The 112,440-nt window shown below is 56.1% G+C and carries 115 protein-coding genes and 1 pseudogene (2 of these 116 only partly in view); 39 read left to right on the forward strand and 77 right to left on the reverse strand.

Annotated features, from left to right (window positions below):
- From FCN51_RS16370 to FCN51_RS16395, 6 genes are all read left to right on the forward strand, one after another.
- Positions 1–146, forward strand: partial view of a cation diffusion facilitator family transporter gene (locus FCN51_RS16370; RefSeq protein WP_160256365.1) — the end only. The gene continues 1,024 nt to the left of window position 1, outside the view; only the last 146 of its 1,170 coding nucleotides appear in the window; the start codon falls outside the window, past its left edge; it ends in the stop codon at positions 144–146.
- Between the two features lie 60 nt (positions 147–206).
- A complete protein-coding gene (locus FCN51_RS16375; protein ID WP_124295109.1) occupies positions 207–1,172 on the forward strand; it encodes a cation diffusion facilitator family transporter in 966 nt (321 codons plus the stop codon).
- 52 nt (positions 1,173–1,224) lie between these two features.
- Positions 1,225–2,691 carry a chloride channel protein gene (locus FCN51_RS16380; protein WP_012812591.1) on the forward strand — a complete coding sequence of 489 codons (1,467 nt, stop codon included), beginning with the start codon at positions 1,225–1,227 and terminating at the stop codon, positions 2,689–2,691.
- An 87-nt stretch (positions 2,692–2,778) separates the two neighbouring features.
- A complete protein-coding gene (locus FCN51_RS16385; protein WP_124305702.1) occupies positions 2,779–3,783 on the forward strand; it encodes a CobW family GTP-binding protein in 1,005 nt (334 codons plus the stop codon).
- Positions 3,780–4,835: a WD40 repeat domain-containing protein gene (locus FCN51_RS16390; RefSeq protein ID WP_160256366.1), complete on the forward strand. Its 1,056-nt coding sequence runs from the start codon at positions 3,780–3,782 to the stop codon at positions 4,833–4,835. Before FCN51_RS16385 ends, FCN51_RS16390 begins: the two co-directional genes overlap by 4 nt.
- A 134-nt stretch (positions 4,836–4,969) precedes the next feature.
- Positions 4,970–6,253 (forward strand): NAD(P)/FAD-dependent oxidoreductase, encoded by a 1,284-nt coding sequence (locus tag FCN51_RS16395; RefSeq protein WP_003622433.1) that lies wholly within the window; start codon positions 4,970–4,972, stop codon positions 6,251–6,253.
- Between the two features lie 271 nt (positions 6,254–6,524).
- On the opposite strand, the gene FCN51_RS16400 is transcribed toward FCN51_RS16395, so the two are convergent.
- From FCN51_RS16400 to FCN51_RS16420, 5 genes are all read right to left on the reverse strand, one after another.
- Entirely contained in the window at positions 6,525–6,716 is a 192-nt protein-coding gene (locus tag FCN51_RS16400; RefSeq protein WP_012812590.1) for a hypothetical protein, read from the reverse strand.
- A gap of 28 nt (positions 6,717–6,744) precedes the next feature.
- Positions 6,745–7,299, reverse strand: coding sequence for an Hsp20/alpha crystallin family protein (locus FCN51_RS16405; protein ID WP_012812589.1), 555 nt, complete (start codon positions 7,297–7,299; stop codon positions 6,745–6,747).
- Positions 7,300–7,501: 202 nt separating this feature from the next.
- Entirely contained in the window at positions 7,502–8,668 is a 1,167-nt protein-coding gene (locus FCN51_RS16410; RefSeq protein ID WP_160256367.1) for an acetoin dehydrogenase dihydrolipoyllysine-residue acetyltransferase subunit, read from the reverse strand.
- Positions 8,669–8,671: 3 nt separating this feature from the next.
- Positions 8,672–9,700, reverse strand: coding sequence for an alpha-ketoacid dehydrogenase subunit beta (locus FCN51_RS16415; protein ID WP_003622424.1), 1,029 nt, complete (start codon positions 9,698–9,700; stop codon positions 8,672–8,674).
- A 47-nt stretch (positions 9,701–9,747) separates the two neighbouring features.
- Positions 9,748–10,743 carry a thiamine pyrophosphate-dependent dehydrogenase E1 component subunit alpha gene (locus tag FCN51_RS16420; RefSeq protein ID WP_012812587.1) on the reverse strand — a complete coding sequence of 332 codons (996 nt, stop codon included), beginning with the start codon at positions 10,741–10,743 and terminating at the stop codon, positions 9,748–9,750.
- Between the two features lie 238 nt (positions 10,744–10,981).
- Here FCN51_RS16420 and FCN51_RS16425 point away from each other — a divergent pair, with 238 nt between their 5' ends.
- The 4 genes from FCN51_RS16425 (at position 10,982) to FCN51_RS16440 (ending at position 16,036) form a co-directional block, all read left to right on the forward strand.
- Complete coding sequence (locus FCN51_RS16425) at positions 10,982–11,206, forward strand: hypothetical protein (RefSeq protein ID WP_012812586.1); 225 nt, start codon at positions 10,982–10,984, stop codon at positions 11,204–11,206.
- A gap of 70 nt (positions 11,207–11,276) precedes the next feature.
- Positions 11,277–12,890, forward strand: a complete 1,614-nt coding sequence (locus FCN51_RS16430; RefSeq protein ID WP_160256368.1) for an inorganic phosphate transporter — start codon at positions 11,277–11,279, stop codon at positions 12,888–12,890.
- A gap of 55 nt (positions 12,891–12,945) precedes the next feature.
- Positions 12,946–13,863: a polyphosphate kinase 2 gene (ppk2, locus tag FCN51_RS16435; RefSeq protein WP_012812584.1), complete on the forward strand. Its 918-nt coding sequence runs from the start codon at positions 12,946–12,948 to the stop codon at positions 13,861–13,863.
- A gap of 415 nt (positions 13,864–14,278) precedes the next feature.
- Positions 14,279–16,036, forward strand: a complete 1,758-nt coding sequence (locus FCN51_RS16440; RefSeq protein WP_160256369.1) for a Hint domain-containing protein — start codon at positions 14,279–14,281, stop codon at positions 16,034–16,036.
- A gap of 82 nt (positions 16,037–16,118) precedes the next feature.
- Here the strand turns inward: FCN51_RS16440 and FCN51_RS16445 are convergent, their stop codons facing one another.
- From FCN51_RS16445 to FCN51_RS16505, 13 genes are all read right to left on the reverse strand, one after another.
- Positions 16,119–16,706 carry a hypothetical protein gene (locus tag FCN51_RS16445; RefSeq protein WP_012812580.1) on the reverse strand — a complete coding sequence of 196 codons (588 nt, stop codon included), beginning with the start codon at positions 16,704–16,706 and terminating at the stop codon, positions 16,119–16,121.
- 244 nt (positions 16,707–16,950) lie between these two features.
- Positions 16,951–18,462: a carbohydrate porin gene (locus FCN51_RS16450; RefSeq protein WP_236661328.1), complete on the reverse strand. Its 1,512-nt coding sequence runs from the start codon at positions 18,460–18,462 to the stop codon at positions 16,951–16,953.
- 47 nt (positions 18,463–18,509) lie between these two features.
- The gene (gluP, locus tag FCN51_RS16455) at positions 18,510–19,781 is read right to left on the reverse strand and encodes a glucose/galactose MFS transporter (RefSeq protein ID WP_160256370.1); all 1,272 of its coding nucleotides are present in this window, start codon (positions 19,779–19,781) and stop codon (positions 18,510–18,512) included.
- A 92-nt stretch (positions 19,782–19,873) separates the two neighbouring features.
- On the reverse strand, positions 19,874–21,466 hold the full coding sequence (locus FCN51_RS16460; protein WP_310257904.1) for a GMC family oxidoreductase: 1,593 nt from the start codon (positions 21,464–21,466) through the stop codon (positions 19,874–19,876).
- The gene (locus FCN51_RS16465) at positions 21,466–22,965 is read right to left on the reverse strand and encodes an aldehyde dehydrogenase family protein (RefSeq protein WP_160256371.1); all 1,500 of its coding nucleotides are present in this window, start codon (positions 22,963–22,965) and stop codon (positions 21,466–21,468) included. The genes FCN51_RS16460 and FCN51_RS16465 overlap by 1 nt, the downstream gene beginning before the upstream one ends.
- A 270-nt stretch (positions 22,966–23,235) precedes the next feature.
- Positions 23,236–24,102, reverse strand: coding sequence for an electron transfer flavoprotein subunit alpha/FixB family protein (locus FCN51_RS16470; RefSeq protein WP_160257147.1), 867 nt, complete (start codon positions 24,100–24,102; stop codon positions 23,236–23,238).
- Between the two features lie 66 nt (positions 24,103–24,168).
- Entirely contained in the window at positions 24,169–24,930 is a 762-nt protein-coding gene (locus FCN51_RS16475; protein WP_003626089.1) for an electron transfer flavoprotein subunit beta/FixA family protein, read from the reverse strand.
- Between the two features lie 15 nt (positions 24,931–24,945).
- Positions 24,946–25,803: a sugar phosphate isomerase/epimerase family protein gene (locus FCN51_RS16480; RefSeq protein WP_160256372.1), complete on the reverse strand. Its 858-nt coding sequence runs from the start codon at positions 25,801–25,803 to the stop codon at positions 24,946–24,948.
- Positions 25,803–26,960, reverse strand: coding sequence for a dihydrodipicolinate synthase family protein (locus FCN51_RS16485; RefSeq protein ID WP_160256373.1), 1,158 nt, complete (start codon positions 26,958–26,960; stop codon positions 25,803–25,805). Before FCN51_RS16485 ends, FCN51_RS16480 begins: the two co-directional genes overlap by 1 nt.
- A 2-nt stretch (positions 26,961–26,962) precedes the next feature.
- Positions 26,963–27,730 (reverse strand): 3-ketoacyl-ACP reductase, encoded by a 768-nt coding sequence (locus tag FCN51_RS16490; RefSeq protein WP_124295099.1) that lies wholly within the window; start codon positions 27,728–27,730, stop codon positions 26,963–26,965.
- Positions 27,727–28,869, reverse strand: a complete 1,143-nt coding sequence (locus FCN51_RS16495; protein ID WP_003626098.1) for an acyl-CoA dehydrogenase family protein — start codon at positions 28,867–28,869, stop codon at positions 27,727–27,729. The genes FCN51_RS16490 and FCN51_RS16495 overlap by 4 nt, the downstream gene beginning before the upstream one ends.
- A 135-nt stretch (positions 28,870–29,004) precedes the next feature.
- Positions 29,005–30,264, reverse strand: coding sequence for a glycerate kinase type-2 family protein (locus FCN51_RS16500; protein WP_160256374.1), 1,260 nt, complete (start codon positions 30,262–30,264; stop codon positions 29,005–29,007).
- A gap of 42 nt (positions 30,265–30,306) precedes the next feature.
- Positions 30,307–31,878, reverse strand: a complete 1,572-nt coding sequence (locus FCN51_RS16505) for an acyl CoA:acetate/3-ketoacid CoA transferase (RefSeq protein ID WP_124306857.1) — start codon at positions 31,876–31,878, stop codon at positions 30,307–30,309.
- Between the two features lie 260 nt (positions 31,879–32,138).
- Here FCN51_RS16505 and FCN51_RS16510 point away from each other — a divergent pair.
- A pseudogene (locus FCN51_RS16510) lies at positions 32,139–32,339 on the forward strand (TetR/AcrR family transcriptional regulator); the annotation flags it as partial.
- A gap of 184 nt (positions 32,340–32,523) precedes the next feature.
- Here the strand turns inward: FCN51_RS16510 and FCN51_RS16515 are convergent.
- The gene (locus tag FCN51_RS16515) at positions 32,524–33,909 is read right to left on the reverse strand and encodes an IS1380-like element IS1380A family transposase (RefSeq protein WP_006115870.1); all 1,386 of its coding nucleotides are present in this window, start codon (positions 33,907–33,909) and stop codon (positions 32,524–32,526) included.
- A gap of 192 nt (positions 33,910–34,101) precedes the next feature.
- Here FCN51_RS16515 and FCN51_RS16520 point away from each other — a divergent pair, with 192 nt between their 5' ends.
- Positions 34,102–34,479 carry a hypothetical protein gene (locus FCN51_RS16520; RefSeq protein ID WP_310257913.1) on the forward strand — a complete coding sequence of 126 codons (378 nt, stop codon included), beginning with the start codon at positions 34,102–34,104 and terminating at the stop codon, positions 34,477–34,479.
- A gap of 162 nt (positions 34,480–34,641) precedes the next feature.
- Here FCN51_RS16520 and FCN51_RS16525 read toward each other — a convergent pair whose 3' ends face one another.
- Positions 34,642–37,098, reverse strand: coding sequence for a TonB-dependent receptor (locus FCN51_RS16525; RefSeq protein WP_160256375.1), 2,457 nt, complete (start codon positions 37,096–37,098; stop codon positions 34,642–34,644).
- 136 nt (positions 37,099–37,234) lie between these two features.
- Here FCN51_RS16525 and FCN51_RS16530 point away from each other — a divergent pair, with 136 nt between their 5' ends.
- On the forward strand, positions 37,235–39,439 hold the full coding sequence (locus FCN51_RS16530) for a M13 family metallopeptidase (protein WP_160256376.1): 2,205 nt from the start codon (positions 37,235–37,237) through the stop codon (positions 39,437–39,439).
- A gap of 124 nt (positions 39,440–39,563) precedes the next feature.
- Entirely contained in the window at positions 39,564–40,769 is a 1,206-nt protein-coding gene (locus FCN51_RS16535; protein WP_012812558.1) for a TonB family protein, read from the forward strand.
- A gap of 110 nt (positions 40,770–40,879) precedes the next feature.
- Here the strand turns inward: FCN51_RS16535 and FCN51_RS16540 are convergent, their stop codons facing one another.
- Together FCN51_RS16540 and FCN51_RS16545 are read right to left on the reverse strand one after the other, a co-directional pair.
- Positions 40,880–42,574, reverse strand: coding sequence for a Hint domain-containing protein (locus tag FCN51_RS16540; protein WP_160256377.1), 1,695 nt, complete (start codon positions 42,572–42,574; stop codon positions 40,880–40,882).
- A gap of 120 nt (positions 42,575–42,694) precedes the next feature.
- A complete protein-coding gene (locus tag FCN51_RS16545) occupies positions 42,695–42,895 on the reverse strand; it encodes a hypothetical protein (protein ID WP_012812556.1) in 201 nt (66 codons plus the stop codon).
- On the opposite strand from FCN51_RS16545, the gene FCN51_RS16550 reads away from it, so the two are divergent.
- The 3 genes from FCN51_RS16550 (at position 42,894) to FCN51_RS16560 (ending at position 44,844) form a co-directional block, all read left to right on the forward strand.
- Positions 42,894–43,334 (forward strand): acyl-CoA thioesterase, encoded by a 441-nt coding sequence (locus FCN51_RS16550; RefSeq protein WP_003627010.1) that lies wholly within the window; start codon positions 42,894–42,896, stop codon positions 43,332–43,334. The genes FCN51_RS16545 and FCN51_RS16550 overlap by 2 nt on opposite strands.
- Positions 43,335–43,566: 232 nt before the next feature.
- Positions 43,567–44,391 carry a ferritin-like domain-containing protein gene (locus FCN51_RS16555; RefSeq protein ID WP_003627012.1) on the forward strand — a complete coding sequence of 275 codons (825 nt, stop codon included), beginning with the start codon at positions 43,567–43,569 and terminating at the stop codon, positions 44,389–44,391.
- A 69-nt stretch (positions 44,392–44,460) separates the two neighbouring features.
- Positions 44,461–44,844, forward strand: coding sequence for a VOC family protein (locus tag FCN51_RS16560; RefSeq protein ID WP_003627013.1), 384 nt, complete (start codon positions 44,461–44,463; stop codon positions 44,842–44,844).
- Between the two features lie 127 nt (positions 44,845–44,971).
- Here FCN51_RS16560 and crcB read toward each other — a convergent pair whose 3' ends face one another.
- The 3 genes from crcB to FCN51_RS16575 form a co-directional block, all read right to left on the reverse strand.
- Positions 44,972–45,406 (reverse strand): fluoride efflux transporter CrcB, encoded by a 435-nt coding sequence (crcB, locus tag FCN51_RS16565; RefSeq protein WP_003627014.1) that lies wholly within the window; start codon positions 45,404–45,406, stop codon positions 44,972–44,974.
- Between the two features lie 10 nt (positions 45,407–45,416).
- Positions 45,417–46,193 (reverse strand): SDR family NAD(P)-dependent oxidoreductase, encoded by a 777-nt coding sequence (locus tag FCN51_RS16570; RefSeq protein WP_160256378.1) that lies wholly within the window; start codon positions 46,191–46,193, stop codon positions 45,417–45,419.
- Positions 46,194–46,332: 139 nt separating this feature from the next.
- Positions 46,333–46,842 carry an RrF2 family transcriptional regulator gene (locus FCN51_RS16575; RefSeq protein WP_160256379.1) on the reverse strand — a complete coding sequence of 170 codons (510 nt, stop codon included), beginning with the start codon at positions 46,840–46,842 and terminating at the stop codon, positions 46,333–46,335.
- An 80-nt stretch (positions 46,843–46,922) separates the two neighbouring features.
- Between FCN51_RS16575 and FCN51_RS16580 the strand changes: the two genes are divergently transcribed.
- Both FCN51_RS16580 and purU read left to right on the forward strand, forming a co-directional pair.
- On the forward strand, positions 46,923–47,297 hold the full coding sequence (locus tag FCN51_RS16580; protein WP_160256380.1) for a DUF488 domain-containing protein: 375 nt from the start codon (positions 46,923–46,925) through the stop codon (positions 47,295–47,297).
- Between the two features lie 364 nt (positions 47,298–47,661).
- Positions 47,662–48,567 (forward strand): formyltetrahydrofolate deformylase, encoded by a 906-nt coding sequence (purU, locus tag FCN51_RS16585; RefSeq protein ID WP_003627019.1) that lies wholly within the window; start codon positions 47,662–47,664, stop codon positions 48,565–48,567.
- Between the two features lie 117 nt (positions 48,568–48,684).
- Here the strand turns inward: purU and FCN51_RS16590 are convergent, their stop codons facing one another.
- On the reverse strand, positions 48,685–48,990 hold the full coding sequence (locus FCN51_RS16590) for a hypothetical protein (RefSeq protein ID WP_012812551.1): 306 nt from the start codon (positions 48,988–48,990) through the stop codon (positions 48,685–48,687).
- Positions 48,991–49,240: 250 nt separating this feature from the next.
- On the opposite strand from FCN51_RS16590, the gene FCN51_RS16595 reads away from it, so the two are divergent.
- Positions 49,241–49,786 (forward strand): RcnB family protein, encoded by a 546-nt coding sequence (locus FCN51_RS16595; protein WP_124295089.1) that lies wholly within the window; start codon positions 49,241–49,243, stop codon positions 49,784–49,786.
- 125 nt (positions 49,787–49,911) lie between these two features.
- On the opposite strand, the gene pnuC is transcribed toward FCN51_RS16595, so the two are convergent.
- From pnuC to FCN51_RS16730, 27 genes are all read right to left on the reverse strand, one after another.
- Positions 49,912–50,475, reverse strand: a complete 564-nt coding sequence (pnuC, locus tag FCN51_RS16600) for a nicotinamide riboside transporter PnuC (RefSeq protein WP_160256381.1) — start codon at positions 50,473–50,475, stop codon at positions 49,912–49,914.
- Positions 50,475–51,716: a phosphotransferase enzyme family protein gene (locus FCN51_RS16605; RefSeq protein ID WP_160256382.1), complete on the reverse strand. Its 1,242-nt coding sequence runs from the start codon at positions 51,714–51,716 to the stop codon at positions 50,475–50,477. Before FCN51_RS16605 ends, pnuC begins: the two co-directional genes overlap by 1 nt.
- A gap of 2 nt (positions 51,717–51,718) precedes the next feature.
- Complete coding sequence (locus FCN51_RS16610; protein ID WP_201762596.1) at positions 51,719–54,223, reverse strand: TonB-dependent receptor; 2,505 nt, start codon at positions 54,221–54,223, stop codon at positions 51,719–51,721.
- Positions 54,224–54,229: 6 nt separating this feature from the next.
- Entirely contained in the window at positions 54,230–55,492 is a 1,263-nt protein-coding gene (locus FCN51_RS16615) for a cation:proton antiporter (RefSeq protein WP_003625401.1), read from the reverse strand.
- Between the two features lie 72 nt (positions 55,493–55,564).
- On the reverse strand, positions 55,565–56,011 hold the full coding sequence (locus FCN51_RS16620) for a hypothetical protein (RefSeq protein WP_003625399.1): 447 nt from the start codon (positions 56,009–56,011) through the stop codon (positions 55,565–55,567).
- 122 nt (positions 56,012–56,133) lie between these two features.
- Complete coding sequence (locus FCN51_RS16625) at positions 56,134–56,703, reverse strand: phage fiber-tail adaptor protein (RefSeq protein ID WP_160256383.1); 570 nt, start codon at positions 56,701–56,703, stop codon at positions 56,134–56,136.
- A gap of 6 nt (positions 56,704–56,709) precedes the next feature.
- Complete coding sequence (locus FCN51_RS16630) at positions 56,710–57,807, reverse strand: phage tail protein (protein WP_160256384.1); 1,098 nt, start codon at positions 57,805–57,807, stop codon at positions 56,710–56,712.
- A gap of 7 nt (positions 57,808–57,814) precedes the next feature.
- Positions 57,815–58,393 carry a DUF2612 domain-containing protein gene (locus tag FCN51_RS16635; RefSeq protein WP_012812544.1) on the reverse strand — a complete coding sequence of 193 codons (579 nt, stop codon included), beginning with the start codon at positions 58,391–58,393 and terminating at the stop codon, positions 57,815–57,817.
- Positions 58,393–59,586 (reverse strand): baseplate J/gp47 family protein, encoded by a 1,194-nt coding sequence (locus FCN51_RS16640; protein WP_201762618.1) that lies wholly within the window; start codon positions 59,584–59,586, stop codon positions 58,393–58,395. The genes FCN51_RS16635 and FCN51_RS16640 overlap by 1 nt, the downstream gene beginning before the upstream one ends.
- A gap of 28 nt (positions 59,587–59,614) precedes the next feature.
- On the reverse strand, positions 59,615–59,968 hold the full coding sequence (locus FCN51_RS16645) for a hypothetical protein (protein WP_160256386.1): 354 nt from the start codon (positions 59,966–59,968) through the stop codon (positions 59,615–59,617).
- 11 nt (positions 59,969–59,979) lie between these two features.
- A complete protein-coding gene (locus FCN51_RS16650) occupies positions 59,980–60,669 on the reverse strand; it encodes a Gp138 family membrane-puncturing spike protein (protein ID WP_160256387.1) in 690 nt (229 codons plus the stop codon).
- Complete coding sequence (locus FCN51_RS16655; protein ID WP_160256388.1) at positions 60,666–61,592, reverse strand: baseplate hub protein; 927 nt, start codon at positions 61,590–61,592, stop codon at positions 60,666–60,668. The genes FCN51_RS16650 and FCN51_RS16655 overlap by 4 nt, the downstream gene beginning before the upstream one ends.
- Positions 61,589–61,909, reverse strand: a complete 321-nt coding sequence (locus FCN51_RS16660; RefSeq protein WP_160256389.1) for a phage baseplate plug family protein — start codon at positions 61,907–61,909, stop codon at positions 61,589–61,591. The genes FCN51_RS16655 and FCN51_RS16660 overlap by 4 nt, the downstream gene beginning before the upstream one ends.
- Positions 61,906–62,619 (reverse strand): hypothetical protein, encoded by a 714-nt coding sequence (locus FCN51_RS16665; protein ID WP_160256390.1) that lies wholly within the window; start codon positions 62,617–62,619, stop codon positions 61,906–61,908. Before FCN51_RS16665 ends, FCN51_RS16660 begins: the two co-directional genes overlap by 4 nt.
- A 35-nt stretch (positions 62,620–62,654) precedes the next feature.
- Positions 62,655–63,668, reverse strand: coding sequence for a hypothetical protein (locus tag FCN51_RS16670; RefSeq protein WP_236661338.1), 1,014 nt, complete (start codon positions 63,666–63,668; stop codon positions 62,655–62,657).
- Between the two features lie 2 nt (positions 63,669–63,670).
- Entirely contained in the window at positions 63,671–63,814 is a 144-nt protein-coding gene (locus FCN51_RS16675) for a hypothetical protein (protein WP_201762597.1), read from the reverse strand.
- Between the two features lie 23 nt (positions 63,815–63,837).
- A complete protein-coding gene (locus FCN51_RS16680) occupies positions 63,838–64,293 on the reverse strand; it encodes a hypothetical protein (protein WP_160256391.1) in 456 nt (151 codons plus the stop codon).
- Positions 64,294–64,331: 38 nt separating this feature from the next.
- Positions 64,332–64,769: a phage tail fiber protein gene (locus FCN51_RS16685; protein ID WP_160256392.1), complete on the reverse strand. Its 438-nt coding sequence runs from the start codon at positions 64,767–64,769 to the stop codon at positions 64,332–64,334.
- Between the two features lie 2 nt (positions 64,770–64,771).
- Positions 64,772–65,926 carry a DUF3383 family protein gene (locus FCN51_RS16690; RefSeq protein WP_160256393.1) on the reverse strand — a complete coding sequence of 385 codons (1,155 nt, stop codon included), beginning with the start codon at positions 65,924–65,926 and terminating at the stop codon, positions 64,772–64,774.
- A gap of 18 nt (positions 65,927–65,944) precedes the next feature.
- Positions 65,945–66,481: a phage neck terminator protein gene (locus tag FCN51_RS16695; protein ID WP_201762598.1), complete on the reverse strand. Its 537-nt coding sequence runs from the start codon at positions 66,479–66,481 to the stop codon at positions 65,945–65,947.
- A complete protein-coding gene (locus FCN51_RS16700) occupies positions 66,478–66,858 on the reverse strand; it encodes a hypothetical protein (protein ID WP_160256395.1) in 381 nt (126 codons plus the stop codon). The genes FCN51_RS16695 and FCN51_RS16700 overlap by 4 nt, the downstream gene beginning before the upstream one ends.
- Positions 66,849–67,355 (reverse strand): DUF4054 domain-containing protein, encoded by a 507-nt coding sequence (locus FCN51_RS16705; RefSeq protein ID WP_160256396.1) that lies wholly within the window; start codon positions 67,353–67,355, stop codon positions 66,849–66,851. Before FCN51_RS16705 ends, FCN51_RS16700 begins: the two co-directional genes overlap by 10 nt.
- Before the next feature lie 36 nt (positions 67,356–67,391).
- Complete coding sequence (locus FCN51_RS16710) at positions 67,392–67,709, reverse strand: hypothetical protein (protein ID WP_003628962.1); 318 nt, start codon at positions 67,707–67,709, stop codon at positions 67,392–67,394.
- A 49-nt stretch (positions 67,710–67,758) separates the two neighbouring features.
- The gene (locus tag FCN51_RS16715; protein ID WP_003628961.1) at positions 67,759–68,796 is read right to left on the reverse strand and encodes a major capsid family protein; all 1,038 of its coding nucleotides are present in this window, start codon (positions 68,794–68,796) and stop codon (positions 67,759–67,761) included.
- Positions 68,796–69,296, reverse strand: coding sequence for a structural cement protein Gp24 (locus FCN51_RS16720; protein WP_160256397.1), 501 nt, complete (start codon positions 69,294–69,296; stop codon positions 68,796–68,798). The genes FCN51_RS16715 and FCN51_RS16720 overlap by 1 nt, the downstream gene beginning before the upstream one ends.
- Positions 69,297–69,333: 37 nt before the next feature.
- The gene (locus FCN51_RS16725) at positions 69,334–70,335 is read right to left on the reverse strand and encodes a DUF2213 domain-containing protein (protein ID WP_160256398.1); all 1,002 of its coding nucleotides are present in this window, start codon (positions 70,333–70,335) and stop codon (positions 69,334–69,336) included.
- The gene (locus FCN51_RS16730; protein ID WP_160256399.1) at positions 70,332–71,711 is read right to left on the reverse strand and encodes a DUF1073 domain-containing protein; all 1,380 of its coding nucleotides are present in this window, start codon (positions 71,709–71,711) and stop codon (positions 70,332–70,334) included. The genes FCN51_RS16725 and FCN51_RS16730 overlap by 4 nt, the downstream gene beginning before the upstream one ends.
- Positions 71,712–71,958: 247 nt before the next feature.
- Between FCN51_RS16730 and trhO the strand changes: the two genes are divergently transcribed.
- Positions 71,959–73,011 carry an oxygen-dependent tRNA uridine(34) hydroxylase TrhO gene (gene trhO, locus FCN51_RS16735; protein WP_160256401.1) on the forward strand — a complete coding sequence of 351 codons (1,053 nt, stop codon included), beginning with the start codon at positions 71,959–71,961 and terminating at the stop codon, positions 73,009–73,011.
- Here the strand turns inward: trhO and terL are convergent.
- From terL to FCN51_RS16750, 3 genes are read right to left on the reverse strand one after another with little or no spacing between them, the layout of a single operon-like run.
- A complete protein-coding gene (gene terL, locus FCN51_RS16740; RefSeq protein WP_160256402.1) occupies positions 73,008–74,462 on the reverse strand; it encodes a phage terminase large subunit in 1,455 nt (484 codons plus the stop codon). The two genes, trhO and terL, sit on opposite strands and share 4 nt — an antisense overlap.
- A 32-nt stretch (positions 74,463–74,494) precedes the next feature.
- Positions 74,495–74,677, reverse strand: coding sequence for a hypothetical protein (locus tag FCN51_RS16745; protein WP_160256403.1), 183 nt, complete (start codon positions 74,675–74,677; stop codon positions 74,495–74,497).
- Positions 74,664–75,206, reverse strand: a complete 543-nt coding sequence (locus FCN51_RS16750) for a hypothetical protein (RefSeq protein WP_160256404.1) — start codon at positions 75,204–75,206, stop codon at positions 74,664–74,666. The genes FCN51_RS16745 and FCN51_RS16750 overlap by 14 nt, the downstream gene beginning before the upstream one ends.
- Positions 75,207–75,368: 162 nt before the next feature.
- On the opposite strand from FCN51_RS16750, the gene FCN51_RS16755 reads away from it, so the two are divergent.
- Positions 75,369–76,007 (forward strand): hypothetical protein, encoded by a 639-nt coding sequence (locus tag FCN51_RS16755; protein ID WP_003628954.1) that lies wholly within the window; start codon positions 75,369–75,371, stop codon positions 76,005–76,007.
- Here FCN51_RS16755 and FCN51_RS16760 read toward each other — a convergent pair.
- On the reverse strand, positions 76,004–78,181 hold the full coding sequence (locus FCN51_RS16760) for an acyltransferase family protein (protein ID WP_160256405.1): 2,178 nt from the start codon (positions 78,179–78,181) through the stop codon (positions 76,004–76,006). The two genes, FCN51_RS16755 and FCN51_RS16760, sit on opposite strands and share 4 nt — an antisense overlap.
- On the opposite strand from FCN51_RS16760, the gene FCN51_RS16765 reads away from it, so the two are divergent.
- The 3 genes from FCN51_RS16765 to FCN51_RS16775 all read left to right on the forward strand — a co-directional run bounded on the left by FCN51_RS16765 (position 78,120) and on the right by FCN51_RS16775 (position 81,670).
- Entirely contained in the window at positions 78,120–78,590 is a 471-nt protein-coding gene (locus FCN51_RS16765; protein WP_201762637.1) for a hypothetical protein, read from the forward strand. The two genes, FCN51_RS16760 and FCN51_RS16765, sit on opposite strands and share 62 nt — an antisense overlap.
- Positions 78,591–78,612: 22 nt before the next feature.
- A complete protein-coding gene (locus FCN51_RS16770) occupies positions 78,613–79,956 on the forward strand; it encodes a B12-binding domain-containing radical SAM protein (protein WP_003628950.1) in 1,344 nt (447 codons plus the stop codon).
- A 613-nt stretch (positions 79,957–80,569) separates the two neighbouring features.
- Positions 80,570–81,670, forward strand: a complete 1,101-nt coding sequence (locus FCN51_RS16775; RefSeq protein WP_236661347.1) for a Hint domain-containing protein — start codon at positions 80,570–80,572, stop codon at positions 81,668–81,670.
- 78 nt (positions 81,671–81,748) lie between these two features.
- Here the strand turns inward: FCN51_RS16775 and FCN51_RS16780 are convergent, their stop codons facing one another.
- Complete coding sequence (locus FCN51_RS16780) at positions 81,749–82,303, reverse strand: recombinase family protein (protein WP_231862438.1); 555 nt, start codon at positions 82,301–82,303, stop codon at positions 81,749–81,751.
- Between the two features lie 319 nt (positions 82,304–82,622).
- Here FCN51_RS16780 and FCN51_RS16785 point away from each other — a divergent pair, with 319 nt between their 5' ends.
- Complete coding sequence (locus tag FCN51_RS16785) at positions 82,623–84,383, forward strand: Hint domain-containing protein (RefSeq protein ID WP_160256406.1); 1,761 nt, start codon at positions 82,623–82,625, stop codon at positions 84,381–84,383.
- 87 nt (positions 84,384–84,470) lie between these two features.
- Here the strand turns inward: FCN51_RS16785 and FCN51_RS16790 are convergent, their stop codons facing one another.
- The 4 genes from FCN51_RS16790 to FCN51_RS16805 are packed head-to-tail and all read right to left on the reverse strand — an operon-like array spanning position 84,471 to position 87,077.
- Complete coding sequence (locus tag FCN51_RS16790) at positions 84,471–85,010, reverse strand: hypothetical protein (RefSeq protein WP_160256407.1); 540 nt, start codon at positions 85,008–85,010, stop codon at positions 84,471–84,473.
- Between the two features lie 43 nt (positions 85,011–85,053).
- On the reverse strand, positions 85,054–85,557 hold the full coding sequence (locus FCN51_RS16795) for a hypothetical protein (protein WP_310258549.1): 504 nt from the start codon (positions 85,555–85,557) through the stop codon (positions 85,054–85,056).
- Between the two features lie 18 nt (positions 85,558–85,575).
- A complete protein-coding gene (locus FCN51_RS16800) occupies positions 85,576–86,412 on the reverse strand; it encodes a winged helix-turn-helix domain-containing protein (protein ID WP_160256408.1) in 837 nt (278 codons plus the stop codon).
- Complete coding sequence (locus FCN51_RS16805) at positions 86,412–87,077, reverse strand: hypothetical protein (protein ID WP_160256409.1); 666 nt, start codon at positions 87,075–87,077, stop codon at positions 86,412–86,414. The genes FCN51_RS16800 and FCN51_RS16805 overlap by 1 nt, the downstream gene beginning before the upstream one ends.
- Positions 87,078–87,234: 157 nt before the next feature.
- On the opposite strand from FCN51_RS16805, the gene FCN51_RS16810 reads away from it, so the two are divergent.
- On the forward strand, positions 87,235–88,086 hold the full coding sequence (locus FCN51_RS16810; RefSeq protein ID WP_124295061.1) for a LexA family transcriptional regulator: 852 nt from the start codon (positions 87,235–87,237) through the stop codon (positions 88,084–88,086).
- A gap of 168 nt (positions 88,087–88,254) precedes the next feature.
- On the forward strand, positions 88,255–90,297 hold the full coding sequence (locus FCN51_RS16815; protein WP_160256410.1) for a Hint domain-containing protein: 2,043 nt from the start codon (positions 88,255–88,257) through the stop codon (positions 90,295–90,297).
- A gap of 41 nt (positions 90,298–90,338) precedes the next feature.
- Here FCN51_RS16815 and FCN51_RS16820 read toward each other — a convergent pair whose 3' ends face one another.
- Together FCN51_RS16820 and FCN51_RS16825 are read right to left on the reverse strand one after the other, a co-directional pair.
- Positions 90,339–90,557: a hypothetical protein gene (locus FCN51_RS16820; RefSeq protein ID WP_003627553.1), complete on the reverse strand. Its 219-nt coding sequence runs from the start codon at positions 90,555–90,557 to the stop codon at positions 90,339–90,341.
- Between the two features lie 122 nt (positions 90,558–90,679).
- Positions 90,680–91,336, reverse strand: coding sequence for a LysE family translocator (locus tag FCN51_RS16825; RefSeq protein ID WP_160256411.1), 657 nt, complete (start codon positions 91,334–91,336; stop codon positions 90,680–90,682).
- Positions 91,337–91,570: 234 nt separating this feature from the next.
- Between FCN51_RS16825 and FCN51_RS16830 the strand changes: the two genes are divergently transcribed.
- From FCN51_RS16830 to FCN51_RS16840, 3 genes are all read left to right on the forward strand, one after another.
- Entirely contained in the window at positions 91,571–93,022 is a 1,452-nt protein-coding gene (locus FCN51_RS16830; RefSeq protein ID WP_160256412.1) for a Hint domain-containing protein, read from the forward strand.
- Positions 93,023–93,402: 380 nt separating this feature from the next.
- Positions 93,403–94,884 carry a Hint domain-containing protein gene (locus FCN51_RS16835; RefSeq protein ID WP_160256413.1) on the forward strand — a complete coding sequence of 494 codons (1,482 nt, stop codon included), beginning with the start codon at positions 93,403–93,405 and terminating at the stop codon, positions 94,882–94,884.
- Positions 94,885–95,090: 206 nt separating this feature from the next.
- Entirely contained in the window at positions 95,091–95,480 is a 390-nt protein-coding gene (locus tag FCN51_RS16840; protein ID WP_160256414.1) for a hypothetical protein, read from the forward strand.
- A gap of 17 nt (positions 95,481–95,497) precedes the next feature.
- Here the strand turns inward: FCN51_RS16840 and FCN51_RS16845 are convergent, their stop codons facing one another.
- Complete coding sequence (locus FCN51_RS16845; RefSeq protein ID WP_160256415.1) at positions 95,498–95,929, reverse strand: lysozyme inhibitor LprI family protein; 432 nt, start codon at positions 95,927–95,929, stop codon at positions 95,498–95,500.
- Between the two features lie 23 nt (positions 95,930–95,952).
- The gene (locus tag FCN51_RS16850; RefSeq protein WP_160256416.1) at positions 95,953–96,819 is read right to left on the reverse strand and encodes an NmrA family NAD(P)-binding protein; all 867 of its coding nucleotides are present in this window, start codon (positions 96,817–96,819) and stop codon (positions 95,953–95,955) included.
- Between the two features lie 99 nt (positions 96,820–96,918).
- Between FCN51_RS16850 and FCN51_RS16855 the strand changes: the two genes are divergently transcribed.
- The 3 genes from FCN51_RS16855 to FCN51_RS16865 all read left to right on the forward strand — a co-directional run bounded on the left by FCN51_RS16855 (position 96,919) and on the right by FCN51_RS16865 (position 99,112).
- Positions 96,919–97,236, forward strand: coding sequence for a hypothetical protein (locus FCN51_RS16855; protein WP_160256417.1), 318 nt, complete (start codon positions 96,919–96,921; stop codon positions 97,234–97,236).
- 90 nt (positions 97,237–97,326) lie between these two features.
- A complete protein-coding gene (locus FCN51_RS16860; RefSeq protein WP_003626232.1) occupies positions 97,327–98,577 on the forward strand; it encodes an FAD-dependent oxidoreductase in 1,251 nt (416 codons plus the stop codon).
- Positions 98,578–98,581: 4 nt separating this feature from the next.
- The gene (locus tag FCN51_RS16865; protein WP_003628923.1) at positions 98,582–99,112 is read left to right on the forward strand and encodes a c-type cytochrome; all 531 of its coding nucleotides are present in this window, start codon (positions 98,582–98,584) and stop codon (positions 99,110–99,112) included.
- An 83-nt stretch (positions 99,113–99,195) separates the two neighbouring features.
- Here FCN51_RS16865 and FCN51_RS16870 read toward each other — a convergent pair whose 3' ends face one another.
- The 5 genes from FCN51_RS16870 to FCN51_RS16890 all read right to left on the reverse strand — a co-directional run bounded on the left by FCN51_RS16870 (position 99,196) and on the right by FCN51_RS16890 (position 105,304).
- Positions 99,196–101,412: a TonB-dependent siderophore receptor gene (locus FCN51_RS16870; RefSeq protein ID WP_160256418.1), complete on the reverse strand. Its 2,217-nt coding sequence runs from the start codon at positions 101,410–101,412 to the stop codon at positions 99,196–99,198.
- Between the two features lie 426 nt (positions 101,413–101,838).
- Positions 101,839–102,528: an invasion associated locus B family protein gene (locus FCN51_RS16875; protein WP_160256419.1), complete on the reverse strand. Its 690-nt coding sequence runs from the start codon at positions 102,526–102,528 to the stop codon at positions 101,839–101,841.
- A 62-nt stretch (positions 102,529–102,590) separates the two neighbouring features.
- Complete coding sequence (locus tag FCN51_RS16880) at positions 102,591–102,968, reverse strand: hypothetical protein (RefSeq protein ID WP_003626226.1); 378 nt, start codon at positions 102,966–102,968, stop codon at positions 102,591–102,593.
- Positions 102,969–102,974: 6 nt separating this feature from the next.
- Complete coding sequence (locus tag FCN51_RS16885) at positions 102,975–103,637, reverse strand: GIY-YIG nuclease family protein (RefSeq protein WP_003626225.1); 663 nt, start codon at positions 103,635–103,637, stop codon at positions 102,975–102,977.
- A 257-nt stretch (positions 103,638–103,894) separates the two neighbouring features.
- On the reverse strand, positions 103,895–105,304 hold the full coding sequence (locus tag FCN51_RS16890) for a Hint domain-containing protein (protein WP_160256420.1): 1,410 nt from the start codon (positions 105,302–105,304) through the stop codon (positions 103,895–103,897).
- Positions 105,305–105,551: 247 nt separating this feature from the next.
- Here FCN51_RS16890 and FCN51_RS16895 point away from each other — a divergent pair, with 247 nt between their 5' ends.
- Positions 105,552–106,376: an META domain-containing protein gene (locus tag FCN51_RS16895; RefSeq protein ID WP_160256421.1), complete on the forward strand. Its 825-nt coding sequence runs from the start codon at positions 105,552–105,554 to the stop codon at positions 106,374–106,376.
- A gap of 220 nt (positions 106,377–106,596) precedes the next feature.
- The gene (locus tag FCN51_RS16900) at positions 106,597–107,097 is read left to right on the forward strand and encodes a CHRD domain-containing protein (protein ID WP_003626217.1); all 501 of its coding nucleotides are present in this window, start codon (positions 106,597–106,599) and stop codon (positions 107,095–107,097) included.
- Positions 107,098–107,210: 113 nt separating this feature from the next.
- On the opposite strand, the gene FCN51_RS16905 is transcribed toward FCN51_RS16900, so the two are convergent.
- From FCN51_RS16905 to FCN51_RS16915, 3 genes are all read right to left on the reverse strand, one after another.
- Positions 107,211–107,645: a hypothetical protein gene (locus FCN51_RS16905; RefSeq protein ID WP_124295048.1), complete on the reverse strand. Its 435-nt coding sequence runs from the start codon at positions 107,643–107,645 to the stop codon at positions 107,211–107,213.
- A gap of 110 nt (positions 107,646–107,755) precedes the next feature.
- Positions 107,756–108,148, reverse strand: a complete 393-nt coding sequence (locus tag FCN51_RS16910; RefSeq protein WP_160256422.1) for a DUF805 domain-containing protein — start codon at positions 108,146–108,148, stop codon at positions 107,756–107,758.
- Positions 108,149–108,241: 93 nt separating this feature from the next.
- On the reverse strand, positions 108,242–109,183 hold the full coding sequence (locus FCN51_RS16915; RefSeq protein ID WP_003626210.1) for a hypothetical protein: 942 nt from the start codon (positions 109,181–109,183) through the stop codon (positions 108,242–108,244).
- A 243-nt stretch (positions 109,184–109,426) separates the two neighbouring features.
- Between FCN51_RS16915 and FCN51_RS16920 the strand changes: the two genes are divergently transcribed.
- On the forward strand, positions 109,427–110,113 hold the full coding sequence (locus tag FCN51_RS16920; RefSeq protein WP_160256423.1) for a YoaK family protein: 687 nt from the start codon (positions 109,427–109,429) through the stop codon (positions 110,111–110,113).
- Between the two features lie 31 nt (positions 110,114–110,144).
- Positions 110,145–110,930 carry a hypothetical protein gene (locus tag FCN51_RS16925; protein WP_003626202.1) on the forward strand — a complete coding sequence of 262 codons (786 nt, stop codon included), beginning with the start codon at positions 110,145–110,147 and terminating at the stop codon, positions 110,928–110,930.
- Between the two features lie 65 nt (positions 110,931–110,995).
- Here the strand turns inward: FCN51_RS16925 and FCN51_RS16930 are convergent, their stop codons facing one another.
- Positions 110,996–111,184: a hypothetical protein gene (locus FCN51_RS16930; RefSeq protein ID WP_003626200.1), complete on the reverse strand. Its 189-nt coding sequence runs from the start codon at positions 111,182–111,184 to the stop codon at positions 110,996–110,998.
- Positions 111,185–111,448: 264 nt separating this feature from the next.
- Here FCN51_RS16930 and FCN51_RS16935 point away from each other — a divergent pair, with 264 nt between their 5' ends.
- Positions 111,449–111,628, forward strand: a complete 180-nt coding sequence (locus FCN51_RS16935; RefSeq protein ID WP_003626196.1) for a hypothetical protein — start codon at positions 111,449–111,451, stop codon at positions 111,626–111,628.
- Between the two features lie 100 nt (positions 111,629–111,728).
- Here the strand turns inward: FCN51_RS16935 and FCN51_RS16940 are convergent, their stop codons facing one another.
- Positions 111,729–112,175, reverse strand: a complete 447-nt coding sequence (locus FCN51_RS16940; protein WP_003626192.1) for a hypothetical protein — start codon at positions 112,173–112,175, stop codon at positions 111,729–111,731.
- A 6-nt stretch (positions 112,176–112,181) separates the two neighbouring features.
- A protein-coding gene (locus FCN51_RS16945) for a YggT family protein (RefSeq protein ID WP_003628894.1) crosses the window boundary here: on the reverse strand, positions 112,182–112,440 show its 3' portion. Its footprint extends 104 nt past the window's final position; 259 of the gene's 363 nt are visible here — the last part of the coding sequence; its start codon lies off the right edge, out of view — the gene reads right to left on this strand; the stop codon is at positions 112,182–112,184.

The raw sequence follows: 112,440 nt of genomic DNA on the forward strand, positions 1-112,440 counted from the left end.
CCCCGGCAGCAGACAATGATACCGCACTGCTGGAAAAAGCCGCCGCCGCCCTGCGTGAACGGTTTGGCATTGTGCACCCCACCTTGCAGATAGAAGCCGCAGATTACGCCCCCTCCTGCGCCTTAACAGACCCGCATACTGTTTGATACGCCAGCCCGCGCCCCCGCGCATTTTACGCCGCCACGCCAGCCAGAGTTGTTTTTTACGTGCCAGAACTTCCCCTTCCCTCCAGCAATCGCGGGATTGCTGTTGTCAGCCTTGGTGTCAGCTTTGTTGCACTGGGGCTGAAATATGCTGCCTATGCCACCAGCGGCAGCATTGCCCTGTATGCCGATGCGCTAGAAACCATCATTAACGTGGTGGCCGCCGCCGGAGGGTTGTGGGCGCTCAGCGTGGCCGAACTGCCCGCAGATACCAACCACCCCTATGGCCACCACAAGGCGGAATATCTTTCTGCCGTGGCAGAGGGCGCCTTGGTGGTGGTGACCGCTTTTGTCATTGGCGATGAAGCCGTGCATGGCTGGCTGCACCCCAACCCACCCAAGGCCCCGTGGCTTGGCCTGGGGCTAAACGCCCTTGCCACCGTGGTTAATCTGGCATGGGGGCTTATCATGCTGCGGGTGGGGCAAAAGCGCCGCTCCCCCGCACTGGTGGCAGGCGGGCAGCATGTGCTCTCCGATGTATGGACAGGCGTTGCCCTTGTGGTGGGTGTTACGCTTATTCCGCTTACCGGCTGGGTGCGGCTGGATGCCATTCTGGCAGGACTTTTGGCCATAAACGTGCTGCGCGTGGGCTGGGAAGTGATGCGCGAATCTGTTGCCGGGCTGATGGATGAAGCCCCCGAACCCGAAACAATGGATGAAATTCGCGCCATTATTGCCGCCAACGGCAAAGGGGCAATTGAGGCGCACGATATCCGCACCCGCATTGTGGGGGCTGTAACGTTTTTGGAGTTCCATCTGGTTGTGCCCGGCACCATGAGCGTAAACACCGCGCATGATATCTGTGACCGCATAGAAGCCGCCCTGCGCGCCAGCATGGGCAGCACGCTGGTGCATATTCATGTTGAGCCAGACACGCACGCCAAGCGCGAGGGCATTGTGTTCTGGAAAGGCCCGGCAGAAGCCTGCCCCGCACCCGATGCCCTGCCCGATACTGGAGCCCACGCATAATAAAAGCGGTGCTTGCCATAAATATTCGGCAATAAAGAACATCGCCTCTTTCATGTTGTGCATGAAATGCTACACTCGGCTGCATCCTTTTTTCCTGCCCTTTATGCCTTTACGGATGCCGCCCATGCCCGCCAGCGTGTTCCCCACGACTGAATCCCTTCGTCATTTGCGAGAACATGCCAAAGCGGGCACCGTAAACTGGCGCAGAAAATTTATTTACTGGTCTGGCGCCATTATGGTGGGTGTGGTGGCCGTGGGCTTTGCCACGCTGGCCGATGCCGCCGCCCATGTGCGCGACCACATTTTAAAAATAAGCCCGTTGCTGATGTTGCTGGTTACCCCTGGTGGGCTGGCACTTTCTACGTGGCTGACGCGCACATGGTTTAGGGGCGCACAGGGCAGCGGTATTCCGCAGGCCATTGCGTGCATGCACCTCAACAACATTACCATTGTTGATAAAGTGCTCTCCCTGCGCATTGCCTTTGCCAAAATCCTGCTGACATGCCTTGGCCTGCTTTCTGGCGCCTCCATTGGCCGAGAAGGGCCAACCGTGCAGGTGGGTGCTTCCATCATGCACACGGTGGGGCATTACATGGGCATTACAGACCTCACCCGCCAACGTGCGCTGATTAAAGCCGGAGGGGCCGCAGGTGTGGCCGCCGCCTTTAACACCCCGCTTGCTGGCATTGTGTTTGGCATTGAGGAACTGGCTCATTCTTTTGAACAACGCACCAGCGGCACCATGCTGACTTGTGTGGTCATCTCCGGTGTTACGGCTATCGCCCTTGTGGGCAACTATACTTATTTCGGGCACACCTATTCCTCCGTGCCGGTGGGCACAAGCTGGCTGGCCGTGCTGGCCTGCGGCATTATCGGCGGGCTGTGTGGGGGCGGGTTTTCTGCCCTTTTGGTGCGCATGTCTCGCGGTATTTCGGGGGCTTTTGGCACATTCATTACGCGCCACCCGGTGGCATTTGCCGCCCTGTGCGGGCTGGTGCTGGCCTTTATCGGGCTGATTTCTGGCGGCATGACATACGGCACAGGCTATGTGCAGGCGCGTGACATCATTATGGGGTCTGACCAGTATCCGGCCTCGTTTTTTGTGCTGAAACTGCTGGCCACCATTGTATCCTACTGTTCGGGCATTCCCGGCGGGCTGTTTGCACCCTCGCTTTCTGTTGGGGCGGGCATGGGTGGCTGGGTGGCGCAGTTTTTGCCCCATACCGCACCGGGGGCCGTGGTACTGTTGGGCACCGTGGCCTATTTTGCCGCGGTTACGCAGTCTCCCCTCACCGCCACGGTTATTGTGATGGAAATGTGCGATAACCAGCAGATCACCCTTGCCTTGCTGGCCAGCGCCTTTTTGGCTTTTGGTGTGTCCCGCACCCTGTGCAGCCACGCTTTGTATGGTGCGCTGGCTGTGCGTTTTGTGCGCACCACTGCCCCCAAACAGAGCAGCGCATCCGTGGTAACGGCCACAGATACCGCACGCCGCGCCTCATCCTCAAAGCAGAGCTGATGTGCCTCTGGGCTTGGGTTCTGGCCTAGAGCGCTCTGGCACCCTATATGTTGCAACAGTTGTTTGTACTGGAAAGGTTCATTCCCGATGTCCGACGCATCTTCAGCGCCTGCAAGCGCCGCCGCAGCTGATACCCGCATACCGGTTACCGTGCTGACCGGCTTTTTGGGCGCGGGCAAAACCACGCTGCTCAACCACATTCTCACAGCCGAACACGGCCGCAAATATGCCGTGGTGATTAACGAGTTTGGCGAACTGGGCGTGGATAACGATCTGGTTGTGGATGCAGATGAAGAAGTGTTCGAAATGAACAATGGCTGCATCTGCTGCACCGTGCGCGGAGACCTGATCCGTATTTTAAACGGGCTGATGAAACGCCGCGGCAAGTTTGATGGCATTATTGTAGAAACCACCGGCCTGGCAGACCCCGCCCCCGTGGCCCAGACCTTTTTTGCCGATGAAGATGTGCGCGCAAAAACCAAGCTGGATGCCGTGGTAACGGTGGTGGATGCCAGCAACTTCCTAACCACGCTGAAGGAAAGCCCCGAAGCGCACGAACAGGTTGCTTTTGCGGATGTAATTATCCTGAACAAGACAGACCTTGTAGATGCCGCCGAGCTGAAGGCGGTGGAAGATGCCATCCGCAAGATTAACGCCGTAGCGCCCATCTACCCCGCCAAAAAAGGCAACGTGAAGCTGACAGACGTGATGGACCGTGGCGGGTTTGATCTGGAACGCGTTTTGGAAAACACCCCGGATTTTCTGGAACACACGCCAGAACACCACCATGAAGGGGATATCACCAGCGTTTCCCTTACCGTCAAGCAGCCGTTGGATGCCGGGCGCTTTCAGGCATGGATTGGCGCATTGTTGCAGGAAAAGGGCGGCGATATCCTGCGCACCAAGGGCATTCTGGATTTTGCAGGCCAGCCCGACCGCTTTGCCTTTCAGGCCGTGCACATGATGGCGGATGGAGACAACATCGGCCCGTGGAAGAAAGATGAACCGCGTGAAAGCCGCCTTGTGTTCATTGGTCGCAACCTCAACCGGCCCCAGCTGCGCCGCGGGCTTGAAAGCTGCATTGCCGCATGAGCACCGAGACACAAACCCTGCGCGGCCTTATTGAAAAACGCGGTGCGCACATCAAGGTGGAAGGTGAAATTACCGCCTGCGCCGCCACGCGGGATAACAACCGCTTTGCCTTTACCACCGGTGAAGGTGATGTGGTGGTGGTGCACCGTGAGGACCAGCTTACGCCAGAGGCATGGAACACCTATGCCGTGCATGATGGCCCTGCCCTCTCCCTTTCTGCCGATACGCTGCCCGATTGCTTTTTAACGGGCGGTGATGATGGCCGCCTGTGCCGCCTTGATCCATCTGGCGAGATTGAGGAACTGGGCAAGGGCCGCCGCTGGGTGGAACATATTACCACCTATGTAGATGCCAAATCTGCCGTGATTGCCGCCGCTGCGGGCAAAAATGTGGAACTGCGCGATGCCACGGGCCGCACCGTAACCCGCACGCTGGAACATCCCACCACCGTGGGCGGCATTGTGTTTGACCCCAAAGGCAAGCGCATTGCGGTTTCGCACTACAATGGTGTTTCCGTGTGGTTCACCCAATCCAAGGATGGCAAGCCACGCCAGTTGGAATGGAAAGGCAGCCACCTTGATATTGCCATGCACCCGGCGGGTGATGCCGTAGTCACCGCCATGCAGGATAATGACCTGCACGGCTGGCGGCTGGCCGATGGCCACAACATGCGCATGAGCGGCTACCCCACCAAGGTGCGCTCGCTCTCCTTTTCCAAAAACGGCAAATGGCTGGCCACCAGTGGGGCTGACATCGTTGTGATGTGGCCGTTCTTTGGGGGTGGCCCCATGGGCAAACCGCCCATGGAACTGCCGGGCGCAGGCGGTGCGCTGTGCACCCGCGTGGCTTTTCATCCAGAGCAGGAGGTTGTGGCCGCTGGCTTTGCGGATGGTACCGTTGTAATGATGGAACCATCTACCCAGCGGGTTCTGCCCGTATCATTGGGCAAGGCGGGGGCCATTACGGCGCTGGCCTATAGCCCAGATGGCTGCACGCTGGGTTTTGGCACCGAGGAAGGTGTAATTGGTGTGGTGGATTTAGCCGCTTCCTGATTACGCCGACTTCGGTCATCAAAACGGCGCGTACCACGGTAGAACACAATAAACGGGTGCGTGAGATCAACAAGTAGTGGATTGCACGGCACTCCTCCGCACCGCATGGTGCGGAGCAAGGGGGATATTGTGGGATGAGTGATCGGTTTCGGGTGGTTATTGTTGGCGGCGGTGTTGCAGGCATGGCTATTGCAACGCGGCTGGGCAACAGCCTTGGGCGCTCCGGCAAGTTGGATATTACATTGGTGGACAAGGGCTTCAGCCATGTGTGGAAGCCCATGTTGCACTGCTTTGCCGCAGGCACGGCCAAAAACGAGAATGACCGCATCACCTTTATCTCCCACGCTGCGGCGCATGGGTTCCGCTTCTGCTATGGTGAAATTGCCGGGATAGACCGCGCCGCCAAGCGCCTGAAGCTGGCCCCGCTGGAAGAAGAAGACCACGAGGTGCTGCTGGATGAGCGGTATCTGGATTACGATGTGCTGATTTTTGCCATTGGCAGCCGCGCGAACGATTTTGGCACGCCGGGCGTGGTGGAAAACTGCATCTTCCTGGACAACATTGTAGAAGCCAACAATTTTAACGAGCGCTTCCGCCATGCGGTTATTCAGGCCTATGGCCGGGGTTCTCCGCTGGATATTGCCATTGTGGGCGGTGGCGCCACGGGCGTGCAGCTTGCGGCAGAACTGCACAAGGCGCTGGATATTGGCTCCCTTTACAACTTCACGCCTGTTACGCCGGAAATGCGCGTCACATTGCTGGAAGCCGGGCCGCGTATTCTGCCTGCCTTCCCCGAAAACGTGTCCGCCGCCGCGCAAAAGCAGCTTGAAGCGCTCAAGATCAAAGTGCTCACCAGCACAATGGTGAGCGGTGCGGATGAGCACGGCTTTATGCTTAAAGATGGCACCCGTGTGGATGCGCAGTTCCGCGTTTGGGCGGCTGGCGTAAAGGCCCCGGATGTGACGCGCCAGATGGATGGTCTGGAATGTGGGCGTGGTGGCCAGTTTTTGGTGCGCCCCAATTTGCAGACCACGCTGGATGACAGCATTTTTGCTGTGGGCGATTGCGCCTTTATTAGCGATAGCCCGCTTGCCCCCACCGCACAGGTGGCCCGCCAGCAGGCACATCATCTGGCACGCTATCTGCCGGGCTTTATCTTTAACAAAAAGCCCGTGCCCGCCTTTAAGTTCAAAAACCGTGGGGCCATTGTGGCTTTGGGGGATTACAACGGCTGGGGCGCTTTTGCAGATGGCAAAACCTTTGGCGGCGGCTTTATGCACGGCCTTAGCGCACGGCTTGGCCATATGGCGCTGTACCGGCAACATCAGTTTGAACTGTATGGGCCATTCCGCGGCATGATTGCCTGCTTTACGGATTGGCTGGATGGCTTTGTGCGCCCACCCGTGCGGATGGACTAAGCTAAAACTTAACACCGCCCATAAATACGCGGTTTATAAAAAAGCATTCCCGCACCGGCCTGTTTAAAACATCAGCCAGTGCGGGAACCTGATAACGCAAACCTGCCACACAGGGGCGGCCCACCCGTATAAGAGCCAGACCAGACAGGTTCACCGCATCCTGCCTGCCCCCTGTATTTTTAAAGCGCCTGCTTTGTGTGTTGGATAAACCCCACAATGCGGGCCTTTATGCACCCTGCCGTGCCAACAGCTTTTCTATCCGGCTATCTGATTAGTCCAGATACTTAGCCTTGCCTTCATTCAGCAGAGTAATGAAGGAATCACTTGTCATTTCCTCCACCTTGCCTGCGCTATCTTTCAACCGCACCTTGCTGTCACCATCATTGATAACACCCAGCATTTCGTATTTGGTGCTGTCGATCTGTACCGTTTTATTTTTCGTGCTCATCAATCTATCTTTCATGGCGGGGTTAAACACCCCGCCTGTTTTTTCAGCCTGCCTTAATGGCAATCTGGCGTTCTGCCGGTTTGGCTTCCGCTTTTTTGGGCATGGTTACTGTCAGCACACCGTTTTTGATGGTGGCAGAAATTTTATCCACGTCCACATCTTCAGGAATGGCAAAGGAATCTTCAAAAGCGGCAAACTGGCGGCCTGCAACGTGGTGCTTTGTGCCTTCTTCCAGTTCTGGCTTTTTCTTTTCGCCACTAATGGTCAGCAGCCCGTTGGCTGTGCCCAGCTTGATGTCATTTTCAGAACAGCCCGGCACTTCCGTGGCAACCACGTAAGCACTGGCATTTTCTGTAATATCGGTGGCACCCAAGCGGCTTGTGGCTGCTGCGGCCCCTTCTGGTGTTTTAAAATCTTCAAACAAACGGCTCATCTGCCGCTGCAGAACAGAAAACGGATCTGCCACCCGTACAGTGCCAACAGGAACGCGCACAACTGGGGAGCGGCCCGTATTCACATAACTGGTCATTTTATCCTCCTTGTTCTGGCACAAGGGCCCGGCACGCGGCACCCTTGTGATCACGCTTAGGAGTATCACCGCTTTCTGATCGCCCCTCCCTTGATCCAGATCAATTTTACATGCCCTGATTCAGCGTGCCGGAAATGCGTGCATGTCATAACATCGCTTCCCATATCTAAAGAACAATGCAGCGTTTTTAACAAACAATATGCAGATGCCCTCTACACTTTACGTATAGAAGGCATCTGCATGATCGGGCGTATTGGGGAGATTTTGGGGGTTAGGCTGTAGCGTCCATCCGGGCCATGCTCAGCGCGGCTTCGGGGTCTTTTACAAACACGGCAATGGCTTTGTTAACATCTGTTGCGCGTTCAAGCTGCGGCAGATGGCCTGTTTCTTCATACACCGTTACGGGAATAACATCTGGCAGGCCAGATGCGTTGGAAACAGAAAGAATTTCATCTTCCTTGCCCCAGAAAATCTGGGTGGGTGTTTCCGCCCCGGCCAAGACCGGGCGCAGATCATCCGCCTGATGCCCGTTGGGGAAGCACGCCTTGGCAATAACGTGCAGGGCATCACGCGCACCATCCAACCGGCGGGCACGTAGCACGGCATCCACCATCTTCCGGCCCACAAGGGCTTTGTTATGCACCAGCATTTGCAAAACAGCTTTCATATCGCGGCTGCTTTCACTATCCACAAACGCGCTGATGAAATCTGAATTCACATCCTTGCCCAACCCGGCGGGGGCCAGAAGGTTCAGGCTGGCAACCTGATCGGGGTGGTCTCGCAGCAGGGTCAGCGCAATGCCGCCACCCAGAGAATGGCCCACCACATGGGCTTTTTCTATTTTAAGGGTTTTCAGCAATTCGCTCACCACACCGGCCAAAAACGCCAGCGTGCCTGTGCCCACGTTTTTGGAGGAAGCCCCATGCCCCGGCAGGTCAAACGCAATCACGCGTCTGTCTGCGGCCAAGGCATCCTGCGTGAGCAGCCAGTTGCTAATATCTCCGCCAAAACCATGCACCAGCACAATGGGCGTGCCCGTATGTGTGCCCACATCACGCACATTCAGCGTGTGTTCCCCCACCGTTACCGGCTTGGGTTCCCCGGCGTTGGCATCCTCCGTGGCAGCGGCATCCTGCGGGTTTTCGGCATGAAAGTTCTTGATAAAGGCTTCAATATCCACATCGGGCGTTTCGGCATCAGCCAGCACGCCAATCAGTGCGCCCACGGGCAGGGTTTCCCCCGCCTCTGCCACCTGTTTGCGCAGCACACCTGCGGCGGGGCTTTCATAACTGCTGGTAATTTTGGTGGTTTCAATATCCGCCAGTTCATCACCCTGCTGCACGCTCTGGCCAACTGGCACCGTCCATGATGCCAGCTTGCCTTCTGTCATGGCCAAACCGAACTTGGGCATGGTGAGGGCTGTAATGGTGTTGGACATGGCTTATGCAACCTTCTGTTTCTGGCTGGAAGTAATGGAGCGCACCGCAGCGGCAATTTTATTTGCATCTGGCATGTACAGCTTTTCCAACGGGGTGGAAAACGGCACTGGCGTATGCGGCGGCACCACACGGCGGATAGGTGCCTTGAGGCTGAAAAACGCTTTTTCCGCCACAAGGGCAGAAATATCGCACGCCATGTTGCAGCGCGGGCTGGCTTCATCCACCACCACAAGGCGGCCGGTTTCGGATACGGATTCCAAAATGGTTTCCTCATCCAATGGGGATGTGGTGCGTGGGTCTATTACCGTGCAGCCAATGCCCTGCTTTTCCAACTCATCCGCTGCGGCGTTGGCCATGCTCACCATGCGGCCAATGGCCACAATGGTGACATCTTCACCTTCGCGCGTAACGTTCGCTTCACCAAACGGAATGGTGTAGGCCTCATCAGGCACATCTTCCTCATCATCATACATCACCTTGTTTTCAAGGAAGATCACGGGGTCATCATCCCGGATGGCTTCTATCAGCAGGCCCTTGGCCTCGTACGGTGATGACGGGATAACAACCTTAAGCCCCGGAATATGCGTAAACAGCGGGTACAGCGCCTGGCTGTGCTGAGCCGCCGCACTAAACCCTCCGCCATACATGGCCCGGATAACCAGCGGCGTGGTGGCCTTGCCGCCAAACATGTAGCGGAACTTGGCCGCCTGATTCATGATCTGGTCCAGACAACAGCCCACAAAATCTACAAACATCAGCTCGGCCACGGGGCGCAGGCCGGTGGCGGCCGCACCTGCCGCGGCACCAATGTAAGAGGCCTCGGAAATGGGCGTGTCCAGCACACGGTCATCTCCAAATTCTTCCCACAGCCCTTTGGTCACACCCAGCACGCCGCCCCAGGCATCTGTAATGCCCGCAGTGCCGCCACGGCCCCCGGCAATATCTTCCCCCATCAGGATCACCCGTGGGTCACGCCGCATTTCCTGCCGCAGGGCTTCGTTAATGGCCTGTCTGAAACTTTTCTTACCCATTGTTCTGGTTCCCGTTTGCCTGTGTGGCTGAAAAACTGGTGGAGGGGTTAGTACCGCGCATACACATCGGCCATCAGGTCTTTGTCCTGCGGCCACGGTGCCTGTTTGGCGGTTACAACCGCGCTTTCCACCTCATCCGCCACGGCGGCGTCTATTTCATCCATATCGCCTTCGGGCAGCAGGTTTTCCGCCACCGCGCGGGCGCGAAACTTTTTGAGGCAATCATGATCTTTCTTTTGCTCGGCCACTTCTCCGGCCTTGCGGTAGGTCATGGCATCGCCTTCAAAGTGCCCATACCAGCGGCTGAGATGCACATGCAGCATCACCGGCCCTTCGCCAGAGCGTGCGTGATCTATGGCGGCGCGGGCTGTTTCATACACATCAAAAAAGTCATCCCCTTCGCAGGAGAAATACGGCAGACCAAACCCGGCGGCCCTGTCCTTTTGCGTGCCTGCACAGGCATAGGCTGCGCCTGTGGCCTCGCCATATCCGTTGTCTTCCACCACAAACACGGCGGGCAGATGCCATACGGAGGCAAGGTTCATGCTTTCCAGCGTGGTGCCCTCGTTAGAGGCTCCATCACCAAAAAACGCTACGGCCACACCGTTGTCCTTAAGCGTTTTGTGCGAAAGTGCTGCCCCGCAAATAAGCGGCGGGCCACCACCCACAATGCCATTGGCCCCCAGCATGCCCTTGGAAAGATCCGCAATATGCATGGACCCTCCCTTGCCCCGGCACACACCGGTATGGCGGCCATAAATTTCGGCCATCATGCCGCCCACTTCCACGCCCTTGGCAATGCAGTGCCCGTGGCCACGGTGGGTGCTGGCAATGGTATCGTTATCTGTAAGGTTGGCGCACACCCCAACGGCCGAGGCTTCCTCGCCGCAATAAAGGTGCACAAAGCCGGGAATTTCCCCTGTGGCAAATTCCACGTGCAGGCGTTCTTCAAAAACACGAATGGTACGCATGCTCCGATACGCACGCAGTAGGGCTTCTCTTGAAATCTGAACCGACATGTTCTGCCTGACCTTTCCATACATCTGCACAGCGTTACACGGGTGCCAACGTAGGGAGGAAAGGCGGCGTTCCGGCCTATAGGGGCTAATCTATATTATTAACGCATATGTGATATTACTATTTCAATATAATAACGTGTTTTCAGGCAGTTAGCCTCACGCTTTTGCGAACAGTTCGCAATGTTTGTCATGAAAGCGTCACGCACAATGGGCCAGCAAGGGGCTAAAGGACTGCTCATCCTGTTTGGAGGAGAAGCAGACAATGTGTGCTGAACCAGTTACTGCAATGCAGCCCGATGCACATAAGCCCAAGTGGCGCGAAGCCGTGCGTGAGCGCTGGCGCACCACTTTGCTCTATGTGTGGGAACGTAACGGCACCCCGCACCCGTATGCAGCCCTGCCGCATACCGCACGCCGCAAGGTGTGTGCAGGTGCACGCCCTGCTACAGCGGCCCATGGGGCCGGCAAGCCGGCCCACGCCGTCTGAACCCTGACAGCAGGACGGGAAAAGGTCTGCTTTTCCCCTATAGAGTGAAATTGACAGTCAGGAAAAATCCATGTCCGGCACGTTGCTGAGTCCGGCTGCCGCACCACGCCCCAACATGAAGGGAGGCACCAACCAAGCCTTCCGCATGTTCTTTATGGGTGTGGTGACGGCAGCCCTTGTTTTTGTAGGGTATAGTGTTCTGGCAGACCTGCGGTCTGCTGGTGAAAACGGCATGGCCATTGGGGCCTTTGCACTGCTGGCTCTGGCGCTTTTGATTGCGCTGGGCTTTGAATTTGTAAACGGCTTTCATGATACGGCAAACGCCGTGGCCACCGTTATTTACACCAACAGCCTACCCCCACTGGTGGCGGTTGTGTGGTCTGGCATGTGGAACCTTGCTGGCGTTCTGGTTTCATCCGGGGCGGTGGCGTACAGTGTTGTCACACTTCTGCCAGTAGAGCTTATCCTGCAGGTTGGCAGCGGTGCCGGCCACGCCATGATTTTTGCCCTGCTGCTTTCCGCCATTATCTGGAACCTGGCCACATGGGCCTTTGGTATTCCCAACAGCTCCTCCCACGCTCTGGTGGGGTCCATTCTGGGTGTTGGGTTTGCCAACCAGCTTATGTCTCCTGCCGGTAGCGCCCTGTATGGGGTGGACTGGTCTCAGGTACGCAAGGTGTTTTCCGCCCTGCTGTTCTCCCCCGTTTGCGGCTTTGTGCTGGCTGCGGGCATGTTGATCCTGATGCGTCTGGTTATTCGCAACGCGGCCCTGTATCGTGCGCCAGAGGGTGATGCCCCGCCGCCGCTGTGGATCCGTGGTTTGCTGGTGGGCACCTGCACGGGTGTTTCCTTCTTCCACGGCAGTAACGATGGGCAGAAGGGCATGGGCCTTATCATGCTTATTCTTATTGGTGCGGCCCCCACGGCATATGCGCTTAACCGCGCCATGCCAGATGACATGATGCCCGCCTTTGTGCAGACCGCACAGCAGGCCGCCCATGTGTTTGAAGTGCACGGCTCTGCTGCCCCCAGCCTGCCAAGTGCAGAAGAAGCCCGCGCACAGGTAACAGATGCGCTGCGCACCAAAACAGTGGCCCGCCCGGAAATCTATTCCGCCCTTGGCGTGCTGTCTGATGATATTGCACAGTCTGTTGGCAGCTATCATTCCCTGCAGGCCATTCCGGCTGCTGCTGGGCCAAACGTGCGCACAGACATGTATCTGGTGGCAGAAGCCGTGCGCAACATGGGCAAGGTTTCCGGTTTTACGGGTGATGAAAGTGCCGAGCTAAGCAAGTTTATGGGCCAGCTTAACGCAGGCACACGCTTTATTCCCACATGGGTTAAAATTGCCGTGGCGCTGGCTCTGGGCCTTGGCACCATGGTGGGCTGGAAGCGCATTGTTGTCACCGTTGGTGAAAAAATTGGCAAAACCCATCTGACCTACGCACAGGGTGCTGCGGCAGAACTGGTAGCCATGGGCACCATTGGCCTGGCAGAACGCTATGGCCTGCCGGTTTCCACCACGCACATCCTTTCCAGCGGTGTGGCTGGCACCATGGTTGCCGGTGGCGGTGGCCTGCAATGGGCCACCCTGCGCGCCATGGCCATGGCGTGGGTGACAACCCTGCCCGCCGCCATGCTGATCAGCGGTGTGCTTTACTTCATCTTCCGCCACATCTTCTAATAAACCAGAGCGGGGCACCCCAAAGTGCCCCGCTCTTTGCTTGAGGGCCTTAGATATGACAGATCAGGCAACAGATACCCTTCGCGCTGCGGAACATGAACGTGAGCGGATGCGCCAGGAAATTATTGATGACCTGGACGAAGAAATAGAACTGGAATTGCAGGAAGACGGGCTGGACGGCAGCATTTCCGAATCTGAAAACGCCTTCCGCCGTGAGTATTTTCGGGAACTGGTGCGCCTGCAAACCGAACTGGTGAAGTTGCAGGATTGGGTGCAGGCCACCGGCCAGCGCATTGTGGTGCTGTTTGAAGGGCGCGATGCCGCAGGCAAGGGCGGCGTGATCAAACGCATTACCCAGCGGCTAAACCCCCGCATCTGCCGCGTGGCCGCCCTGCCCGCCCCAACAGACCGTGAAAAAACGCAGTGGTATTTCCAGCGCTATGTGGCACACCTGCCTGCCGCGGGTGAGATCGTGCTGTTTGACCGTAGCTGGTATAACCGCGCCGGTGTGGAACACGTGATGGGCTTTTGCACCGATGAGGAATACGAAGAATTCTTCCGCTCTGTACCGGAGTTTGAGCGCATGCTGGTGCGCAGCGGCATCAAGCTGGTGAAATACTGGTTCTCCATCACCGATGATGAGCAGGAAGCCCGCTTCCGCGCCCGTATGGAAGACCGACTGAAGCAGTGGAAGCTCAGCCCCATGGACCTTGAAAGCCGCCGCCGGTGGGAAGCCTACACAAAGGCCAAGGAAACCATGCTGGAAAAATCCAGCATCGAGGAAGCCCCGTGGTGGGTTGTGCAGGCCGTGGACAAAAAGCGCGCGCGCCTGAACTGCATTAACCACCTGCTCTCTCTGGTGCCTTACAAACCTGTACCCCGCCCGGAAGTGGTGCTGCCCCCGCGCGTATATCACGCTGATTACGAACGCCAGCCCACACCAGACGCCATGATCGTGCCCGAAATCTACTAATCTGCGCGGGCAGGAACGTGTTGTGAGTTCACGGTTTTTATTAAATTGTGAACTCACATGTTCCGAGAGTTTTTCTTGCCTTTACAAAAGAAAAACTAAAATTTTCGTGAAAAAATATGTCTTTTCTTTGGTGTTGCAACAAAGCCACGCCAACACCTCCAAAATAAATAAAAACAACCTTAAACAAACATAAATTCGTTTGTAATAAATACTTATAAAATAAATTTTATGTTTGTTTATTTTTCAAATATCAATCAGCAATAACAAATATATTAACTTAATAAATTTAAATATAAGCAATTATATATTTTATATTTATCTTACATAAAAGAAAACAATTCCATAAAGCGCATTTTACAATAACATTATGTATTGTTTCTTTTAATATAACAGAAAATGCTTGCAGAATCCTGACGTGAATCTATATGTTGCTAATTGCTTAACTTTTTTGAGGTGCTTTATGGCAACTGATACATGGACTGGCGCTGCCGGTGACGGGAACTGGAATACCGCAGGCAACTGGTCCGATGGTGTTCCGACATCAGATTCTGACGTGGTAATTAATACGGACACCACCCAGAATCAGGCCATTACTATTTCAGGATACACAGAAATCGGTTCTCTTACCGTTTCTGGTACAACGGGCCTTACCATTCAGGGGTCAAGTTATTCCGATGATTTGATAATTGATAACAACGTCAGCCTGGATAACGATAGCGGCGGCGTGCTGTTTTCTTCCCTTATTGCAAACATTAGCGGAAATGTTACCGGTAGTGGTGCTACAGTTATTATTAAGGAAGCCACCGTTCAGGTGAGCGGTACTTATGACCCAGTCACCTCCTTCTGGCCGGTTCGTAACAGCACTATGCCCAACACGCTCTCGTTAACGGGCGCACAAAAATCCCTTGGAACTGTCATTAATTTCTCCACCAATGACATGATTACATTCGGTGGGCGTGGTGATAACCAGATCGCCCTCAAATGGATTTCAACGGGTGACAATACGTACGAAGTTGTTAACGCAGCAGACCCTACCGATGTGCTCATTCAGTCCGCCACTCTGGTGGCTGGTGAAGATCCAAGCCGGTTCTCGTATGATGATGAATCCGGCACCATCAACTGCTTCCTTGCTGGCTCCCTGATTGAAACACCAGAAGGCCTGCGCAAGATTGAAGATATGCAGGTTGGTGATGCCGTTTGCGTTTATGCAGATGGTAAACAGGAAGTCAGCCACGTGACATGGGCAGGCCATGCCTCTGTGCAGGTCAACACCGCCCTGAAGCAGGATGAAGCCGGTTACCCCATCCGCATTGTGGCCAATGCTCTGGCAGACAACGTGCCCAGCACAGACCTGCTGATTACGCCCGAACACTGCCTGTTCTTTAACGGCAAGTTTGTGCCCGCGCGCATGCTGGTAAATGGTGGTTCCATTTTCTATGATACCTCCATTACATCTTACGAATACTACCACATTGAAACCGCGCAGCATTCCGTCATCATGGCAAATGGTGTGCTAACGGAAAGCTATCTGGATACGGGCAACCGTGCCGCCTTCCAGCAGTCTGGCACAGTTGTAAGCATTGGCCGCAGCACCCCCGCAAAAAGCTGGGCGCACGATGCCGCAGCCCCTCTGTGCGTAGATCGCGCATTTGTGGAACCCCTGTTCCATGCGCTGAACTATCGCAAAAACAGCATTGCCGGGTGCCACGCTGCCCCCGCAGCCGTTGAAACAACCACAAACCCTGATCTGCATCTGGTGACGCAGTCTGGCGCCATTGTACACCCCATGCGCCGCACCACACACCAGTACAGCTTTATGCTGCCGCCCAACACGCAATCTGTGCGCATTGTCTCCCGCGCCAGCCGCCCGGCGGATGTAATTGGCCCGTTTGTGGATGACCGCCGTTACATGGGCGTTGCCATTGCAGACATTCAGCTTCTGTCTGCCGATGACAAGCACACCATCACGGCCCATCTGCAGGCTGAAAAACCCGCTGGTTGGTACGCCGCAGAACCCGCAGGCTGCGTATGGACAAATGGTGATGCCGTGCTGCCGCTGGATGGGTATCTGACCCACGGCAACATGGGCATGCTTTCCCTGACCTTACAGGCCGGTGGCCCCTACATTGTGGAATACCATAAAGAGGCAGAAGCACAGGCACACTCTGCCTGATTTTCTACCGTATTAAGGTATGCAGGCCCTTGGCGTAAGCTTTGGGCCTGCCTGCTTTTAGCGGGGTGCCTTTGGCCATGTGCTAGTTCAACACATGGCCATTTGCCACTTTGGTTACAAAGTCATTGCCAATCTGGGCCACGGCTTTTTCACTGGCCTGCACCATGGCGCGCTTGAGTGCGCCGCAGCTACCGGCCACCGTGTTGCTGCCCTGCCCGGTAATGGGCACCACCTGCACTGGCTGGCCCTGTGCGTTCAACACCTGCACAGTGCCTTTAAGCGTGGTGTCTACCGTGTATTTGTTATCCCACATGCCGCCCTTAACGCTCACCTGCTCATCCGCCGTTTGCAGGGAAAGGGCCAGCGTATAACCGTGAGAGAGCGGGGTGTCCTGCTGTGCATGGGCAAAGCTGGAATGAATGGCCTGCTGCAACCGCTCTTCGGCAGAAGCGCCAAGATCTGTGGTGTAATTTACGCCAAGGCTGCACGCTATTTGCGCATTCTGCTTGGCAAAACCCGGTGCAAAACTATAGGCCACCGGCGTTTGCACCAAATGCTGCACTGGCAGATCCTGAATGGGAAAGGAGGCCTCGTTAAGCGCAATGCGAGAACTGCACGCCCCCAAAAGCAACGCCAAAGCCATCAGGCACGCACCGTTTTTACCGGCCATAACCAGACCTCCGTTTGAATAAAACCAGAACGGAGGCAATACAAGCAGCGTTATCCGCAAATAAGAAATAGTTTTTTAGTGACCAGTTCTGTCCTATTTCTCTCTAAAACGTGAATCACGCAGTTGTTATATTTTATATTTACCGAAATATATCCCTTCATCACTGTAGAGCCATGCTGCCGTTTAGCGTGTTCCACACAGGCCAGAAGAGCACCACATATGGTATATTTTCAGCGTAATCATTTTAAAAAATTAGAGACGTTTCAAAATCAAGAACCGTGGCATTCGGATACTGCTTTGTTCCACCTGGCCGCCAAATATATTGTAACCCTGGACGCACAAGCAGCCACGGGGATGGCCGCCAGCCGTAATTGATTTCAAAACCATGTTCAAATGTTGGCACAGGTACATTTTGCCCAACAGATCGTAAATAGCGTGCGTAATGGGCAATGCTGGAGTTCACCACCATAAACTTTCCGCCAATACTCAATGTATCATTGGGCCTGTTGGTGAATGTGCCTTTGCGAATAAGCCCCCATGTTGCAAAATATGGAAAAGGCGCTGTTTGTGCATCTCCCCACACAAAGCTGCCAAAGGCAACAACTCCCCTTTCCGGGCTGTGCCTATCGCGCTCAATCATTTGGTCACCTTCAAACCACACACCATAACGGCCTTTAATGCTTTGGTCCGGCCAGTTCAGATACTGGGTGCCTGCAGGCGCAAACATGGTGATTTTTTGTATGGCTGTTTTAACTTTTGTGGTTTCCCAATATCCACCAATTCTTATATTTCCGGGGTAAGCACCTTCTACGTCTGTGCCGCCATGTTTCCAGCCCAGCTGTACCGGAAAATAAGTGCCAACAGTATTATGCAACCACATTTTCCAGCCATTATGGCTGTTGCCTATTGTATTATCCACATTATAGACACCAAACGAGACCAGAATATCATCCCGGCCCGTAGGATATAACTTGATATATGCACCAGGATGAGCACTAGGATAATACCCATAGCCTGAATTGAAGGCGAGAGATTGCGGCATGCCACAAATGGCGTTGCTCTGGAACTGGCAGTAGATAGAAAAATTCCAGTGCGTTGTTGATTGCGCAAAATCATTTTCTGTATTCACCCAACCCAGCTCTGTATCAACATAGTTTGTAAACTGATGTTCCAAAGAAAGGCGTGTCAGGCGCACCGTTTGCCCAGTACCATAAATTTCCTGCACAGAGTTTAAGGCTGGCAGCACAGTGTTCAGCCCCAGACCTGAACGTTGGGTGACCAGAAAATGAAGAATCCCGATGTTATATTGAAGAAGTTTTCTAAAATCTATATCAACACCCACGGCAATTTCATGAGCATAGCGCACGGCTTTTGTCTTGCCGCCAGCAGGGTTGCCTGCTGTATCCTGAAAATAATGGCCTGAAAACACAACACCACGCTGTGCCAGCCGATGGCGCAACCCCCACCAATCTCCTGTCATATTGTCCTGATCAAACCAGATTTTTTGAGATGATGTTTGTAAAACATGCTTTTCTATAGGCTTATTTTGTATTCCATTATTATTGGATACTTCTTCTTTTTTCTCAGATTTTTCCGCAACATCTGGGCTTGTAAAGTAAAGTGCTTTTGGCTCTTTCCCCGTGCGGGACTGCCAATAATATTCAGACAATTCAGGACGACGAGAACGTGCCTCCCCCTTGGAAGGCAGAAGAGCGAGGCACGCAAGTGCACCAACGGTAAGAGAGACTTCTCGCATAACCGCTTCCTTATTATTGTTATATTGGTATTCAATCGCGCAAAAAATTATTTACTACGATTGAAATAAGAAAAAGCCCCAAAATAGATAACAACAAGATAACAAAGGGCAGGTATAACAAAAGCGATATTCAGGCTGCTGATATCTGCCAAACGCCCCGTTAAAACCGGCACAAGAGCGCCCCCAACAATAGCCATGCAAATAAGCCCCGAGCCTTCAGATGCACGTGCCCCCAGATTCATGGATGTCAGGGAAAAAATAAGCGGGAACATAACAGAATTACATAACCCAACAGCCAGCATGGCCCAACCTGCTATGCCCCCTGTTGTAAGAATGGAAAGAATAACAAGAAAAAATGCGCCACTGCCATAGACAGCCAGCAAAACTGATGGCGTTATTGCACGCAGAAAGATAATGCCCAGCAACCGCCCACATAGCAAACCACCCCAATAAAATGCCAGATGCTTGCCTGCTGCTGCTGCCGTAAGATGTAATGTATTTGGTAAAACAAGATAATTTACCAAAAGGCTGCCAATGGTAACTTCTGCACCAATGTAGAAAAACATTGCAGCAACACCAAGAGAAAACTTTTTATCTCTGAACAGTTCAACTGCATTGAGAATACTTTCTTCGCTACAATAATCTTCTTTCAATTTCTTGCGGTTTATCCATGTCAGGAATGACCACACAGCAACAAGACTTGCCACAAGGCCATAACAGACACTGATGTTGACTGCACCTTCCGATATGTTCTCCCTAGAAAAATAAGCGCTTATCTTTCCCAGCAGACTATCTGCGGAATGGTGTGTAAGAATAATCATGGCCCCAAGATAGGGTGCAACAACAGTTCCCAAAGAATTGCACGCATGTGCAAAAGTAAGGTGGGTGGAAACATTTTTTCTGGTACTTAATGAAATTACCAAAGGGTTTGCCGTAACCTGTACAATGGTAATTCCGGCAGCCACAATAAAAAGCGCCAATAAAAAAACAATAAATCTGCCAGACCATGTTGCAGGAATAAAAGAGACGCATCCCAACGCAATAAGGTTAAGTCCCAAAACGAGTGTTCTCATATAACCATTTGTCTTGATCATATAAGATGCGGGAATAGAAATAAGAAAATAACTGGCAAAGAAACAGAATTGAACAGTCGTCATTTCTGTATAGTTCAGATTAAATACGTCCTTAAGTTTGGGCATTACAATATCATTCAGACTTGTAATGCCCCCAAACAGAAAAAACATAGAAAACGGTAGAAAAGTAAATATTCCCCCTTTTTCTACCTGTATTTCTTTTGCATTAGCAATCGAACACTCCATAGCAGCGCTCCATAAACGGATATACGTTACATGATAGTGGAAGCAAGAACGATGCTTTTACATCGCCCTTGCCTTTCTTTATTTGTGAAAAATCAGACAGCGGAAATCAGATCACTCGCACGTTCTGAAATCATAACTGTCACTGCATTTGTATTGGAACCAATAAGGCTTGGCAGCACAGATGAATCAGAAACCCTCAACCCGTCAACGCCCCTTACTTTCAAGGTAGGGTCAACCACTGCCATATCATCCACCCCCATTTTGCATGTGCCATTGGGGTGATAAGAGGTACGCCCATATTTGCGCGCGTATTGAATCAGCTCTTCACGTGTTTTGATAGAACTTTCCGGAAAATGCGCCCGTTTGACATGCTTTTGCATACCCGGTTGCGCCATGATTTCACGGCTGATATGAAGCCCATCAACAGCACTTCTCACATCTTCTGGTTCTGCCAGAAAATTTGGATCAACCAACACGGGTTCTTCCGGACTGGCACCACTTAACCGTACGGTACCGCGGCTTTTGGGTCGCAAAACATAAGAATTAAGCGTACACCCAGATCCAGACTGAATACTCGGTACGCCAGCCTCTACCCCAGCTCCTGCCAGAAAATGAAACTGTAAATCCGGCACACTCTCTTGTGTGTCAGAATACCAAAAAGCACCCCCCTCAACCACGTTGGATGAAACAGGTCCTGATTTAAACATAAGATATTGCAATCCGGCCCACAGCATCATATGTGGCTTGTTGTAGTGGTCCAGACTAATGGGCTTTTTCAGCTCGTAAACAATATCAATCCCGTAGTGATCACTCAAATTACTTCCAACACCAGGAAGATCTGCAACAACGGGAATCCCATGTTTTTTCAAATGCGCGGCAGGCCCAATACCAGAAAGCATTAAAACTTTAGGAGACCCAATGGCTCCTGCTGTTACAACCACTTCGGCATCAGCGTACGCTATATGCTTCTTGCCTTTCTGAACATATTCCACACCCCGCGCACGGTTGTTTTCTATAATAATGCGAGTTGTCAAACAGCCTGTTTCCACCTGCAAATTAGCACGGTGCATAACCGGGCGCAGATACCCCACAGCCGTGGAGCATCGGCGCGAATGACGGGTGGTTGTTTGATACACCCCCGCACCCTCCTGTGCTGCCCCGTTAAAATCCGGATTATATGGTATGCCGTACTGCTGGCAGGCTTGCACAAAAGCCTTTGTAACTGGCATGGGGTTTAACAAGCTGGAAACACCAAGAGGCCCTTCTGTGCCATGATATTCCGTTGCAAAAATTTCATTACCTTCAGAGCGCAGAAAATATGGTTGCACATCCTTAAAGGCCCACCCCTTGCAGCCCTCTTCATTCGCCCAGCGGTCATAATCCTGCGCAACACCGCGCGTGAAAACCTCTGCATTTATAGAACTACCACCCCCCAGAACACGCGCCTGAACATAAGGGATTCTGCGGTTTTCTGCATGAACCTGCGGAACCGTACGAAAGCCCCATGTGTAGGGACCACCGGTCATTTTTGCAAAACCTATGGGCATGTGAATAAAGGGGTGTTTATCTGCTTTTCCGGCTTCCAGTAACAAAACACGTGCATTGGCATTGCTGCTTAAGCGGTTGGCCAGCACGCACCCAGCTGTGCCGCCCCCCACAATAATGTAATCATACCCGCGTGACATTATGACACCCAATGGGTACGAGGCCCCAGTGCGATATGGGTAGATTTGATTTCTGTATACTCTTCCACACCATAAAGCCCGGTTTCCCGGCCAATGCCAGACTGTTTAAACCCACCGGATGGCATTTCTGGCCCACCGGAAATTGTGGTATTGACCCACACACGCCCCGCCCGAATAGATCTGACAGCACGCATAGCGGTGGAAAGGTTCTGCGTCCAGATTGTTGCAGAAAGACCGTAAATTGTATCATTGGCAATACGAATAGCATCTTCCATTGTTTCAAAAGGAAGAATCGCCAAAACTGGTCCAAAAATTTCGTCAGTGGCAATGTCCATATCAGATGTCACATCTGAAAAAACTGTTGGCTGGACAAATAATCCTTCGGCAGATGCACTCATGGTTCCCTGCGTTACTATCCGGGCTTTTTGCTTTAGGCCCCGTTCAATATAGTCATGAATAATTTGGTGTTGTTTTTCATTAACAATCGCCCCCACTTGCGTTTGTGCATTGAGTGGATCCCCAACGCGAAGGCGAGAAAGTTTTTGCGTCAGAAGCTGTTCAAACTTTGGTAAAATGGATTTTTCAACCAGCAAACGGCTACCACCCACACAACACTGACCCGCATTGAAACAAAAACCAAAAATAACACCATCCACTGCATCTTCCAGATGTGCATCTGCAAAAATCAGGTGTGGGTTTTTACCCCCAAGCTCAAGACTCAGTTTTTTAAAATTACCGGCAGATGCAGCCAGAACACGTTTTCCGATAGCAGTTGAACCCGTAAAAGACAGCATATCAATATCAGGATGATGAGACAGCGCCTCTCCAATCGTGCTGCCACTTCCGGTTACAACATTAAACACGCCATCAGGCAGGCCAGCCTTGGTTAAAATTTCAGCCATTATCAAGGTTGTGGCGGATGTAAGATCACTGGGTTTGGCAACAACACTGCAACCGGATGCCAAAATAAACGGCAGACGTTCCGCTAAAATAAAAAATGGAAAATTCCATGGTGTAATCAGTCCAACAACACCAATAGGCTCGCGCGTAACAAGCCCCAACATCTCATCGCCAAGATTATTGAATGTATCACCATGCAGCATTCTTGCGGCACCAGCAGCATAGTCGTAAATACCAGCACTAGCCAGAACTTCCCCGCGCGATTGGCTAATGGGCTTGCCCGTCTCAAACGTTTCCAGCGTTGCCAACTCTTCAGCCCGCTCCCGAATCAGGGAAGCTGCCTTTAACAGCACTTCTGCACGCTGCTGACCCGTTAAGCCCGCCCATCTTCTACCTTCAAATGCTGTTCTGGCACTTGCAACGGCGGTGTTGAGGTCTGATTCCGTACCAACTATTGTGCGCGTTACAGGCACACCATGCGCCGGACTGCGCCGTTCAAACAGGTTGCGGCCCTGGGGGGCAACCCATTTACCGTTGATGTACAGGCCAAATTCACGCGGAACTGTGGGCAAAGTAATCGTCTTGGTCATATTTGTCATTGCACCGTCCTGTTTTTGATTATGAGTTATTATACTTGGAAAGCGGTGTTACTAACTGGTTAGTGCGTTATGGTTTTTGCGTCAACCGACTAGAACTGTAACGCATAAAGCCGCAGAGCGTTCTATCACATTTCAATGCGTTTTTATGAGAAAGAGGGAAGACCGTCTTTTCCCCGGCTTCTTACTTAAAAAAGGTAAGACACAAGCCAGTTGTAACCGTGGCCTGTGCCCTGTTTTTTACTGTCAGAACTCAGATACGTTCAAAAAATTTTATACCTTTTCGGCCAATTCAGGCAGAATTTTAAACAAATCACCTACCAAGCCATAATCAGCAACCTGAAAAATAGGTGCATCTTCATCTTTATTGATAGCAACTATAACCTTAGAATCTTTCATACCGGCCAAGTGCTGGATAGCACCTGAAATACCTACGGCAACATAAAGATCTGGTGCAACAATTTTACCGGTTTGCCCAACCTGCCAATCATTCGGAGCGTATCCGGCATCTACTGCGGCACGGCTTGCCCCTATGGCACCTCCCATTTTATCTGCTAATGCAGCTATCTGATGGAAATTATCCTTTGACCCCAAGCCTCTTCCTCCTGAAATAATAATTTTTGCAGAAGTAAGGTCCGGCCGTTCCGATACGGCAGTCTGATCCTCAACCCAGATAGAAAGTTCCGGTGTTGTCGGCACGGTTACCGGCTCAATACATGCTGTTAGCATGCTGGCCTTGCCAATTGGTGCGAAGGCAGCCGTACGAAGAGTACAAATTTTTATTGGATCTTTAGATCGCACCGTTTGCACGGCATTACCAGCATATACCGGTCTTTCAAATGTTTCTTCATCCTTGATACATGTGACATCGGCCAATACCATAACATCCAACAACATTGCCGCACGAGGCAGAATGTTGCGTGAAAAGGTTGTCGCACCAGCAACAATATGCGTATAGGAAGCACCCAGCTTTTGCAGCAAAATGGCAAGGGGTTCTGCCAATCCATGCGCAAGTGCTGCATCATCTGCCACAAAAACTTTTCTAACACCTATGAATTGTGCAGCAGCTTCAGCTGCACCTTTGCAGTTCTGGCCGGTTATCAAAACATCAGCCTGCCCCAAAGGTTCTATTGCCGTCAACGTACGAGCCAGTAGGTCTGTCAGTAGGTTTCCATTATGGGTTTCAGCTAAAAGCAGAACAGACATTTACAGAACTCCCGCTTCATTTTTCAATTTGGAAAGAAGCTCATCAACAGAATGCACTTTAACACCAGCTTGTCTTGCAGGCGGTTCAACAGTTTTTAAAACCTCCAGCCGTGGCGTTATGTCTATGCCCAATATCTCCAGAGGCATTTCCTCTATCGTTTTTTTCTTGGCTTTCATAATTGCCGGAAGCGCAACATAACGTGGCTGGTTAAGACGCAAATCTGTTGTAATAACAGCAGGAATTTTAAGACGCAGGGTTTGTAAACCGCCATCAACCTCACGGGTTACCAGCACGGTGCCCTCTGCCACATCCACGGCCGAGGCATAAGTGCCCTGCCCCCACCCCAACGCGGCTGCCAGCATCTGGCCGGTGGCATTCATATCATTATCAATGGCCTGCTTGCCTGCAATAACCAGATCTACCTTTTCTGAATCTACAATTTTTGCCAAAATGCGCGCTACGCAAAGAGGTTCCAGATCCTGGTCTGCATCTTGTGGTAGTGCAACCAGCAACGCCCGGTCCGCCCCCATGGCCAAAGCCGTGCGCAATGTATCCCGTGTTTGAGGCACACCAATGGAGACAGCCAGAACTTCGGTTGCAATGCCTTTTTCCTTCAGTCTGACAGCTTCTTCCAAGGCAATTTCATCAAAAGGATTCATGGACATTTTGACATTGCCTGTTTCAATGCCAGATCCATCTGCACGCACCCTTACGCGCACATTGTAATCAACAACACGTTTTACAGGAACGAGAATTTTCATTTTATGCTCCAGGCTTCAGCATACTGTCCGGAAACGTTCCACCATGATATCAAGCACGTCTTCGGGGTCTCGTTTCCACCAGTTTTGTGCAGAAAAAACCTCAACTTCACAAAAACCATCATATCCGGCAGATTCAACACATGCGCGCAGGCCCTTAATGTCTGCTACGCCGTCTCCCATCATGCCACGATCAAGCAAAAAATCTGTTGTGTGGGCTAACCAGTCACACAGATGAAAACCAAAAATACGGTTCTGTGCACGCATTAACTGCTGTGATATCTCTGTATCCCACCACACATGGTACACATCAATCGCCACACCAAGCCACGAAGAGGCAAGCTGATCACAGATATCAAGCGCATCGCGCGTTGTGGTGAGGCATGACCGATCTCCCCCATACATGGGATGCAAGGGTTCCAGAGCAAGACGAACACCGTTGCTTGCGGCGTAATCCAGCACGTCTGCCACACGTTCCGTTACATATTTCAGGCTTTCATGCACACCTTTTGTGCCAGCCTCCACCCCACCCACAACAATTGTCAAAACATCTCCATTCAACATAGATGTTTCATCAATTGATCTTAAGAAATCGTCCTTGATTTTGCGGGGATCCTGAAGAGAGAGCGGCCCTGTTAGAAAAGGTGCGCGACATAATCCAACAACCTTAACCCCCACCTGCTGTGCATACTGCCCAATCTGGGTTGCACGTGTGCCTATTTCTGGCCGCCAGAACACAATACCGCCAATACCGCGCCGAGCGCAGGCATCCAACGTTTGCTCCGCAGACCAGCCTGCCCCGGCACCGGGCATATTATGGCCAAGTGTGGCCGTGTTTAATGCCAGCGCTGCAGTGGAAAGGCTAAAATCACGCATCAGTCTGCCCCGTATAATGCCAACAGGCTGCGCATCCGCTGCACTGCCAGATCTGGCTTCTGCAACAACCCGCATTGATCTGCATGGCAAAAAATGTTTGTAAAATACGGTAAGGGCCTCATGGATTGCGCCCCATTCAACATGATGAAATGGTTTTGAAAGCCATTCAACCACGCCAGAAACACAACACCTGTTTTGTAATATTGTGTTGGAGCCTCAAACATCAGTCGGGCCAATGGCACTGTAGGGTCTAGCAGCGCATGAAACCCTTTTGTATCCCCTTCTCCCAAACGGGTCACAGCCGTTGCCGCCAAAGGTGCAATAGGGTCAAAAATGCCTAGCAGCGCATGGCTATAGCCCTGATCATCCCCCGCTATCAGTTCTGGATAATTGAAGTCATCCCCAGTGTACATTTTAACACCATGCGGAAGACGCCGCCGCATGATAATCTCTTTTTCCTTATCCAGAAGAGAGATTTTAATACCGTCAATTTTTGTTCTGTTGTTTTCTATAATGTCCAGAACTGTTGCCAGAGCGCTTTCAAAGTTCTCCGCTCCCCAGTATCCATGCAGAGCCGGATCAAAAGCACTGCCCAGCCAATGCAGCACTACGGGCTGATCACACCCGGCCAACACGCGGGCATAAACTTTCTTATAATCCTCTGGGCCTTTTGCCACGCGCACCAACGCGCGGCTGGCCATAAGAATAATACGCGCGCCAACAGCCTGAATGGCCTCAACCTGTTCCATGTAAGCTCGCACAATATCGTCTATTGTACGGGCATTTTCCGGATTCAGATGGTCTGTGCCGCATCCATTCACCACGCGGGCTTCTGGCAGTTCTGATCTGGTACGCTTAATCAGTTCCAGGGCATTGGGCCAATCTAACCCCATGCCACGTTGTGCTGTATCCATTGCTTCGGCAATACCAAGCCCCAACCCCGCCAGATGATGGCGGAAGGCCATTGTAGCCTGCCAGTCAATAGCTGCAGCACCTGATGGTGCTGTGGGGCTGAAAGGATCTGCGGTAACATGTGCCGCAGAATACACGATACGTGCAGGGCTAGGCGGCAAACTTTTGGCTGGCGTATATTTGCCACTTAACTGATAAGCCGTTTTAACACCTTTGCTATCGGGCAGAAATATTTTCATGGTCATTCTCAAAAGCGGGGCACAAGCATTCCAGCATCTGCTGAGATAACCTGACCAGTTGTATAAGGAAGATCACCACGCGCCAGAGCAGCCACAATGCGTCCGATTTCAGCAGGTTCTCCCACACGGGGGAACAGGGTAAGCCCCTGTTCTGCGCGTGCCCGATACTGCTCTATAACGGGTAAAGTCATTTCCGTGGCAATCAGACCGGGCTGTACATCGTAAACAGCAATATTTTCTGCCCCCAGCCTTACCGCAAATGTTTTTGACACCATGGCAGCCGCAGCCTTGGAGGCACAATATTCCGAACGGGCCGTTGCCACCGCCACTGCATTGGATGAGGTGATATTCACAAGAGAATAAAAGACATTCTGCAAGCGCGTTTTTGACAGAAGATGTTTTGCAAAAGCCTGAGACAGAAAAAACATGGCGCGTGCATTTACTGCAAAACAGCGATCCCAGCTTTCTGGCGTAACATCCAGCAGATCTCCACGATGCAGAACCCCTACACCAGCATTGTTGACCAGTGTTGTCAGCGGCCCCAACCTGGATTCGATACCGGAAAATATGCTGGGGTAATCATTGCTTTTTGCAACATCGAAAGGAACAGGGAGAACAGGCACACCAAAAGATGAAAGATGCTGGCAGGCAGATGCAAGTTCCGCATCATCAGCCAGACCATTTACAGCAACCGAAAAACCATTTTTTGCCAGAGCCTCCGCTATGGCAAGGCCAATCCCGCGAGATGCCCCCGTAACAAGCGCAACCTGTGTCATGCAGTTGCGCCTTTCTTGAGCAGTTCACGCGCAATAATCATGCGCTGTATCTGGTTTGTACCTTCATAAATCTGGGTAATTTTTGCATCACGATACAGGCGTTCCACTTCGAAACCACGAATATAGCCAGAGCCACCAAAAACCTGCACCGCATCGGCGGTACGGGCCACGGCCATATCTCCAGCAAAACACTTGGCCATGGAGCACGAACGCGTTGCATCCAGCCCGTGGTCAATTTTCATGGCCGCGGCGTAAACCAGAAGGCGTGCTGCTTCAATATCTTTTGCCATATCCGCCAAAAGCCACTGCACACCTTGAAATTCGGAAATATGCTTTCCAAACTGCTTGCGTGTGCCAGCATATTCCACCGCGGCTTCCAGCCCGGCCTGTGCAATACCAACAGCCAGAGAGGCAATGCCAACGCGGCCTTTATCCAGCACGCTCATCATCATATGGAAGCCGCGGTTCATGTCCCCCAGCAGCGCATTTGGGCCAAGGCGTACATCCTGAAAATCCAGCGCGCCCACCTGGCTGGCACGCTGCCCCATTTTGTGTTCCTTTGGCCCGCGCTCTACACCTTTTGCGTGCAGATCCACAATAAAGATAGACATGCCACGGTTGCCTGCCTCTTTATCTGTACGGGCCAGTACAAACCCTATATCTGCAACCGGTGCATTGTGAATCCAGATTTTGCCACCATTCAGCACCCAGCCCTCACCGTCCTTTACTGCGGTGGTACGAATACCGGAAACATCCGTGCCTGCTTCTGGCTCGGTAATACAGTAGGCAACCTTTTGCTGCATGGACATGATGGAAGGCAAAAGTTTCTGCTGTTCTGGCGTGCCATGCCGCACAAGTAATGTTGTAATCAACTCTACCAACCCACACTGATCTGCCACACTGGCATACCCGCGGGAAAGTTCTTCCATCACTACGGCATAGGTAAGTGTATCAAAACCGGGGCCGCCCAATTCTTCTGGCACGGCAATACCGAACAGGCCAAGTTTGCCCATTTCTTCATAAATTTCTGCCGGAAATCGTTCTTCCCGGTCCAGAGCTTCTGCGGCCGGACGCACAACGGCATTTACAAAAGAACGTGTTGTTGCGCGGACTTCTTCTTGTGTTTCATTCAGAAACATGACCGACTCCTTATTTTTATAACTAGATAGTTACTTATTGCAAAAACAAAGACCAGAACTTTTTACAAAAACACACATCAAGTATTTTTGAAAAATGACTTAAAAATATATTGTTTTAACAATATATTTAGATGCCTATCGCACAATTATGGCGCGGAAATCATTGATATTTGTGCCTGTTGGCCCTGTTACATACAGATCATGCAGCGTATCAAAGGCCGTATAGGCATCATTCTCTACAAGCAAAGCCGCTGGTAGATAACCTGCCTTTCGCAAACGCTCTGCTGTACTGCCATCTGCAAAAGCACCGGCATTCTTTTCTGATCCATCAATACCATCTGTATCTGCGGCCAGCGCTGTAAACGGCAAGCCTTCTGCGGCAATGGCCAACGCCAATAAAAATTCCGTATTTCTGCCGCCGCGGCCTTTCCCTTTTAGGGTAACGGTCGTTTCTCCACCTGAAAGAATAACGCAGGGGCGCTGAAAAGGACGGTTACGCAGGATGATCTCCCGCAATAAGGCTGCATGCACTTTTGCAACCTCTCGCGCTTCACCTTCCATAGCATCAGACAGAATAAAAGGAGTTAAACCGTTCTGGCGAACCCGTTGAGCGGCAGCTTCTAACGAAGCATGCGCAGAAGCTACAATGCGCACAGTGTTACGACTAAAAACCGGATTTGTGGCCAGAGGGGCCTGTTCCTTATCGCTTTCAAGCCACGCCTGTATTTTGGGTGGAAGCTCGATTTTCCATGTACGGGCAAGATTTCTGGCCTCTGCCCGGCCAGAGCAATCAGGCACTGTGGGGCCAGATGCAACCTGTGCGGGATCATCCCCCGGCACATCCGATACAACCAGTGTCACCACGCGTGCAGGCCATGCAGCCTGTGCCAGACGCCCCCCTTTAATGCCCGAAACCTGTTTGCGCAGCGTGTTCATAACGGAAATGGGCGCGCCAGATGCCAACAGAATCTGATTGAGGGCAATTTCATCCTGCAAGGTTAAATCTCCCGCAGGGCATGGCAGAAGTGATGATCCGCCACCGCACACAAGGGCAACCACAAGGTCTTCCGGCCCAAGATTTTTTACAGCGGCAAATAGTGCCTGCGATGCCGCAATACCTGCATCATCTGGAACAGGATGCGCGGCTTCCATCACGCGGATAGAGCGCGTAGGGCACGTATCTCCATAACGTGTGACAACCACACCCTCTAACGGCCCATCCCACAAGGCTTCAAACGCAGCAGCCATGTGCGCAGCGCCTTTTCCGGCACCGATCACCACGGTACGGCCACGGGGGCGCTCAGGCAGATGCGCTGCCAGAACATATTCCAGGTTTGCCGCTGCTATAGCAGCATCAAACAGTTTGGACAGAAATGTACGATCATCCTGTATCACGGTATTTTCCGCCTTTTCTTGTTTTTATAGGGCGGTTGCGTGTTAGAGTTTCAAACCCATCGGGCTATCATGGAACAAAACAGCATCCATTGTCTTGAGGTTTGGCGCCACATGCAGCGCGCCAGAGGCCTGGGCAATAATATCGCGTTGCAGATCAATGCCTGGCGCTATTTCTGTAACCGTGAGCTGGCCCTCCAGAAGTTTCATCACGCAGCGTTCCGTCACATACGTAATATCCTGCCCTGTTTGCGCGGCTTTACGACCGGAAAAACTGACCTGAGAAACCTGCGGCACAATTTTTGCAATCTTGCCTTCTTTGTCTATAACCAGCTTGCCGTTTTCGATGTGCATTTTTGCACCGGCATTAAAATTACCTGAAAAAATAATACGCTTTGCACGGCTTGTAATATCTACAAACCCGCCAGCACCTGCGGTGCGATGTGGTGTGGCGGCCAGTCGGCTGACATTTACGGAGCCATCCTGACCAATTTCAAGAAAGGACAGTAAGGAGCAATCAAAACCACCAGCCTGAAAATAGGAAAACTGGTGTGGTGAGGCCACAAAAGCCTCTGCATTACTGGCACATCCAAATTTGAAATCCAGCAACGGCACCCCACCAACGGCACCCTGCTCGATCACCCATGTTACAGCACCGTGCTGTCCTTCTTCCAAAAGAATACGTGGGACATTTGCAGAAATACCAAAACCGATGTTGACGGCCCAATCCTTTTGCAGATCTTGCGCCACACGCCGAGCCATAACTTTGGCAGGCCCAAATGCCGGAACCTCAAAACTGGATAACGGGCGGAAAATCTCTCCCGAAATGGCAGGATCATAAAATGTTGCTGTGGTTTGAAGCTGTTCTGGCGCCTCCACCACCACATCCACCAAAATGCCGGGCACTTTAACATCATGCGGTTTTAGCGTGCCTTGGGCTGCAACGCGGCGCACCTGGGCAATCACCAACCCGCCGTTATTGTGCGCAGCCAGAGCCATTTCCATAGCGCCCAGCGTTGCGCCTTCCTGCTCAAAGGTCAGGTTTCCTTTTTCATCTGCTGTGCTGGCACGAATAATGGCAACATCTGGCTTCAGGGCCGAAAAATAGAGCCATTCCTCGCCCTCAAATTGCAGTGTTTTGACAATAGGCTGCTGGCGCGCGGTTTCGTTCATGGCGCACCCTTCCAGCCGAGGGTCAGCAAAGGTATCAATCCCCACTTTTGTAAGCACGCCCGGCCTGCACGCGGCCCCTTCGCGCAGCATGTCAAAAATAATGCCAGATGGCACGTTATATGCCGCCAGTTCCTCGCCTAAAATGCGTTGCCAGATTAACGGCGGAGCCGCGTTGGTGGGGCCAGAAGGGTAAGAGCCACCAATAATGCGGCGGATCATGCCCGGCTGCGCAATATGGTCTACCCCTTTGGTGCCGAACATATCCCCCGCACAGATGGGGTGAATTGTTGTAAGCTGCCCGGGAACCCCTTCTGCTGCAAACCGTTGGCCCAGAGCCTCCAACACGGCATCCGGGCATAACAGCCCAGAAGATGAATTGACCGCAATGGTCGCGCCATTTTTTATAAGGGTTACAGCTTGCGCCGCAGTTTTAACTTTTGCCATGGATTGTGGTCCATTTTCTTATTATATAACTATCCAGTTACTTACATGCGGAGTGAATATGAGATTCGGCTTTCTTGCAAGAGCAATTTTGTTATCTGGAACTTTTTATCTGGGGGCGGTGTGCGTGATATGAGAGTAAACCGTGCTGTTCTGCCCAGATACGCGCCAATGCACACAAAATGAATCATGTTGTGAGCAAACGCTGCCTCAGCTAAATATGATCCCGCCCCTTCCTTCCCTGCACCTAACAGGTTCACCCATTGACCCAGCCCCCCACCACCCGCCGCTCTGCTTCTTCCCGGCCACGTATCCGAGATGCTGAAGCAACACGACAGCGCATTCTGGAAGCTGCAAAAAAAGAATTTGCGCAAAATGGGCTGGAAGGCGCGCGCGTTGATACAATTGCGCTAGAAGCACAAGCAAACAAGCGCATGCTGTACCATTACTTTGAAAGCAAAGACGCTGATTTCTCACACTTGAGGCAATTTCGGGTTATTTTGTAGAATTCAGTCATCCCACAGGAGCCCGATCTGGAATATTGACGATATTGTGCTTCTGGCGGCGGGTTCTGAACGCAGTGAGGGTGTCACGGCCTGAGAAGGCAGTGTTGGTGGAAGCTATGTGGTCTGTGCACTGTCTGTTTCTTCAGATGGCCTGCCGGAGCCTTCGCAATCGTGCATGAGCGAGGGCGAATTCATGCTGACAGGGGAACATGTCCGGCATGGACAGGACAATCCGACGGACGCTGAGCGTTACACGTGTCGCGATTTTGAGCAGTCGTGCGCGTATGGTGCCACAGGTCGCCGTCTCCAGGCTGGTCTGGCCAAGGGCCAGTCTTTGCAGAGCGATCAGCAGGACATAGGCTGCGGCCGAGAACCACAGCCGGAGCTGGTTGGCCCGGATGGTGTGGGACGAGGTCCTGTCTGAGAACAGATCCATCTGGCATTCCTTGATGCGGTTTTCCATATCCCCGCGTGCGCAGTAAATCTGTTCGTAGAGATGGCGGGGGTCGGACATTCCCTGCGGTAGCGTGGTGACAATGAAGCGATGATAGCGGTTGCCGTGGCGCCATTCGGCCTTGGCCACGACCCGCCTGCGGCGCGTCCAGCTGTCCTTTGTGATCCAGTCAAAGGAGGCGAAACCGCGCGCAGCTCTGCCTGTCGTGGCGGCTTCGTCACGAACCTCAGCGGACAAAGAGGCAATCCGGTCATACAGGCGGGTGTTGCCTGCAAGCCCGAACAGGAAGTCAACGTGGTTGTCTTCGCACCATGTCATCAGACTGTCCCGGGCGAAACCGCTGTCCCCACGCACCAGGATACGCACCCGGGGCCAACGGCTCCTGATCTGCTCCACGATCCGGCGGATGTCTGCCAGTGCTTCCTTCCCCGGGTCCCTGTCTGCCGTGCGCAGGGTAGCGCTGAGGAGATGATCCCCGCAAAAGATGTATAGCGGCAGATAGCAGTTATGGCCGTAATACCCATGAAAGGCACGGCCTTCCTGATGGCCATGGATACGGTCATCGGTGGCATCCACATCCAGAACGATGCGGGCGGGTGCGCGCTCATGCTGGTCCAGAAAGAGCGTGACGAACAGGGTCGCCAGGGCCTCATGATCAGCAATGATCCGACAGTAACGATCTGCCTTGTGCCCACTGCGCTCCAACCGGTTCAGTGTAGATTTGCCAGCCAATGCTGCGCAGTTTGCCCGGCCTCCTGACAGACGGCCCGAGGCCAGACCAAAGATCAGGTCATGCCGCAGGGCATCGTGATCATTGAGATCTTCATAGCCCAGTGCCAGGCCCATGATCCGCTGACGGACAAGGTCTTCAACCCGGTATTCCACAAAGGCAGGATGCCGCTTATCGCGAAAACAGGCAGCAAAGCGGCGGCTGAGACCCAGAATGTCATCAGCCTGCTTCACCAGAATGACGCCCCCATCCGAACTCATGCACCCCCCGTCAAAACGGGCCACAACACGCCGTCCACAGGAGGCTGGAAACTCATACGCGCCTGCGCTACACTCTGTCTGCATCGGGTTTTCTTGATGATTATGGAAATTTCTTTTCTACAAAACAGACTTTTTCATAATCTAACCCGATGTACAACCCTTCTGTGAGATTTCCGCGAAGAAAATCTGTTCAAGATTATTATTGAACAGGCCTATATTGATATCCGCTCTCAGGAAGCCAAGCTCAATCTGGAAAAGCTTCCGCCTAAAGATGCGATGATAAAATTTGTGAAGTTCACATGGGATTATTATCTGAAAAACCCAGAATTTATCACACTTGTTAACAATGAAAATCTGAACAAGGCCCGCCATATCAGCCAATCTACCGTGTTGCGTGATATCAGCCAGAAATTTGTAAACCGTATTCAGGCCATTCTTGATAAGGGCGCCAAGGAAGGCGTATTCCGTAAGGGGCTGGATGCCGTGCAGGTAAATATTACCATTGCCTCAATAGGCTATTACTATCTCACCAACTGCTATACTGGCTCTGTTATTTTTGAGCGTGATTTTCTTTCACGCAAGGCTCTTCAGGACCGTCTGGACTTTAATATAGATACGGTCTTACGGATGCTGTGTGTTGAAAAAACAATTTAACACAACCGCTTTCCACACTTTTTGCTGCTAGCCTTATGCAATCTGCCACAATACTGTTGTATTACACAGCACTTAACAGTGTAAGAGCGCAACGCTATCCTGCCTTATCTCATATTCATAATCACTTCGGGGCTGATACCCTCCGTATTTTGAAAACACCCTTTAAAACCCGCAGGAAACACGGCCACCAATAAAGCGTGGCTCACCGGGAATATAGAAATACGTGGTGGTGGCCATGCCGCCGCTTTCGGCATAGCGTTTGTCCAAAATATTGCGAGCGTACAGCGTGGCCTCCCACTTGCCCGAAGGCGGGCGGAACGTCACATGCGCGCCCAGCAGAAAATACGATGGCAGGCGTTCATACCCCGTGCCGCCCACCACAATGGCCTGGCTGCCCCGGTATTGCCAATCCGGCCCAAAATCCAGCCGATACCCCTTGCCCAAAGGCTGCCGCCACATGGCCTCACCATTCAGGGTGAGTTTGGGGGAGCCGTTATCCACCCCGGCAAAGTTACGCTCTATGGCGTTCCATGTGCCGTGCTGGGCGTAATAGGCGTTGGTGGCGGTGCGGTCCACGTTGGGGAAGTTCTGAAAATCCCCACGCTGCCAGCCAATGTTTTGCATAATATGCAGACGGCTTATGGGGTTGGCCTCCAGCGTGGCCTCAAAACCCCAGCTTTCAGATTTGGGGGCGTTTGTAATCTCGCTTAACGGGCCGTAATCGGGAATCAGCACCGTGCCCACAACCTGCTGGTTATGGTAATCATTATAAAACGCCGCACCGTTAATACGCAGGCGGTTGGGTATGGGGTCTGATTTAAAGCCCAGCTCGTATGTCAGCACGGTTTCGGGGTGAAACGGGTCTAGCTGCGCCTGCACCTGCGTATTGTTGGCCGTAAAGCCGCCGGGCTTAAAGCCCTTGCTCATTTTGTAATACAGCATGGCATTGGGCACGAACTGCCATGAAACACCCACCTGCCCCGCAAACTGGTTGGAGGCCGTGCTTTCTGCGTGGAAGTTATGCGTGGCCCCGCCAAAGATCTGCGATGTCAGGCCCGTAATGCTGCGGTCATCCAGCTCATGCAAAAGCCCCGCCCAGATGGTGACGTTATGCGGCAACCGATAGCTCACATGCCCGAATTCCGAAACGCTCTGCTGGTTCTGCCCGAATGAGGTGGACATCATGTATCCACGCGCAGCGTAATCCGTGTAGTTAAAGAAGAAGCGCTGGTTCATCTGGCTGCGCTGATAATAGCCGCCCACAACCCAGTTCAGCCGCCCACCAAGGGCAGAGCCGTTCAGCCGTGCTTCCTGCGTAAACACGTTGCCATCTATGGTGCGGTAGGTATCGGCCTCCTGCCGCGCAGTGCCGTCCTGATCTGTGTATTCGCCACGCCGTTCGGTTTCAAACGCGCTGACGGATGTAAACGTCACCGGCCCGAAATCGTGGATGATATGCACATCCGCGCCCCAGTACTGGTTGTGCTCGCTGGGTTTTAGTCCATCACGCCGACCGATCAGCTTGTCGAATGTGGAATTGGAAGACCACTGCGCATCTGTTCCCATGCCGTAATCGGGCAGCGGGGTGGAGCCGATAATGCGGTGCACGGCCTGCGGGGTGACAACCTCGCTGTTGTCCTGCACAAAATGGCCGCCAAGCTGGATGGTGGTGTTATCATCCGGCCGCCAGCGCAGCTTGCCGCGCAGCGCCCATAAATCGGCATCACCTAAATGATCACCATTTTCGGGGTCTCGCTGCCAGCCGCCGCCTTGGCGTGTTTGCCCCGCCAGCCGAAAATCCAGCCCCTTGGCCAACGGGCCAGAAACATAGGCCTCGCTCCGGCTGCGGGCGTAGGAGGCAATATCCTGCGAGGCCCCAAAATGCCACGTATCCGTTGGGTCTGCCGTGCGCAAATGCACTTCCCCACCCGTGGTGGACTGGCCGTGCTCCGTCCCCACCGGGCCGGGTGTTACGCTGGCGCTGGCCAGATCAAACATCATGCCGTCTGTCATGGCGGCGTAGGGGTAGGCCACATCGTCCACATAAGTCAGTACGGTGGGCATGTTGTTCTGGGTAAAGTCATTAAACCCGGAACCACGCAGGTAAAAGTTGGTGGAGGCCGTGCCGTTGATGCTCTGCATCGTTAAATTCGGGGCCACATGCTCCAGCCCGCGCAGGGTGGTGATATCGCGGTTGCGCAGCAGCTCCGCCGTAAGGTGCGTGGTGGCATCTGGCTCGTGCTGGGCGGGTTGAAACATATAGTCATACCGGTGGGCGTTCACCTGCACGGATGTGCTGCTGCGGGCTTCCACCGCAGCGGGTGGGCCTGCGTGGTGGGCGGTATGTGCACCTGCATTATGCTGCCCATGTGCATGGGGGTGCGGGGGCTGGTGCTCTGCCACATCGGGTTGGGCGGCCTGCACCATAATGGGCCACAGGCCCAGCGCCATAAGCCCGGCACAGCGCAAAACACCGCGCGCCCGCTGCGCCGCAACACGCCTGCTCTGGTGTGGCACCCGCCCTACGGCAACACGCTGCCTGTTTCTTGATCGGCCAGAAATAACGCCATACCCCTTGCTTTTGTGCACCTGCGGGCCGCCGCATAACGTGCAACGCATAACATATATGTGTGTTTCAGCCCCCTAATGCGGGGGATGCCTGCAAGATGCAAGCACACATGCGGGCTGGCAGAAAAATTCATTCCCTTACGGCCAACCCATACTTGCCCGCACCACACGGGGTAGGCAGCCTTCCATGCCAGAGGTAAGGTGGGGCGGAATATTCTTTTGTTTCCGAACACTCAGGTGGGTGGGCCTGCCCCGCACACCTGCTCCAGAAGAAAGAAAGCGGAGACTCCATTTGTCCAAGCTCCTCTCCCGTTCCTCCCTGCGTGGCGCATTGTTGCTTTCTGCTGCCCTTGTTGGCGCCACCGCAGGCGCTCCTGCCCCGGCGCATGCTGCCGCGCCATCTGCCCCCACAACGCAGCCAGCCCCCGCCAGCTTTGGCTCTTGGGGTGTGGATCTGGAAGGGCGGGACCTCAGCGTAAAACCGGGGAACGACTTTTTCCGCTACGCCAACGGCACCTATCTGGACCACCTGCAAATTCCCGCAGACATGACAAGCTATGGCCCCTTCAACGCGCTGGCCGAGCTTTCCCGCACACGGGTGCAGGGTATCTTGAATGATCTTTCCGCCCATCCGGTGGAAAACCCGCGCAGCATTGAAGAAAAGCTGGGCACGTTTTACGCCTCCTATATGGATGAGGCTGCGGTAGAAAGCCTTGGCACCCGCCCGCTCAAGGAAGATCTGGACGCCATTCGCGCCATTAAAACGCCGTCTGATCTGGCAGCCCTTACCGGCTCCTGCCCCGGTAACTTCCAGTTCTCGCCGTTCTCTCTGGGTATCAACCCGGATGCCAAAGACCCCACGCGCTATGCGCTTAATCTGGATCAGGCCGGGCTGGGCCTGCCAGACCGCGATTATTACCTGAAGCCGGAATTCGCCAGCAAGAAAAAGGCCTATCAGGCCTATGTGGAAAAGGCGCTCACGCTGGCAGATTGGCCAGAACCCGCAAAGGCCGCCACAGCGATTGTAACGTTTGAAACACGCCTGGCCAAAGCCCACTGGGCGCGTGAAACCCTGCGCGACCCGCAAAAAACCTACAACCCGATGACGGTGGCTGATCTGGCCAAAAACGCGCCGGGGTTTGAATGGTCCATCTGGCTTTCCGCCGCGGGCCTGCCCGAACAGGGGCTGGACAAGCGCGTGCTGATTGTGGGCGAACCCTCCGCCATTACGGAAGAAGCCCGCGTGGTGGCCGATACGGATATGGATACACTGCGGGCATGGCTGGCCGCGCATCTGGTAGAAAACGCCACATCCTACCTGCCAGACCGGTTTGAACAGGCACGCTTTGCGCTTACCAAATCCCTCACTGGCCAGCCTTCCCTGCCCGCACGGTGGAAGCGCGGCGTGCAGGCCACCAGCTCCGCCATGGGTATGGCGCTGGGCAAGGTATATGTGCAGCGTTACTTTCCGCCAGAAAACCGCACCACCATGCAAAAGCTGACCACGGACTTAAAAGATGCCTTCCGTGTGCGCCTGCGCAACAATACGTGGATGAGCCCCGCCACCAAGCAGGCCGCGCTGCGCAAGCTTGAAAACTTTGAAATTCAGGTAGGCTACCCCAACAAATGGCGCGATTACGCCAGCCTTGAAGTGCATAAGGGCGATGTATACGGCAACGCCCGCAACGGTGTGGCGTATGAATGGCGCTACTGGCTGGCACGGCTGGACCAGCCAGTGGACCGTGATGAATGGGACATGACACCCCAGACCGTGAACGCCTACAACAACCCGCTGTTTGATCAGGTTGTGTTCCCGGCTGCCATTCTGCAACCGCCGTTCTTTAACCCCAAGGCGGATATGGCCGCAAACTACGGGGCCATTGGCGGCGTGATCGGCCATGAAATGACCCACTCCTTCGATGATGAAGGCCGCCAGTTTGATGAACACGGCCGCCTGCATGATTGGTGGACAAAGGAAGATGCCGCCCGGTTCCAGAAACTGGCCGACCGGCTTGGCGCGCAGTTTGATGCGTTTGAGGTGCTGCCCGGCGTGCACGTAAACGGCAAGCTGACAATGGGTGAAAACATTGCAGATCTGGGCGGCCTTACGCTGGCGCTGGATGCGTACCATGCCGCACTTAAAGGCAAGCCCGCGCCAGAGCTGGATGGCCTGACGGGGGACCAGCGCGTGTTCCTTGGCTGGGCACAGGTATGGCGTGAAAAACTGCGCGAAGAAACCATCCGCCGTCTGGTGGTAACAGACCCGCACTCCCCACCGCAGGCACGTGTGAACATGCCCATGCACAATATTGATGCATGGTACGATGCGTGGAAGGTGCAGCCCACAGATAAGCTCTACCTTGCGCCAGATCAGCGCGTAAAAATCTGGTAACGCCTCACACCAACCCCACACCGTATGGCCTCTGCCCCGGCATGGTCTGCGGTGTGGCAAACTTCTTGCAAACTTCTCTCTGGCACCACAGCAGCAGCCATGACACAATACGCACCACACTGGCATGGGGCCGGTATGCGTAAACCCTGCGGAACAGGTGGAGAATAACGGGCGGGTCATGATCGACAGGTTCAGTTCTTCCCGCCATCCTGCCAGACAGGAACCCCGGCTGCTGCCTGATAGCGGCACCCGTGCTGCGGAAAACACCGCCAGCTCCCGCACATCCCAACCCGATACGGAAGATGTGCGCGCACGCCTTTTTCCCGCAGCACCCGTACCGCGCACGCGGGGCGTGAATGTTCGGGGCACGTCCACCCCGCTTATCCGCAAGGAAATATACGCAGACCCCACACTGGGCCCTGTGCTTACGGCCTCTTTTCTAGCGCATGTGCTGCTACTGGCTGCCCTGCTGTATCAGGCCACGCACCATAAGCCCCAAGGCTCCCCCGATGCCGCGCAACAGGCCGCCGGGGTGGAAATGGTGTTCTCTCAACCGCAGGCCTCCAGCGGCATGGTGGGCGCGCAATCCCCCGATGCCGGGGGCGGGAACGAGGCCAAGCACGCCGCCCAGACCAGTGATGAACCCCCAACCCCGGCAGATGCCGAACCCACGCCCACACCCCCGGCAGAGGAGGCGCCCTCCGCCCCCATTCTGCCGCCATCTGATGATGGGCTGCCCAAGCCGGTGGAAAACAAGACAGAAACCAAGCCATCGCACCCGGTTACGGGCCACAAGCCCAAAGCGCCGCAGCCTGCGCGGCCCACGCCGCATGCCAAACCCACGCCCCGGCCCAGCCACCACAAGCCTTCCCCGCTGGACCACCCCATGGATATGTCCTTTAACGAGGCCCCAGCCCCGCGCCGCAAGCAGCGTGGCCGCCCCGGTGGTTCCAGCGCCCCGATTGACCTTTCCATTGGCCCGATGGTGGAAAATGGTGAGCTGAACGCCCACTACGCATCCCGCACCACAGTGCATGGTGTGAGCAGTGATTACGCGGCAGAAATTGATGAATGGATCCAGCGCCACCTGTACTATCCGCCAGAGGCGGCAGAACGGGGGGATGAAGGCCCATCCTCCGTGCATGTTATTCTGGATCGCACGGGGCATGTGTTCAAAGTGTTCCTTACCAGCGGGTCTGGCTCTTCCGATCTGGATTCCGCAACAATAGGCATGTTCCACGGGGCGCAACTGCCGCCCGTGCCGCCGGATATGAAAGACAAGTTCATCAACTTTGATGTGACGGTGAACTACATGCTCATCCGCAACTAACGCGACCCACAAAAAAATGGGGCACCGGCTTGCACTCTGGCAGCCGATGCCCCGTTTTTTATGTGCAAAGCAGGTTTTTTTTTAAACCACCCTGCTTTTACACCTTGGATTCAGGCACTTTTGGCAAGTTGTTCTTCTGGCGTATTTGATGCCAGATAAGGGCCCGCTGCCAGCACCTGCACGCTTAGCATCCGTATGCCAGATGTTGGGCGTGCGTTCAGATCCAGCGTGGCGTTGCCGTTGGTCCAGCGGGCTGTGCCGTTCTGTTCCAGCGCGTACCAGCCGGGAAGTGCTCCATTTTGCAAATGCGTTGAAACTTCTTGCACATTTCGGGCATCTCGCAGGGTTATCTGCCCCACAGCCACACCCAACTGGCGGCGGTCATCTACAAACGGGCCTTCCACATCACACGGGCGGCTGGTGCGGGAGACAATCTGCACGTTTTGCACATTGGCTGGCAGCATAAAGGTGTAATGCCCATCCTGCGTCTTTATGGCCCGGATACGCTTGCCCGTGTTGGTGTGCAGGCAGATATCGGGGTTTGTCAGCAACGCACGCTGCGCAACCTGTGCAGGGGCGTGCCCTGCTGCTGTGTGCCTGTTTGCAATTTGCTCAAACAAAGGCTGCACAAACTCTTTTTGCGTGCACAAAGGGGCTGCGGCATCTACAGACCAATCACGCGCTTTGCCACCAATGCTGGCCACCACCACGCCATTACTGCGGAAGCTGGCACGGTTGCCCGTATCCAAATAGCTTTCGCTCAACATACCATCGGCCATGATAACGGCATGTTCGGGCGTTTCTACATGGTAATAGGTGTAGGATGTAAAGGTGCGATCATAAAAAATGCTGCTACCATTTACCAACATACGCACTGGTACAAAGCGGCCATCAAAATACAGGCAGTGTTCAGGCGTTACCAGCATATCCTTGTAGGGCACGCCATCTGCAATGGCATCCTTTACAATGCGCACGGGGTATCCGGCCTCATCATCCGGCAGGCTGGAGTTGACTGTTGCCTGTGCGTGGCCTGCCCATACAATTTCTGTGGGTTCTGCTGCGCCATTTTTATAAGCCAGCACGGTATCACCCACGTGCAGGTCTTCCACCGCTACATCCCCCTTGGGGGTGCGTATCATGCTGCCAGCCAGATAGCAGATAAGAATGCCGCCTGTGCCATCCGGGTTGGAAGTGTTTGTCCATTCCTTGGGAATATACCATGTCAGCCCGAACGGGTTGCCAGAAATCTTGATGCTTGGGCCAAGCGACACGTCAATAATGTTAGCAATATTCAGATCCAGCCCCACCGTGGTGGTGTTGGTTATCGGATCATAATATCCCCACACGTTAGAAGAATCGGGAAAATCCACCGTAAAGTTTTTGGGGATGGTGCTGGTTGAGTTGCCGTTTGAATCCACAAACGTCACCACGTTGGAAAGCACACCCACGCCAACACCAGCGCTATCCACTTTAATGTTGCCGCCATCTGGCCCAACATTGATGGAGCTGAGCACGTTGGCGGCAATAACGCTTCCTGCCAGTTCCAGCGTGCCACCATCTACCGTAATGTTTTTAATGGCCCCAACAGAGGCCAAGCCACCACCGGCTACAACTGTGGCATCATTTTCTACCACAATGCGGCTGAGCGCCTGCACGTCGGCCAGGTTGCTCAGGTTCACCACCACGGGGTCTCCCGCTGGGGTGTTGGCATCCCGCGTGACCAGAATGTTGCCGGTTACGTTAAGGTTAATCAGATCCTCAACCGAGTAATCTATTACCCTATCAAACAGTAGATTGATGGCCATGGCACGTGGAATCCTTATTGGATAAATACAACCTCCGTTAATAATTTATTAAGTATTAACGGGCGGTGACCTCATTTTTATTTTGATTTTATTTATAAATAGTAAACGTTTTAAAAAAATTTACGTCCATGCCATGCAAATGCCACATACACGTAGGCGCACCGCCACCCGCGCTACGCTCAAGGCAGGTTTGATCACGAAAAACTGAAGCTGCATCCCGCCATGTTTACGGGCTATCCTACAGGCAATGCTTTCGTGCAGGGCGGCTTCTTCCCTGCAAGTCAGAACATAAGGCTCCTGCCAGAAGGAACAGTACTGCATGCCCCGTTCAGAGAATTCGCAAATCCCCACAGATATCCCCACCATCCGCGTGGTGGCCATGCCCACAGATACCAACCCGGCGGGAGACGTGTTTGGCGGGTGGATTGTTTCTCAGATGGATCTTGCAGCCGGCACCACGGCGGCTTTTCGGGCCAACGGGCGGTGTGCCACCATTGCCATTAACAGCCTTGTTTTTATGGAACCCGTGATGGTGGGGGATGAGGTCAGCATTTACACCCGCATTATTCGCGCGGGCCGTACGTCGCTTACCATTCATGTTGAAACATGGCGCCGCGCCCGCCACACGCATCTGACATCCAAGGTAACGGAAGGTGAATTTATTTTTGTGGCGCTGGATGAAAACCGCCGCCCCCGCCAGTTGCCACCCGCGCAGCCGGGTGATGAACTGCCAGAAATTGTGCCCCCCACAGCACGCTAACCACCGCGCGGCAGCTTTATAAGCCCCTGCCGCGTTATGCCCCGGCAGCCAGAGCACACCTTGGGTGTTATCTGGCTTGTTGGGGTTTTTTCAGCTTTTCACGCCAAGGCCGGATGGTCTAGAAATCCGGCCATCAGGTTTTTTCATGCCTTGGCTCTGGCGCAAACCCGGCCTGCACGGCATATAAACCACGCATACGCGTAAAAAAGGCAGGAAAGGGAGGCCCGGGCTTATGAAACACTGGCAGATCGACCAACTGCCTTGGGATCAGTTTGATCCCTCTAAAGTAGATCCGCAACTGGTGCCTGCCATCAAGGCGGCCTCGGTAGTGGAACGCAACAGCGTGGATTACGCGCTTTACCTGAACAACGTGTTCCGTGATGACCCGGACTTTAGAGAAGCCGCAGACCACTGGGCCATAGAAGAAGTACAGCACGGTGATGCGCTGGGCCGCTGGGCCATGCTGGCAGACCCCACGTGGGATTACCATGCCGCCTTCCAGCGTTACCGGGACTTTTACCAGATTCCGCTGGAAGTGGAGCAATCTGTCCGTGGTTCCCGCACGGGGGAACTGATTGCCCGATGTATGGTGGAAACAGGCACGTCCTCCTTTTATTCCGCACTGGCCGATGCCACGGAAGAACCAGTGCTCAAGGCCCTGTGCAAGCAGATTGCGGCGGATGAGTTCCGCCACTTCAAACTGTTTTATGACCACATGAACCGCTACCTGAAGCGCGAAAACATTGGCACGCTGCAACGCGCACGCATTGCCCTGGGCCGCGTAACGGAAAGCGAGGATGACGAGCTGGCATCCGCCTACTACACCACGAACGACCCCGCAAACATACCGTATGACCACACGCGTTGCATTGCGGCGTATATGTCCCGCGCCATGAAGAACTATCAGCCCCAGCACCTGCGGCGCGTGGCCAACATGGTGTTCAAGACCATTGGCGTTAACCCACACGGCAAATGGCAGAGCGCTGTGTTCTGGATTGCAGAAAAACTGTTCTTCAGCCGCCAGCGCAAGTTTGCGCGCATTGCGGGCATAAGCTAGCGGCCCTTCTCCTTCTTACTATGGCGGCGTAAGCTCGCTTCCGTCAAAACAGACGGAGATTTACATCTGATGTTTACGCATATTGTCGTGGGCAGTAACGATATTGCCCGCTCCAAAAAATTCTACGATGCCATTTTTGAAGCCATGGATATTCCCCCTTCAGAAATTCACCCCAATGGCCGTCTGGTTTATGCCAAGCAGGGCCAGCGCTTTGTGGTGACCAAGCCGCTGGATGGCAAACCCGCCACCCCGGCCAACGGTGGCACCATCGGGCTGGAAGCTGCCTCCCCCGCCATGGCCGATGCATGGCACAAGGCTGGTGTTGCCAATGGCGGACAGGCCATTGAAAACCCGCCCGGCGTGCGCCAGACCGGCGTTGGCCCGCTGTATCTGGCCTACCTGCGGGACCCGGACGGCAACAAGCTGTGCATTGGCTGCAAGGTTCCGGCCTAAGCCCTAACAGGTTGCGTTTAACCTTGGCGGAACACTCTTTTCCGCCGGGGCTTAAATAAAAAAAAGCTGCGTTCCCTTTTGTGGGCCGCAGCTTTTTTTGTGTCTGATTCGAATGGAGGCAACCAGCTTACACTTCTTCTTCCGTGTTGGTCTGGGCCACCAGAATGGCGTGGGAGTTCATGCGCGATGCCAGCATGTGCCCTACCGCCACCGCCCCAACAGAAAGCGTAACAGACAGCACCACGTTCACCAGCGCACGGCCCCAGCCCCCAACGCGAATAAGGTCCAGCGTTTGCAGGCTGAAGGAGGAAAACGTGGTGTATCCGCCGCATATGCCCAGCATGACAAACAGCCGCGTGGTTTCCGATACCGGATACCGGCCAGATGCCAGCGTAAGCGTGCCAAAAAAGCCGATAACAAAAGAGCCCACCATGTTCACACCAATAATGGTGCCCCACGGAATATACCGGCTGATGGGGGCAGTAAGAACAGAAACAAAATAGCGCGCCAGTGTGCCCAGCGCGCCCCCGAGCATAACGATCAGACAGGAATAGAAAGACATAAAGGAAACCTTACTCCGCCATTGTGCGATCCACCGCCAAACCGGCAGAGGCCTGGCAGGTGGGCATCATTTCCACATGGTTGATGTTTACATGTGCAGGCAGGCTTAAAACCCATGCCACCGTCTGGGCAATATCTTCGGGCAAAAGCGGGTGCGTGCCTTTGTAAACATCCTCGGCCTTGGTGGCATCTCCCAACCGCACCTGGCTGAACTCACTGCCGCCGCACAGGCCGGGGGCAATGGTGGTGGCGCGCACCTGCTTGCCCAGCAGATCGCTGCGCAAATTGCGCATGAACTGCTCAACAAACGCCTTGGATGCCCCATACACGTTGGAACCGGGGTACGGATATGTGCCTGCCGTGCTGCCAAGGGCCACAACATGCCCCCAGTTACGCGTCACCATGCCGGGCAGCAGCGCGCGCGTAATTTCCACCATGCCGGTTACGTTGGTGGCTATCATGCGCTGCCAGTCTTGCAGGTTGGTTTCCCACGCTTTTTCCAGCCCCAGCGCCAGCCCGGCGTTATTCACCAGCACGTCTACCTCCTGCCAGCCTGCGGGCAAGCTTTGCGGCAGGGCAGCAAGAGCGGGGGCGTCTGTCATATCCAGTTTAAACGGCAGGATCTCACCCTTGGCTTGGGCGGCCAGTTCCTCCAGCCTTTCCTGCCTGCGGCCTGTGGCAATAACGCGGTAGCCCTGCTGGGCCAGAAGCAGCGCAATGGCATGCCCAAATCCGGCGGTGGCACCCGTTACCAAAACTGTTTGTGGTTGCTTGCGTGTCATACCCATAGCCCTTTTTTGTGCATGAAACGGGGCGAGCCCCAAAGCAGGAAAGCCGCAGCAATGGGCGTGCGCCATGCTTCCCGCAGTGCCTGCAACTGTAGGGCAAGGCGGGGCAAGTTTCAAAACACCATCTTGGGTGGTGGTTTTATGGGGGTGTGGGCGTGCTCAGCCTGGCTTGGGCATCCTGCAAGATCTGGCGCTCTGGCGTGTGCAGCATGTCTGCCAAGGTGCGGCTATCCAGCACCGCCATAAACGCATCCAGCGCCTCACCCAACGCGCCGCGCAAATGGCACGCGCGGGAGAGCAGACATTCCGTGCTGCCCGGCACACCGGGGGAAGGCGACATGCAGCTTACCAGCGCCATATCATCTTCCGTATGGCGCACCACATCGCCAATACAGATATCCTGCGGCGCACGGCCCAGCATGAGCCCACCGCCCCGGCCGCGCAGTGTATCTACAAACCCGCCCCGGCCCAGATGATGAATGATCTTGACCAAGTGATTTTCTGAAATGCCATACACCCGCGCAATCTCCTTAATGGAAACGCGGCGGTTGGTGTGCACGGCCAGATAAAGCAACGTGCGCAGGGCATAATCTGTGTGCAGTGTCAGACGCATGGGGCCTTTTACACCATGATGGGCTGATATGCCCATTCATCTCTTTAAGATACCTTAAAAACACATCTTAACTAACGGCCAAAAACCCTATCTGTTCACCGCAACCAGAGGCCCCAATGCCCCATCAGCCCGATATCCGCATCCGCCGTGTGTATGAAGATGCCCAGCCAGATGATGGCGCCCGCGTGCTGGTGGACAGGCTGTGGCCACGCGGCATCAGCAAGGAGCGTGCCGCCCTCACCCTATGGCTAAAGGACATTGCCCCTTCCACCGCCCTGCGCCAGTGGTTTGCGCATGACCCCGCAAAGTGGGAAGGCTTTTGCCAACGCTACACGGCAGAGCTGAACGCCAACCCGCATGCCGTGCACCAACTGAAAGATCTGGCCCGCAAAGGCCGCATCACCCTGCTATTTGGCGCGCGCGATGTGGCACATAACGAGGCCGTGGTGCTGGCCGCCTACATGGCTGCCCATCTGCCCCACCGCACATAAAAAAAACCCGCACACCCAAGGCTGGAGAACAAAGCGGGAAACGCGGGAAAACACTATAGGCACGCTGCCTTCCACAAAACTATCCACAGGCTTTTCCCACATTCTCTCCCCGTTTTCTGTGGATAAGATTTATGACAAAGCAGGAGAACAAACGTTCAGAATCGGCTGTTTTCTGGGATTTTTAGGGATTCGTTTTATGACAAGCGGAGAATCAGCTTGACCTGAAAAAAACATGACGAGTCGGGCTTGCCACGATTCATCCACAGGCCATCCACACAATTTACCCAACGCCCCACCGGTTATAAACAGGTGGTAACACAAGCTATTGCGCAGCCCCCTGTGCACTGGCACAAGATGAGGCCCATTGCGCCCCCGCGCCCTTTATACAGGCCCAGTAGAAGAACAAAGGAGCATACGCCAGCGCATGCAGTTTATTCTTACTTTTTCCTGCCCGGACCAGCCCGGCATTGTTGCGGCTGTTACATCCGTTCTGGCAGAGCGAGGTGCGGACATAACCGAAACCCACCAGTTCAGCAACCGGGAATCTGGCACTTTGTTCATGCGGCTGGCCTTTAATGCGCCCGCGCCGGGTGGTCTGGCAGAAATAAATGATGTTCTGGCCCCCGTGGCCAAACACTTTGGCATGAACATGCGCCTGCATGATGCCGCCGTGCTGCCGCGCATTATCATCATGGTGTCCCGCTTTGATCATGCGCTGCTCAACCTGCTGTATCAGGTGCGTGTGGGCTGGCTTAAGGCGGATATTGTGGCCATTGTTTCCAACCACACAGATAGCGCCGCCACGGCAGAACAGGCGGGCATTCCCTATTACTGCTGGCCCGTAAACAAGCAGAACAAGGCCGAGCAGGAAGACAAGCTGCGCGCCCTTATAAAGGAAACAAAGGCTGATTTAGTGGTGCTGGCCCGCTACATGCAGGTGCTTTCGGATTCGCTCAGCGCAGAATTAAGTGGCCGGGTCATCAACATCCACCATTCCTTCCTGCCCTCCTTCAAGGGGGCCAAGCCGTATCATCAGGCATATGCGCGTGGTGTGAAGCTGATTGGCGCCACCGCCCATTACGTGACGGCGGATCTGGATGAAGGCCCGATTATCGAGCAGGAAACCGCGCGGGTTACGCACAACCTCTCGGTGGAAGATTACATTGCCACCGGCCGAGGTGTGGAATCGCAAGTGCTGGCGCGGGCGGTGAAGATGCATGTTGAGCATCGGGTTATGATCAACGGCCACCGCACTGTGGTGTTTGCCTAAAACACCCAAGGCTGCCGCCCCATTGCGGGCGGTTTGGCTTTTGCAGCCATAAAAAAAGGCGCTCCAGATGGAGCGCCTTTTTCCGTATGCAGCCCGTAAGGGCCACATGCAGCAAGATTAGTTGCTGCTGTTGTTGTCGCCACCGTGTTCACCACCCGGGCCGCCATGTTCGCCACCGGGGCCACCATGTTCGCCACCGAAGTTGCCCTGCTGGCCACGATCACCGCGTTCACCACCCTGCTGGCCACGGTCGCCACGGTCGCCACGGTCGCCGCGGTCACCACGGTTTTCGTCACCACGGCCGTTCTGGTTGTCACCGTTTTCGTTGTGCTTGTGTTCGTGCTTGTGATGGTGGCTTTCTGCATGAGAAGCAACCGGCATAGCAACACCCAGAGCAGCAAGCAGGAAAAGAGCTTTTTTCATCGTTAACAATACTTTCGTTCAATGCGTTGGCACCGCACTGAGGCAGTGCGTGTCGAAAATGAAGCTAGGAAAGAATTGAGACAAAATAAAGGCTGGCAGACATACATTATGTTAATTTGATTTATGCCCTGCGTTGCATCTCACTCATGCCGCCTGCCCTTGCCCCTTTATATATGTGTTTGAAAGCAGGAACGTAATTCTGCCACAAGCGTATGTGAAAAACAGACGTATTGAAGCATAGAGGTTTGACATGAAATTCCGTTATCTTGCAGCCGCTGCCATGATGGGTGTGATGTGTGCATCCGCCCCCCTTCATGCCGAACCACAGTTTAACGGCCCCGGTGGCCGTGGTGGCCCACAGGGCGGCCCCAACGGTGGCCCCGGTGGTGGTGCCATGCACGGTGGCCAGCGTGGTGGCCCCGGCCCAGCCATGCACAACGCCAACCGAGGCGGCCGTGGTGGCCCCGCACGCGGTGGTGACAACTTTGACATGAACCGCACATGGCGCAAGGGAGACCGCTACGATGGCCCGCGCAACAGCCGCTGGGTTATTAACAACTGGCAGAGCCAGCGCGGCCTGTATGCCCCGCCATCTGGCTATTACTGGATGCGCTATGGCAACCAGTTCCTGCTAACATCCCTTACCACGGGCATTATTGCCGGTGTTGTAAGTGCTACCATTGGGGCTGTTGCCACCCCCGCAACCCCCACCTATGCCGCACCAACCTACGCAGCACCGGGCTACGCTGCCCCCGGTTATGCAGCACCCGGATACGCCGCACCCGGCGGTTACTAAAAACTACCGTATATAACGCAGGATATTATCAGAACGTATTTTACAATCTGGCAATATCCTGCACATGCAAAAGGCCGCTGCCCTGTTTACCGGGGCGCGGCTTTTTTCTTTTTTAGCGTGTTTTTTTACAGGGCGCGTGCCGCCACACCGCGCCACTGCCGCCAGCCCTGCACGGCAAGGCCAATAAAGGCGGCGTAAAGCACGGCGGTTACAAACAGCCTGCGTTGCACAAACAGCAGCGCATACAAAACATCCACTACAATCCACAGCACCCAGCAGGCGCGGTAGCGCTTGGCTGTCCATATCTGGCCCAACACGCTGTACGCGCTCAGCCCGGCATCGGAAAGGGGCATGGGGTCATCCGTTATGGCGCGCAGGGCCAGCCCCAATGCCAAACCGACTACGGCTGTTATGCCGGTATCTCGCAACAGGGTTTGCGCCGTTGTGGTGGCAATACGCACCTGCCCGCTTTCTTCCACACCGCGCAGCCAGCACCACAATCCGTACAGCGCCAAAGCTGCAAACACGGCCTGCAAAGCGGCATCTGCGTATAAATGATCCTGCGCAAACACTGCGCCATACAGCACCGATGCCAAAAGCATAACCGGCCAGCACCACACCGTTCTGCGCCCCGTAAGCCACACGCCCAAAGCGCTGGTAATGGCCGCCAGCCATTCCAGCCCGGACACTACGCCTGCTCCGCCAGCAAGGCAGGCAAACGGGCCAGAAGTTCCTGCCCCTCCTGCGCCTGCGCAAACCACCGGGCATGGCCAAGCAGATACTCGGTATAGGCCACCTCGGCCGAGGCTTGATCTTGCAGAAGTGTTCCAAAATATGCTGTTTCAGACAGCGCAAATTCCACATGCACCAATGGCAGAAACGCCACCACCAGCGCACGCTCCGCCGCACTTAAAGGCCGAATGTGCTGATACCCCGCCACAAACGCGGCAAGCTGGTCCCACACCACCAAATCCGGGGCCTTCTGCGCTGTTGCGCTACAGCTTGGCAAAGCCAGCCAATCCACCATGGCGCGCTCTATGGCCACGGCCACATCAAACGCGGCGCAGGTGCGGTCTGCCATGCCAAAATCCAGCACGGTAACAGGTGTGTTTGCATGCCAGAACAGGTTGGAAGGGTGCCAGTCTCCATGCCCCCAAGCGGGTTTTATGCTGGGCAATAACGGGCGCAGATGGTCATGAAACGGCAGAACATCCCGCGCCACATCCTGCTGCCACGGGCGGTTGGTCAGTGCCGCCACCAACCCCGGCTGCCGCGCCACCCACTGTTGCAGTGCAGTTGTAAAATCTGCTTGCCCCACCACGCACATGCTGGAAACAAGCGGCACCACCGGGGCGGTTTTACCCGCTACATATGCGCTGCGTTCCGGGGCTGTGTAATCCGCCGCGGCCTTGTGCAGTTGCGCCAGCGCTGCCCCCGCCGCATGGGCCTGCGCGGTGGAGAAATAGGGCTTCCAGGACATCACATCCCGGTAGATATCTTCCCCCTTGGCGGGTAGGAAAACCTCGTACGTCCAGTTGCCAAGTTCCAGCGCGGTGTGCCCGTTACGCAAGGGCAATGCGGGGCATACGGGCAGCCCCTTGCTGGCCAGATGGCGGATAAAGGCGTGTTCCTGCTCCAGCATGCTCGCACTTCGCAATGCACGCGCATGGCGTTTGAGCACGCAGCTTGTCGCCCGCACTGTCTGCCCGCCTACGTTGGCATCAGCAGAAACCTCCCCCGCAAGTTGCACCACGCAGGCGGCAGAAAACGGGCGCATGCTGTGCCACACAACATCCCGCGCTGGCGGCATGTTGGCAAAATGTGCGAGCACAGCACAAACTTCATCAAGCGTCAGGCAGGGCCAGTCCCGCTTTTCCTGCACACCGTTTACGCCAAACTGAGCCGTGTTCTGGGGGGAAATATCTGCCACGCCTAAAACCCGGTGGAGGCTGTAAACAATGCCGCAAACCCGCCGCCAATGTAATAGTCCGGGGCCTGCCCGGCTATGGTGGTGCCGTAGCGGCCCTGCGTGTCATGCGCGTTCATGGTGGGGTCTGCCACGCCGGAAAGGTAATGCTGGTTGGTGATGTTAATAAAGTTCATGCGGAACTCCGGCCGATGCAGCACGGACACATCATTCATCCGGTACCCCAGCGCCAGATTGCCCGTAACATGGCTGGGCATGCGCTCATCATTCATGAACGTTGCATATTGGTGGCCGGTGTATTTTACGGTCATCACGCCAAAAAAGTGCCCGTCATCATATGTCAGGCCCGCGGCGGCCTGTAGCGTGGGGCTGCGTACGGCGCGCTTGCCGCGTGTGGGCAGCAGGTCTCCGCCCGAATACAGGTCATTATCAATGGTGGCGTGCAGATATTCGCCCGAAAGATATGGGCTGATGTGGTGCCACGGGCGCAAACCTATTTCCACATCCACCCCGCGAGATGTCTGCCCGCCTGCATTAATGGTAGAATCCACCGGGGCGCCATTTATCATGGCTAACGTGGCAATCTGGCGGTTTGTGAAGTTATAGTTAAATAACGTCAGGCTGCCCACAACGCGGCTGCCTGCATAGCGGTAGCCCAGTTCCTCCGCTATGGAGTATTCGTTTTTCAGGCTGGATGTGCCTTTTTGCGTTACCGCACCAGATGTGGGGTCATACGCATCATACAAGGCGGGTTCTGCCGGGGTGCGGAAGTTGGTAGTGGCATTGAAAAACACCTGATGTTCCGGCGTAATCTGAAAACGCACGCCAAAGCGTGGCAGGGGCACGGCGGTGTTCATGTTGGCGTGGTAGGGCGCGCCCGGCACGGCGTTCGTGCCTATGCGTGAGAACATCACTTCCTTAAAACCTGCTGTCAGCAACAGTCGATCATGCAAAAGGGAAACCCGATCCCCCACAAACAGCGCATTGGTTTGCGAGATGGTGTGGTTGCTGGCCCCCAGCAGCATGTTGCCATCTGCCAGCGTAATGGGCCGCCCGCCCCATATGCTGCCCGCATTGCCGCTGCCATTTACGGCGGCAAAGGTTTCGCGCTCGGTGTCATCACCGTAATCATACCAGTAGCCCAGCACCAGATCATTCACGCCGCGCTTCCATTCCAGCGCAGATGTAAAGCCGGAGCGAAAGCTGCGCTGTGTGTAATCTGCCCGCACCGTGCTGTAGCCATCTGCCGTTACGGGCAGGTCCAGCACATCGGGCACAGCCTGCGTGCCGTTATACAGGCCGGATGTAGGCAACTGCGTGCCGCCTGCGGCATTGCCATACGCACCTTGTGCATAGGGTGTAACATGCAGGCTTAGCCCCTCCGCCAATGTAAACTGCAAGGGTGCGGCCAGATACAGCGTGCGCTCCGGCTGGCGGGAAAGCCGCCAGTAGTCCGAACCACCGTAATCATCATCAGCATGGAAGTGCCTGTCCAGATTATTGGGGCCGCCTATGCCGTACGTGCGCCAGTCATCCTTGCTCACCTGCGGGTAGTAGCTGTCCACCGCCTGGTTCCAAGATCCTAACAGCCCCGCGCTGTTGCCTTGGCCCCATGTTTTCTCCAGCTTGAAATCAACATGCTGGCGCTCATCCCGCCCGGCACCGCGCCAGTTATCCGTGGCACCGTGAGAATACGATACAAAGCCCCGCAGGCCGGTATTGTGCCCGATCTCGCCTGTATCCAGCCGCAGGAACTCGCGGTTGGTATCGTAAGAGCCATAGGAGGCACTGAACTGCCCGCCCGCCTTTTCTGCCGGTGTGCGAAAACGCAGCTTCATCAGCCCGCCAGCGGCGTTCATCACCGGGCTGTCCAGATCGGGAGATCCCTGTTGCAGGGCAATGCTTTCGTAATTCTCGCTATCTGCAAACTGGCTGGGGTAACCGGTATAATAGGCAATATCGTTCAGCGGCATGCCTTCCAGCACGTAGCCTATGGCATCTCCATTCATGCCGCGCACGCTGATATTGGTTTGCGGAGAAAACCCGAACGGGTCTGACCCACTTACATTCGCGCCCGGTAATTGAGACACCAGCTCAAACGCCGTAGCGGTGGGGGATTGCAGGCGGATGTATTCCTGCCCCACCACGCTTTGGGCCTGTGGTTCGGATTGCGGGTGTATCAGCCCGCCCCCGGCACTGGCATGCAGCGGGTTGGCACGTACAATCACCACCTGCGGGCGGGCAGAAGCCTGCACCGGCGCGCCCGGCACTTTGGGGGCTATGGGTGCTGCATGTGCCGTTGCGGGTGCTGCCGTATGCTGGGCGGCTTTTTGCCCTGTAGGTGGTGCAGAAACAGCCTGCGCCCACGCAGCCCCAACCGGCCACGCCATGCCAGAAAGCAGCGTGCCAGAGGCCAGCGCACAGGCCATCCACCACCGTTGGCGGCAGCAACAGCGCCGCACTTTGGGGGCCGCACACCAGCACACCTCACGTTGTATTAAGGCGGACATCTGGCTTTATCCTTCTGCCGCACCAAGGCGCACCTGCCGCACCACGCGCTCCATTGTTAACCCCTGCACTAAAATAGTGAACACAACCACCGCATAACACACTGCAAGCAGCACATCACGCATAGGCCCGTGTTCCAGGCTTAACGCAAGGGCTATGGAAATACCGCCACGCAGGCCGCCCCATGTCATAATGGCCAAAACGCGCCAGCGTTGTGAATCCCGCAAATACACCGGCAGCATGGCCAGCAGCACGCTTAACGCCCGCACGGTAATGGAAAGCGGAATGGCCAGAACAGCCGCCAGCAATACCGGCACACGTATGGGCACGCTAAGCACGTAAAACCCTATCAGCACAAACAAGCAGGCGTTCAGCACCTCATCCACCATCATCCAGAAATTGCGGATTTCACGCTGCCCGTGCTGGCTGAGCGCCCCCAAGGCGCGGGGCATGCCCAAGGCCAAACCCGCCGTAACGGCTGCCACAGGGCCAGAAACTTCCAGCATTTTGGCAAGGCTGTACACCCCGCTGGCAAGGGAGATGGAAATAAGCAGTTCAAGATGCGCATCTGTTACCAGCCGGATGCACCATACCGCCAAACACCCGCACAAAAAGCCCAGCAGCAGGCCGCCGCCGACCTCCTGCACCATCTGCCACACCAAATCCCCCAGCGGGCCAATGGTGCCAGCCTCTGCCAGTTGCACCGCCACGGCAAACACCACAACGCCCACGCCATCGTTAAACAGGCTTTCCCCCGCAAAAATGGCCTGTACTCTGGGCGGCAGCCCCAAACGGCGCAACATGCCCACAACAGAAACCGGATCTGTTGGGGCCAGAATAGCCCCCAGCACCACGCACCACGGCAGGGAAACCGCAAGCCCCACCAGCGGAAACGCCATCCACATACCCGCGGCAAACAGGGCCACGGCCAGCATTGTGCCCAAAAGTGCCAGTGCCAGAATGGAAAAACGGTTCTGCCACAGCTCGCGCTGATCTACCGATTGCGCGCCCGCAAACAGCAGGAATGATAAAGCCCCATCCAGCAGGGTGGCGGGCAGGTTTATGCTATCCAGCACCGCGCGGGCGGCATCCATGCGGGGCATGGGCACGGCCTGCTCCAGAAAAAGCAAAATCGTGGCCACCCCCAAAGCCTGTGCCGTAATGCCAATGGTGGTGGGCAGGTGCAGGTAGCGGTGGTTGATAATGGCAAAAGCTGTTGCCAGTGTGATCACAATGGCAAACAGCGCCAGCGGATTGAAAAAAGGCGGCATGAGCGGTTTCCAGTCTGATCAGACAGGCTGATGACGAATGCAAACCAGAAAACCGCAAAACCGGATGCCAGATCAGGCGTTATTCTGCGGCTGCCCGGCCTCATCCATATTCACGATCGTCTGATCCGAAATGGAAACGTCTGTCAGTTCAGGACGTTGCAAGGCTTCGTTGGCAGAACGCGCCAAACCGGCTGTCTTGTCCTTCAGGTCTGCCAGTTCTTCACGCACATCGCCCAGAATTTCCAGCAGGGCCTGATGGTCTTCCGCCGCGCGCCGGTCTGCCCCACGGCTGAGCACCGCGTTGCCCACCATCAGCGCGGGCAGTGCCACAAGCTGGATACAGTTGCTGATATATAGCAGCGTGTTCTGCCACTGGGGCACAACCGCTGGCACCAGAGAGAACAGGAAAAACACATACACGCACCAGATACTGCCGAACATGATTGTCATTTTAACAGCCACGTTCTCGTTAAATCTGTTCACCAATGAATCGGCAGGTTTCTGTTGTTTGGGTTTCATTTCTATACCTTTTGCCTCAAATACCCGCCTTGCTGGCAGGCCATCTCTTTGGGCAAAACTGTATCACAGCGCTGTGGGCTTGTCCGCCTGCGGGCAGCAGGGCTGGCTCCCACCCCCATGCTTCAGGCCAGCAGATAGGGCTGGCCCGTGGGGGTGGTGATAACCCCTTGCGGGGCCAACAGCGCGTTGGGCGGTATGGGCGTGCCATCGGCCAAAGTGGGTACCTGTGGCGGCAGCGTGGCGGCACTTTCTGCACTGATGTAAAGCTGCACGCTTGCCGTAACACTACGCCCCTGCACGGTATGCAGCACCATTTGCACTGTCTGCACCGTATCTGGCGGGCCGCTGCCCAAAAACACGCAGGCCATGCCTTGAATAATGGTGACCCACAGCACCGCCAGATCCGTATCCTGCCCGGTGGCGGTGGGCACGCTGGCTGTAACACTGGCCAATGTATCGCCCGTGCCTTCCAGCCATGCGGCGGGGGTGAGCGTATAATCCAGCGCATCTGCACTGCTGCGCGCAGGCCATGCCTGCACCACCTGCTCTGCCAGTTGGCCACGCAGGCACAGGCCGGGGGTTATCATAACCGGCAGCACGCGGGCGCTAGCGGGTTGCCACCCCGGCGCCAGCACGGCCCCTTCTGGCAAAAGGGCGCACGCCGTGCTGGCAGTATTGCAAGAACATGTCATGATTTTTTACCTTGGACCAATAGCTGTTACCCACACCGTAATGGGGGTGGAAACCGCGCCATCGTGGTCATCCACCACGTAGCGCACACCCACAGCGCCAATGCCTGTGGCGGTGGGGGGCTGTTCTGGCATGGCAAGTGTCATGCGTTGTTCATACTGCGTGCACTGCAACTGCACGGATGTAGGCACCCCCGCAAAAGCCTGCGGAAAGGTAATGCTCTCTCCATCCTGAATACTTACGGAAAAGGACTGGATGCGCTGCCCGTATGGCAGGTTGATGACGCGCCCATCCTGCGTGGCAAAATCGGCCTGATACGTGCCCAGCCCCACATAACTGCCCGCAGGCTGAAACACGCCGTTGGCCCAGCCCTGCGTGGCCACCACCGCACCATCTGGCATATGGATGGAACCATCCTGACGGAACTGCCATTCATGCCACCCACCTGCGGCATCTGTAAGCTGCACGCTGGCAAAAGCGTATTGCTCAAACGCATCACGCAGGCAGAACAGCGCCTTCATGGTGGCGCTATACCCCAAGCGGGAAATAAACTGCGGCCCCCACGGAATATCACCCGCCTGCGGTGCGCCATTGCTGCCGCTGCCGCCCCATGTGCCGGTGCTATCGTAATAGCCATTGCTAATCTTGCCGCCTGTGAGCGGAAAAAAGCTTTGCGCGGCTTGGGCGGATGTCAGCAACCCGTTGAACAGGTTTGTCCACGCTGCCCCCTGCGCGCCGGGGGTGGAAAGGTTGTTATCCTGCCCGGAAACCCAGAACGTGCCCCCAACGCTGCCCGCCACCACGGCCCCGGCGGGGTAGCCGCCAATGGCGGCGGCAAAGCTGGCATCAAACGGGCCAACATAACCTGTTTGCAAAACCTGTATGGCGGCAGAAAGTGTTTTTAAAAACCCGTTCATATCTGCCCCACGCGGGGGCACGCCACCGGCTGCGCGTTCTGTAAAGGTTTCGGGCGGAAAGCCCAACGCCATGCTGGCCGAGCCATCGCCCGCCGTGGTTTGCGCTGCGGGAATATCCGCACAGTTGGCCGCTGTGGCAGAGGCCGCAATGGGCGTTGTAAACCGCCCGGAAATATCTTCTTGTTTCATAAGTGTTTCAGCCCCTGATGCTGTAGGAAACCGCAACCCCGGCAGGGCGCGGCAGCACGCCGGCGTTTTCGATAATGGAAACCTGCACATCTGTTGGCACAAAGCCAAAGGCGTAGGTCATGCTCATGTTGGTGTTATCTTCCACCCATGCATCGCCCTGCCCGGCAAACAGCGTGCGCAAGATAGCGTTGAGCGAAAGCACGGAACAATCTGTAATATTGGCCAGCGCCTTGGCATAAATAAGCTGCCGAAACCCGGCATCGGACAGGCTGCAATTTGTAAAATCACCCACCACAACACGGCCCGCATACCACGGGGCAGTGTTAAAGCCCTGCTCTGTCAGATCATTGGCCTCGGCAAAGCCTAAATACTGGCCAGATGCCATGCGCAACACGCGCGATACCCCAACAATGCGGCCCCATACATCCAGCCCGTAGCCTTGGGCTGTTTCTATGTTCCATATGCTGGCAAACCAGTTTTCTATATTTTGTGCAGGATCAAAACACTGGTTCCAGCCTTCCAGCAGCGCGTTCAGGCTGGGCGAGCACGCATATTGCGAAAGCACCGTTTGCCCTACATTCTGCATCAGGCAAACTCCACGGTAATATCGGCCAGTTCCAGCGTGAAAATCTGGTTGATATCGGCCTGCGCCGTAACACCCGTGGGGCTGGCTGCCGTGCCTACCCGAATATCCACCACCTGCGCCCAACTGCCCACCGCCGCCACGCAGGCGTAAAACCGGCTGGCATACAGCGTGCCGCCAATGCCCACACGGGCCGAGCCATCCTGCCCCAAAAAGCACGCCAGCACCGCCTGCTGCACGGCAGATGTTGCCGTATTGGGCACGCCAGAACCTGCTGCCAGCGTAAGCACCACATAAAGCGGCGTGGGCTGCGCACGCTCAAACGCCACCGTATAACTGGGCGGTGTGGTGTAGGTGCCGGATGTATCCGTTACCGTTACATGGGTGCTGCCAGTATAGGCACAGCCGGGCGGCTTTTTGCGCAAAATGGCCAAGGCTACATCGGCATCCGTGCCGCCATTTACGCACACATACAGGCTATAGGGCGCGAGAGTTATGCCGCCTTGCGTAACCGCAACATTGCTGCTGTTATCTGCAACATACGCATCTGTTACGCCATCCACCGCCTGCACGGCGGCCAGAATGGCGGCCAATGGCCCCACGGAATTTACCGCCACGGCGGCCTGCCTGCGGGCTTCAAACGCCGCGCGGCCTTCTACCTCGCGCCCCGTTACCCCCGCCACGGCGTTGCTCACGCCAGACCACCCGGCAACAGACTGGCACAGCCGCACGCTGCCCGCCGGGCAGGATACCTCCCCCACCGTGGTGCAGGAAAACGTGCCAGCACCTGTGCCGGTGGTATCCAGCATAATGGCGGCATCTGCCGCGTAGGTGTTGCCTGCGGCATCTGCCACCAAGGCTCCTTGCGGAATAACCGTGCCTTCCACCCCCGTACATTGGCATGTTACCACCGTGGGCGTGGCGGGTTTGCGCTCCATAAAGTAAATGCGGCCAATGGCATCCTGCATCCGGCCAGAAGCCCGCGCAGGGTCCACCCCGTTAAATACGGCCAGCATCTGATCATACGCATCGCCCAAAATGGCGGTAAGCGATGTGGCCAACTGCCCCTGTGGGGTGGATAGGTCTGTATTCAGCGTATTGCCAAAAGCGGCGTTGATATCTGCCAGAACACCGGCCAGCATGTCTGCCTCCTGCGGCAGCACAAAGCCGGTATCATCCAGCGTGGGCGCGGGCACGGATGTAGTGCCTGCGGCAAGTGAGGTTTCAGAAACTGGCAAGGGTTGTGCTTCCGTTTTCCAATGTCAGATAAATCTGGCCGCTGAGTTTGCGGTCTGCCCCAAGGCTGGCCAGCACACAGGTGGCGCGCGCCACGTTGGGTACGGCAAGGGCGGCCTGCGCCACATCGGCCCGAAACAAAGCCGCAGACTGGTTGCGCCCCAAAACACCCGCCAGATAGGGCAGGCCAAGGGCCGTGTTGTACCAGCACTCCCCCTTAAACACGCGCACCGCGCTGGAAACATCCTGCGCGGTAGCATAAGGCACATCCGCCACGGCAATATTGCCCTGCGCATCCACGGCCAGATCCCACGTTGCGCGGTCTAGCAACAAGGTTTTCATATGTGCTTCTCCTAACCCTGCGGGGTGCTGGTGCTGCCACTGCCGGGCATAACCCCGCCATGCACATGCGATGTAAGAGACACACCACCGGCCTGCACATCCTGCCCCACATTCAGGCTGCCGCTTATGCTGGCATCTCCTGAAATCTTGAGTGATTTTGCAGATATTTCCACCGTTCCGGGTGTGTGTATCACCACCCCATCGGGCGTAAACTGAATGTACTGGCTGGGGGCCGCGTTTAAAAACCCGCCCAGATACAGCGCATCCGCCATGCTATTATGGCGAAAGCTGGCGGGCGGTGCGGCAGCACGGGCGGTTTTAACGTTCAGGATATCCCGGTCTGCCATCACGGCCAGCCCGATATCTCCCACTGCCGGGTCCAGCACCACAGCGCTGCTGCCGCCCTGAAGCCGAAAATACGGCACGTTATACAAAACCCCATGCGGCGTGGTCTGGCCTGCGGCATCTTGCTGGTGCACCATGGGCTGCACATCCACAAACCCCACGGGGGCCAAACCTGCGCCCGAAACCGCGCACACCTTAACCGGTATGGCGGTGCGTACCTCCACCAACATGCGGCGCATAACCGCCACCAATGCGTTGTAATCCGATGCCGCAGCACCCGCCCTGTCAAACACCGCCTGCCCCGATGTAGGCATGTTGGGCGGAAAGCCGGATGCAAAACTGTTTTGATACGTCATGAATTTTCTGCCTCCACAGCCTGCGCCACCACATGGGTAAACCACGGGCCATCTGGCATTTGTGCGCTTAAACTGTGCCGAAGCTGCAAAACCTGCCACAGCCCCGTGCCACCCCCACCGGGCTGATACTGGCTTTGCAATGCCAGCACGCTGCCATAGCTGATACGCGGGTTAAACAGCATGTTCAGCGCCACCCCACCGGCAGACCATGTGGGATACCCCACCAGCCCCGTGCTGGCTGAAACCGCAATGGCGGCAGATGTTTCCACCGTTGCGTTAGCCCCGCCCGTTCTGGCAGGCCATGCCGCCAAACGCCCCCGGCCCAATGCGGCCTGAAAGGGCTGTGTGTTCCAACACTGGCTGATCTGCTGCCCCGCCGTGCCATAAAAATACGGATCATGCAGCACGGTGTTCAGGCCGTTATTTTCAAAATTCAGCCCGGCCTGTGCGGCAATACGCGCCAACACCTGCGCCAGTGGCACAGCACCCTTAAACCCGGTGGGCGCGGCAGGCAGTGCGTTTGGCAGAACTGTAGAAAACGCCTGCACCACAAAGGCAACATCGGGTGCTGCGCTGTAATCTGCAAAAGCCAGCGTAACCCCGCCCTGAAACACAAGGGCCTGCGCGCCAGAAGTACCATCTGGCACCATCAGCAGCACCTCGCTGGCACTCTGGCTGGTGGGGGCCGGCGCGCTCAGGCTCAGGCGGTTCATCAAATCCGGGGGTAGGCCGGTTATGCGTATCTGCGCGGTTTCTCCCGTTGGGTATGGGGCCTGCATGATATCCGCCTGCACCTGCAAGCCAGAAAGGGTAACCGTATCCACCCCATCCGCCGCACCAAACACGCCATTGAGCAGCCGGAACATGACCTCCACATCCCGCGTTGCCCAATCTGGCGTTTTTGTAGTTTGTGTGCCGCTCATGCGGGCCAACCTGTGCGCCAGAGCAACACATAGCGCGTGCCAAGCCCTGTGCTTTGCGGGTCTTGCGTGCCTTGGGTATCCATAAATGCCAGATCACCCGGCAGGCCGGTAGCGGCAGTGCGCGCCAGCCATGTGCGGTCCTGGCACAGCACGCCAGAAAGCACGCGCGTGCCTGCACACCAGATATCTGCATACAAGCCGGTGGACCGCTGGCGCAGGGCTATCTGAAGTGTCTGTTCTGCCAGTGTGATCTTAAACATTTGTGCAGGCACAGCACTTATAGGCACCTGCACCAGTGTGGTATCTGCGCTGCTCATGCAATCTCTCCGGCATCTGCCGTGCTGGTTGTGGCATAGGCCATGCCGCCGCACTGTATCTGCTGGCCCTGCGGCATGCGTGTGCTGGCAAACTGTGTGCTTCCGGTTATGCGCACTTCCTGCAAGGCAATTTCTACAACCGGCATGGTAATGCCCTGCCGGGCCTCCCGCATCCAACGGTGGCCGATAATGTTCACGCTATCGTATTTCTTTTCCGGGGTTATCACGGCATACAGGTTTGTATCGGCCTCCAATGCCTCCAGCGTGGCAAAAAAGCCTGCACGCACATACAGCGCACCCACCTGCCCGGCCCCGGCCAGAACATCCAACGCAAGGCTGGTGGCGTTGGCATCTTCCATCCCGGCTTCAGACCCATCGCACACCATCACAATCCGATGCTGCCGAGACATGCGCACCTTGCTGTAAGATAAAAATGCCCCTTCCTCCAGTGGAGCTTCTGCAATGCGCCAAGCCGTTTGCATATCGACAGAAAGCACATGGGCAGATGTTAAAACCCGCTGCCCGTCCTGCGTAAAAATACCCCACTGGCTGGCAGCCTGCGTAATTTGCAGATCATCCAGAAAACTCCCCACCGTAACAGAGGCCGAAGCCTGCACCCCGGCAGAAACAGATTGCCCCATAAGGGCAGGCACCCCCGCCGCCACAGGAATATTCCACACAGATGGCAGGCTGACTGGCAACATGGGCATGAAACAGAACTCTTTACTGAACAGGAAACAGGTTTTTAAATGGAACCAAGCGTGGAAAGTGCTGCCAAAGTGGCGCTATCTCCCCCACCAAGCCCCTGCATGCTGGCACGAGGCGGCATGGGTGCGGGGTGTGAAGAAGGCGTTGCACACGGTCTGGAGAAAGGTGTTTGCGGCACATACGCAGCCGGTGCAGGCCGCGCCACGGCCACAACAGGTTGAACCGCCGCCCGCATAAGCAAAGATGACGGCAAAAATGCCTCCACCATATTACGCGCAACAGGTTGGGCTTTGTCCGGCACAGCAACACGCTGCGAGATGCGTAAGCCACCGCGCACGACCTGCTTTGAAACACTTTGAAAGCCACGCCCATGCACCAGAACGTTCTCTAAACTACCTGTGCTTTCAAGGTTTTTTGTATCACGCAGTACTCCCTGCCTCTGCACCAGCGCGGGGCGGGCAGATATAGGCGTGGCAACCGAGGCACCTTTCTTTTCGGCAGCCAGTATGCGAAGCACAGACCTTCTGCCCCTTGATGCACGTGCGGGTGGCATAGAAAACGGTCTGCGCGCCAGAAGCTCCACCGTATCTTTGGGTTTGTGCTGGCGGGCCTTTCTGTGTTGCGTATCCTGCAAAGCATCTTCCGCCGCAACCGATGACGTACCAGCCTCCAACATAACACGCCGGGATACAGAAGGATTATTTTGTAAAACACCTTTCTGCCTGTCAGGCATACCCCTAACAGACCCCACGGCCAGCATATGCCGCACGCTACCACCAGTTCTGGCTGCAAACACAGGCAGCGCACCCCCCGGCAGAGCGTGCACAACGGGCAACACAGGCTCCTGCGCCCTCATACCCAAAGGCATCCCCCCCGCCCCCATGCTGTATTGGCGCAGAAGCTGCAATAATGCCAAAAGCCCTTTGTTTCTGGTCTTTTTTGTGTGTTTCTGGCTTTGCAAAAAGCGTTCCAGCACACGGTGCAGGCGTTCCAGTAAAGGCAGCTTTGCGCGCGCCTTGCTTTGGGGCGATGCGTTTACAATTTGGGCCATGTTTAGGGGCTTTCCTGCGCGGGCGTGTGCGCCATGTTCCAGTTGCGCACAGAAAGTATTTCTACAAGCGTGTAAAAATCTTCGCTGTCATAAATCGTTTTCAGGTCATGCAAACTTGCAAGGCCGGATGCCACAACTGCCGCCATGGCGGGCGAGATGTTTACACAGTTTACAACGGGGCCTGTGCGGCCTCGTCCCCCAGCAAAGCCGCCACCATGGGGAAAAGCTGGTGCGCGGCGGCCCGCAAAAAACCCACATGCAGCCTAAAGGCCTCGGCCCGTACCATGCCTAGTGTTTCAGGTTCTGCAAAATCGGCGGAAATAACAGCACGTGTCACTTCTGGCCGGTGTGGGTCTGGCCGCATTTTTACGCACTGCATCAGCCGCGCCAAAGCGGTATCCAGATCGGCTTCTTCCATAAAGCCAAAAATTTCCAGCCCAAAGGCGGCAAGCCCGGCAAGGCCTGCCTCTGCCATATCCGCCCCCACGCGCGCACCACCGCGTATGGCGGCCTGCAACACATGGCGCGCCCAGCTATCTGCAGCAAAGGCATCCATGCGTGTCAGCACAAATACCTTGCCCTGATCTTCTCCCGGTAGGGAGTGCGTGTATTCCACGGTTTTCATGCCTGCTCTTTCCTGTTGTTTTTAAAAACACACCTGTTTTACAGGGCAGCAGGCAACACGCGTTCCCACAGAATTTCAAAACTGCGGGCCTCCAGCACACGGCCTGCGCTGGGCATTACGGCTACAGCCTGCAACAGCCCACGCACCATGGTGTATTTACGCCCGATAGAGGGAAGCTGAATTTCCGCCCCCAGCCGATACAACCCGCGCTGTGCATCTTGGGCGGCGGCAATGGCCTCAAACACCAGCCCACTTTCACTGCTGGCAGCAAGGGAGATTATCTGCCGCACGGGTGTGGGTATCCAGCCTGCGTTCAGGTAGCCATCAATGCTCATGGCCGTTTCTGCTAGATCTCGTGCGGTGGTTTCAAAAGCCCGGTCGGCGGCGTAGTTTTCAAGCGTAATGGGCGTATTGTACAGCCCCGGCACCGTAATGGTAAAAACCGAGTTGGCGGCTGTAATATCGTAATCAGACATGCTTACTGCACCTCTACCGTAGCCAGAGAGATAGACTGGACAGACTGCCCATCCATATAAAAGAACCGTGCCTGCACCGGCCCGCGTTTAGCCCGTGTGGCGGCAGATGCGGTGGAAGCACCGGGCAGCAGGTACCACCCGCGTGTGGCCAGCGTATCTGCAATGCTGCGCCCGGCCTGTGCATTCACCACCTGCGCCTGCGCGGCAGAAAGCGTGACGTTGGGCTGGATAGCGCCAAAAGCCACGGCGGTATCAATAGTGTTCTGCACAGCGGTGGCCAGCAGCGTATCACCCTGCACGGCATAGGGAATTTGCCCCACGGCAGAAAACAGCGTGAGCAGATCGGACTGGAAGGAGGATGTCATCCAGATCTGGTTCAGATAACTGTCTGCCCATGCAAACGCGCCGGAGACTGCGCCGTTGTTGAGAAAACTGAATGTGGAATCACCACTTTTGTAGGAACCGTAAAAGCTGTAGCCATTTTGCAGCAAGGCCTGCGCCTGTGTGGCCGTAATATCCGCCGGGGTAACGCCGCCATTGTTGCGGAACATCAACGTAGTGCGCCCGGCATTGCGCTGCGGGTTTATGCTGGCCGCCCAGCCCAAACACAGGGCCGCAGCCAGTGTGCCGTTGCCATCCGTATTGCACAGGCTCGTCAGCCCCGGCGTGGCCTGCGCTGCAACGGTGCTGCCAAAACAGTCAGACTCTGCCTGCAAAATACTGGCATCACTATCCTGCACAATGCCCCAGTAGCGGTTGGGGTTTGTGGGCATCCATGCGGCAATGGCGGTTTTGGCCGTGGCATCTGGCTCCTGCGCAAAGGCAAAGGCGCACCAGTCTGCACTGGCGGCGGCAGCGTTTGTAAGGGCTGTGGTGTAATCCGTATCTGCCGGGGTGGCGGGCAGTTGGTAAAAATGCAGTGTTTGCGGCAGATCCTGCGCATTGGTGTAGCCCGCAAAGTAAACGCTGGCCATACTGGCCTCAATACTTTCCGCGCCGCATGTGGCTTCCACTTCTGCCGCAGTTGTAAAGGTGGAAAGGCCGGAAGAAAGCGCTGTGTTTGTAGAAAATACAAGCCCGTTCAGCAGGTTTGTGGTGCCCCCCGCCGCCAGCACACCGGGCGTGACAGACACAAGGGAAGAAACAGGAAGGATCATGCAGGTTTCACTCGCATTTCAAAGCCTGTCTGCGGCCACGCTGTGCACTGTGGCAGCGGTGGCTGTGGCGGCTGGCAGGGTGATGGAAAAAGTAAGCTGGCTATGCAGGGTAAGCTGCCAGTGGGGTTCGTATTGCTGTTGCGCGTTAACGTAGGGCAGACATTCGGCGTTATCTGCATACAAGGGGGCCAGGCGCGGCATGCCGTGTTGCTGTGCTGCACGGTTTGCAAAAAACGTGGTGCTCCATGCATCGCGCCATAGGGTTAAAAGCGTTTGCGCGGCATCTGCTGCACCTGTGCCAAAAAGGCTTATCTGGGTGGCAAGTTGCTCCTGCCGCAACAGGGTGCAGCTTTGTGGCCCATAGCGTGTGCTGCCCGTGCCAATAGGCTGGCGAGAAAGCGGTGTGATAAGCACCAACATCCCCCGTGGCGGTGGCGTGCGGTTTTGCCGACTTTGCAAAACGGTTGTGCCTACGGGCAGCACTTCCAGCATAAAGGCACGAAGGGCAGAAAATATTTGCGCCTCATCCGGCTGTTGCACGTTCTGGGTGCTCATGCCGCCACCTGTTGGGTGACAAGCACGCGGCACCATTGCCCGCCCCATGCCTCGGGTTGGGCCGATACCAGCCAGTGGGCGTTGTCAAACACAAACATATCGCCCCCAAACTGATGCGTACGGTCCACCCCGCAAATGGTGCCGGGCATATAGATTTCTCGCTGAATTATGCTCTGGTTTTGTCCATCGGTTTGCACCAGTTCAGCCGTGGGCACGGGCTGCACCCTGATTGTTACGGCAATATCCATAAAGCACGGCGTGGTGCTGCCATCTGGCGCGGTCTCGTATCCTGTGTTCACGCGCAATATGGCGGGCACAGATGGCAATAAAGCCGCCGTGGCCCCCAGCGCCATGTTGAACAGCGCATTCATGGCCAAGAAACCACTCTTTGTGGCCAGCCCGGCACATAGCGCCCCATGCGCAAAAAGGCAGATGCCGCCCAAAAGGTTGCGCCATAAGGTGTTTGCACCCACCACGCCTGCGTGGGGGAAACCGCGCCCATATCGGCCTGCACCTGCACGCTGCCCATGCGCGCGGTGGTAATGCGCCCCACAAGCGCGGCAGTGCCATCCCCCACACCTGTGGCATATGCCCCGCTATTGATGCCAAGCTGAAGCAGATGCGCTGTAATGAGCATGAGCAATTCTGCCCGCTTGGCCGGGTTGCGCACGGGGGATGTGCCAGCGTTGTTCAAGAACAGCCCCGCACGGGCAAAACACGCGCTGGCGGCATCTGCCCCCGCACTGGCTACAAGGTTGGGGTAGCGCGCCTTAAAGGCTGCGGCATCAAACGCAACGGCCCCATCTTCCGCCATGTTGCAGGCAGAAGGTAAGGCAGCCGCTTGCATTGGCTGATTTTCCGGCATGGAAAACATCCTTTTACATGCTGCAAGATAACGGAAGTTCTGGCCTTAAGCAGGCGTAATGCCGGGGGCTGGCGCTGCGGGGTTAAGTGGTTCCATACCCGTGCGCAGGCTGGCTTGTTCCTTGGCCTGGCCTGCGGCTTTTTCTGGCGTGGTCTGGGCAAAAATCAGCCCGGCTTCCAGCGGGGGAAAGCCTGCATATTTTTGCGCCCATGCCTGCCAGAAATCTGCCGGCACGGGGGTAAGCCCATACCCGCCTGCCTTGGCCGTGCGTGCGCCTGCCAGTTCGTGCTTCTGGCCTGCCAGTTCCAGCACAAGCCCGTTGGGCAGTTTGCACCCAACGGTAACTGTTGATGATGTTGCCATGTGTTTTTCCGTTTTTATGCAGGAGTGTGCGTTACGCGGGCTGTGTGTTTTACAGGCCGGTCATGGTGGCAATGCCTGCGGGCATGTAAATAATGGCCCCCCATGTGCCTTGGGAGAGCTTCTGCTTCCATGCCGAGGCCTCGGTTACCACCGCGTGGGCACGCAGTTTTTCTGTAAACGCGGCTTCGGCAGTTTTTTGCACATCCACATGGTCGGCCATGATCTGCATGGTCTGCACACCGTTGGCGGCGGCATCTCCATATTCCACAGCCTGCACAAAACGCAGGTTGGGGTAGGTTTCTCGCAGCATCGTCAGGGCGGAAAGGCCAAAACTGTTGCGGCGTGTCAGCAACCCCATGCGGGTTGGGGCAAGGCCCAGCACCATTGGCGTATCCGTATCCACCAGCCCGGCGGTTTGTTTGCGTAGCTGGTTGATAAGGGCAATCACGTCATCCTGCCGTTCTTCCGGGGTGGCGTTTTCCCACGCCGTGCCGCCTGCGGTTTTGGTGGCGGGCGTAATGGCGGCGGGCAGGCGCGGGTCATTCAGATACCCATAAAGTTTCAGCCCACTGATGCCAAAAAAGTATGTTTGGTTCTGAAACTTGTTCAACTTAAGGGCTGCGGCCTCTCGCAGGCTGGCAGCCCATTGCAGGCGTGCCTGCCCGGCCAGCGCCAGTTCCTGCTCACCCCACGCCACAAACACCTGATAATGGTAGGACTGGCGTTCGGGAAAACTGGGGTTGAGGCTGACCGTGCCATTCTGGTTCCAATCCCCGTAGGAGGACACCTGCCCGGCCGTTTCCAACATGGGGAAGACAGCGGTTTTGGAAACCCAATCCCCCTTGCGCACCTCTCCCAGCAGTTCGGCCGCGCGCATGGGGGCAAAGGCCACCTTGATAAGCCCCGTATCCACCCAGGCAGACATAAAGGCCGGAATACCCGCATTGGCAGTGGTGGAAAGCGCGGGCTGGGCATCCAGCGCCATGCTGTCTGATACCAGATGTTCGGCGCCAATCAGGCCGCGCGCATCGGGCACCACAAAGCCAAGGCGGTTGAGTTCCGCCAGTTCTGAATGAGAAGTCAGCATTATGCGTGCATCCATGTAGAAATCCGAACCAGCTCACCCGCAGCACCGGCGGAAGCTACAAAAAACCCTGTGGCCACCGCACCTGTTACGGAACTGCCTGTAGCGGCGGTTTTGATAGTGCCATCACTCAAACTGGCAAAAACCGCCTGCCCCGGTGTAGCCTGCGTGGTGGGCTGCACCCAAAAATCTCCCGCCGTAAACAGCGTTACGGGAAAGCCCTGCGGAATAACCATGCTTTCCGATGCCGTAAAATCCGTGATCTGGGCTGTCAGATCCCGATGCACAAAGCCATCGGGCGCTGTGGTGCTGCCGCTGGGCGGTGCGTTGGCCACGCTTACGCCATCGGCCTGCACCCAGCCAAAGGCGGCCACCGTGCAACCACCCGCAGCCGCCACCAATGCGCCCTCACCCGCCGGAAAGGTGGCCGTGGGGTTGAGGGATGCAAAATCACCCGGCACAGCAGGCGCTGGCTGGATATTAACCTGATTTTGAAAAGACATTTACCTGCCTTGTATCATGCAAAAAGGAAAAAGAGCTTCAGCCGCGCACGCCAATGCGTTCCAGCCCAAAGCGCTGCCGAAAGCCCTGTGTGGCGGCGGCATCCTGCCCCATTACGGGGGCACCACCACCCGCACGCGGCTGCATGCGCGCAAAGCTTTCAAACAGCGGTTTCAGCCCCTGTTCGGGCACGCCGGTGACATCAATACCCGCTTCCTTTAAGGCAAAGCCGTAAATGGCGGAGGCGCTGTCCATGGCCACATCGCCCACAAAGGGGCGCACGGCAGCGCGGGCTGTGTGCAGGTCCGCCATCTGGCGCACGGCGCGTTCTTCCGCCTGCTGCACGGCCTGGGCAATGGCGGCATCCATGGCCGCAACGGTAATGGGCGTTTGATCAGGCATGGCCTGAAAGCTCCTGTTGTTAAAAGGCATGTTGGGGTTTGGTGCGGCATCGCCAATAATGGCGGAAGGCACGCGGGGCTGGGCCACAAGGGCCAGATGGTTAAAGGCAATATCCGCCATTATCAGCGTATAGGGCGTGCCCATATAGGTGCCCGCCTGACTGATGGCCGTGTAACGATACCCGGCAGAAACCGCACGTTGTGTGCCGTTCTCTATGGCCGCAATGGCTGAGGCATCCCATATCGTCAGGCTGCCTGTCAGGTTGGGTGAGGTAAAGCGCACATCGCTGCCCACCGCGCCCACGGTTATGCTGGCTGGGTGATCCTGCGCGCTTACGGGGGTATGCTGCATAAGCACCGGTTTGCCGCGCAGGCTGGGGGCAGCCTGCATAAGCGCATCTGGCGGGCGAAAAACGCTGTAAAGGGCATCATCTTTCAGGCCCAGCGCGGCGGCACCCGGAATTTCGCGCCCATAATAGGGGCTAACGGTTGCGGCAGAGAGAATGCAGTGCGCAATGTGCAAATGCCCATCTGCATCCACCCGGCGCACGCTGGCCCTGTCTAGCGCCAAAGGCTGCGTATCGGGCGCAACAGCGGCGTGCGGGCTGGCGCGGGCCTGCCCGGTATTGCGTGTGTTCATGATGGCTTACTCTGTTTTTTGGCGTCTATTTCTGCCTGTTCGGCCTCATCCATCTGCCAGAGCGGGCGGAAGGTGAACGTAATGTCCGTATCCACTGCGCCCCATAGGTTCAGCATCACCATATGCAGAATGTGCGTAAGGTTGGGGCGCAGGAAGGATTCCTGATAAGCGCTGATCCGATCATAAAAAACCCGGATCTCTCCATCAGCCGAGGCATTCAGCCCGGAAGGGGAAATACCGGCAAACTTTACCAGCGGCTGTTGCGCCACGGTGCATATCTGCTCCAGCGCCTGTGCCTGCAAACTGTCCAGCCCGGAAAGGGGCGCGGCCAGAAGTTCCAGCTTTTCGCGCTCCTTATCCAGCACAAACGTGCCCCGGTTGGAGCGAAAGCGGTTAAACGCCTCCACCCGCGCCAAAAGCCCTTCGGGGTCCTGCGCATAGGCAGCCATATCGGTGGACAGCGCGACAATGGAAAACGCATTCAGCAAATCCGAAACACTTTGCCGCGTGCGCAGCCAGTTTTCCACGTAGGGGCGCGCCATTTGCGTAAGGGAAACACCGCCGAAGTTATAAGCGGGTTTAAGAATATCCGGCACCTCCCGCGCGCAAAACCGCAACAGGCGCGAGGCATGTAATAGCGTGCCCTGCACCCACCAGCTTTGCGGTTTGTAAAAGGCCGGATGCAGCGGGTTTGCGGTTTCATACGTGGCGGGGGTTGTCCATACCGGCTCCACCGGCACCAAGGCGCGCAAACTGCCTTGGCGGAAGGTTTCTGGCCGCAACAGCAAGGGGGATGCCAAACCACCCGCCACGGGGGAAAGCCCGGTATCTACATACAGCAGGCCCATGCCGTAATGGCCGTCCATTTCCGCCATGCGGCGCAGCACATCGCGCACATTCAGGCGGGTGAATTCGGCCTCCAACTGGTTAATGCGGTCTGCCTTGCCCGCCCCCTGCCCGGAGCGGGAGGTGAACACCAGCCATTGCCGCGTGGCCTCGGTTGCAATGGTGTCCACCATGTGCCGGTATTCCGCCCGCTGGGCCATTTCCGCCAGCCGTGCATAACCGGGAAACACCACCCCATCCGCCACGGCATTGCGCAGCCAGTCCAGCAAACCGGGGGCATTTTGTGCGGCGGCACTATCCATGGCCAACGGGGCGGTGCTGCCATTGGCCCGCACCCCGCGCGGGGGCCTATACGGCGCAAACACATCTGCCCGCGCCACGGCTGCCGGGGCCACCTTGGCCACATCTGCCGCAAAGGCCCCTTGGGGCAGCACCGGCTCCTTACGCGGCAGGGCCACAGGGGCACGCCGCCCGCGCAAACGCTGCCACCACCCCAGCCGAGCGCGGGAAGAAAAAGACAAACCAGACATACCCTGCCCTTAAGTTAAAAATTGGAAAAACTGGTTTACACAAAACACACAAACCCATATGCACCCGCACGGCATGCACACCCCTCCGCCGCCAAAAACCTATGGTAAGCGCGGAAAAAACTTGTCTGCCCCCGCTGCGGGCGGGTAAATGGGCGGCATTGAAATGCAACCTGATTGCGGTGCTGTAAGCCGTGGCGCGGAACGGATGATCTGCAATCACCCAACAAGCCCAAGGAACTTGCCGAGCATGACTGCCCTGCCCACTGTCCCCACGCCCGATACCCAAAACGCAGCCCTGCCCATTTGCGTGGCGGCCCTTTACCGCTTTACCCCATTTGCAAACCCGGCTGATCTGCGCGGGCCGTTGCAGGATGTGTGCACCGCCAACGGGGTAAAGGGCATTCTGCTTTTGGCATCCGAGGGCATTAACGGCACCATTGCGGGCACAGATGCCGGTATTGCGGCCGTGCTGGCGCATATCCGCACCCTGCCCGGCTGCGCGGATATTGAGGTCAAGTTCTCCCGCGCGCCAGAAATGCCCTTCCTGCGCATGAAGGTGCGGCTGAAAAAGGAAATTGTGACAATGGGTGTGGAGGGCACAGACCCCAACCACATTGTGGGCACCTACGTACCCCCCACAGAATGGAACGAACTGTTAAAAGACCCCGACACCATTCTGATAGACACGCGCAATGATTACGAAGTGGCCGTGGGCACGTTTGAGGGCGCGATAGACCCGCAGATTAAAACCTTTCGGGAATTTCCTGCATGGTTCCGCCAGCACCGTGAGGAACTTCTGGCAAAGGGCCGCAAGCCGCGTGTGGCCATGTTCTGCACCGGTGGCATTCGGTGTGAAAAATCCACCGCCTTTGCCAAGGCCGAAGGGCTGGATGAAGTGTACCATCTGCAAGGGGGTATCCTGAAGTATCTGGAAACCGTGCCAGAGGCAGAAAGCCTGTGGCGGGGTGAATGTTTTGTGTTCGACCAGCGTGTAACGGTAGGCCACGGCCTTAAACCCGGTGAGCTGGAACTGTGCCACGCCTGCCGCACGCCCATTACGGCGGAAGACAAAGCCAGCCCCAAGTTTGAAACCGGCGTATCCTGCCCGCACTGCTACGGCCAGTGGGATGAAGCCCGCCGCGCCCGCCATGCAGAGCGTGAACGCCAGGCCCGTTTGGCCGAACAGCGTGGCGAGGCCCATTTGGGCGCCAACATGGCGGAAGAACGCGCCCGCAAACGCCAGCAGCGTGAGGAAGAAAAGCGCCGCCAGCAGGCCTTGCGCCAGCAGCACGCACACTAAATACGGGCCAAAAAATCCGCCCCAAAGCGCGGCAGGGGGTGTGCCTCTGCCAGCGCGGCAAAGGCACCGGCTGCGGCATCTACTTGGTCATCATGCGTGGCGGCGGGGAATGCTGCCAGTTCCTCCATAAACGCATGCACCCACGGGGCGCGTAGCAGCAGCACGTTGCCAGCATTTACCTGCGCGGCAAATGGGGCGGCGCGGGTAGCTTTATCTCCTGTTTCACGCACACAGCGCACCTTGTAACCGGCCAGCCTGCCGGTAAGGTACCGCGCCTGCGCCACACCTGCTTGCCCCGGGTCTTGCGGCAGCACAATTTCCACCCCCACACCATCACGCGCGGCGGTGGCCAGCAGGGTGGCTTCTACCTGTGCCGGGTCTCCGCGCAGGCGGGTGATGTCCGCCACCAAAAAGCGCCCATCTGGCAGATGGTGCATTTTTACGCCCACCGTCCAGTCCGGGTTGTTGCTGCCGCTCTGGCGGGTGGCGGCCAAATCCCACCGCCGCACGGCGGGGCCGGATGCTGCGGGCAGTGCCTCCTGCACCCCCAGCATGTGTGTGTGGAACAGATTGCCAGAAAGCGGCACCGGGTTTTGCTGGTAAAGTGCAGCCCATTCCCGCTCCCCCACTGCTTGGCGAATACGCGCAAGTTCCGCTGTATCAAACGCCTGCGGCCACAGCGCCTGCCCCGGTCTGCGGCCCAGTGCATCGTGCTCGGTGGCTAGGGCGGGCAGATCCAGCACATGCCATGCCTCGCCCGTTTTGTTCTGCATATCATCCAGCAGGCGGCCTGCCAGATCATCCGGGCTCCAGCGTGTCATCACCAGCACAATGGCACCGCCGGGCATCAGGCGAGTGCGCAACACGGCGCGGTACCAGTCCAGCACAGCGGCACGGCGGGCGGGGCTTTCGGCCTCCTGCCTGTCCTTTACGGGGTCATCTATAATGGCCAAATGTGCGCCACGGCCCGTTAGCCCGCCGCCCACACCCATGCCGGTGTACCCCCCGCCCTGTGCGGTGTGCCATACATCGCGCGCGCTGCTATCTGCCGCCAACCGAGTGCCGGAAAACAACGCCCCATAGCGAGAGGATGCCACAATATTACGCACATCGCGCCCAAAATCCTGCGCCAGCGTGGCCCCGTAAGAGGCCCCGATAATCTGCCGCTTGGGGTGCCGCCCCAGATACCAGGCGGGAAAGCGGCGAGATGTCAGTTCCGATTTTCCGTGCCGGGGCGGCATAAACACCATCAGCCGCGTTATGCGCCCGGCCTCCACCTGCTCCAGCGTGCGGGCCAGCAGGGCATGATGCGCGCCTGCTTTGTAATCTGGCAGCGTATAACGGGCAAAATCCAGAACATGCTGGCGTGCGGCCTGCCTGCGTGCCAGTTCTGCCCGCGCCACCCGGCCCGCCTGCATGGTGCGTGCACATTCGGGCCGAGCGTGGGGCATGAAAGGGTTTTTCCAAATAACAGCTACAAAAATCAGGCCTGCGGGTGCACGCTGTTTTCCTGCGCAAGGGCGGCCAGTTCCTCATCCGTAAAGGCATCTGCGCTGCGGCGAGGCAGGGCATCTGTGGCAAGGCCCGAAAGTTTGGGGTGCATGTAGGGTGCGGCCACCTTGGCGGCATCAAACTGGCGGTCTGTTATGCTTTCATCCCCCTGCATGATGCGGGTGAAGATATCCAGCGGGGTTACGGGTTTTGTGCTGCGCCTTTTGCGGCGCGCCATCGGGGCCAAAGCTGATGGCCCTGATGCGCCCTGCGCGGGTGCTGTTGTCTTGCGGGGCATGGCCACGTATCCAACCCTGTTGAACAAAGGAAGATCCAGACCGCACGCCCCTGCCTTGGGCTACAAACGGGCGGTCTGTTTCGTGCTGATGGTGGTGGTGTTCCCGCGCAAGGGCGGCCACCATGCGCTGGCATGTGGGCGGGTTAAGCTGGCCCACACAGGCCAGCCCCGCCACCCTGCCACGCCATACCGGGCGGCAGCGCAGCACGGCCTGCGCGGGGCACCCCAACAGCAGGGCTTGCGCCCAACCTATGCAAATATCTGCCCGGTGATGGTCTCGCGGTGTGCATAGCAGCGGGCACATCACCACACCCGTGGGCACAGCCTGCGCCACAACCCACCACCGGCCACTGCCACGCAAAACCGCGCCACAGGCCAGCTCTGCCCTGCGCCCTGCTGTAGGCATGGGAATGTCCTTGGTTTTTACAATTTTTGGGATGATAAGCCGGAATTAGGGCTGACCACGCAGCCCGTCAAAACAAAGCAAACCGGTATGTGAACAGACAGTTAAGAACTGTTCCCAATCAGGACTGGCAAATATATCGAACACTGTTATAGTGCGCCGCGCGTGACAGAAAATCTTGGCAGATTGGGTGATGGGGAGGTCATGGACAAAGCTTGTGCATGGTGTGACCGTATCTACCACACCAACACCTACGCGCCGTATTGCAGCGCCCGGTGCCAGAAAAAAGCAGAAAAAGCCCTGCGTGCTGTCTCGGTTGAGCCCATTTCCCATACATCGGATGCAACCCGCGCCATACGTTTTGGGCTGGTAAGCCTTGTGGGCATTGCGGCGGCAGGCTTTGCCATGCTGCTGCTGGCTGGCCCCGTGCCGCTGGAACCTCCGCCCAGTGGGCGCATGCCGCCGGGCGTTACCTACGCGCTTAACACCGCGCCCCCGGCACCGGGCACACAGCTTATGCCACCCGCCATGGCCATGCCCCCTGCCCCCGCGCAGGATATGACGGCGTATCATGAAGGGCAGAACGCCCGCCATAACTGGAACCGCTGGATTGCCGGGCTGAGTGGTGAGCGCAAGCGCGGCGCATTGTTCTGGATGCAGGGTGCCGTGCACCAGCGTAATGATTCGTGCGATGGCACGGCTGGTTTTGCCATGGGCTGCTTTCAGGCCCGCAGGCACCTTTCCCCCACATTGGCCAAGTGGAACGATGCCCCGGATTTCTGGCTGGGCTGGAACACGCCCTAACGGGCCAGAACATCATCCAAAAACGTGGCATGCTGTTGCACAAAGCCGGGCCTTAAATGCTTGTCATCTGCATATTTGGGCGTGGCTGGTGGGGTAATAACCGCACAGGCCGGGCCGGTGCCGCAGATATCGGGCCACGCATCCAGCACCTTTGCCCCCGCTTGTGCGGCAAGGGCGCGCACAAAAGCCGTATCCGCCGCTGTATCATTGCGGAGCTGCCGGGTGGGAATACCCTGCTCCAGCAAGGCGGTGTTTACGCCAATATGCGTTAGGCTACGGGCCACCAGTTTATCGGGGCTGAAGCGTGCATCTGCCGGGGTAGGCAGCACCAGCCACACGGGCCGCGCCCCATTGCCCGAAAGGCTGCGCATATCCTGCGCAAAAGCTGCCTGTTTTTGTGCCTGTGTGCCCGGTGTGTGTAACAGCACACGCGGCCAGAACGCCCCCACCACCACGGCCTGAACATTCTGCTGCTGTATAATCCGCTGCTGCACGTTTTGCATATTGCGGCAATACGCAAAGGATTTTTCATAAACCTCGCCCACAAAGGGGCTGCAACTGGGGCCTGCCACAAATATAACCGTGTGCCTAAGCCGCCCCTGCTGCAACAGCGCCTCTACCCTCGGCCCCCACTGAAAAAGCAGGCTGTCCCCCGTAAACAATACAGGGTGGCCCGCATGGCCTATGGAGGCGATTGTCAGTCCGTTTTCGTGCGTGATGTGCATATGCGCTGTGGGGGCAAAAATGCCATCGCGCACCGCCAGATTGATGGCGGATAAATCCGTGTCCGCAGGGGTGTGCGCAAACCGTGCGGGCCAACCGGCATTGTGCCACGTAAGCAGCCCCGCCGTGCATATGGCCACCAAGCCGCCCACAAGGGCCGCCGTTTTGCCTTGCCGAAAACGCCCGCCACGTAACGGGTTTTCCACACATTTGGTGGTCAGCCACGCCAGCGCCAATGCCGCGCTCATAAGCGCAAACCCCGCACTGTTGTGAATAACCCCAGCCCCACGCACAATATGAAACCACGAAACCAGCGGCCAGTGCCACAGATACAGCGGGTAACTGATAAGCCCCACCGCCCGCATGGGCCGCACAGCCAGCACGTGCCGGTTTACCCACGCGCCAACGCCCGCCCAAATAAGCAATGCCGTACCCCCGGCAGGCAACAGCGCAAATGGTGCGGGAAAACCCACACCCGGCCGCAGCACCACAAACCCGGACAGCACACAGGCCAGCCCCAAAACACCCGCGCCATTCCGCGCCCGGCTTGTGCGTAGTAAAGTGCCACACCGCGCCAACATGCGGCCCATGCCAGCAGGTGCATGCTGCGCCGGGGTTGCACCCTCCGGCCCACGCTCCGCTACGCCATGCAGGGCAAGGCCCGCGCCCAGCATGAACTCCCAGCCTCGGCTAAAGGGAGAATAAAACCCGGCACCCGGCCACCACGCGCTGCACGCCACGCTATATACAAAGCATGCCGCCCCCGTGGCCCCCACCAGCACACCTGCGCGCACCCGTGCGGCAAAGCCCAGCGCCAGCACCAACGGCCAGACCAGATAGAACTGCTCCTCCACCCCCAATGACCATAAATGCAACAGCGGTTTGAGCACCGCTGCGCGGTCAAAATAGCCTTGGGCGTGCCACATCAGCAGGTTGGCAACAGATGCCGCACCCGCTGCGGCATCCAGCCCCACTGCGGCAAGCTCGGTGGGCAATAGGGTAAACCACCCGGCCAGCAGAGTGGCGGCCAGCACCACCAGCAGCGCGGGGGCCAGCCTGCGCACCCGGCGCGCAAAAAACGAGGCCACAGAAAACCGCCCCGCCCCAAAATGCGCCACCAGATGCCCACTAATTAAAAAGCCGGAGATTACAAAAAACGCATCCACCCCGCCAAAGCCACCGGGCAACGCAGCGGGGAAGACATGGTACACCACCACCCCCACCACAGCCAGCGCGCGCAGGCCATCTATATCTGCCCGCCACCCGGCATTGTTGGGCGGGGCCACAAGCTGGGCCGCGCTGCCGGGCCAGAACCACGCCGCCACACGGGCAAGGCGCTGGCTTATGCGGGCCAGCACAACAGGCACCGCGCCGGAGGGCTGCACAGATGTGCGCGCCATACCCCGCGCCGCCGCCTGCATAACAGGCCGCAAAAAGCCAAACCCAATCATCCCGCCCCTTTACGCCGCCAGCCCATATGCCAATGCCCCTTATATATACTGCAACACCACCCTACACGCAGGTTTTACCCCGCGCCCTGCCTTGGCCCCTGCTGGCCCCCACACCCCGCGCAATATCAGCCCGCCACGGACCCCACGTGCAGGCATGGGAGCCATGCCAAAAGCCCGGCCCCGCCGCATTGCAGGAAACGCATGGATATGCCAAATCCATGCCCTGCGTGCATCCCTGTTATTACGGCGCACGCCGCGCCTTACCGCCACCCCGCAGGCCAGCTTAGGGGCTGCGTTTGGTTACGGTGGGCACACATCCGCCATGCTTGAGCGGAGGTGGACAGCCCCCCACCCCTGCTTATGTATATTCTGTAACAAAGGGGCACCATCTGCCCGTTTTTTCTTTTAATTCAGCAGATCCTGATACCCACATGCCAGCAAATGACCTACGCCTTCTGATCATTCAGCCCACGCATTATAAAGCCCCTACGGACCGAACGCTGTTCAAAACCAAGCGCCGACAGATGGTGCCGCTTGCCCTGCCGTACCTTGCCGCCCTGACCCCGCCAGAGTGGAAGGTCACGCTGCTGGATGAACAGCTTGAAGATATAGATTTTGATGCGCCGGTGGATGTTGTGGCCCTTACGGCCTGGACCCTCCATTCCTACCGCGCTTACGATATTGCCAAGGAATTTCGTAAACGCGGCGTAAAGGTGATTATGGGTGGCCCCCATGTGTATTTTAACGCCGAAGAAGCCGCCGAGCACGTAGATGCCGTGGGCGTGGGTGAGGCCGAACCCATCTGGAAGGAAATGCTGGAAGATGCCGCCGCCAACCGGCTGAAAAGCATTTACCGCGCCACACCGCTTAAGGAACTGAACGGCCTGCCCGCCCCAAGGTATGACCTGCTGGACCTTAAAAAGTTTGGCCCCTTCCGCACTTTTGCGGTGCAGTCCTCCCGCGGGTGCCCGTTTGTGTGCGATTTCTGCTCCGAACGGTTCTACCTTGGTGGCCGCTACCGCTGGCGCCCGGTGGACGAAATGGTGAACGAGCTCAAGCTCATCAAGAACCGTGGCAGCCACTTCTTTTTTGGTGAAAGCAACTTTGGCGGCAAGAAAAGCCGCGCCATGGAACTGATGGAAGGGCTGGTGCCGCTGGGTATTCGCTGGTCTACCCTGTGGTCTTCCAATTTGTGTCTGGATAAGGAATTTCTCGATCTGGCGCGCAAATCCGGCGTGATGCACGTGAATATCGGTATTGAAAGTATTGATAAGGATATTCTGGACGGCATGCGCAAAGGCTGGAACAAAGCCAGCCGCTACCACGAAATGTTTGAAAACCTGCGCCAGCGCGATATCAGCTACTCGCTCAACTTCATCTTCGGTTTTGATGATGAAGACCACGATATCTACCGCGCCACCATCTCCTTTCTGGAAGAACACAAGGTGCCTGCGGCGTATTTCAACATCCTTACGCCCACCAAGGGCACGGCGCTGTTTAACCGTATGGAAAAGGCAGGCCGTATTATCAACGCGCCAGAAATTGACCGCTGGCCCGGCCAAATCTGCCAGATCTGGCCCAAAAACTGCTCCCCCAAGGAAATGGAAGCCCGCATTCAGTGGATGTATAAAAAGTTCTACTCCATGCGCTCCATCTTCAAGCGGCTGCCGTTTCCGCCGCGCACCCGGTCTGACATGTCCTCGTGGATTTTGGATCTTACAGAACGCCGCATGGCTTTTTCTTCCACCGGCAATAACGACTTCGATATTTACTAACACCACAGCCAAGCCCTTTCCCCTCCCCCAGCGGTGGGGGAAAGAGCCTTGCTGACCATAATAAAAATGCATTTCAGATATACTTAAATTACATAGATTGTAACGGAACCCCATAACAGATTGTTAATCGCGTTAAAGAAATATTTACAGACCGCCCCGCATTGGAAAAAAATCCTCAGATTGTTGTTATAATTTTCAGTTTTCCAATTTTTAGCTTGTCCGTGTCTTTTGTAAAAACGCACTTTTCATGACAACGACGCATAAAATTTGTACAAATTTAAATAAATAAGAATATTACTTACTATGTTTATTTAAATTATTTTTATTTTTACTTAAGTTAGTTTTACATATACACAACATAGTAAAATGATAAACTAAGCTTCGGCGTGGTTTATTTGCTTTTATAGCTTGGCAAATTTTTTATGGCTGGTACAGTATGTCGCAATCAAGGCCTGATGAATGCAGTTGCAACATACATTAGGCATGTATGCCTTATTTCTCAGGTTTTGAAAAAAAGTTCTGGATGCGCCTTGTCCCGTCAGGATCAAGGAACATTTTATGTTGTAGCACAGATACGGAAGTTGTTTTCCGTGGTGTAAGTCAGAAGGAAGAAATGACAGCGCTTCCCCGCCATGCGGTTGTGCATGACATTCACGACAAATCCGATCAGACCCTTCCCGATGGTGCCTCCGCACGCCATCCAGATACCTCTGTGCCGGGCGTTCTCCATAATACCAACATCCATACCCAAAGCGGGCCGCAGCCTGTTCAAAGCCTTACCCCCGGCCACGTGCTGGTAACGTATGATCCGGAAATGGCAGAAATGCCTGCCCCCATCACCAAGGTTATGGCCCAGCATGTGTGCGTGCTGCCCGGCCTGCCAGAAGATGAGGCCGGATACCCCATACGCGTGCTGCAAGATGCCATTGCAGATGGGCTGCCCACGCAGGATGTGCTGCTGACACCAGACCAGTGCCTGTTTTTTGAAAACAAGTTTGTGCCCGCAGCCCTGCTGGTGAACCGGCTTTCCATTTTTTACGACCACACGTTTGAGCGTTACATCGCTTACCCGCTGGAAACAGATGGCCCCGCCATTATTGTGGCCGAAGGCCTGCTGGTAGCCAGCGCGCTGCCCCCCTGCCCCAACAACACCCACTGGCACACCCGCACAGATGCCCCCGTGGTAACAGAGCGCGAAGTTGTGGGCGCGCTATACCACCGCCTTTTGGCCCGCGCCAAAAGCCGCGGCCTGAGCCACAACCTGTTTGAACCGCCCGAAATAACGCATGAGCATGACCTCAGCCTGATTACGGATACCGGCAAGCTGATCCGCAAAATGCGTGAACAAAACAATCTGGCCATGTTCATGCTGCCGCCCAACGTGCATGAGGTGCATCTTTCCTCCCGCGCAAGCAGGCCGGTAGATGTTATTGCCCCCTATGTGCAGGATAAACGCCGCCTGGGCGTGCGCGTGGGGGAAATTACCCTTCAGGAAAACAGAAAGCCCCGCCAGATTTCTTCACATATGGAGAAAGACCTTACCGGCTGGCATGAACATGATGGCGAACCCGGCCGCTGGACAGATGGCCACGCCCACCTGCCCATGACATCAGAGCGCAGCAAAAACAAAATGGGGCTGCTGTCTATCCAGATTCTGGATACCATTCCGTACATGAAGCATGATTTCCACGGCCCTCGTAAAAACCACAAGTAATTTAAACTCTTTTTTAAAGTAAGCGTTCAGGAACATACCCCGCATATTCAACAGGGATATGTTCCTGAACGCGTAATTTTATGATTTACGAGGCATCTTTTTCAATAACCTCGAAATCATGCTGATACTTACGTTATGTTCCTCAGCAATTTCACGCAGGGTGTGGCCCTTGGCGCGCGCCTGTGCCACGGCTTCAAACTGTTGTGATGTTAATTTGGTAGGCCGCCCCATGCGGCACCCGGCAGACATGGCCCTGTGCCTGCCTGTAGACATGCGTTGGCGTATAAAGCGTTTTTCAAGTTCTTCCAGCCCGCCCAGCATTTCCAGCATAAGCGTGCCACGCCCGGCAGAGGTGTTAATCCACGGTTCCTTTACAGAAACAAGCGTGCAGCCCTTGTTTTGAACCTGCAAGATAATATCACGCAAATGCCGCCAACTGCTTACAATGCAATCCATCTGCACCACGGCAATACGTATGCCGGGTTTTTGCCGTGCTACAAATTGTAAGAAAAATGTACCATCTTTTGAAAAAGTTCCATAAAATATAACATTGCATCCTGTTTCTTCTAAAATCCTTTTTTGCTCATCCCGGCTTACAAATGGGCAATCTGCACTTACATACCCTATCATCATAACCATACCCCGCGTGCAGATAATATTTTGGTGTGAAATTTGATAAAATTTCCTTGTTTTTCAAAAAAGTTCCAAACTTTTTCGGCGGCCTTATAACACCGCTTTCATCATATAGAAACAATCCTCCCCCAAAACAGTTCATTTTCGATTGTGTATTAATTTTAATTTTGTAACTGTTGTTTATATTTAAACAGTTTTTTCATAAAATTACTATTTATGAAAAGAAATATTCATACCGATCCATCAGCGTTTTCCCATACTATACATACAAGAATCAGAAATATTCTTTATTTCTAGTACAGCATTTAGGAATACGCCGATGTCCTCCAGTCTTTATGGTTATGGCAACACTGTCACCAAAAGCGGAAGCTATACACTTTTCCCAGCAGGTTGGGTTTTAGGTCTTGTATCTCTCGGCGGAGCAGACGCTACTTTTGAAGGGAGCAACGTTACAGCTACGCTTAATTTTGCACCCACCCTTATTGGCGCCATTAACCCCTACACCGTTACGGCAGAAGATGGCGCAAACGTTACTGTTGATGTGGGCTCTACCGTGCTTGGCCTGCTTACGGGTTCTACCTTTACAGCAGATGGCGGCACCATTTCCCTTACCGGCGCCAATATTATTACCGCCCTTACCGGCACAACATATAATATAGAAAATGGCGGCACCCTTAATCTGGGCGTTGTGCAGCAATCCGAAATTTCTGCGCTTAGCGGTGCAGGTATTACATTTGGCAGCGGTGGCGGCACGCTGGTGGTCACACCCGCAAGCGGCGTAGAAATTCTAACATTCACCAATATTGATGGTTTTAGCAACGCAGGGGCCACTATCGAAGTTCCCGGTGCTGGCTACGTTACAAACGCCACATATAATGGCACGGACACAACCATTACCACCAACACCGGCATTACCGTTGTTGTGAATGGAGATTACACCCCCGCCACCCAAACGCTTTATCAGGCCACCAGCGGGGGCAACCTTTACCTTAGCGCCACGGCACAAAACAGCACCGGCACAACGGGCGTGCTGGTTTGCTTTTTGCCCGGCAGCATGATCCGCACCCCCACAGGTGATGTAGCGGTAGAAAACCTTGTTGCAGGGCAGGAAGTTCTTACATTTGCAGCAGATGGCCAGCCCGTTGCACGCCGTATTACATGGGCAGGCAAGGCCCATGCCCGCACCAACCCGGCTGCGGCGGATGATGTTGCAGGCTACCCCGTGCGCGTGCGCGCCAACGCCATTGCAGATGGCGTGCCCGCAGCAGATTTGCTGATTACGCCAGAACATTGCCTGTATTTGCAAAACAGTTTTGTGCCTGCACGCATGCTGGTAAACGGCACATCCATTGTGTACGATACAAGCTTTGCCGGGTATGATTACTACCATATAGAAACCGAAGGCCACGCCGTTATTATGGCCAACGGCATGCTCACAGAAAGCTATCTGGATACAGGCAACCGTGGCAGCTTTACGCAGGCAGGCCCCGTGGCCCGCATTGGTGGCGCAGTAAAAAGCTGGGCGCAGGATGCCGCCGCCAAGCTGCAAACCAGCCGCACATTTGTAGAACCCCTGTTCCGCACTTTGGCAGAACGTGGCAGCACACTTTATGCGCACACAGATGCACACAGCGCAGAAACATCCGCACAGCCCAACCTGCATTTGGTGACCGCGCAGGGCCATAGCGTGCACCCGCTGCGGCATGAAAACGGCATTTACACCTTTATGCTGCCCGCACAGGCCGCAGAAGGTGTGTATCTGGCATCTCGCACGTTCCGCCCGTGTGATGCAGAAGGCCCGTTTGTAGATGACCGGCGCACACTGGGTGTGGCTGTGGGGCGCATTGGCGTTACATTTGCTGGCACGCACCAGCCCGTAACCGCGCATCTTTCCACCGAAGATCTGCAAGGCTGGCACGCGCCAGAACTTTCTGGCCACGCACGCTGGACAAACGGCCACGCCAAGCTGCCACTGCCCACCACGTTGCAGGGGCTTTGCCTGCTGCATGTGCAGGTTTTGGCAACAGGCGCATACACCGTGCCCGCAGATACGGCACAGGTGCAGGCTGCTCTGGCGTAAAAAATCGCACAGCACAGCATACGCTTTGCAAAAAAGGAGCCGGTGCGGGTGCATCGGCTCCTTTTTTCTTGTGCGCGCATCTTTGGCTTACGCCTGCAAAACTTCCTTTTCTGCACGTGCTGTTTTGCGCTTTCCGGCCTTTTTGGCCTGCTCTGCACGGCGGAACGTGGCCTCCAGCGCGGCAAGCTGCTCCAGCACCAAGGCACATTGCGCCGCAATCTTGCGTTGTGCAGAACTGCTGGAAATATTGGGGAACAACGCCTCCCCCATTGCGCGGAAGGAAAGATCATCCACCAGCATCATGCGCAAACGCTGGTGCGCACACAGGCCCAGCGCATCGCGCACCGCCGTAATGCGCGCCATGGCCTTGGCCCGCACCATCTGCCAGGATACCGCATCATGCCGCACAGTCTGCCCCTGCGGGGTTGGGGTGGTGTGTTCCAGATAATCAAAATAGCCAAACACATAGTTGCGGCACCATCGCTCTGCGGCATCGGCGGCTTCCTGCGTAATATCCCCTGCCTGTAACAAGCCCTGCACTGTGCGGCGCGGCTTGTTGAGCGCGGCCTGCGCCATAAGGCCAGCGGGGGCGGATGTTGTGTGCTGGGCTGTGGCCTGTGTTTTCATGTGTGTTCCGTGTTTTTAAGGGTGTTTGCAAAATGTGCGTGGGTTAGGGCGTGCGCGGGTGCAGCCCCAGCAGGGCCTTGCAACCGTGGGCATCACGCCAGATGGTGTTGGCAAAAGGCAGCAGCACAGCCCGCAATTCCGCCGGGGCTGGCCAGCGCGCGCCCACCGGGTAGCCATTGCGTGCAGGCTGCCGCGCCCATGCCAGACGCGCCTGCGGGCACCACGCCCCGGCAGGAATATCGGCGCATACTTCGTAAATGGCGCGGCACTGCGCTGCGGCATCGGCCGCCCCCGGTGGGTTGGAAACAAGCTGCCCCAGCTTTTTCAGCCACGCCGCCACAATAGGCTGGCTTACGGGCTGCATGGCCAGTTGCACACGCTGCCAGCACGCCTGCACTTGGGCCTCCATATTGGGTGGTACGTCTTGCGCGGTTAACGCCACACCTTCACGCTTGGCGGCAAATAGCGCCTGTATATCTGGTGGCGCGGGCATGTAGCCTCCGCCGTGGGGCGGGTGCGTTATGGCCCCCGCACCCTGCGCTTGCATGGGGTAAGGGTGCGGCACTTACACGCCCTCCACATCCGGCACGCCATCCCACGCGGCCATGCGGCGGGCGTGTTGGCTGGTGGGTTCTTCTGGCGCGGGGCGCATCTGCAACTGGGTGCGCAGGGTGGCATCTATCCACGCCACGGGTTCGGCGGGGTTAAAGCGGGCACATTCGGCCAGCACGTTCAGCACCACGGCGGCATCATCCCCCGTCAGCTTCAGCCAGCGGCCCAGAATGGCACGGGCGGAACGATCTGGCCTGCCGGTGGCTTTTTTCAAAAATGCCAGACCAGATTTGAACAGATGCGTGCGCGCATCCGTGTCCGGCCCGAACTTGGTGAGGGGATGTTCTGCTTCTGTCTCTGTTTCTGCCTCTGCTTCTTGGAGCATAACCTTGGCTTTGGGTGGGGGTGTTATCCCCTGCCCTGCCTCGGCTGCGGGGGCATCGGGCTTAAGCTGCGGGTTGCCCCCAGTGCGGCCCCATGCGGCCCCGGCATCGGATGCAGCGCGGTCTCGCACCAAGCGGCGAGAATACGGCACCCCCTCCGCCGTGGTGGCATACACACCGGCATCTTGCAGCTCTGCCATATAACGGCGCACCTGCTGGGGGCCTACGCCCACCATCTGGGCAATCTGGCGCGGGTGCAGGGGTTTGCCGTTTACGCATAAATGGCCGTAGGGCTCGGCCTCGTGCATCAGGCATAGCAGGCGCATCCACAACCCTTGTGCGGCCAAGCTGCACAACCGCAAGGCCGGATCTCGCTCATGGTCCTGCCACCAGAACTTGGACCACCTGCGCCGCGTGCTGGCGGGTGTGGCTGCGGGCGTTGCGGGGGATGAGGCTGAACGGGGCATTAAGCGGCACCTCCGTTCCACAGTAGCGCCTGCGCCAAAGCTGCTTCATCCTGCTGCCATGTGGTGGGGGTGTGGGCCTGTGTGGGTTGCCAGTGTTCCAGCCCTTTCCAGAGCCCGCGCATGGCAATGGGGTGGCCTGCGGGCAGGGGTTCGGGGTCTCGCACCAGTTCGGCATAGCCTTTGGGCTGGGGCGCATGGGCGGGGGTTTGGGCTTTCAGGGCATCTTCATACCGCATCAGCACCTGCCGCACGCCCTCCATACACCGGCCCACTTCCCGCCCGATACGCCGAAAGGAATAGCCCTTGCGCCGCAGCCCCACCATGTTGGCCACCATCTGCGCCGATGTGCCGGGCCGCTGCGCCTGCTGGCAGGCCCGCGCGTTCACACCCCCCTGCGGCGGCAGCACCAAAGCGGGTGCGGATTCGGCGTGATGTTGTGATGTGTCACACCTTTTTAACGTGTTAGAAACCTTTTCATCCGGCTCTTTCTGCCCGTTAAGGGCCGGGGTGCCACCCTTTGGCGCAACCTGATGCAGTGCGGCGGCATTGGGGGGCATAACCCCACCCCTTTTGGGGGAACGCAACAGGGTAGGAAACTGCAAAACATTATGATTTGAAATGGTGTTTGAAAAAACATTGAACGCAATGGAACCGGGAACAGGCATAATGGGGTATCCGTGGTTGCTGGGTGGCTGGCCATTTACACCACCAAAACATGGCCTGCCCCGGACGCTATGGTGACCACTCCCGCAGCGTCAACCCAAAAAAGAGGGATATATCCCCTTTTGCACACATACCCCCGGCGTGGAATAGTGCGGAACCATGACAAGATCACCCGTAGCAGATGAACTGGAACGCCGGATGGCCCACCTTGGGCTTTCCCAAAAGGCACTGGCCCGCAAGGCTGGTGTGGGCGATACCTATGTGCGCGATATTCTTAAGGGGAAGTCTCGCAATCCGGGTGGAGAAAAACTGGAATGCATTGCTGCGGTGCTGGGCTGCACCGCGCGGGATCTGCTGTTTCCCGGGGTGGACCACGCCCAGCCGGGGCTGATGCTGCGTGAACGCCGCACCCCTTACCTGCCCCCCCCCTTTACCCCGCAGGAAACCCCGCGTGACACATTGCGCGTGCATGGGTTTTCCAGCCGGGAAAAACCAGAAAACGCCCCTCAACTGGCGCTGGATATGGCGCAGATCAAACGGGCACGCAGCACCACTCAGCCTCGCCCCGCCATGCCCGCAGTGGCAGCACCACCGGGCTATGTGATGGTGCCTTATCTGGCGCAGCGCAGCATCACTTCTGGCCGGTATGATGAGGCACAACTGCTGGGCAGCCCCAAATATTTTGAAGAAAGCCTGATAACCCAGCGCCTGAACGCCCGCGCCGAAGATTTGCGCGCCCTGAATGTAGAGGGCCAGGCCATGGAACCCCTGCTGCGTGATGGGGATTTGGTGCTGATGGATACACAGCGCACCACCTTGGCAGAACCGGGGCTTTTTGTGCTGTTTGATGGTGAAAGCGTGGTGTGCCGCTGGGCAGAACGCACGTTTGATGCCCAAACCCGCCCCGTGGTGCAGATAAGCTGCGAGAACAAAAGGTTTTCTGCCTGCACCCTGCCCGCCAGCCGCGTGCAGATACTGGGCCGCGTTGTGTGGTATGCACATTGCGTATAAGCGTTGCGTCTTTTTTGCAACAATCGCGTTAAGAGTTCATTAAAACATCACATTTTCTTTAACAAGACCCTTGCGGTCCTGTTTCCTGTTGCGTAAATACGCCTTACACAAATGCGTTAAACGCGCCCTAACAATGCCTTAAAGTGAACAAAAACACCAAGTACTGATGTGCTTGTTGAATGGCTTTACTGTATTCGCACAGGACTATACAATTCTATGACAACACCCGACTGGAGCACCGGCTCAGATTATACATGGGTTGGCCCTACCACTGGTGGGGTGTGGACGGATGCCAGCAACTGGCAGTACGATGGCGAACCCGCCACACATGCACCCGATGCCCAAACCAGCGGCACCATTACCATTCCGGCAGGTGCCACTGTTACCATTCCGTCTACTGTGAGTTCTCTGGGCTATCTGACACTGGATGTGCAGGGCACGCTGGTGATGCCGAGCAGTGATTCCCAACTGACATTCAGCAAGCTGGTGGTAGAAAATGGCGGCCAGACCACCATTTCCCGCACGTTGAATATCAATGGTGGCCTACAGATAAATAACGGCGGCACAGCCACGTTTGAAGGCGTAACGCAGAATTGGACAAACCCAAGCCTTAACCTTTCCCTGCTACAGGGGGGCACGCTCAATATTGATAAATCCAATATTGTATTGGGGAACGTCAATCAGGGCAGCGGCGCTGGCACACTCAACATTACGGGTGGGTCTGTTGTCAGCACAGCCAGCAATTCCACAGATTTGTCTGGCCCCATCAATGTTACCGGCTCCAGCTTTACGGATAACAGCTCCCTTGCCAGCACAACCACGCTTACGCTGAATGATGGCGCAACCGCCACGCTGAGCACCTCGGCCTATCCGGCAGATGGTTCCACCGTTGTGTTTGGCACTGGCAACAACACACTTGTGCTGCCCAACCTGCAATACGGCGCCAACAAGGTGAACGTAGAAAACCTGAAAAACGGTGACAGGCTGGGCGTAGATGGCACGCAAGTAACCACAGCCACGCTTTCCGCCAATAATGTTGCGCTTGCCACCACAAGCGGCACGCCCATTCAGGTTAAAAGCGTTACGTATGACAGCTCCTACACGGATGCGCCTACGGGGGATGAAACCCAGACTGTCACCATTGATAGCGGGCAAGGCGTGATCTGCTTTTTGGCAGGCAGCATGATTGCCACGCCCAACGGTGTGGTGGCGGTGGAAAACATCCGCCGGGGTGATGAGGTATTAACATTTGTAAACGGCGTAACCCATGTGCGCCCGGTGGTGTGGGCTGGCATGGCGCAGGCCACGGTTAACCCCGCCCTGCCCGATGATATGGCAGGCTACCCCGTGCGTATTCTGGCCGATGCCATTGCGCCGGGCGTGCCGTATCAGGATCTGCTGGTAACGGCGGAACACGGCATTTTTGCCAATGGCAAGCTGGTGCCCGCACGTATGCTGGTAAATGGCAGCAGCATCTTTTTTGATCGCTCCATAACCGCATACGCCTATTACCATGTGGAAACAGCCGAACACAGCATCATCATGGCCAATGGCATGCTAACGGAAAGCTATCTGGATACAGGCAACCGCCGCAATTTTGTATCCGATGGCAATGTTGTCACCATTGGGGCCAAGGCCAAAAACTGGGCGGAACACGCCGCCGCACCTCTGGGCACTGCGCGCCATGTGGTAGAACCCATCTGGCGTGTGCTGGCCGCGCGTGCAACCCAGGTTGCAGGCCATATTTCCGCCCCCGCCAAGCCGGACATCACCCACAGCCACGGGCTGCACCTTGTTACGCCAGCGGGCACGGTTATTCGGCCTTTGCGGGCCATGGGGCGCAATATCTCCTTCATGCTGCCTGCCGGGGTGGAAAGCGTGCGCCTTGTTTCCCGCGCTGCGCGCCCGTGTGATGTGGAAGGCCCGTTTGTAGATAAGCGCCGCGTGCTGGGCGTGCTGCTGGGCCGCGTAACGGTGCTTTCTGCTGGCACCGCCGCAGACATAACCGCGCATCTGGCAGAAGAAGATGGTGCAAATGGCTGGCAGGATATGCCCCAGCCCACAACACGGTGGACAGATGGCAACGCCCTTCTGCCACTGGGCACCACCACGGCACGCGGCCCCGCGCTGCTAACGGTGGAAGTGCTTCAGGCTGGCCCTTATCTGGCCACTCCGGTTGCATTTACGCTGCCAGTTGCCGCCAACGGCTAACGCCCACTTTGCCCCCGCATGTTGCCCAACGTGCGGGGGTTTTAGTTTCCGCCGCCGGGCCTGTTCTTCCATTCTATGGATTGATCGGCGATGTAATAGGTAATGGCGGCAATAAACAGCCATAGCGGCCCCGCCACGCTGTTTTCCAGCACCAAAGCCACGCCCACGCTAAAGGCGGCAATAGAGAGCGTAAGAATAATACAGCAGCACAACACGGCCAGAGGCCAGCTTTTGGGCCATCCCTTTTTGGGCTGAGACATGTGGCGGCGGTATCCTCATCTTGCCCGCGCAACGAGGGCTGTGGGTGCTGTGTTATTGCGTATCGTAATCAACTAGGCGGCTTGGCACAATATACGCAGCGAATGGCTGCCCTACCGCCACCTTATGCGCGCCCGCGTAAAAGTACGGCCCCAAAGCCCACAAACACACAGCCCGTTATGCGGTTGAACACCCGGCGGATGGAGGGGCGCTGGAGCTGCTGGGCCAGTGTGTAACCGCCTATGGCGTAAACGCCGTACCACAGCATTTCCAGCAGCGCGAAGGTGGTTATCAGCACCACAAACTGCGGCAGTTGCGGGGCATGGGGCGCAATAAACTGCGGGAAAAACGCTGCCGCAAACAGCAACAGCTTGGGGTTGCTCAGCCCCACCCAGAAGCCCTTGCGCCAGCGGCCCCATGCGCGGCCCTGCACGGCGTTTTCTACCTGCGGGGCGGCGGATACGCTGGTTGGGGCTTTAGTGGCCGGAGGTGTTTGCCCGCCTTCCATCCATGCCTGTATGCCCAGCCAGATCAGATACACTGCGCCGCATATGCGCAGCACGCCAAACAGATGGGGTGATGCCGCAAGCGCTGCCCCCAGCCCGGCGGCAGAGGCCACAAGCACCAGCACAACCGCACTTAAGCAGCCCAGCATGGTGGCCACCCCGCGCGCCATGCCCACCCGCGCCACACTGGCCAACACATGCAGCATGTTGGGGCCGGGTATGGCGCACAGAAAGAACACAATGCCGCAGAACACACCCCAGTTGTGCCAGGTCATACTACAAGCCTTACTGTATATTGATAAACATAGTGAGAAACACAGCCTGTTTTACACATCCCCCCGTAACATGGCCAGAAACTGCGGTACACAGCCGTGTTATGGCCCGCGATGAAAGGTTCCCTCACTTTTTATTAGTTTAAACATTTTTAACTTGCGTGTTTTTGGTTTCCTTATTGAACGCAAACATATTAGGGATTTTCAAACTTAATTTATATTTAGAAAGCATCTGTTATGGCGGCATCCACAATTACCATTCCCAGCAACCAAACTGTTACATTTGATGCCACATCCAGCACACTGAACAGCACCATTGATTTTACGGGCACAAGCGGCAATCTGGAACTCACCAACCTGTCTGCCTCCAACCCGCTTGCCCTTACAATTACCGGAAACTTTGGTGCGAATATCAGCAACGTGCTAACATTTGGCACGGCAGACAATGTTTCCGTAGCAAACAGTAAAGTAACCATTACGGCAAAGCCCAATCAAAACACCATCATTAATCTGGCAGATGCCAATAACAATGCACTGGGCACCATTACAGTGGCGGGAGATCCCTGGGGGCTTATTCCTGCTTCATACCCAAATGCTACTATCACAGGCATGTCTTTTCGGGTTATTGCCACCCCAAGAACAGATGGCTCAGTAACTGTCTGCTTTCTGGCAGACAGCATGATTGCCACCCCCAAAGGCACCGTGGCCGTGCAGGATCTGCACGAAGGGGATGAGGTGCTGACTTATGCCAATGGTGTGGCCTCGGTTAGCACACTGAGCTGGGCGGGTATGGCACACTGCACCGTAAACCCGGCCCTGCCCGATGATATGGCAGGCTACCCCGTGCGTATTCTGGCCAACGCCATTGCCGATGGCGTGCCGTATAAGGACATGCTGCTAACGGCTGAACACTGCCTGTTCTTTAACGGCATGTTTATTCCCACCCGTATGCTGGTAAATGGCAGCAGCATTTTTTACGATAAATCCATTACCTCTTATAATTACTACCATATTGAAACCCCAGACCACGCCGTGATTATGGCCGATGGCATGCTGACGGAAAGCTATCTGGATACAGGCAACCGCCGCAGCTTTACCCAGCAAGGCAACGTTATCCAGCTTGGTGGCGCTGCCAAAAGCTGGCAGGACAATGCCGCCGCCCCGCTGTGTGCGGATTGGGATGCCGCAAAAACCATCTTTACCCAGATTGCAGCCCGCGCACCGCAGGGCGCATACACGGCACCGCACACCACGCACGTGCCAGAACTACACCTGGTAACAGAACGTGGCGCTACCATCTGGCCCGCAAACTGCAAGAACGATACTTACAACTTCATTCTGCCCGCCAACACGCAGGCAGTGCGCATTGTCTCCCGCGCCAGCCGCCCGGCAGATGCAATTGGCCCGTTTGTAGATGACAGGCGCACCCTTGGCGTGGCTGTGGCAGACATAAACGTGCTGTCTGCTTCAAAATGGCAGGCCGTAACGGCACATTTGCAGGCCGACAAGCCCGAAGGCTGGCACGCAACAGACTGGACAGACTGCGCATGGACAAACGGCAACGCCGCCCTGCCCCTACCTGCACAGCACACACAGGGGGCCATTTGCATGCTGTCTGTTAAAATCCGTGCGGCCGGGCCTTATCTGCTGGGCGATACCGCGCAGGATGAGGTTGCCAAAACGGCATAATCTGCCAAAACAGGTTACGTATTAGGGAATTTTTAAAGAATGTCCCCCAAGGGTCAGCACCAAAATGGTGCTGGCCCTTTTTTTATGGGCATAGCAAGCAGACAACATACTGAAAAAACATCATCTTTTGCAGTGGGCCTGATGTATAGGCACAGGAAATGACCAAGTACTTTTTAAATAAAACCTTACCAAAGTATTATATTTACAAACAAAAATGTAAGAAAAATCTTTAACTTACATAGGATTCCTGATTCCGTAAAAAGTTCCATCATTTTGTAAGTAATGATAATATATTTTTCTTATATTTACTTTTTAATTTCTGTTTTTGTATTTTGTTATTTGCGAATCCTAAACATAACTTCCCACCGAAAGAAAAACTCATGGCAACGTCCGTTGATACCAACCAGACGGTTGTGTTTGATGCGTCTGATTCCGCACGCCATACCACGGTAACCTTTACGGGCACAGGCGGAAATCTGGATATCCAGAACCTGTCTGCCCGAAAGCCCATTGCACTTACAATTACCGGAAATTTTGGGCAAAACATCTCCAACGTACTGACATTTGATGAATCAGATCATCTATCCATCTCAAAAAGCACTGTTACTTATAATAATTTTACAAAACAAACGGTTATCACGCTTATAGATACGCGCGGCCACTTTCTGGGCACCGTAACACTTAGCGGCAACACGTATAATCTGGGTGGCGGGCATGATCATCATGACCATGGGCCCCACCATAATGACCCGTGGCACCACGGCCCCAATAATCACCCCATTACCGTGCCGCTTAAAAATATCAGCCATTTCAATCATCATCACCAAATTACGGTGTGCTTTCTGGCAGATAGCATGATTGCCACCCCAAAGGGCGTGGTGGCCGTGCAGGATCTGCACGAAGGGGATGAGGTGCTAACTTATGCCAATGGTGTGGCCTCGGTTGGCACACTGAGCTGGGCGGGCATGGCGCACTGCACCGTAAACCCGGCCCTGCCCGATGATATGGCAGGCTACCCCGTGCGTATTCTGGCCAACGCCATTGCCGATGGCGTGCCGTATAAGGACATGCTTCTAACGGCTGAACACTGCCTGTTTTTTAACGGGGTATTTATTCCCGCCCGTATGCTGGTAAATGGTGTTTCCATTTTTTTCGATAAATCCATCACCTCTTACACATACTACCACATCGAAACCCCAGACCACGCCGTGATTATGGCCGATGGTATGCTGACGGAAAGCTATCTGGATACAGGCAACCGCCGCAGCTTTACCCAGAAAGGCAACGTTATTCAGCTTGGTAGCACCCCCAAAAGCTGGCAGGACAATGCCGCCGCCCCACTATGCGTGCAGCGCGAGCGGGTGGAAGCCGTATTCCGCCAGATAACCGCACGCATGGAAGGCAACTGGGCCACACCTGCAACCGTGCAGAACCCGGAACTGCACCTTGTAACCGAGCGCGGTGCCACCATCTGGCCCGCAAACTGCAAGAACGGCACTTATAATTTCATGCTGCCCACCAACACGCAGGCGGTGCATCTGGTCTCCCGCGCCAGCCGTCCGGCAGATGTGGTTGGCCCGTTTGTGGATGACAGACGCCAGATGGGTGTGGCCGTGGCGGAAGTCACCCTGCTATCAGCCGCAAAACATCAAGCTGTAACGGCGCATTTGCAGGCCGAAAAGCCCGAAGGCTGGCACGAAACAGACTGGACAGATTGCGCATGGACAAACGGCAACGCCGCCCTGCCCCTGCCTGCACAGCACACACAGGGGGCCATTTGCATGCTGTCCGTTAAAATCCGTGCGGCTGGGCCTTATCTGCTGGACGACACCGCGCAGGATGTGGCTGCCAAAACGGCCTGATCTGCCCAAATTACCGATATATTAAAAGCACTACAGGGAGCCAGTGCAGAAATGTGCTGGCTCTTTGTATCGGCTTTACTGATATTTTACCTGCAAATACTTACAAACCGCGCAAGCCCTCCCCGCAACATGGCCTTGCTCTTGCCTTAATTGGCAGATGATATGTAAAACTGAGTGCAACACGCTCTAGCAAAAGGCATTGGGCTATGTTTCAGCGCATGAAGTCTCTCCTCACATTTCACAACAGGCCATCGGCAGCATGGCAGAAAATGCCTGTGCATTTGCGCCGCTTTCTGTATGCAACTTTTGTGGTGGAAGGCGTGTTGTGCAGCTATCTGCTCACAAGCGTGGCCTCCCCCTTACGCGACCTGAGCATGTTGCTGCCGGGGGCGTTTTTGCAGCATCAGGTTTCCTTCGCCCAATTCTCACTGATTGCTTCAGTGTATCTAACTGTTGCCGCTATTGGGATAATTGGCATAGGCGCTGTTCTTTTGCGCAAGAATTATGAAAAAAGCATGATGCAGTATGCCGTTATTCGGGAAGTTCGGCAGAACCACGCACGCATCCGCACCCGCAGAAACATGAACCGGCGCTAAAACGCAGCCACCTGACATCACTTGTCCGCAAAAACGGGCTTGGGCAGTGTGGGGGGCGTGCTATCGGGGTATGTCAACCACATCTGCCAGATATCCATGGTGCGGCTATGGGTCAGGCGCAGCATGCAGGTGAGCGCCATGCTGAAGCGGATTGTGCCGTCAGACCATGCCTCATACGCGGCGTTGCATTCTGCCTTCTGATACTGCGCCCAATGCTGCTGCGCGGTATGAAAATCCGCCAAAGCGTGCTCTGGGTCTGCCGATTGACGTATACGCCCCTCTGCCGCAGCAATGTAGCGCGCCATCTGCTTTTGCGCTTTATCCAGCACCTGCTTCTGGCAGTCCGCAATTTCTGGCGTTGTCAGCCCCGGGCATTTATCCGCCGCGCGTGCCTGCACAGTGCACAGCACACTGGCCGCGCTAAGCAGCAAAACAGTTTGTATTTTCATGTGGCACGCATCCTTGGGCCTGTTTATGGGGTGCAACCTGCCAGTTCTGCCCGAAGGTAGGATGCCAGATCTGTTACACCCTTTACGGGGTTTGCTGGGCGATCATACCGCTGGTTTATGAAAATTGCGGTCATATTTGCGTAAGATCGGGCCGCTTTGTCTGAAAAACCATTGGCCTTGTAATATGCCAGCCACGCGGTGGGCGGTATGTCCTCCACCCGTACGGGGTGTTGCAGAATATGCGCAAACACCTGCGCCACATCCTGCGCGGTGTACGGTGTGGGGCCTTCTATAGTGTACACCCCCACTTCCTGCACCGGGGCCATAAGAAGCTGGCCTGCCAGATGCCCCACATCCTGCGGGGCCACCATGGGCACGGGCAGCGTGGCGGGCAGAAGGCTGCTCACCTTGCCGGATGTGCGGGCTTCGGGCACGGCAGAAAGCCAGTTGCTCATGTAATACGCGGCACGCACACAGCACAGCGGAATACCCGTTTGCCGGGCACCCTGTTCCAGATCATACAACACGCCCAGATCTGCACACTCTGTGCCCGGTTGCGCCCCATAGGTGGATTGCACAACAATTTTTTCCAGCTTTGCACCGCGTAACGCTTGTAGGATGGACTGCACGGTGGCGCGTTCTGCCTTATCCGTATCCAGCGCGGGGCTGGCCGGTGGGTTGAGCACAAAGGCCCGATCCGCCTTTTGCAACACCTGCGCCAGTGCATCTGTATCGTGCACATCCACCAACGCCACACTGGCCCCGCGTTGCGCCCATGCCGCAGCTTTTTGGGGGTTACGCAGCACAACGGTTACGGCCTGCCCCTGCTGCAACAGATATTCCGTAACGGCTGTGCCCACATGGCCAGAGGCCCCAAGAACTGCAAACATCTTTTTCTTTCCCTCATACGGCGGGGTGTGGTGCATCTTTCCCACCCCCATAGTCCTGCCTAACCGTGCAAGAAACCCCACCTTGCAGGAAAGCCGATTATGCCCACACCGCCAGCGCCTTCCGCCCCGCGCAAGCAGCCTTTGCCCAACACGCAGGACTGGCCGCCCTTGCCCGGCACACGTGCCTATATGGCCCGCCAGCTTGCGCAGGATACGGCCACCGTGCGCCAGATTGTGACAGTTTTGCAAAACTGCGCCGGGCAGATTGCCCCGCTTGTGGCGCAGCTTTACTTCACCACCGGCCCGCTGGCTGTGCTGGACTGCACAGCCACCCTGCACGCGCTGGCAGATGACATTGCGCATGATGACCCGCAAACACTGGCCGAACTGGCAGCAGAGCACAGCCCCACCGGCTGATATGTGGGTTTTGGAAACCCCCTTGCCCTGCTATGTTGCCCCCTCGCCACGCTGCGCGACAAAACAGAAACCGTATAGAGGACAGACCTTTTGAAACGCAGAAACCTTTTTGCCGCTTCTCTGGCTGCCGGCGCATTGGCCGCCGGGCGCAAAAGCTGGGCCAGCGTGCCAGAGGCCGCACAGGCCATGGGCCGCACCGCGCCGCCCGGCACCGTGCCAGCCCTAACGCCCGCCCGCGTGCATGCAGACCAGATAATGGACATTAAGGTATGCCTGCGCCCCTTCCGCCCCGCTGGCCCCCGGCTGGAAATAGAGCCGGTGGCAGATAAAATTGTGGTGCACAATTATGGGCACGGCGGCAGCGGGTGGTCTCTTTCATGGGGGTCTGCCGCCATGGCGGTGGAACGCGCCGCCCCGCTGATGGAAAAACACGTGGCCGTTATTGGCTGCGGCATTATTGGCCTCACCACCGCCATAACCGCCCAGCGCGCGGGCATGAACGTGACTATTTATGCGCGGGACATGCTGCCGCATACGCGCTCTGTTCGGGCCAATGGCAGTTGGACACCGGATTCACGCATTGCGCTGATAACCGCCGCCACGCCAGATTTTGCCGCCACGTGGGAGCGCATGGCACGGTATTCCTGGCAAACCTACCGGGAATATCTGGGCCTGCCCGGCAACCCGGTGGACTTTAGAGACAACTACCTTCTCTCTGACACCCCGCCAGATGAGGCCGACCATACCGAACCCGCGCCCGACATTAGCAAAGGCTCCTATGCCTCTACCGGCGTACCGCAGAGCGAGGCCGAGTTTGCCAAATATGCAGACAGGATAAAGGATATTATTCCCGCAGCCGAGCTTCTGGCCGGGGCGGATAATCCCTTCCCCGTGGCGTATGCGCGGCGCAAGCCCATTATGATTTATAATTTTGGCGCGTTCGGCCACACCCTGCTTTCTGACTTCTATCAGGCAGGTGGGCGTATTGAGATACGCGAGTTCCACAGCCCATCCGAAGTGGCAGACCTGCCCGAACGTGTGGTGTTTAACTGCACCGGCTATGCAGCGCGGGATTTGTGGGGTGATAAATCTCTTATTCCCGTGCGCGGGCAAACTGCGTGGCTGCCGCCGCAACCCGCTGCCAATTATGGCGTGCGCTACAAGGGTGCTGCCATGCTTTCCAAATCCGATGGGCTGATGGTGCAGGGCGTCAACCTTTCTGGCCTAGGGGAGCTGGAAGGCGTGGGTAACAGTATGGAACAGCCCAACCGTGCGGAGGCCGAACAGGCCGTGGCCGTGTTTGAAGATCTGTTCTCCCGCTTTCGGCCCCGCAGAGGATAACGGCATGGCACAGCACCCCATTTTTGCAAAACAGGCCCAAAAGGCCAGAGGGTTTTGCACGGCCCTGTTAGCCGCAACCGGGCTGGTGGCCACGGCTCACGCCGCCCTTGCCGCCCCGCGCCACGCCCCTGCGGCACCGCCTGCCCCTGCTGCCCCAAGCTTTACCGCAGAGCAGGCAGACCACGGGGCGCAAATTTACGCAGGCACCTGCGCCATGTGCCACGGTGCGGCACTGGAAGGCGCGCATGATATGCCGCCCTTGCGCGGGCTGTTTGTGGCGCGCTGGGCCAATACATCGCTCAACAAGTTGTACGCTTACATCACCCACGCCATGCCGCTGATGGCGCCGGGCACCCTGCCCCCGCAGGACAACATAGATGTAATAGCGTTTCTGCTGCGTGAAAACGGCACGGAGCCGGGGCATACCCCCCTACCAGCGGATGAAAACCGCTTGGCCCAAATGGTATTTCCCGCACCCAATGCGTTGCCGCCTGTAAAAGCGGCGCAACCGGGCAAGGCCCCGCGCACACGGTAAAAAATAACCCCGCCCACTGGTTTACGGTGGGCGGGGTTTTTAAATGTGTCTGGCAGGTTGGCCTGTTTTACAAAAATTTTGGCTTACCACTTAAAGCCAATGCTGCCCTGGGCATTTCGGCGCTCTCCATAATAGCACCATTCCTGCCCGTAAGAGGCATAGGCCATGCAGTTACCAATATACTTTTTATCAAACAGGTTGCGCACGCTGGCCGCCACGCTCCACCCACGCAGTGAGGGAGAAAGGTTGGACAGATCATACCCGATGGAGCCATCAAACACTGTGTATTGCGGCACATGCACGCTGCCGTAGGAGGCCTGCCCCCCATAGCTTGGGGCGGAATAACGCAGGCCGCCACCAAAGCCAAAACCCTTCATCACACCTTTGGGCATGGTGTAATAGGCAAACAGAGAAGCATTGCCTTTGCCAGACTGCATAAGCGGCTTGCCGGTGGAATCATCCTTTACCTTCTGCACGCTCACGGCAGCGGTAATCATCAGGTTTTTATAGGGCTGGGCGTGGGCTTCAAATTCAAAACCATCTGAATGCACCTTGCCGCTTTGCGTATTGTAGCCCAGATTCCCCACTGCCACCAGCACGTTGGTTTGCTCGATATGGAAGCCCGCGGCCGTAAGCAGCACGGATGTGCCGGGGAACTGATACTTCACGCCGCCTTCAAGCTGTTTGCCCAAGGAGGGATCTGCCTGCCGGAAGCTCTGCCCCCCATTGTTAGACACAATGCCAGATTGCGGCTGGAAGGATGTGGAATAGCTGATGTAAGGCGCAAGCCCGAAATCAAAGTGATACAGGCCAGATGCACGCCATGTAATCTGGCGCGGGCTTTCATTGCTGCTGGAATGGCTTACAGATTCTATCTGGTGGGAACGGTACCAATCATTCCGCAAGCTGCCTGTAATAATCAGCTTTTTCCAGCGCAGCTCATCCTGCGCGTACATGCCAATCTGGTGTGAATCCGTGCGATAGTTCATATACGGGCTGCCCATGTCTGGCATGGTCATGTGGTAATCAGGATGCAGCACGTTCAGAGAGGGTGCGGAGGCATAATAGCCCGTTTCTGTAGCGCTCTGCTGCATGTAATCAAACCCGAACATCATGTCATGCGTCACAGGCCCGGTGCGCACATGGCCCTTGAACTGGCTATCAAATGCCAGATTATGCGTGTGCTCGTTGGTGCCAAAGGCAGAACGGCTGAGCATTGTGGGGTCTGAATCGTAATAGCCGTTATCATACACGCTGCGATAGATGGTTTTGACATCATCATACCGGCCGCGGGTGCTAAAGCTCCAGTCCTCATTAAACTTGTGGTTCAGGATATAGGTGATGCCACCCTGCCTGCGGTTGAACTTTTCAAAAGGCACGTCGCCATCATAAAAGTTGCGGGGCAGGTAACCGTATGAGGCACGTTTGAGGGAACCCACAAGTGGCACGCCGCCATAGGTGCCGTTTTCGGGATCATACTGATAATTGCCCAGCAGGGTAAGCGTGGTGGGGCCTTTTGCGCCAAAGGTAAAGGCGGGGCTTATGGAAAAACGGCGGCTACCCGTGCGGGCAAGCTGGCTGTGCTGGCCATTCACCGTGCCATATAGCCGATACTGCACGGAACCATCCTTGGTGGCATAACCGCCTACATCGGCATCCACACGGTACAGATCAAAACTGCCGCCTGTGGTGGTAATATCTCCGTAAAACTGTTTGTCTATCGGCAGTTTGCTGGAAAGAGCCACAAGCCCGCCGGGGCTGGATTGCCCATACAGGGCGGATGCCGGGCCTTTTAACACTTCCACCCTATCCAGGCGGGAGGTATCTGTTTGCGGTGTGGCGTAACCGGTGGGGCTATCCTGCACCTTCAGCCCATCCAGAAAGGTGGGCACGGTAAAGCCGCGCAGCATGAACTGATCATACCGCGTGCCTACGCCGCCCCCACGCAGATCGGACGTAATGCCCGCCGCGTAACGGATGGCCTGATTAAGGCTGAGCACACCGCGCACATCCATTTCATCGCGCGTAATCACTGTTACAGACTGCGCTGTTTCAATAAGCGGTGTGTTGGATTTGGTAGCGGAAGACGCCATGGTGGACGCCCTGCGCGCGCGCACCTCCACCCCTTCAACATGCACGGCGGATGTTGGTGCCTTGTTGGCGGCCTTGCCCTGTTTTGCTGCCGTTGCCCCAACCTGTTGAGACTGCCCGGATGTGGGTGTCCGGGTTGCTGCAAGAACCTTACCGCTTATGAAAAATGTAAGGGGAAGCGCACAAAAAATAACCTTGTTGCGGTGCATACCCGTTTTTACCCCGTGGTTCCTGCTGATCTGAGGCTTGGGCAGTTACCAACATTGAGAATCATTTGCAAGATTAAATGGCGGTCAGATTTCTGCGGTTTTCTGCCGTTATAAAGCGGTTTTGGGGGTGATTTTTAGGGCCATAAATGCGCAGGAAAAACCGTGTAAAACAGGCGCGTGCACAGCCTGTATCCGCCCCCAAAACAGGGCCTGATATTTTATAAACTATCTTTTAATATTCTGGGGCTTTGGCAAGACATGCTACCCGCAACACAGTGCCACACAAGGGCTGAAAAGCTGCTTTGGGGGGCGGGCTTTATTACTTGCAAAAGGGCACACGCAGCCCCTCCGCCATATGGGAAAAACACGGAAAGGCTGCTCTCTAAAATTTGCGCATGAGAACAGATTGCAGTTGCAACTGTGGCGTTAAGGAGACACCCCGCCATCCTTACCGGCCCAGCCATCTGCTGCATCCAACGCCGGAGCCAGCCCGCCAAGCGGGAAGTTGAGCGTAAGCACACCGGCATCACGCTTGGCCAACATCAGGTGGCCAATGCTGCCCCGGCGCAGGGCGTCCATCAGTTCCAGCGTAAAGGTGGCCTGCCCTACGCAGCCTTTATTATCGCAATATTGCCATTCCAGCGGTACGGGGGGTGCGTTATCCACCCCCAGAAAGGAATGTTTGTTCAGCGAAAGGCCAAGCGGCACCCGCACGATAATTCTGTAGGGGGCATCTGCAAGCCGCGCTGTGCTGTTGGGTGGCACGGCCCGCACAATTTGCATGCTGCCAATGGTGCTGACCACGTGGTGCTGAACATCGTTCACCTGAAAGTTCTGCTGCACGCCGCACAAAAACGGCCTGTTGGTAGCGCTGTTAAAATTGCACTGCCAGCCCCAGTGTTCGATCACCCCGCTTTTACGGTCTATTTGGGTAATACCTGCCTGCGCGGGGCCAACGGGGCCTTTATCATGCAGGGTATCTAGCAGCGTTGTATCTGCATCCGGCGCTTTGGTGGCGGCCTGTGCCGGGCCATGCAACAAAGCGGCCAGAGTTCCACAGGCGGCCAAAAGCCCCGCCCGCGCAAAATGCACTTTTAAAAAACGCTGCTGGGCCATGCCTGAAACTCCTGTTGTGTGACTGAGCGCAGCACATGCTGCATGGGGCTGCCCCTGCGCCGCTATGGCACGGGCAAGGCGGCGTTGCACCGCACGTAGGATTCCTTATCCCTAAAGATAAACAGTACGTAGTAATCCAGTGCGCGGCCGCGCCTGCGGGTGGTGTGGGTGTAAAACGGAAACACATCCTGCGGGGGGCCGTATTCTGGCGGCAGGGGGTCACTCTCCAACAATGTTTCCACCCTGAACAGCGGCACATAAATATGCACCGGGCCGGGGTTGCGCCGTACATGCCACAAATTGCGCCGAAACTTGCGCAGCCTGTCTGGCAAAATGAAGATCATGTTTTCTTCAATAAACCGCTCATCCGGCTGGGCGCGGCGCAGGTAGCGCGCATCATCCGGCATATCGCAAAAAAAGTTGTAACCCTGTATTTTCATGCTTCTCTATTCTGCATCTTCACGCTCTGTGCGCCATTCCTGCAAGGTTTTACCCTGATACTTCCAATAAAGTGGCCCACGGAACGCCACCTTTTGAGATCCCGCCCGTGCGGCCAATGTTTTGGCTGCATCGGAAAGGCTAACAACATTGCCCTCAAACACCACCTGCCTGTCATTATATACAGTGCAGGTTATGGAAGGGTCTCGCACCCATGTCAGCACCGCGCCAGGGCGAATATCCACCATACCAAAGTTAAACCGCTCTGCCCGGCGCTGTTCCCTGTTTAGGGCAGCCACATCGTTTTCATCTTGTGCACCGGCATCTTCTGAAAGATCCAGTTCCTCACCAGGTATCACATCCAGAATGGCGCGGGCACATTCGGGGTCCAGCCGAAAGAACTCACGGCTGGCATTAACTCTGTGGGGGTCAAACGCCTTGTGCAGCGCAGCTTCCACCTGCCGACAACTGGCTACGTGCTTGGCATAAAAACATTCAAACGGCACCGGCACGCCAGATTGATACAAGGAACGCATGCGGGCGGCCACATCCCGCGCAATGCCTATTTTTATCAAATCCGGCATAACCGGGTTTGTCAGCACATAAACATAACCGGCATCTGTGCCAATTTCGGCAGTTTCTTCGGGGTCATATCCGCTGGGCTGGGGCATGGGGCATCCTTTGGTAAGGTCTGCCCTTCTCCTCCCATACTGTGCATAGGCATGCAACCGGGGCACATGCACGGCTGCCCTTAGGCATTATGTGGCTTGCGGCTGCGGTTTGGAATGGGTGTTTTCTGCCTGTTGTGAAAGGCAGAGCGTGCGCTCAAGGGGCCAACACCCCAGTTTTGAGCGCACGGGCAACCAAAGGCTGGAATAGAGTACTGTATAAAAAACCCTGCCCCAAAATATGGAGCAGGGTGATGCCATCAGGCCCGCAGGGCGGTTTCTTCCGGCTCTACATTGCTGACAATATAAGGACCTGCTTCCAGAATCTGGAGCGCGAGCAGCGCTACCATTCCCGGTTCTCTGTCGCCCAGAGGCAGGCAGGCATTCCCCACTGTCCAGCGCATGGGGTAAAATTCCACATTGTTCCACCCTGCCAGATCTTCATCATGCAGATAGGATGTGAGGGTGCGCGTTGTGTTGCCGTGGCAAATGCTGGCATTCCCCACCAGAACGCCCAGAGTGCGGCGGTCATCTACAAATGGCCCTATCGCCTCATTCCGGCGGCTGGTGTTGGAGTGGATATAAACCGTTTCAATACCAGCGGGGATCATGAACAGCGTGTGGTTTTTTTCCGTCCGCAGTGGGCGGATCACACGGCCATTGCCTGCTGTCAGATACAGGTTGCTTTCATGTGTCACAACCGGTGCTTCTGTGCGCAGCGGCAGGCCCATGCCTTGTGCACGTGCGCAAAACTGCTGGAACAATGGCTCCACAAAAGCGCGGGAGACATTCAGGGGCGCTGCGGCATCATCCCATGTCAGATTACGGGAGCGGGGCATGGCCACCACATCACCATTCTGGCGGAAGCTGCGCCGGTTGCCGGTATCCAGATAGCTTTCCGTAAGAACACCATCTGCGGTGATGATGGCGTGATCTTCGGTTTCAACGTGGTAATAATCGTAAGACGTGAAGGACTGATCGTAAAAGATGGACTGACCGTTTACGAGCATACGTGCCGGCACAAAGCAGCCGTTCAGATACAGGCAGTGCTCTGGGGTAATCAGCATATCCTTGAAAGGCACGCCCTCTGCCAGCGCATCCTTTACAATGCGCACCGGGTACCCTGCCATATCAAGCGGCAGAAAGGGCGCGGCAACGCTGGTTGATTTGCCAACCCATGTTACGGTTTTCTGCTCTGTCTTGCCGTTTACAAGCACATCAATCCGGTCACCCACCGCCAGATCTTCAACCTTGCGGGTTGCGCCATTTACCGAGATTTCTGTGCCTGCAAGGAAGCACGGAACAAAATCGCGATTTTGGAACGTAACTGATGAGCTTGTTCCATCGGTTCCATTGATTTGCCAATGATTCGTGGAGCTGTTGCCCATTGAATAATTTGTATACGTATAGTTTGATATATTAACAGATGCATCTGTTAATAGAAAATACCCACCTGCCGTATCACCCAATATGATTTGCTCGGAACCTTTTGCGCCCCAAGTATAGTTATATGTATAGGTTGTGCCATTAATTGTAAAACTGGTTTTGCTATTGAATGTTACTTCAACACTATTTTGAATGTTAGATACGTTTCCCTTTGAGTCTACGATCGCAAAGTTAAGGATGTAGTCTCCTGATGAAGGGATAGTGGATGCTGTAGCCATAACCATAAACTCTTGTAGGAATTGTTTAGAAAAATTTGTTGTTAGGTATATCTTATCTTGTTTTCATGTCAAATGATTCCCAACGCGAACAAATGCTCCAGCGCCCCCTATAAAGGCCCAGAACCGCCCCGGTTGTGGCATACATGCCCCTTAACAGTTCTGGCATTATGCGGCACAGATACAGGCACGCATTTTCCACCGCCCGGCGTGCCTGTGCTGCCAAGGGGCAACTGAAGTAGAAGGACACCCGGCCATGCGCTTTTCCGCCCCTTTTTTCCGCCCCGGCCTTTTTGCGCTGTGCGCTGCGGGTGCGGCGCTGGCTGGCTGTGCAGAACCCCGCACCCCCACCACGCCAGAGGGTAAGGAAACCCCGGTGGCCACCACCGGCCCCAAAGGGGTGTATGAAGCCCGCGGGAACGAACCCTTTTGGAACATGACATTGGCTGATGGTGCGCTTTCTGTTGAAACACCGGATGGCCCGCGCATGGCCCGCGTGATCCGCCACGCCTATTCTGAAAACGGCACCCGGTATTATGAGGCATCGGACGTAAAAGCCGCCCTCACCGCATCTGCCTGCACAGACAGCATGACCGGGCAGGTGTTTACAGATACGGTCACCCTTACCTCCGCCACCAAAACCCTGCACGGGTGCGGCGGTGTGCTGGTGCCCCCCAACAGCCTGAACGATACGCGCTGGGTAGTCACCGCCATGGATGGGCGCAGGCTGCGCGGCGGCAATTTTGTGCCCGATACGGATGACAGCGCCACGGATGAAAACCCCAACCCGGCGGCAGACATGTTTGCCCCCACGCTGGACATTAACGATACAGGCAAGATTTCCGGCTCGGATGGCTGCAACCGCTATGTGGGCGGGCTGGTGTTTGGGCCAAAGGGCAGCGTAACGCCCATGCCCGCAGGCGGCATTAGCACGCTAATGGCCTGCCCCGGCAAACAGAACGACATTGCAAACACCTTCCGCTCACTGCTGAACAGCGTAACCGGCTGGACAACAGATGGCACACACCTTGTGCTGCAAACCTCCGGCGGCAAAACCATCCGCCTGCGGCAGGTGTTTTAACCTTTTCGCACAATAGTTTCAGGATGTGTCAGGCCTTTTGCCCCTCACGCGAGCGTGAGAGGCAGCGGGCCTGACACACCCTATCGCACGCCCCATATTGGCAGCATGTGGCGCAAATACGTGCCCCTGCCCGCGTAATGGCGCCGGAACCTCTGCCAAAGCGGGCCGTTATAGGCATATCGCACAGATATCTTTGTTATGTTTGAAAGGGCGCTTTCGTATGATTTCAGCCAGCAAAAAAGTGTTTCGCAAGGTGGCTTTGGGAGTCACGCTTGCGGTTACGGTGGCTCCGGCGGCTGTGAGCGCGCTGGTTTCTACCGCCCATGCTGAACGCAGCGAACGCTTTGGCGGTGATTTTACAACCGAGCATAGCGCCACATCTCACCCCACCGGCAAGGTGGATGCGGTGTTTTTCCCTTCCACGCATGAGCTGCGCTATACCATTACGTGGGATGGGCTGAGCGGCCCGGTGACGGTGGCGCATTTTCATGGTCCGGCAGATCCGGGGCAGGAAGCAGACCATATGATCACCCTGAAAGGCCCGTTTAAAAGCCCGTTTTCTGGCACCGCCATTTTAACTGCCGAGCAGGAAAAAGCCCTGCATGATGGCAAGATGTACCTTAACCTGCACACCGCCGCCTACCCCAAGGGTGAAGCCCGTGCACAGCTAACATCTCCCTACAATGGTGAAACAGACCACGCAGACCCCAACCACACCTAAGCCCAGCACCCGCGCATAAAAAACGGCCCCGCCGCCTTGCCCCGTATCCGGGGTGTTGGCAGCGGGGCCGCTTTGCGTTTCAGGCCCCCATAGCGGGCATAAAACGCAGCGTATTACAGGTGCTGTGCGCCTTCTGGCTGGGCTTCACCACCCTGCGGGGCAGCATTAGGCTGCTGCTGGTTGGGCTGCATGGTGCCCGGTGTGGTGGAATGTTCCACATCATACGCCGTGGCTTTCTGCTGATAGGTGCCCTTTGAGCCGGGGTGTTCCTTATCATACAGCGCGGCCTTGGCGCGGGCTTCCTTACGGTATTCATGACGGCGATACATGCCCGCAGCACACCCGGCCGCCGCACCCAACACACCATGATGGTTGGCCATATGGCCACCCACGGCACCGGCTGCGCCGTACTTCAGGCAGCCGCCCGGTTCGCTGGCGTTTGCGGCGGTGCCAATGGTGGCGGCCATAATGGTTGCAAGGCCCAGGGTTACAATCTTACGCATTCTTTTATCCGTCTTTTCTAGCGCCTGCCGGTTTGGGGCAGGCATCTGCCAAACTTCTATAGCAAATAGATATGGCAGTAGCTTTGTTCAACACCACCACACTAACCTGCAAACAGTGGCGGAATGTGGGCCAAGGCAGAATATAGCGGTGTGGGCTATGCGGGCGGCCCATAGGCATTGGGGCCTTGCGTGCCTTTGGCGCATAAAAGGTAAATCCAATAACCCACGCCTATATATGGAACAAACCACAAAACAGAAAACCAGCCGTTTCGGCCCATGTCATGATGCCGCCTGATCAAAGCGGACGTAATGGCAAACATGAGAAACACATATACAAGTAAAAGTGCGGCATAAAACACAAACACGCTGGTTACGGCATTAATGGAAGAGCCTCCATAATTATCAAGCACATGCACCGCATATAAATGTGCAATATATGTAAGTATAAATATCAGCAGCAGCCATGCGCTCCACCTCCGAAAATCGGAAACAGACAGGCGGCCTGTGTACTTAAAACTTTGTTTAAACTGTTCTATCAAAACAGACATACATCCCCCATTCCGCAAGGCCCGCAACGCAAAAGCCCGCCAGCATTGCTGCCAGCGGGCCTGCCTGTGTGTTGGGCTGTGGTTGGCGCGTATTTACCGCACCGCCCCTGCCTGTGATGCAGCCTGACGGGCAAATTCGGCCTGTGCTGCGGCTTCCCGCGCTTCGGCCTTTTGGGCCACTTCATCCTGAATAGCCTGCTGCGAGGGCAGCGGCGTATAGGGCACCGGCTTGGGTGCTGGCGCAGGTGTGGGGGCCATAACAGCCGGTGGCGGCGCAGAAACAACCTGCGGCGCGGGCGCAGAAGGTGTAGCCACATGCGGCGTGGCAGCCACGGCACGCGGGGCCACATAAGCCGGGGCTGATACAGCCGGGCGTGGTGCCGCCACATGCGCAACAGGGGCAGAAACCGCACGCGCAGGCGCGGAAACCCTGTGTGTAGCAGCCACACCCGCCGGAACAGCCGCAGCAGCGGCCACTGGTGCGCGGATAGGCGGCGGGGGTTCAGACGGCCATCTGGGTTTTTCATCCGAGGCACGCTGGTTATCTATGCCCGGTGCGGCATCACCATTGCGGGCGGCCTTTAGCAGGTCTGGCCCCATAAGGGCTGTGCGGGAGCACACGGCCTCGCGCTGGTCTCGGTTCAGGGTGCGGGTATCAAACATCTGGTCCGGGCCAAGGCGCAGCATGCCAATGCCACCCCATGCGTAATCGGACGAAGCCCGGACATCTGGCAGTTCCGCCAGCTCGCGCCCCAGTTTTTTAACCGTGGTGTCTGTTATCAGCTTGTTGTGGTAGCAAAAATACATCAGCCCGCCCACATTGGCCGCATTTGTGCCCAATACGGTGGGTATGCCATCGTAATCCAAAATGCCGGGGGCGGCTGTGGCGGCTGTCATGGGGGCTGGGCCGGGGCGCATTTTCATAATTTGCAGCCCGTAATGAGGGTTCTTCTCCGCCGCATAAGCCGCCGGGGGCGCGGCCAACAGGGCAGTGCAGGCCCCCAACGCCAGAAAAACAGGACGGAATCCCAACATCTACTTTGTTCCTTGCTTTGGTCTGGCCGCAGAATACGGAAAAACCCCACCTGCCAGCAAGGCCCGCCGCACGGGCCATGCCGCATAAACTTGCGCATAGATGCATGATATCCACACCCACGGCCACCCCCATTTCTGTGCAGATACAGGCTTACGCCCCTGTGAATGGCCCTTAGCCCCCGCAGCGGGCACAAAGGCAGCGGGTGGATTTTACGTAAGGGCGCTGTATGCTGAAGGGTGAATATGGCTGAGCTTTCTCCCTCCTCCTCCGTGCGGGTTTCTGCGCGGCGCATTTTGGTGCTGGACCTTCTGGCCGGGTATGTAGATGCGCTGGGCTTTGTGTATCTGGGCGGGCTGTTTGCCTCTGCCATGACAGGCAACACCACCCATCTGGCCGCTGCCCTTGTTGGCGGCATTTGGCCGCATGCGTTGATGTTGCTGGGCATTTTAGGCACGTTTTTTGTGGTGGCCATGCTGGCCACTCTGGCACGCTTGCGCTGGCAGGCGGCCATTGGCATAGCCTGTGTGGGCGTGCTGCTGGGGGCCACGCAAATGGCCATGCTTACGCCGTGGCACCGCACGCTGGCCCTTGTGCTGCTGCCCGCCCTTATGGCCGTGCAGGGGGAAACGATAGCCCGCTTTTCTGGCAGTGCTATCCAGACCATTGTGATCACCAGCAATCTGCTCAAATGTGCCTCGGCACTGGCTACATCGTTGGCGGCGCGCTGGCCGGGCAGCACTGTTAAACCCCCGCCACCGGGGGCGGCTTTGTTGCCGGGGCTTTCTTGGTTGGGGTTTGCGGCTGGGGCACTGTGTGGCACCCTAGCCATGGCGTGGCATGTGCCGCTGCCTTTTATCTGGCCCCTGCCGCTATTGGTTTTGCTGTATTTGGATATTGCCCGCGCCGAAGCCCATAACGCGCCACCCTGAACGCCACCCCACCCTTTTACGAACAAGAGTAATGACTGTTCTGCCCTGCCCCTCCCTGCCTTCTTCCGCCTCTGTTGCTTCCCTGTTTTATCGTGCACGCGGGCTTGCCGCGCTGGTGCTGCTGCCCACGCTGGCAGGCTGCGGATATATAGATAGCCGCACCGCCCATAAGGGCCAGTTGGCCGTGATTGGCATGACAAATGAGGACTTACAGGCCTGCGCGGGTATTCCCGACAAAACGCAGAAGATAGATGAGCACACCACGGTTTATCAGTACGTGCGCTCGGTCAACATGCCTTCCACCAACGATTCCTCGCTGTTTCCGCTCCAGACATTTGTGAACATGACACAAACCACCTTTGGCGGTGCGGGCAAAACCTGCGTAGCCAGCCTGCGGATGGTGGATGGCCGTGTGTATGACCTGCATTACAGCGGCGATAATGACCGTATGATTGGCACGGATGGCGCGTGCTCTACGGTTGTAAAAGGCTGCATCCGCTCCCCCGTGGCCTCCACCAACCGGTTCCATGACAGGTTGATTGGGTTTGGTCCGGTTTCGGCTTTTCATGAACCCAGCATAGAAGCCCAAAGGCGTGCGCTGCATTCGGTTTATGAACAGCCAGCCCCGCAGCGCATTCTCAACTCACAGCCGGATTCTGCTGGCACGCCATCTTCCGCCGCAACGCCTGCGGTGCAGGCCACACCGGCAGCGCAAACGCTTACAGGCCCGCAGAGCGTAGCCGCCGCTTGGGCGACCAAGGCGCAGGAAACAACCCCTGCCACAACGGCTGCCCCAAACAGCAACGCCCAGCACTAAGGCCGGGCGTTTAAAACCATACGGGTGGCGGGAATATACCCCGCGCCCGATATGTTATGGGGGCTTCAGGCCTTGCCGCGTGCGCCTTCCTGCAACTGGGCTTCCAGCTTGCGCAGGCGTTCACCCAGAGCTTTTGCGTGTTCTGGCCGGTCCTTCAGCGCAATATCGTATTCCCGCTTTACCTGCTCCATTTCACGGCTGATATCCGTGGCGGATGGCAGATGGTGGGTGTGGTTTTCTGTTTTTTCAGACATAAAATTTCTTTCCCTATTTGCGTAAAGCCTACCTTAAACATTGGGGCCACCACAGCCATCCACAACCCGCACAAAAGCAGACCAGCATTACCCGCCACAACGCCATGCCCAGATAGCGGTTGACCACGCGGGGCAAAAGAGTAAGTGTGACGCTGTTTTGATTTGGCATGATTCCGGTGGAATCTGCGGGGCTTGAGATGCATGGATATGGCACCGGCCCGGCAACCCTTTTACCGCCGGAACACTATATAAGGGGTTTTTGGGATGGGCATGTTTCTGTGCATTGCGCTGCTGGGCCTGGATCTGATGTTGTACTTCCTGGGCATGAACGTTGCAGCTATGAGCTCTGCTGTTATCGCCTTTATTGTTCCGGTTATTGTGATGTGCAGCTACAGCCTGACCCACATTGAAAAAGACCCGAACGCGTCTTCTTCTCACCACTAATGTGGGCTGGCGGGTTTTGACCTGCCATGTTGTAAAAAAGCCGCCGCAGCCTTATTGGCCCGGCGGTTTTTTTGTGCCCACATGCGTATAAAGCGCGGCCTTACTGCGCTGTGCGGGCCAGTTGCGCGTGGGTAAAGGCACAGGCCCCGTTATGATAGGGCGCGCAGTTCTGTTCCTCGCTGCTGACCACGCCATGCGGCCCCATGCGGAAGGTGATGCGGCAGGATTGGCCGTTATATTCGGGGTCTGTTGTTACCACCCATGTGTTGCCGTGGCGGGTGGCTGCGCCCTCGGCCGAGCCTGCGCAGGTATCCCCTACAACAGCAACCTCGGCAAAGGTTTCATCTCCCGTTTGCACCAGTTTAAGGGTGCCTTGGCCACCGGCCATGCTGCCGGTGTATATTTGGGCGGACGTAGCGGGCGGCGTATCCTGCGCCAAAGCAGGTGTGGCGGCTATGGTGGCGCAAAACAGGCCCAATGTGCGAAAAAGATGTGGCATGGCGGTTGCTCCGTTTTTAACAAACCGGGCCAACGCCAGCCGCCGCACGTTAATTTAATGATACATCAGCGCACGAAACAGGCTGACCAGCCCCGGCTGTAGCACATACTGGATAATCAGCAGCACCACCATTGGGCTAAAGTCCATGCCGCCCGGCATTGGCAGCATACGCCGCACGGGGGCCAGCACGGGTTCTGTTATCCGTTCCAGAAACACGCCTATTTTCCAGACAATCTGGTTGCGGCTATCCAGAATGCCAAAGGCATACAGGTTTACAAAAATACAGGCTGCCAGAAGCACCCAGCTATACAGT

The organism is Acetobacter pasteurianus, assembly GCF_009914215.2.
Lineage (GTDB): Bacteria > Pseudomonadota > Alphaproteobacteria > Acetobacterales > Acetobacteraceae > Acetobacter > Acetobacter pasteurianus.

Excerpts from the sequence above, each read along its gene's own strand:
- FCN51_RS16705 (WP_160256396.1), bottom strand. The coding sequence starts at position 67,355 with ATGTTTTCCATGCCGGAAAATCAGCCAATGCAAGCGGCTGCCTTACCT.
- FCN51_RS16625 (WP_160256383.1), bottom strand. The coding sequence starts at position 56,703 with ATGACATGTTCTTGCAATACTGCCAGCACGGCGTGCGCCCTTTTGCCA.
- FCN51_RS16515 (WP_006115870.1), bottom strand. The coding sequence starts at position 33,909 with ATGCAGACAGAGTGTAGCGCAGGCGCGTATGAGTTTCCAGCCTCCTGT.
- gluP (WP_160256370.1), bottom strand. The coding sequence starts at position 19,781 with ATGGAGTGTTCGATTGCTAATGCAAAAGAAATACAGGTAGAAAAAGGG.
- FCN51_RS16745 (WP_160256403.1), bottom strand. The coding sequence starts at position 74,677 with ATGCAGGGGGATGAAAGCATAACAGACCGCCAGTTTGATGCCGCCAAG.
- FCN51_RS16875 (WP_160256419.1), bottom strand. The coding sequence starts at position 102,528 with ATGGCCCAGCAGCGTTTTTTAAAAGTGCATTTTGCGCGGGCGGGGCTT.
- FCN51_RS16465 (WP_160256371.1), bottom strand. The coding sequence starts at position 22,965 with ATGACAAATATGACCAAGACGATTACTTTGCCCACAGTTCCGCGTGAA.
- FCN51_RS16400 (WP_012812590.1), bottom strand. The coding sequence starts at position 6,716 with ATGAAAGATAGATTGATGAGCACGAAAAATAAAACGGTACAGATCGAC.
- crcB (WP_003627014.1), bottom strand. The coding sequence starts at position 45,406 with ATGTCTTTCTATTCCTGTCTGATCGTTATGCTCGGGGGCGCGCTGGGC.
- FCN51_RS16450 (WP_236661328.1), bottom strand. The coding sequence starts at position 18,462 with ATGCGAGAAGTCTCTCTTACCGTTGGTGCACTTGCGTGCCTCGCTCTT.
- FCN51_RS16785 (WP_160256406.1), top strand. The coding sequence starts at position 82,623 with ATGTCCTCCAGTCTTTATGGTTATGGCAACACTGTCACCAAAAGCGGA.
- FCN51_RS16840 (WP_160256414.1), top strand. The coding sequence starts at position 95,091 with ATGTTTCAGCGCATGAAGTCTCTCCTCACATTTCACAACAGGCCATCG.
- FCN51_RS16620 (WP_003625399.1), bottom strand. The coding sequence starts at position 56,011 with ATGAAACCCAAACAACAGAAACCTGCCGATTCATTGGTGAACAGATTT.
- FCN51_RS16430 (WP_160256368.1), top strand. The coding sequence starts at position 11,277 with ATGTCCGGCACGTTGCTGAGTCCGGCTGCCGCACCACGCCCCAACATG.
- FCN51_RS16655 (WP_160256388.1), bottom strand. The coding sequence starts at position 61,592 with ATGAGCGGCACACAAACTACAAAAACGCCAGATTGGGCAACGCGGGAT.
- FCN51_RS16520 (WP_310257913.1), top strand. The coding sequence starts at position 34,102 with ATGATAAAATTTGTGAAGTTCACATGGGATTATTATCTGAAAAACCCA.
- FCN51_RS16920 (WP_160256423.1), top strand. The coding sequence starts at position 109,427 with ATGGCTGAGCTTTCTCCCTCCTCCTCCGTGCGGGTTTCTGCGCGGCGC.
- FCN51_RS16560 (WP_003627013.1), top strand. The coding sequence starts at position 44,461 with ATGTTTACGCATATTGTCGTGGGCAGTAACGATATTGCCCGCTCCAAA.
- FCN51_RS16650 (WP_160256387.1), bottom strand. The coding sequence starts at position 60,669 with ATGACGTATCAAAACAGTTTTGCATCCGGCTTTCCGCCCAACATGCCT.
- FCN51_RS16380 (WP_012812591.1), top strand. The coding sequence starts at position 1,225 with ATGTTGTGCATGAAATGCTACACTCGGCTGCATCCTTTTTTCCTGCCC.
- FCN51_RS16505 (WP_124306857.1), bottom strand. The coding sequence starts at position 31,878 with ATGGCAAAAGTTAAAACTGCGGCGCAAGCTGTAACCCTTATAAAAAAT.
- FCN51_RS16880 (WP_003626226.1), bottom strand. The coding sequence starts at position 102,968 with ATGAAAATACAGGGTTACAACTTTTTTTGCGATATGCCGGATGATGCG.
- FCN51_RS16905 (WP_124295048.1), bottom strand. The coding sequence starts at position 107,645 with ATGCCTGCCCCAAACCGGCAGGCGCTAGAAAAGACGGATAAAAGAATG.
- FCN51_RS16695 (WP_201762598.1), bottom strand. The coding sequence starts at position 66,481 with ATGAGCACCCAGAACGTGCAACAGCCGGATGAGGCGCAAATATTTTCT.
- FCN51_RS16385 (WP_124305702.1), top strand. The coding sequence starts at position 2,779 with ATGTCCGACGCATCTTCAGCGCCTGCAAGCGCCGCCGCAGCTGATACC.
- FCN51_RS16425 (WP_012812586.1), top strand. The coding sequence starts at position 10,982 with ATGTGTGCTGAACCAGTTACTGCAATGCAGCCCGATGCACATAAGCCC.
- FCN51_RS16445 (WP_012812580.1), bottom strand. The coding sequence starts at position 16,706 with ATGGCCGGTAAAAACGGTGCGTGCCTGATGGCTTTGGCGTTGCTTTTG.
- FCN51_RS16670 (WP_236661338.1), bottom strand. The coding sequence starts at position 63,668 with ATGGCCCAAATTGTAAACGCATCGCCCCAAAGCAAGGCGCGCGCAAAG.
- FCN51_RS16490 (WP_124295099.1), bottom strand. The coding sequence starts at position 27,730 with ATGACACAGGTTGCGCTTGTTACGGGGGCATCTCGCGGGATTGGCCTT.
- FCN51_RS16545 (WP_012812556.1), bottom strand. The coding sequence starts at position 42,895 with ATGCAGTACTGTTCCTTCTGGCAGGAGCCTTATGTTCTGACTTGCAGG.
- FCN51_RS16690 (WP_160256393.1), bottom strand. The coding sequence starts at position 65,926 with ATGATCCTTCCTGTTTCTTCCCTTGTGTCTGTCACGCCCGGTGTGCTG.
- FCN51_RS16615 (WP_003625401.1), bottom strand. The coding sequence starts at position 55,492 with ATGCCGCCTTTTTTCAATCCGCTGGCGCTGTTTGCCATTGTGATCACA.
- FCN51_RS16825 (WP_160256411.1), bottom strand. The coding sequence starts at position 91,336 with ATGACCTGGCACAACTGGGGTGTGTTCTGCGGCATTGTGTTCTTTCTG.
- FCN51_RS16795 (WP_310258549.1), bottom strand. The coding sequence starts at position 85,557 with ATGCAAGCGCAGGGTGCGGGGGCCATAACGCACCCGCCCCACGGCGGA.
- FCN51_RS16660 (WP_160256389.1), bottom strand. The coding sequence starts at position 61,909 with ATGAGCAGCGCAGATACCACACTGGTGCAGGTGCCTATAAGTGCTGTG.
- FCN51_RS16495 (WP_003626098.1), bottom strand. The coding sequence starts at position 28,869 with ATGTTTCTGAATGAAACACAAGAAGAAGTCCGCGCAACAACACGTTCT.
- FCN51_RS16590 (WP_012812551.1), bottom strand. The coding sequence starts at position 48,990 with ATGAAAAAAGCTCTTTTCCTGCTTGCTGCTCTGGGTGTTGCTATGCCG.
- FCN51_RS16885 (WP_003626225.1), bottom strand. The coding sequence starts at position 103,637 with ATGCCCCAGCCCAGCGGATATGACCCCGAAGAAACTGCCGAAATTGGC.
- FCN51_RS16865 (WP_003628923.1), top strand. The coding sequence starts at position 98,582 with ATGGCACAGCACCCCATTTTTGCAAAACAGGCCCAAAAGGCCAGAGGG.
- FCN51_RS16535 (WP_012812558.1), top strand. The coding sequence starts at position 39,564 with ATGGGGCCGGTATGCGTAAACCCTGCGGAACAGGTGGAGAATAACGGG.
- trhO (WP_160256401.1), top strand. The coding sequence starts at position 71,959 with ATGACTGCCCTGCCCACTGTCCCCACGCCCGATACCCAAAACGCAGCC.
- FCN51_RS16830 (WP_160256412.1), top strand. The coding sequence starts at position 91,571 with ATGGCGGCATCCACAATTACCATTCCCAGCAACCAAACTGTTACATTT.
- ppk2 (WP_012812584.1), top strand. The coding sequence starts at position 12,946 with ATGACAGATCAGGCAACAGATACCCTTCGCGCTGCGGAACATGAACGT.
- FCN51_RS16925 (WP_003626202.1), top strand. The coding sequence starts at position 110,145 with ATGACTGTTCTGCCCTGCCCCTCCCTGCCTTCTTCCGCCTCTGTTGCT.
- FCN51_RS16715 (WP_003628961.1), bottom strand. The coding sequence starts at position 68,796 with ATGCTGACTTCTCATTCAGAACTGGCGGAACTCAACCGCCTTGGCTTT.
- FCN51_RS16730 (WP_160256399.1), bottom strand. The coding sequence starts at position 71,711 with ATGTCTGGTTTGTCTTTTTCTTCCCGCGCTCGGCTGGGGTGGTGGCAG.
- FCN51_RS16645 (WP_160256386.1), bottom strand. The coding sequence starts at position 59,968 with ATGAAAACCTTGTTGCTAGACCGCGCAACGTGGGATCTGGCCGTGGAT.
- FCN51_RS16630 (WP_160256384.1), bottom strand. The coding sequence starts at position 57,807 with ATGAAACAAGAAGATATTTCCGGGCGGTTTACAACGCCCATTGCGGCC.
- FCN51_RS16550 (WP_003627010.1), top strand. The coding sequence starts at position 42,894 with ATGCCCCGTTCAGAGAATTCGCAAATCCCCACAGATATCCCCACCATC.
- FCN51_RS16870 (WP_160256418.1), bottom strand. The coding sequence starts at position 101,412 with ATGCACCGCAACAAGGTTATTTTTTGTGCGCTTCCCCTTACATTTTTC.
- FCN51_RS16420 (WP_012812587.1), bottom strand. The coding sequence starts at position 10,743 with ATGTATGGAAAGGTCAGGCAGAACATGTCGGTTCAGATTTCAAGAGAA.
- FCN51_RS16710 (WP_003628962.1), bottom strand. The coding sequence starts at position 67,709 with ATGGCAACATCATCAACAGTTACCGTTGGGTGCAAACTGCCCAACGGG.
- FCN51_RS16480 (WP_160256372.1), bottom strand. The coding sequence starts at position 25,803 with ATGCGTGATTTTAGCCTTTCCACTGCAGCGCTGGCATTAAACACGGCC.
- FCN51_RS16750 (WP_160256404.1), bottom strand. The coding sequence starts at position 75,206 with ATGCCTACAGCAGGGCGCAGGGCAGAGCTGGCCTGTGGCGCGGTTTTG.
- FCN51_RS16580 (WP_160256380.1), top strand. The coding sequence starts at position 46,923 with ATGCCCCATCAGCCCGATATCCGCATCCGCCGTGTGTATGAAGATGCC.
- FCN51_RS16675 (WP_201762597.1), bottom strand. The coding sequence starts at position 63,814 with ATGGCGGCAGTTGTGGCATCCGGCCTTGCAAGTTTGCATGACCTGAAA.
- FCN51_RS16760 (WP_160256405.1), bottom strand. The coding sequence starts at position 78,181 with ATGATTGGGTTTGGCTTTTTGCGGCCTGTTATGCAGGCGGCGGCGCGG.
- FCN51_RS16390 (WP_160256366.1), top strand. The coding sequence starts at position 3,780 with ATGAGCACCGAGACACAAACCCTGCGCGGCCTTATTGAAAAACGCGGT.
- FCN51_RS16780 (WP_231862438.1), bottom strand. The coding sequence starts at position 82,303 with ATGATGATAGGGTATGTAAGTGCAGATTGCCCATTTGTAAGCCGGGAT.
- FCN51_RS16665 (WP_160256390.1), bottom strand. The coding sequence starts at position 62,619 with ATGCCCATGTTGCCAGTCAGCCTGCCATCTGTGTGGAATATTCCTGTG.
- FCN51_RS16835 (WP_160256413.1), top strand. The coding sequence starts at position 93,403 with ATGGCAACGTCCGTTGATACCAACCAGACGGTTGTGTTTGATGCGTCT.
- FCN51_RS16635 (WP_012812544.1), bottom strand. The coding sequence starts at position 58,393 with ATGCAGAATGTAGGGCAAACGGTGCTTTCGCAATATGCGTGCTCGCCC.
- FCN51_RS16790 (WP_160256407.1), bottom strand. The coding sequence starts at position 85,010 with ATGAAAACACAGGCCACAGCCCAGCACACAACATCCGCCCCCGCTGGC.
- FCN51_RS16720 (WP_160256397.1), bottom strand. The coding sequence starts at position 69,296 with ATGTCTTTTCAAAATCAGGTTAATATCCAGCCAGCGCCTGCTGTGCCG.
- FCN51_RS16575 (WP_160256379.1), bottom strand. The coding sequence starts at position 46,842 with ATGGGCATATCAGCCCATCATGGTGTAAAAGGCCCCATGCGTCTGACA.
- FCN51_RS16930 (WP_003626200.1), bottom strand. The coding sequence starts at position 111,184 with ATGTCTGAAAAAACAGAAAACCACACCCACCATCTGCCATCCGCCACG.
- FCN51_RS16820 (WP_003627553.1), bottom strand. The coding sequence starts at position 90,557 with ATGTCTCAGCCCAAAAAGGGATGGCCCAAAAGCTGGCCTCTGGCCGTG.
- FCN51_RS16935 (WP_003626196.1), top strand. The coding sequence starts at position 111,449 with ATGGGCATGTTTCTGTGCATTGCGCTGCTGGGCCTGGATCTGATGTTG.
- FCN51_RS16460 (WP_310257904.1), bottom strand. The coding sequence starts at position 21,466 with ATGTCACGCGGGTATGATTACATTATTGTGGGGGGCGGCACAGCTGGG.
- FCN51_RS16685 (WP_160256392.1), bottom strand. The coding sequence starts at position 64,769 with ATGTCTGATTACGATATTACAGCCGCCAACTCGGTTTTTACCATTACG.
- FCN51_RS16485 (WP_160256373.1), bottom strand. The coding sequence starts at position 26,960 with ATGACCATGAAAATATTTCTGCCCGATAGCAAAGGTGTTAAAACGGCT.
- FCN51_RS16915 (WP_003626210.1), bottom strand. The coding sequence starts at position 109,183 with ATGTTGGGATTCCGTCCTGTTTTTCTGGCGTTGGGGGCCTGCACTGCC.
- FCN51_RS16890 (WP_160256420.1), bottom strand. The coding sequence starts at position 105,304 with ATGGTTATGGCTACAGCATCCACTATCCCTTCATCAGGAGACTACATC.
- FCN51_RS16810 (WP_124295061.1), top strand. The coding sequence starts at position 87,235 with ATGACAAGATCACCCGTAGCAGATGAACTGGAACGCCGGATGGCCCAC.
- FCN51_RS16850 (WP_160256416.1), bottom strand. The coding sequence starts at position 96,819 with ATGTTTGCAGTTCTTGGGGCCTCTGGCCATGTGGGCACAGCCGTTACG.
- FCN51_RS16525 (WP_160256375.1), bottom strand. The coding sequence starts at position 37,098 with ATGCGTTGCACGTTATGCGGCGGCCCGCAGGTGCACAAAAGCAAGGGG.
- FCN51_RS16855 (WP_160256417.1), top strand. The coding sequence starts at position 96,919 with ATGCCCACACCGCCAGCGCCTTCCGCCCCGCGCAAGCAGCCTTTGCCC.
- FCN51_RS16805 (WP_160256409.1), bottom strand. The coding sequence starts at position 87,077 with ATGCCTGTTCCCGGTTCCATTGCGTTCAATGTTTTTTCAAACACCATT.
- FCN51_RS16800 (WP_160256408.1), bottom strand. The coding sequence starts at position 86,412 with ATGCCCCGTTCAGCCTCATCCCCCGCAACGCCCGCAGCCACACCCGCC.
- FCN51_RS16725 (WP_160256398.1), bottom strand. The coding sequence starts at position 70,335 with ATGAACACACGCAATACCGGGCAGGCCCGCGCCAGCCCGCACGCCGCT.
- FCN51_RS16895 (WP_160256421.1), top strand. The coding sequence starts at position 105,552 with ATGCGCTTTTCCGCCCCTTTTTTCCGCCCCGGCCTTTTTGCGCTGTGC.
- FCN51_RS16415 (WP_003622424.1), bottom strand. The coding sequence starts at position 9,700 with ATGGGTAAGAAAAGTTTCAGACAGGCCATTAACGAAGCCCTGCGGCAG.
- FCN51_RS16680 (WP_160256391.1), bottom strand. The coding sequence starts at position 64,293 with ATGAAAACCGTGGAATACACGCACTCCCTACCGGGAGAAGATCAGGGC.
- FCN51_RS16610 (WP_201762596.1), bottom strand. The coding sequence starts at position 54,223 with ATGTCCGCCTTAATACAACGTGAGGTGTGCTGGTGTGCGGCCCCCAAA.
- FCN51_RS16570 (WP_160256378.1), bottom strand. The coding sequence starts at position 46,193 with ATGGGTATGACACGCAAGCAACCACAAACAGTTTTGGTAACGGGTGCC.
- FCN51_RS16395 (WP_003622433.1), top strand. The coding sequence starts at position 4,970 with ATGAGTGATCGGTTTCGGGTGGTTATTGTTGGCGGCGGTGTTGCAGGC.
- FCN51_RS16900 (WP_003626217.1), top strand. The coding sequence starts at position 106,597 with ATGATTTCAGCCAGCAAAAAAGTGTTTCGCAAGGTGGCTTTGGGAGTC.
- FCN51_RS16530 (WP_160256376.1), top strand. The coding sequence starts at position 37,235 with ATGCCAGAGGTAAGGTGGGGCGGAATATTCTTTTGTTTCCGAACACTC.
- FCN51_RS16845 (WP_160256415.1), bottom strand. The coding sequence starts at position 95,929 with ATGAAAATACAAACTGTTTTGCTGCTTAGCGCGGCCAGTGTGCTGTGC.
- FCN51_RS16910 (WP_160256422.1), bottom strand. The coding sequence starts at position 108,148 with ATGTCTGTTTTGATAGAACAGTTTAAACAAAGTTTTAAGTACACAGGC.
- FCN51_RS16770 (WP_003628950.1), top strand. The coding sequence starts at position 78,613 with ATGCCAGCAAATGACCTACGCCTTCTGATCATTCAGCCCACGCATTAT.
- terL (WP_160256402.1), bottom strand. The coding sequence starts at position 74,462 with ATGCCCCACGCTCGGCCCGAATGTGCACGCACCATGCAGGCGGGCCGG.
- FCN51_RS16475 (WP_003626089.1), bottom strand. The coding sequence starts at position 24,930 with ATGAAAATTCTCGTTCCTGTAAAACGTGTTGTTGATTACAATGTGCGC.
- FCN51_RS16595 (WP_124295089.1), top strand. The coding sequence starts at position 49,241 with ATGAAATTCCGTTATCTTGCAGCCGCTGCCATGATGGGTGTGATGTGT.
- FCN51_RS16555 (WP_003627012.1), top strand. The coding sequence starts at position 43,567 with ATGAAACACTGGCAGATCGACCAACTGCCTTGGGATCAGTTTGATCCC.
- FCN51_RS16540 (WP_160256377.1), bottom strand. The coding sequence starts at position 42,574 with ATGGCCATCAATCTACTGTTTGATAGGGTAATAGATTACTCGGTTGAG.
- FCN51_RS16410 (WP_160256367.1), bottom strand. The coding sequence starts at position 8,668 with ATGTCCAACACCATTACAGCCCTCACCATGCCCAAGTTCGGTTTGGCC.
- FCN51_RS16775 (WP_236661347.1), top strand. The coding sequence starts at position 80,570 with ATGACAGCGCTTCCCCGCCATGCGGTTGTGCATGACATTCACGACAAA.